The sequence below is a fragment of the Rhizobium sp. 862_C5_N1_2 genome (assembly GCF_051811205.1).
Classification (GTDB): Bacteria; Pseudomonadota; Alphaproteobacteria; order Rhizobiales; family Rhizobiaceae; genus Rhizobium; species Rhizobium leguminosarum.
Map to the genome: position 1 here is coordinate 915065 of NZ_JBPWPT010000002.1, position 114740 is coordinate 1029804.

103 protein-coding genes and 3 pseudogenes (2 of these 106 running past the window's edge) are annotated in these 114740 nt (G+C 61.0%); 52 read left to right on the top strand and 54 right to left on the bottom strand.

The annotated features are described in order from the left end of the window. The 15 genes from ACD590_RS28610 to ACD590_RS28680 form a co-directional block, all read left to right on the top strand. Positions 1 to 73, top strand: the 3' portion of a protein-coding gene (locus ACD590_RS28610; protein ID WP_018243778.1) for an electron transfer flavoprotein subunit alpha/FixB family protein. Its footprint begins 857 nt before the window's first position; 73 of the gene's 930 nt are visible here — the last part of the coding sequence; the start codon falls outside the window, past its left edge; it ends in the stop codon at positions 71 to 73. 15 nt (positions 74 to 88) lie between these two features. After that, positions 89 to 784: a dimethylsulfonioproprionate lyase family protein gene (locus ACD590_RS28615; RefSeq protein ID WP_439003937.1), complete on the top strand. Its 696-nt coding sequence runs from the start codon at positions 89 to 91 to the stop codon at positions 782 to 784. 152 nt (positions 785 to 936) lie between these two features. Then, positions 937 to 2064 (top strand): S-(hydroxymethyl)glutathione dehydrogenase/class III alcohol dehydrogenase, encoded by a 1128-nt coding sequence (locus tag ACD590_RS28620; protein WP_222284125.1) that lies wholly within the window; start codon positions 937 to 939, stop codon positions 2062 to 2064. A gap of 3 nt (positions 2065 to 2067) precedes the next feature. Then, the gene (gene fghA / locus ACD590_RS28625) at positions 2068 to 2904 is read left to right on the top strand and encodes an S-formylglutathione hydrolase (RefSeq protein WP_112907383.1); all 837 of its coding nucleotides are present in this window, start codon (positions 2068 to 2070) and stop codon (positions 2902 to 2904) included. A 54-nt stretch (positions 2905 to 2958) separates the two neighbouring features. Further along, positions 2959 to 3531: an S-(hydroxymethyl)glutathione synthase gene (gene gfa / locus ACD590_RS28630; RefSeq protein WP_018246031.1), complete on the top strand. Its 573-nt coding sequence runs from the start codon at positions 2959 to 2961 to the stop codon at positions 3529 to 3531. A 497-nt stretch (positions 3532 to 4028) separates the two neighbouring features. Further along, on the top strand, positions 4029 to 4745 hold the full coding sequence (locus ACD590_RS28635; protein ID WP_018246030.1) for a GntR family transcriptional regulator: 717 nt from the start codon (positions 4029 to 4031) through the stop codon (positions 4743 to 4745). Next, positions 4742 to 5653 carry a dihydrodipicolinate synthase family protein gene (locus ACD590_RS28640; protein ID WP_439003938.1) on the top strand — a complete coding sequence of 304 codons (912 nt, stop codon included), beginning with the start codon at positions 4742 to 4744 and terminating at the stop codon, positions 5651 to 5653. Before ACD590_RS28635 ends, ACD590_RS28640 begins: the two co-directional genes overlap by 4 nt. Beyond that, positions 5646 to 7163 carry an aldehyde dehydrogenase gene (locus ACD590_RS28645; RefSeq protein ID WP_130729512.1) on the top strand — a complete coding sequence of 506 codons (1518 nt, stop codon included), beginning with the start codon at positions 5646 to 5648 and terminating at the stop codon, positions 7161 to 7163. The genes ACD590_RS28640 and ACD590_RS28645 overlap by 8 nt, the downstream gene beginning before the upstream one ends. Then, positions 7160 to 8506 carry an NAD(P)/FAD-dependent oxidoreductase gene (locus ACD590_RS28650; RefSeq protein WP_439003939.1) on the top strand — a complete coding sequence of 449 codons (1347 nt, stop codon included), beginning with the start codon at positions 7160 to 7162 and terminating at the stop codon, positions 8504 to 8506. The genes ACD590_RS28645 and ACD590_RS28650 overlap by 4 nt, the downstream gene beginning before the upstream one ends. A gap of 79 nt (positions 8507 to 8585) precedes the next feature. Beyond that, positions 8586 to 9437 (top strand): glycine betaine ABC transporter substrate-binding protein, encoded by an 852-nt coding sequence (locus ACD590_RS28655; RefSeq protein WP_018246026.1) that lies wholly within the window; start codon positions 8586 to 8588, stop codon positions 9435 to 9437. Positions 9438 to 9522: 85 nt separating this feature from the next. Further along, positions 9523 to 10629 (top strand): quaternary amine ABC transporter ATP-binding protein, encoded by a 1107-nt coding sequence (locus ACD590_RS28660; RefSeq protein WP_376770315.1) that lies wholly within the window; start codon positions 9523 to 9525, stop codon positions 10627 to 10629. A 5-nt stretch (positions 10630 to 10634) separates the two neighbouring features. After that, positions 10635 to 11483: an ABC transporter permease gene (locus tag ACD590_RS28665; RefSeq protein ID WP_439003941.1), complete on the top strand. Its 849-nt coding sequence runs from the start codon at positions 10635 to 10637 to the stop codon at positions 11481 to 11483. Next, positions 11480 to 12331, top strand: coding sequence for an ABC transporter permease (locus tag ACD590_RS28670; protein ID WP_018246023.1), 852 nt, complete (start codon positions 11480 to 11482; stop codon positions 12329 to 12331). Before ACD590_RS28665 ends, ACD590_RS28670 begins: the two co-directional genes overlap by 4 nt. A 16-nt stretch (positions 12332 to 12347) precedes the next feature. Continuing rightward, the gene (locus tag ACD590_RS28675; protein ID WP_131598384.1) at positions 12348 to 13346 is read left to right on the top strand and encodes a 4-hydroxyproline epimerase; all 999 of its coding nucleotides are present in this window, start codon (positions 12348 to 12350) and stop codon (positions 13344 to 13346) included. A 55-nt stretch (positions 13347 to 13401) separates the two neighbouring features. Then, positions 13402 to 14415, top strand: coding sequence for a GlxA family transcriptional regulator (locus tag ACD590_RS28680; RefSeq protein ID WP_439003942.1), 1014 nt, complete (start codon positions 13402 to 13404; stop codon positions 14413 to 14415). A gap of 6 nt (positions 14416 to 14421) precedes the next feature. Here the strand turns inward: ACD590_RS28680 and ACD590_RS28685 are convergent. The 3 genes and pseudogenes from ACD590_RS28685 to ACD590_RS28695 form a co-directional block, all read right to left on the bottom strand. Next, a pseudogene (locus ACD590_RS28685) lies at positions 14422 to 15702 on the bottom strand (M24 family metallopeptidase). A 47-nt stretch (positions 15703 to 15749) separates the two neighbouring features. After that, positions 15750 to 16841 (bottom strand): FAD-binding oxidoreductase, encoded by a 1092-nt coding sequence (locus ACD590_RS28690; protein WP_439003943.1) that lies wholly within the window; start codon positions 16839 to 16841, stop codon positions 15750 to 15752. Then, on the bottom strand, positions 16831 to 18084 hold the full coding sequence (locus ACD590_RS28695) for an aromatic ring-hydroxylating oxygenase subunit alpha (protein WP_439003944.1): 1254 nt from the start codon (positions 18082 to 18084) through the stop codon (positions 16831 to 16833). Before ACD590_RS28695 ends, ACD590_RS28690 begins: the two co-directional genes overlap by 11 nt. Positions 18085 to 18195: 111 nt before the next feature. Between ACD590_RS28695 and ACD590_RS28700 the strand changes: the two genes are divergently transcribed. After that, positions 18196 to 19083 (top strand): LysR substrate-binding domain-containing protein, encoded by an 888-nt coding sequence (locus tag ACD590_RS28700; RefSeq protein ID WP_439003945.1) that lies wholly within the window; start codon positions 18196 to 18198, stop codon positions 19081 to 19083. 15 nt (positions 19084 to 19098) lie between these two features. On the opposite strand, the gene ACD590_RS28705 is transcribed toward ACD590_RS28700, so the two are convergent. Next, positions 19099 to 20751 carry an acyltransferase gene (locus ACD590_RS28705; protein WP_439003946.1) on the bottom strand — a complete coding sequence of 551 codons (1653 nt, stop codon included), beginning with the start codon at positions 20749 to 20751 and terminating at the stop codon, positions 19099 to 19101. Between the two features lie 334 nt (positions 20752 to 21085). After that, the gene (locus tag ACD590_RS28710; protein ID WP_439003947.1) at positions 21086 to 23083 is read right to left on the bottom strand and encodes a putative bifunctional diguanylate cyclase/phosphodiesterase; all 1998 of its coding nucleotides are present in this window, start codon (positions 23081 to 23083) and stop codon (positions 21086 to 21088) included. Positions 23084 to 23263: 180 nt separating this feature from the next. On the opposite strand from ACD590_RS28710, the gene ACD590_RS28715 reads away from it, so the two are divergent. Further along, positions 23264 to 24301 carry a class I SAM-dependent methyltransferase gene (locus ACD590_RS28715; protein ID WP_439003948.1) on the top strand — a complete coding sequence of 346 codons (1038 nt, stop codon included), beginning with the start codon at positions 23264 to 23266 and terminating at the stop codon, positions 24299 to 24301. Between the two features lie 294 nt (positions 24302 to 24595). Here the strand turns inward: ACD590_RS28715 and ACD590_RS28720 are convergent, their stop codons facing one another. Genes ACD590_RS28720 through ACD590_RS28730 form a run of 3 tightly spaced genes read right to left on the bottom strand, consistent with a single transcriptional unit; the run spans position 24596 to position 27042 of the window. After that, the gene (locus tag ACD590_RS28720; RefSeq protein WP_439003949.1) at positions 24596 to 25066 is read right to left on the bottom strand and encodes a cyclophilin-like fold protein; all 471 of its coding nucleotides are present in this window, start codon (positions 25064 to 25066) and stop codon (positions 24596 to 24598) included. A gap of 13 nt (positions 25067 to 25079) precedes the next feature. Next, entirely contained in the window at positions 25080 to 25826 is a 747-nt protein-coding gene (locus tag ACD590_RS28725; protein WP_018445108.1) for an SDR family oxidoreductase, read from the bottom strand. A gap of 28 nt (positions 25827 to 25854) precedes the next feature. Then, positions 25855 to 27042 carry an MFS transporter gene (locus tag ACD590_RS28730; protein WP_439003950.1) on the bottom strand — a complete coding sequence of 396 codons (1188 nt, stop codon included), beginning with the start codon at positions 27040 to 27042 and terminating at the stop codon, positions 25855 to 25857. A gap of 94 nt (positions 27043 to 27136) precedes the next feature. Between ACD590_RS28730 and ACD590_RS28735 the strand changes: the two genes are divergently transcribed. Both ACD590_RS28735 and ACD590_RS28740 read left to right on the top strand, forming a co-directional pair. After that, positions 27137 to 28033, top strand: coding sequence for a LysR family transcriptional regulator (locus ACD590_RS28735; RefSeq protein WP_439003951.1), 897 nt, complete (start codon positions 27137 to 27139; stop codon positions 28031 to 28033). Next, positions 28034 to 28123 (top strand): annotated as a pseudogene (locus ACD590_RS28740) (winged helix-turn-helix transcriptional regulator); the annotation flags it as partial. Between the two features lie 163 nt (positions 28124 to 28286). Here the strand turns inward: ACD590_RS28740 and ACD590_RS28745 are convergent. Further along, positions 28287 to 28781: an Lrp/AsnC family transcriptional regulator gene (locus tag ACD590_RS28745; protein ID WP_168299719.1), complete on the bottom strand. Its 495-nt coding sequence runs from the start codon at positions 28779 to 28781 to the stop codon at positions 28287 to 28289. 151 nt (positions 28782 to 28932) lie between these two features. On the opposite strand from ACD590_RS28745, the gene ACD590_RS28750 reads away from it, so the two are divergent. Together ACD590_RS28750 and putA are read left to right on the top strand one after the other, a co-directional pair. Continuing rightward, positions 28933 to 29139, top strand: coding sequence for a hypothetical protein (locus ACD590_RS28750; protein WP_439003952.1), 207 nt, complete (start codon positions 28933 to 28935; stop codon positions 29137 to 29139). A 28-nt stretch (positions 29140 to 29167) separates the two neighbouring features. Then, positions 29168 to 32875 carry a trifunctional transcriptional regulator/proline dehydrogenase/L-glutamate gamma-semialdehyde dehydrogenase gene (gene putA / locus ACD590_RS28755; protein ID WP_439003953.1) on the top strand — a complete coding sequence of 1236 codons (3708 nt, stop codon included), beginning with the start codon at positions 29168 to 29170 and terminating at the stop codon, positions 32873 to 32875. Between the two features lie 143 nt (positions 32876 to 33018). Here the strand turns inward: putA and ACD590_RS28760 are convergent, their stop codons facing one another. From ACD590_RS28760 to ACD590_RS28775, 4 genes are all read right to left on the bottom strand, one after another. Beyond that, the gene (locus ACD590_RS28760) at positions 33019 to 34215 is read right to left on the bottom strand and encodes a mandelate racemase/muconate lactonizing enzyme family protein (RefSeq protein ID WP_439003954.1); all 1197 of its coding nucleotides are present in this window, start codon (positions 34213 to 34215) and stop codon (positions 33019 to 33021) included. 17 nt (positions 34216 to 34232) lie between these two features. Next, a complete protein-coding gene (locus ACD590_RS28765; protein ID WP_439003955.1) occupies positions 34233 to 35594 on the bottom strand; it encodes a mandelate racemase/muconate lactonizing enzyme family protein in 1362 nt (453 codons plus the stop codon). 68 nt (positions 35595 to 35662) lie between these two features. Next, the gene (locus ACD590_RS28770) at positions 35663 to 36829 is read right to left on the bottom strand and encodes a mandelate racemase/muconate lactonizing enzyme family protein (protein ID WP_130653644.1); all 1167 of its coding nucleotides are present in this window, start codon (positions 36827 to 36829) and stop codon (positions 35663 to 35665) included. Positions 36830 to 36882: 53 nt separating this feature from the next. Then, positions 36883 to 37593 carry a GntR family transcriptional regulator gene (locus ACD590_RS28775; protein WP_018246003.1) on the bottom strand — a complete coding sequence of 237 codons (711 nt, stop codon included), beginning with the start codon at positions 37591 to 37593 and terminating at the stop codon, positions 36883 to 36885. A gap of 209 nt (positions 37594 to 37802) precedes the next feature. On the opposite strand from ACD590_RS28775, the gene ACD590_RS28780 reads away from it, so the two are divergent. The 7 genes and pseudogenes from ACD590_RS28780 to ACD590_RS28810 all read left to right on the top strand — a co-directional run. Next, positions 37803 to 39281 carry an ABC transporter substrate-binding protein gene (locus ACD590_RS28780; protein WP_439003956.1) on the top strand — a complete coding sequence of 493 codons (1479 nt, stop codon included), beginning with the start codon at positions 37803 to 37805 and terminating at the stop codon, positions 39279 to 39281. A 75-nt stretch (positions 39282 to 39356) separates the two neighbouring features. Then, positions 39357 to 40316: a carbohydrate ABC transporter permease gene (locus tag ACD590_RS28785; protein ID WP_439003957.1), complete on the top strand. Its 960-nt coding sequence runs from the start codon at positions 39357 to 39359 to the stop codon at positions 40314 to 40316. Then, positions 40313 to 41203, top strand: coding sequence for a carbohydrate ABC transporter permease (locus tag ACD590_RS28790; RefSeq protein ID WP_047620821.1), 891 nt, complete (start codon positions 40313 to 40315; stop codon positions 41201 to 41203). Before ACD590_RS28785 ends, ACD590_RS28790 begins: the two co-directional genes overlap by 4 nt. Positions 41204 to 41213: 10 nt before the next feature. Beyond that, positions 41214 to 42311 carry an ABC transporter ATP-binding protein gene (locus tag ACD590_RS28795; protein WP_018445097.1) on the top strand — a complete coding sequence of 366 codons (1098 nt, stop codon included), beginning with the start codon at positions 41214 to 41216 and terminating at the stop codon, positions 42309 to 42311. Between the two features lie 33 nt (positions 42312 to 42344). Then, positions 42345 to 43508 carry a mandelate racemase/muconate lactonizing enzyme family protein gene (locus ACD590_RS28800; RefSeq protein WP_439003958.1) on the top strand — a complete coding sequence of 388 codons (1164 nt, stop codon included), beginning with the start codon at positions 42345 to 42347 and terminating at the stop codon, positions 43506 to 43508. Positions 43509 to 43528: 20 nt separating this feature from the next. Continuing rightward, entirely contained in the window at positions 43529 to 44278 is a 750-nt protein-coding gene (locus ACD590_RS28805; RefSeq protein WP_439003959.1) for a ribonuclease activity regulator RraA, read from the top strand. 3 nt (positions 44279 to 44281) lie between these two features. Next, positions 44282 to 44430, top strand: a pseudogene (locus ACD590_RS28810) (sugar ABC transporter ATP-binding protein); the annotation flags it as partial. 18 nt (positions 44431 to 44448) lie between these two features. On the opposite strand, the gene ACD590_RS28815 reads toward ACD590_RS28810, so the two are convergent. Beyond that, complete coding sequence (locus ACD590_RS28815) at positions 44449 to 45102, bottom strand: TetR/AcrR family transcriptional regulator (RefSeq protein ID WP_439003960.1); 654 nt, start codon at positions 45100 to 45102, stop codon at positions 44449 to 44451. A 67-nt stretch (positions 45103 to 45169) separates the two neighbouring features. Here ACD590_RS28815 and ACD590_RS28820 point away from each other — a divergent pair, with 67 nt between their 5' ends. Beyond that, the gene (locus ACD590_RS28820; protein WP_439003961.1) at positions 45170 to 46708 is read left to right on the top strand and encodes an FAD-dependent monooxygenase; all 1539 of its coding nucleotides are present in this window, start codon (positions 45170 to 45172) and stop codon (positions 46706 to 46708) included. 172 nt (positions 46709 to 46880) lie between these two features. On the opposite strand, the gene ACD590_RS28825 is transcribed toward ACD590_RS28820, so the two are convergent. Beyond that, the gene (locus ACD590_RS28825) at positions 46881 to 48062 is read right to left on the bottom strand and encodes an aminotransferase class V-fold PLP-dependent enzyme (protein ID WP_439003962.1); all 1182 of its coding nucleotides are present in this window, start codon (positions 48060 to 48062) and stop codon (positions 46881 to 46883) included. A gap of 365 nt (positions 48063 to 48427) precedes the next feature. Beyond that, positions 48428 to 49753, bottom strand: coding sequence for an NAD(P)/FAD-dependent oxidoreductase (locus ACD590_RS28830; protein ID WP_439003963.1), 1326 nt, complete (start codon positions 49751 to 49753; stop codon positions 48428 to 48430). Positions 49754 to 49988: 235 nt separating this feature from the next. Here ACD590_RS28830 and ACD590_RS28835 point away from each other — a divergent pair, with 235 nt between their 5' ends. Further along, positions 49989 to 50465 carry an Lrp/AsnC family transcriptional regulator gene (locus ACD590_RS28835; RefSeq protein WP_018445089.1) on the top strand — a complete coding sequence of 159 codons (477 nt, stop codon included), beginning with the start codon at positions 49989 to 49991 and terminating at the stop codon, positions 50463 to 50465. Positions 50466 to 50838: 373 nt separating this feature from the next. Here the strand turns inward: ACD590_RS28835 and ACD590_RS28840 are convergent, their stop codons facing one another. The 11 genes from ACD590_RS28840 to ACD590_RS28890 all read right to left on the bottom strand — a co-directional run bounded on the left by ACD590_RS28840 (position 50839) and on the right by ACD590_RS28890 (position 63839). Beyond that, positions 50839 to 52494 carry an ABC transporter ATP-binding protein gene (locus tag ACD590_RS28840; protein ID WP_018445088.1) on the bottom strand — a complete coding sequence of 552 codons (1656 nt, stop codon included), beginning with the start codon at positions 52492 to 52494 and terminating at the stop codon, positions 50839 to 50841. Then, complete coding sequence (locus tag ACD590_RS28845; protein WP_112907316.1) at positions 52491 to 53357, bottom strand: ABC transporter permease; 867 nt, start codon at positions 53355 to 53357, stop codon at positions 52491 to 52493. Before ACD590_RS28845 ends, ACD590_RS28840 begins: the two co-directional genes overlap by 4 nt. Further along, positions 53354 to 54304 carry an ABC transporter permease gene (locus tag ACD590_RS28850; RefSeq protein WP_018245989.1) on the bottom strand — a complete coding sequence of 317 codons (951 nt, stop codon included), beginning with the start codon at positions 54302 to 54304 and terminating at the stop codon, positions 53354 to 53356. The genes ACD590_RS28845 and ACD590_RS28850 overlap by 4 nt, the downstream gene beginning before the upstream one ends. 91 nt (positions 54305 to 54395) lie before the next feature. Continuing rightward, positions 54396 to 56006: an ABC transporter substrate-binding protein gene (locus tag ACD590_RS28855; RefSeq protein WP_113544124.1), complete on the bottom strand. Its 1611-nt coding sequence runs from the start codon at positions 56004 to 56006 to the stop codon at positions 54396 to 54398. Between the two features lie 63 nt (positions 56007 to 56069). Further along, positions 56070 to 56783 (bottom strand): HAD-IA family hydrolase, encoded by a 714-nt coding sequence (locus ACD590_RS28860; protein ID WP_439003964.1) that lies wholly within the window; start codon positions 56781 to 56783, stop codon positions 56070 to 56072. A gap of 221 nt (positions 56784 to 57004) precedes the next feature. After that, complete coding sequence (locus tag ACD590_RS28865) at positions 57005 to 58381, bottom strand: aspartate aminotransferase family protein (RefSeq protein WP_018445086.1); 1377 nt, start codon at positions 58379 to 58381, stop codon at positions 57005 to 57007. A 13-nt stretch (positions 58382 to 58394) separates the two neighbouring features. Continuing rightward, positions 58395 to 59231, bottom strand: a complete 837-nt coding sequence (locus tag ACD590_RS28870) for a GNAT family N-acetyltransferase (protein ID WP_439003965.1) — start codon at positions 59229 to 59231, stop codon at positions 58395 to 58397. 202 nt (positions 59232 to 59433) lie between these two features. Next, positions 59434 to 60714 (bottom strand): 3-oxo-tetronate kinase, encoded by a 1281-nt coding sequence (gene otnK / locus ACD590_RS28875; RefSeq protein WP_439003966.1) that lies wholly within the window; start codon positions 60712 to 60714, stop codon positions 59434 to 59436. Positions 60715 to 60717: 3 nt separating this feature from the next. Further along, positions 60718 to 61494 carry a 2-oxo-tetronate isomerase gene (gene otnI, locus ACD590_RS28880; RefSeq protein WP_439003967.1) on the bottom strand — a complete coding sequence of 259 codons (777 nt, stop codon included), beginning with the start codon at positions 61492 to 61494 and terminating at the stop codon, positions 60718 to 60720. 14 nt (positions 61495 to 61508) lie between these two features. Then, positions 61509 to 62453, bottom strand: a complete 945-nt coding sequence (gene ltnD / locus ACD590_RS28885; protein ID WP_439003968.1) for an L-threonate dehydrogenase — start codon at positions 62451 to 62453, stop codon at positions 61509 to 61511. A gap of 69 nt (positions 62454 to 62522) precedes the next feature. Beyond that, positions 62523 to 63839, bottom strand: coding sequence for an MFS transporter (locus tag ACD590_RS28890; protein WP_018445081.1), 1317 nt, complete (start codon positions 63837 to 63839; stop codon positions 62523 to 62525). Between the two features lie 239 nt (positions 63840 to 64078). Here ACD590_RS28890 and ACD590_RS28895 point away from each other — a divergent pair, with 239 nt between their 5' ends. From ACD590_RS28895 to ACD590_RS28910, 4 genes are all read left to right on the top strand, one after another. Then, a complete protein-coding gene (locus tag ACD590_RS28895; protein WP_112907299.1) occupies positions 64079 to 65077 on the top strand; it encodes a LacI family DNA-binding transcriptional regulator in 999 nt (332 codons plus the stop codon). Positions 65078 to 65093: 16 nt separating this feature from the next. Next, positions 65094 to 65768, top strand: coding sequence for a 3-oxo-tetronate 4-phosphate decarboxylase (gene otnC / locus ACD590_RS28900; protein WP_018445079.1), 675 nt, complete (start codon positions 65094 to 65096; stop codon positions 65766 to 65768). 173 nt (positions 65769 to 65941) lie between these two features. Further along, positions 65942 to 66610 carry a haloacid dehalogenase type II gene (locus ACD590_RS28905; RefSeq protein WP_026188726.1) on the top strand — a complete coding sequence of 223 codons (669 nt, stop codon included), beginning with the start codon at positions 65942 to 65944 and terminating at the stop codon, positions 66608 to 66610. Between the two features lie 13 nt (positions 66611 to 66623). Continuing rightward, positions 66624 to 67898 carry an NAD(P)/FAD-dependent oxidoreductase gene (locus ACD590_RS28910; RefSeq protein ID WP_439003969.1) on the top strand — a complete coding sequence of 425 codons (1275 nt, stop codon included), beginning with the start codon at positions 66624 to 66626 and terminating at the stop codon, positions 67896 to 67898. 73 nt (positions 67899 to 67971) lie between these two features. Here the strand turns inward: ACD590_RS28910 and ACD590_RS28915 are convergent, their stop codons facing one another. The 6 genes from ACD590_RS28915 to argE all read right to left on the bottom strand — a co-directional run bounded on the left by ACD590_RS28915 (position 67972) and on the right by argE (position 74554). Further along, positions 67972 to 69429, bottom strand: a complete 1458-nt coding sequence (locus ACD590_RS28915) for an NAD-dependent succinate-semialdehyde dehydrogenase (protein WP_439003970.1) — start codon at positions 69427 to 69429, stop codon at positions 67972 to 67974. Positions 69430 to 69457: 28 nt separating this feature from the next. Beyond that, entirely contained in the window at positions 69458 to 70501 is a 1044-nt protein-coding gene (locus ACD590_RS28920) for a tartrate dehydrogenase (RefSeq protein ID WP_439003971.1), read from the bottom strand. 9 nt (positions 70502 to 70510) lie between these two features. Next, positions 70511 to 71974 (bottom strand): aldehyde dehydrogenase family protein, encoded by a 1464-nt coding sequence (locus ACD590_RS28925; protein WP_112907289.1) that lies wholly within the window; start codon positions 71972 to 71974, stop codon positions 70511 to 70513. Between the two features lie 129 nt (positions 71975 to 72103). Beyond that, positions 72104 to 72457: a cupin domain-containing protein gene (locus ACD590_RS28930; RefSeq protein WP_112907287.1), complete on the bottom strand. Its 354-nt coding sequence runs from the start codon at positions 72455 to 72457 to the stop codon at positions 72104 to 72106. A 25-nt stretch (positions 72458 to 72482) separates the two neighbouring features. Next, a complete protein-coding gene (locus ACD590_RS28935) occupies positions 72483 to 73406 on the bottom strand; it encodes a 2-hydroxyacid dehydrogenase (protein ID WP_439003972.1) in 924 nt (307 codons plus the stop codon). A 26-nt stretch (positions 73407 to 73432) separates the two neighbouring features. Beyond that, positions 73433 to 74554: an acetylornithine deacetylase gene (gene argE / locus ACD590_RS28940; RefSeq protein ID WP_439003973.1), complete on the bottom strand. Its 1122-nt coding sequence runs from the start codon at positions 74552 to 74554 to the stop codon at positions 73433 to 73435. 261 nt (positions 74555 to 74815) lie between these two features. Between argE and ACD590_RS28945 the strand changes: the two genes are divergently transcribed. Next, on the top strand, positions 74816 to 75736 hold the full coding sequence (locus ACD590_RS28945; RefSeq protein WP_439004066.1) for a GNAT family N-acetyltransferase: 921 nt from the start codon (positions 74816 to 74818) through the stop codon (positions 75734 to 75736). 133 nt (positions 75737 to 75869) lie between these two features. Here the strand turns inward: ACD590_RS28945 and ACD590_RS28950 are convergent, their stop codons facing one another. Both ACD590_RS28950 and ACD590_RS28955 read right to left on the bottom strand, forming a co-directional pair. Further along, positions 75870 to 76070 (bottom strand): hypothetical protein, encoded by a 201-nt coding sequence (locus ACD590_RS28950; protein ID WP_026188725.1) that lies wholly within the window; start codon positions 76068 to 76070, stop codon positions 75870 to 75872. A 428-nt stretch (positions 76071 to 76498) separates the two neighbouring features. Next, positions 76499 to 76810: a hypothetical protein gene (locus ACD590_RS28955; RefSeq protein WP_018245969.1), complete on the bottom strand. Its 312-nt coding sequence runs from the start codon at positions 76808 to 76810 to the stop codon at positions 76499 to 76501. A gap of 258 nt (positions 76811 to 77068) precedes the next feature. Here ACD590_RS28955 and ACD590_RS28960 point away from each other — a divergent pair, with 258 nt between their 5' ends. From ACD590_RS28960 to ACD590_RS28970, 3 genes are read left to right on the top strand one after another with little or no spacing between them, the layout of a single operon-like run. After that, positions 77069 to 77974 (top strand): LysR substrate-binding domain-containing protein, encoded by a 906-nt coding sequence (locus ACD590_RS28960; protein ID WP_210069490.1) that lies wholly within the window; start codon positions 77069 to 77071, stop codon positions 77972 to 77974. Positions 77975 to 78030: 56 nt separating this feature from the next. Continuing rightward, on the top strand, positions 78031 to 79161 hold the full coding sequence (locus ACD590_RS28965; protein ID WP_130653633.1) for an HPP family protein: 1131 nt from the start codon (positions 78031 to 78033) through the stop codon (positions 79159 to 79161). Between the two features lie 35 nt (positions 79162 to 79196). Beyond that, positions 79197 to 79475 (top strand): DUF6522 family protein, encoded by a 279-nt coding sequence (locus tag ACD590_RS28970; RefSeq protein WP_018445068.1) that lies wholly within the window; start codon positions 79197 to 79199, stop codon positions 79473 to 79475. 159 nt (positions 79476 to 79634) lie between these two features. Here the strand turns inward: ACD590_RS28970 and ACD590_RS28975 are convergent, their stop codons facing one another. The 5 genes from ACD590_RS28975 to ACD590_RS28995 all read right to left on the bottom strand — a co-directional run bounded on the left by ACD590_RS28975 (position 79635) and on the right by ACD590_RS28995 (position 84720). Further along, a complete protein-coding gene (locus tag ACD590_RS28975) occupies positions 79635 to 80369 on the bottom strand; it encodes an ABC transporter ATP-binding protein (RefSeq protein ID WP_155295844.1) in 735 nt (244 codons plus the stop codon). Continuing rightward, positions 80366 to 81184 (bottom strand): ABC transporter ATP-binding protein, encoded by an 819-nt coding sequence (locus ACD590_RS28980; RefSeq protein WP_130653632.1) that lies wholly within the window; start codon positions 81182 to 81184, stop codon positions 80366 to 80368. Before ACD590_RS28980 ends, ACD590_RS28975 begins: the two co-directional genes overlap by 4 nt. After that, positions 81181 to 82491 (bottom strand): high-affinity branched-chain amino acid ABC transporter permease LivM, encoded by a 1311-nt coding sequence (gene livM, locus ACD590_RS28985; RefSeq protein WP_130653631.1) that lies wholly within the window; start codon positions 82489 to 82491, stop codon positions 81181 to 81183. Before livM ends, ACD590_RS28980 begins: the two co-directional genes overlap by 4 nt. Positions 82492 to 82507: 16 nt before the next feature. Further along, a complete protein-coding gene (locus ACD590_RS28990) occupies positions 82508 to 83425 on the bottom strand; it encodes an ABC transporter permease subunit (RefSeq protein ID WP_018445064.1) in 918 nt (305 codons plus the stop codon). A 179-nt stretch (positions 83426 to 83604) separates the two neighbouring features. Next, on the bottom strand, positions 83605 to 84720 hold the full coding sequence (locus ACD590_RS28995) for an ABC transporter substrate-binding protein (RefSeq protein WP_130653630.1): 1116 nt from the start codon (positions 84718 to 84720) through the stop codon (positions 83605 to 83607). A 307-nt stretch (positions 84721 to 85027) separates the two neighbouring features. On the opposite strand from ACD590_RS28995, the gene ACD590_RS29000 reads away from it, so the two are divergent. Genes ACD590_RS29000 through ACD590_RS29025 form a run of 6 tightly spaced genes read left to right on the top strand, consistent with a single transcriptional unit; the run spans position 85028 to position 93730 of the window. Then, positions 85028 to 87109: a hydantoinase/oxoprolinase family protein gene (locus ACD590_RS29000; RefSeq protein ID WP_283186648.1), complete on the top strand. Its 2082-nt coding sequence runs from the start codon at positions 85028 to 85030 to the stop codon at positions 87107 to 87109. Between the two features lie 10 nt (positions 87110 to 87119). Further along, positions 87120 to 88787, top strand: a complete 1668-nt coding sequence (locus ACD590_RS29005) for a hydantoinase B/oxoprolinase family protein (protein ID WP_439003974.1) — start codon at positions 87120 to 87122, stop codon at positions 88785 to 88787. Further along, on the top strand, positions 88784 to 89995 hold the full coding sequence (locus ACD590_RS29010; protein WP_439021024.1) for a pyridoxal phosphate-dependent aminotransferase: 1212 nt from the start codon (positions 88784 to 88786) through the stop codon (positions 89993 to 89995). Before ACD590_RS29005 ends, ACD590_RS29010 begins: the two co-directional genes overlap by 4 nt. A gap of 12 nt (positions 89996 to 90007) precedes the next feature. Beyond that, the gene (locus ACD590_RS29015; protein WP_047620786.1) at positions 90008 to 90820 is read left to right on the top strand and encodes an NAD-dependent epimerase/dehydratase family protein; all 813 of its coding nucleotides are present in this window, start codon (positions 90008 to 90010) and stop codon (positions 90818 to 90820) included. A 9-nt stretch (positions 90821 to 90829) separates the two neighbouring features. Continuing rightward, a complete protein-coding gene (locus ACD590_RS29020) occupies positions 90830 to 92023 on the top strand; it encodes an NAD(P)/FAD-dependent oxidoreductase (protein WP_130653627.1) in 1194 nt (397 codons plus the stop codon). A gap of 21 nt (positions 92024 to 92044) precedes the next feature. Then, positions 92045 to 93730 (top strand): thiamine pyrophosphate-binding protein, encoded by a 1686-nt coding sequence (locus ACD590_RS29025; RefSeq protein ID WP_439003976.1) that lies wholly within the window; start codon positions 92045 to 92047, stop codon positions 93728 to 93730. Positions 93731 to 93934: 204 nt separating this feature from the next. Here ACD590_RS29025 and ACD590_RS29030 read toward each other — a convergent pair whose 3' ends face one another. Further along, positions 93935 to 94666: a FadR/GntR family transcriptional regulator gene (locus tag ACD590_RS29030; protein WP_439003977.1), complete on the bottom strand. Its 732-nt coding sequence runs from the start codon at positions 94664 to 94666 to the stop codon at positions 93935 to 93937. Positions 94667 to 94711: 45 nt separating this feature from the next. Then, a complete protein-coding gene (gene ydiJ / locus ACD590_RS29035; RefSeq protein WP_439003978.1) occupies positions 94712 to 97771 on the bottom strand; it encodes a D-2-hydroxyglutarate dehydrogenase YdiJ in 3060 nt (1019 codons plus the stop codon). Positions 97772 to 97869: 98 nt separating this feature from the next. Between ydiJ and ACD590_RS29040 the strand changes: the two genes are divergently transcribed. Together ACD590_RS29040 and ACD590_RS29045 are read left to right on the top strand one after the other, a co-directional pair. Next, positions 97870 to 98619, top strand: coding sequence for an SDR family NAD(P)-dependent oxidoreductase (locus tag ACD590_RS29040; RefSeq protein ID WP_113542737.1), 750 nt, complete (start codon positions 97870 to 97872; stop codon positions 98617 to 98619). Further along, positions 98612 to 99361 (top strand): SDR family oxidoreductase, encoded by a 750-nt coding sequence (locus tag ACD590_RS29045; RefSeq protein WP_439003979.1) that lies wholly within the window; start codon positions 98612 to 98614, stop codon positions 99359 to 99361. The genes ACD590_RS29040 and ACD590_RS29045 overlap by 8 nt, the downstream gene beginning before the upstream one ends. Here ACD590_RS29045 and ACD590_RS29050 read toward each other — a convergent pair. The 3 genes from ACD590_RS29050 to ACD590_RS29060 form a co-directional block, all read right to left on the bottom strand. After that, a complete protein-coding gene (locus ACD590_RS29050) occupies positions 99342 to 99599 on the bottom strand; it encodes a hypothetical protein (protein ID WP_130729564.1) in 258 nt (85 codons plus the stop codon). The two genes, ACD590_RS29045 and ACD590_RS29050, sit on opposite strands and share 20 nt — an antisense overlap. Before the next feature lie 54 nt (positions 99600 to 99653). Continuing rightward, on the bottom strand, positions 99654 to 101282 hold the full coding sequence (groL, locus tag ACD590_RS29055) for a chaperonin GroEL (protein WP_113542739.1): 1629 nt from the start codon (positions 101280 to 101282) through the stop codon (positions 99654 to 99656). A 150-nt stretch (positions 101283 to 101432) separates the two neighbouring features. After that, complete coding sequence (locus ACD590_RS29060; protein ID WP_018445052.1) at positions 101433 to 101747, bottom strand: co-chaperone GroES; 315 nt, start codon at positions 101745 to 101747, stop codon at positions 101433 to 101435. Positions 101748 to 102097: 350 nt separating this feature from the next. On the opposite strand from ACD590_RS29060, the gene ACD590_RS29065 reads away from it, so the two are divergent. The 4 genes from ACD590_RS29065 to ACD590_RS29080 all read left to right on the top strand — a co-directional run bounded on the left by ACD590_RS29065 (position 102098) and on the right by ACD590_RS29080 (position 103651). Continuing rightward, positions 102098 to 102388, top strand: a complete 291-nt coding sequence (locus tag ACD590_RS29065) for a hypothetical protein (RefSeq protein ID WP_113542741.1) — start codon at positions 102098 to 102100, stop codon at positions 102386 to 102388. A 108-nt stretch (positions 102389 to 102496) separates the two neighbouring features. Continuing rightward, complete coding sequence (locus ACD590_RS29070; protein ID WP_439003980.1) at positions 102497 to 102853, top strand: hypothetical protein; 357 nt, start codon at positions 102497 to 102499, stop codon at positions 102851 to 102853. A 46-nt stretch (positions 102854 to 102899) separates the two neighbouring features. Then, positions 102900 to 103226: a DUF2934 domain-containing protein gene (locus tag ACD590_RS29075; protein WP_439003981.1), complete on the top strand. Its 327-nt coding sequence runs from the start codon at positions 102900 to 102902 to the stop codon at positions 103224 to 103226. A 5-nt stretch (positions 103227 to 103231) separates the two neighbouring features. Continuing rightward, entirely contained in the window at positions 103232 to 103651 is a 420-nt protein-coding gene (locus ACD590_RS29080) for an HD domain-containing protein (RefSeq protein WP_439004067.1), read from the top strand. 148 nt (positions 103652 to 103799) lie between these two features. Here the strand turns inward: ACD590_RS29080 and ACD590_RS29085 are convergent, their stop codons facing one another. Together ACD590_RS29085 and ACD590_RS29090 are read right to left on the bottom strand one after the other, a co-directional pair. Then, complete coding sequence (locus tag ACD590_RS29085) at positions 103800 to 104069, bottom strand: hypothetical protein (protein WP_018245942.1); 270 nt, start codon at positions 104067 to 104069, stop codon at positions 103800 to 103802. A 44-nt stretch (positions 104070 to 104113) separates the two neighbouring features. Continuing rightward, a complete protein-coding gene (locus ACD590_RS29090) occupies positions 104114 to 104377 on the bottom strand; it encodes a hypothetical protein (RefSeq protein WP_018245941.1) in 264 nt (87 codons plus the stop codon). Positions 104378 to 104626: 249 nt separating this feature from the next. Between ACD590_RS29090 and ACD590_RS29095 the strand changes: the two genes are divergently transcribed. Further along, positions 104627 to 105133, top strand: coding sequence for an HIT family protein (locus ACD590_RS29095; RefSeq protein ID WP_047620770.1), 507 nt, complete (start codon positions 104627 to 104629; stop codon positions 105131 to 105133). Positions 105134 to 105180: 47 nt separating this feature from the next. Here ACD590_RS29095 and ACD590_RS29100 read toward each other — a convergent pair whose 3' ends face one another. The 7 genes from ACD590_RS29100 to ACD590_RS29130 form a co-directional block, all read right to left on the bottom strand. Beyond that, positions 105181 to 107031: a DUF2264 domain-containing protein gene (locus ACD590_RS29100; RefSeq protein ID WP_113542796.1), complete on the bottom strand. Its 1851-nt coding sequence runs from the start codon at positions 107029 to 107031 to the stop codon at positions 105181 to 105183. Between the two features lie 76 nt (positions 107032 to 107107). Next, positions 107108 to 108382 (bottom strand): ABC transporter substrate-binding protein, encoded by a 1275-nt coding sequence (locus ACD590_RS29105; protein WP_047620768.1) that lies wholly within the window; start codon positions 108380 to 108382, stop codon positions 107108 to 107110. Positions 108383 to 108422: 40 nt separating this feature from the next. Continuing rightward, positions 108423 to 109148, bottom strand: a complete 726-nt coding sequence (locus tag ACD590_RS29110) for a DUF624 domain-containing protein (protein ID WP_439003982.1) — start codon at positions 109146 to 109148, stop codon at positions 108423 to 108425. A 20-nt stretch (positions 109149 to 109168) separates the two neighbouring features. Further along, positions 109169 to 110278 carry an ABC transporter ATP-binding protein gene (locus tag ACD590_RS29115; RefSeq protein WP_017991457.1) on the bottom strand — a complete coding sequence of 370 codons (1110 nt, stop codon included), beginning with the start codon at positions 110276 to 110278 and terminating at the stop codon, positions 109169 to 109171. Between the two features lie 15 nt (positions 110279 to 110293). Then, positions 110294 to 111466, bottom strand: a complete 1173-nt coding sequence (locus tag ACD590_RS29120) for a glycoside hydrolase family 88 protein (protein ID WP_439003983.1) — start codon at positions 111464 to 111466, stop codon at positions 110294 to 110296. Between the two features lie 4 nt (positions 111467 to 111470). Continuing rightward, positions 111471 to 112307: a carbohydrate ABC transporter permease gene (locus ACD590_RS29125; RefSeq protein WP_018245934.1), complete on the bottom strand. Its 837-nt coding sequence runs from the start codon at positions 112305 to 112307 to the stop codon at positions 111471 to 111473. Next, positions 112304 to 113290, bottom strand: coding sequence for a carbohydrate ABC transporter permease (locus tag ACD590_RS29130; RefSeq protein WP_439003984.1), 987 nt, complete (start codon positions 113288 to 113290; stop codon positions 112304 to 112306). Before ACD590_RS29130 ends, ACD590_RS29125 begins: the two co-directional genes overlap by 4 nt. A gap of 131 nt (positions 113291 to 113421) precedes the next feature. Here ACD590_RS29130 and ACD590_RS29135 point away from each other — a divergent pair, with 131 nt between their 5' ends. After that, a protein-coding gene (locus tag ACD590_RS29135; protein WP_439003985.1) for a heparinase II/III domain-containing protein crosses the window boundary here: on the top strand, positions 113422 to 114740 show its 5' portion. The gene runs 478 nt beyond the window's last position; only the first 1319 of its 1797 coding nucleotides appear in the window; it begins with the start codon at positions 113422 to 113424; its stop codon lies beyond the right edge, outside the window.

Genomic DNA, 114740 nt, shown 5'->3' on the forward strand with positions numbered 1-114740 from the left:
CTTCCAGGTCGCCGACTACGGACTGGTCGCCGATCTCTTCGACGCCCTGCCGGAATTGCAAAAGGCGCTCTAGCGGGGGAGACCGAACGTGGCGCGCTTCGTGGGACGTCCAATCAAACCTGGTGCCGACCTTCTCCTGAACGATGACGAGAAGCCGGCATACATACGGCTGCACGACATCGGCAGGGAAAGACGTTCTCGGCCGTTGCAGGAATTCCTCAACGATGTCGGCGGGCTGATGTTGTCGGCGGAGGCTCCTGCCGTCGCCAGCTTCGTCGCGGGCAAGGTTCTCCAGAAACTGCTCAAGACCGGCAAGGTGCGCCCGGAGGGCGGGTCTCTTCCCGGTGCGCCGGAAGGGCTTGATGACGCCATCGGCCATCTTGCAAAATCGGGACGGAAATACGAGGCGATCGCCAGCCAGTTCCATAGTCTCGCCGACAAACTGCTCTGGAGACGCGGCCGCTCCGGTCCGTTTGCAAGCCTGAATTTTGGCGATACGCATTCCCATGCGGTCGTGGTCGGTCCTGGCGGCATGGAGGAACGCGCCGATCTCAGGGTCGGCGTGATCTACATGGATCGCTACACCCGTTTCCCGGATCATGTTCAGACGCAGCCGCGCGCCTTCATTCTGCTTTCGCCGGGCGAAATCCGCCTTGGCGATTCCGAGTGGTTCTCCGCTGGTGTCGGCACGGTCTTTGCGAACGACGCCGGCCAATCTTTCGCGATAAGATGCACAGCCCGGCCTCTGCTTGCGGTCTGGTGCCAGGTTGAGCGGGAGACGTGATGGGTGCTTGGCAACGACGAGCCTGAGATGAACGAAAAGACCGAAGGCGAGAGCACGAAGTCTCGGCGGTGACGCAGCGAAGCAGATCGCTGAGAAGCCGGTCTATCGGAATATGTAGCATCAGAATTCAATTTAAGAGGAAGGATATCAAGATGGACGTTCGCGCCGCCGTTGCCGTTCAGGCCGGAAAACCGCTGGAAGTGATGACCGTGCAGCTGGAAGGGCCGCGGGCCGGCGAAGTGCTGGTCGAGGTCAAGGCGACGGGCATCTGCCACACCGACGATTTCACTTTGTCGGGCGCCGATCCTGAAGGCCTGTTTCCGGCCATCCTCGGCCATGAGGGCGCCGGCATCGTCGTCGATGTCGGCCCCGGCGTCACCTCGGTCAAGAAGGGCGACCACGTCATTCCGCTCTACACCCCGGAATGCCGCGAGTGCTATTCCTGCCTTTCCCGCAAGACCAATCTCTGCACCTCGATCCGCGCTACCCAGGGCCAGGGGCTGATGCCGGACGGAACGAGCCGCTTTTCGATCGGCAAGGACAAGATCCACCACTATATGGGTTGCTCGACTTTTTCGAACTTCACCGTGCTGCCGGAGATCGCCCTTGCCAAGGTCAATCCCGACGCGCCCTTCGACAAGATCTGCTACATCGGCTGCGGCGTGACGACCGGCATCGGTGCGGTCATCAATACCGCCAAGGTGGAGATCGGCGCCACGGCGATCGTCTTCGGTCTCGGCGGCATCGGTCTCAACGTGCTTCAGGGCCTGAAACTTGCCGGTGCCGACATGATCATCGGCGTCGATATCAACCCTGACCGCAAGGCCTGGGGCGAAAAGTTCGGCATGACCCATTTCGTCAATCCGAAGGAGGTCGGCGACGACATCGTGCCCTACCTCGTCAACCTGACCAAACGCAACGGCGACCTGATCGGTGGCGCTGACTATACGTTCGACTGCACCGGCAACACCAAGGTGATGCGCCAGGCGCTGGAAGCATCGCACCGCGGCTGGGGCAAGTCGGTTATCATCGGCGTTGCCGGTGCCGGCCAGGAAATCTCCACCCGTCCGTTCCAGCTGGTCACCGGCCGCAACTGGATGGGCACGGCTTTCGGCGGCGCGCGCGGCCGCACCGACGTGCCGAAGATCGTCGAATGGTACATGCAGGGCAAGATCCAGATCGATCCGATGATCACCCATACCATGCCGCTCGAAGACATCAACAAGGGCTTCGAACTGATGCATTCGGGCAAGAGCATCCGCGGCGTCGTGGTCTACTGAGTCATGAAAACCATCTCGACCGACAATTCTCATGGCGGCACCCAGGGCGTTTACGTTAATCGCTCGGATGTCTGCGACTGCGACATGACCTTTGCGGTATTTCTACCGCCGCAGGCCAAAGGACGGAAGCTGCCAGTTCTGTGGTACCTTTCCGGTCTGACGTGCACCCATGCAAACGTCATGGACAAGGGAGAGTATCGGCGTCTTGCCGCAGAACTCGGTATTGTCATCGTCTGCCCCGACACCAGTCCACGCGGCGATGCCGTCCCGGACGAGCCGGATAATTGGCAGTTTGGCAAGGGTGCCGGTTTTTATGTCGACGCCACCGAGCCGCCGTTCGCACAGAACTATCGGATGTACAGCTACGTCGTCGATGAATTGCCGCAGCTTGTCGCGGCCGAGTTTCCGGTCGACATGACGCGACAGGGAATCTTCGGTCACTCGATGGGGGGACATGGCGCGATCACGATCGCTCTCAAGAACCCCGAACGCTTCAGCAGTTGTTCGGCCTTCGCGCCGATCAGCCATCCATCGGTCTCCGGCTGGTCAAAGCCGGCGTTCCAGAAATACCTCGGTTCGGATGAAAAGAACTGGCGGGCATATGATGCCTGCTCGCTGATCGAAGACGGGCACCGGTTCCCGGAATTCCTCGTCGACCAAGGGACGGCGGATAGCTTCCTGGAGGATGGATTGCGCCCCGAAGAGCTGAGGCAAGCCTGCGAGACGGCCGGGATCAGCCTGCGGCTTCGCATGCAGGAAGGCTACGGCCACTCCTACTTCTTCATTTCGACATTCATGGAAGACCATCTACGCTGGCACGCGCGGAGATTGGGAGACTGATTGCAGAGCTTGGCCGGGCATATCGCAAACGGCCCAGAAGGGGAGGAGAAACCCATGACCAGCATAGCCATACATCCGGCAGTGGATTCAGGCTTTCGGGCGACTGACGCTGCTTTTGCAGGCGGGACGCTCGTCTGCAAGTGCGCCAGCAATCCGGTGAAGGTAAGAATCAAGAGCGATATCGCCCACAATCACGCCTGCGGCTGCACGAAGTGCTGGAAGCCCGAAGGTGCAGTCTTTTCGGTCGTGGCGGTCGCTCCGACCGAAAGTGTCGAAGTCTTGGAGAATGGCGATAAGCTCGCTGTCGTCGATTCCGCTGCCTTGATCCAGCGCACCGCCTGCAAGGAATGCGGCGTGCATATGTATGGGCCGGTTGTGCGCGAACATCCGTTCCAGGGATTGTCGTTCATCCATCCGGAACGTTTCCAGGAAAGCGGCTGGGCGAAGCCGGGCTTTGCAGCCTTCGTGTCGTCGATCATCGAAAGCGGCTTCGACCCCGCGAAGATGGACGCCGTCAGAGCACAGCTGAGGACATCAGGCCTCGAGCCTTACGATTGCCTAAACCCTGGCCTTATGGACTACATCGCAACCTGGACCGCCAAGAAGAGCGGCGTGCTGGCCTCGTGATCGGCTAAAGCAATTCCCAGCAAAAGTGCGCAGCGGTTTTGCGTCCGGAATTGCGTAAAAACAAAAGAGAGCATTTCCGTGACTTGAGAGAAAGCGGAAATGCTCTGGGACGCCGAGCCGGCGCTCTCCGACAAAACCGCCGCCACCGGATATCGAGATAGTCCGTGATGGCCGCGCACCGGCTTGCCGGCAGCCATCCGACGCCTGATGATCAAGGTTGATGCGCATAAAAATCGCATCAACCTCGACTGCACCGAAATTCTCACAGACCCGCCACCATAATTCGCTTGGGAAGCTCCGCGATGGCCGCCGCCGCGGAACGCCGATCCCTGGATAGCGCTTTGAAATGACGCCTGACGCGCGGCGGGGACGCTTCGCTCGGCATCATTGTGTATTTAAGAAATACTAATTGTGTACGCAGTGTACACAATTATTGACTCACCCCGAGAGGCGTGGCATTTTCACGGCGTAGAGCAACCAGCGGCCGGAGAGTGACGATGGCGAAGACCCCCAAGAGCAATCTCTACGAAGATCTGAAACGGCAGATTCTGACGATGGAACTGGACCCGGACGCCGACCTGGACGAGGCCAGTTTGAGCGAAAGATACGGGCTCTCCCGGACGCCGGTCCGCGACATATTCCGTCGCCTTGCCGGTGAGGGCTATATCGACATCCGCGAGAACAGGGGCGCACGGGTCATCCCGATGAACCACTCCACCCTGCGGAATTTCTTTCTTGTCGCGCCGATGATCTACGCGGCAATCGGCCGTCTTGCCGTGCAGAACTTCAAGCCCACTCAGCTTTCGGACCTGAAGCAGACCCAGGAGCGGTTCCGCGCCGCCAGCGAGAACATGGACGCCCTGGCGATGGTCCTCGAGAATAATCGCTTCCACGAAATCTTCGGCGAGATGTCGGGCAACGTCTATCTGCAGCCGAGCCTTGGCCGGCTGCTCATCGACCACGCGCGTATCGGCCACACCTTCTTCCGGCCGAGGAACGAGGACATGAAGCGACGGCTTCAAGTGGCTGTCGGCCATCATGACGGCTTCATCGATGCGCTCGGCGCTCACGACGAGAATGCCGTCGTCGACCTCGTCTTCGAACACTGGGAATTGTCCCGCGAGAACATGGAGATGTTCATCGCCCCGCAAGGTCTCAAGGCGGACGCCTTCCTCGGCGGCCCCGCCACCCAACTCTTGGAGAAATCGTCGTGAAGTTTGAGGGGATCTATACGCCGGCGGTGACGCCGCTCGACCAAACTGGTCAGATCGACAGGGCTGGATTTGCCGCCGTGCTCGAGTCGCTGATCGAGGCGGGCGTCCACGGCGTCATCGTCGGCGGCTCGACCGGCGAGTACTACGCCCAGAGCAGCCAGGAACGTTTCGAGCTTGCGGCCTATGCGAGGGAAGTCATCGGCACGCGGCTGCCGCTCATTATCGGGACCGGCGCCACGCGGACCGAAGATTCGGTCGAATACGCAAAGGCGGCGAAGGAAATCGGCGCGGATGCGATCCTGGTGTCGTCACCGCCCTACGCGCTGCCGACCGAGCGCGAGAATGCGGTCCACGCCCTGACCGTCGACCGCGCGGCGAACCTGCCGATCATGCTCTACAACTATCCGGCTCGTATGGGCGTGATGATGGGCGAGGAGTATTTCTCCCGCCTCGGCAAGTCCAGGAACGTGATCGCCATCAAGGAAAGCTCCGGCGACATGGGCAATCTGCACCTGCTAGCCCGGAAATTTCCCCATATTGCGCTGTCCTGCGGCTGGGACGACCAGGCGCTCGAATTCTTCGCATGGGGCGCGAAGAGCTGGGTCTGCGCCGGCTCCAATTTCCTCCCGCGCGAACATGTCGCCCTCTATGAAGCCTGCGTCCTCGAAAAGAATTTCGACAAGGGCCGCGCCATCATGACGGCGATGCTGCCGCTCATGGATTTCCTGGAATGCGGGAAGTTCGTCCAATCGATCAAGCACGGATGCGAATTGATCGGGCTGAATGTCGGATCGGTCCGCGCGCCGCTGCGGCCGCTCAACTCCGAAGAAAAACGAACCCTCCAGACCGTCGTCGCCACGTTGAAGCGCACGGTCGGCCAGATCACCTCGGGAGCAAATCATGCATGAACCCTTGACCGCTTCCGAATACAAGGCGATCGCCGCCGGTCTTCAGTTTCCGACGAATGCCTTCGTCGACGGCGCATTTCGTCCGGCCAATTCAGGGCAGACATTCACCTCGACGAATCCCGCGACGGGCGAGGTTCTCGCCGAGATTGCCGCATGCGATGCCACCGATGTCGACGCCGCCGTCGCCAAGGCAAGGCAAGCCTTCGACGACGGCCGCTGGCGGCTGCGTTCGCCGGCAGAACGCAAGGCGGTGCTCCTCAAGCTCGCCAGGCTGCTGGAGGACAATCGTCACGAACTCGCCGTCATGGAGAGCCTCGACAGTGGCAAGCCGGTCGGCGAATGCCAGACGGTCGATGTTCCCGATACCATTCACACAATCCGTTGGCACGCCGAACTGATCGACAAGCTCTATGACAACACCGCGCCTGTCGGCGCGAATGCACTGACGATGATCGTGCGTGAGCCGGTCGGTGTCGTCGGATGCGTGCTTCCATGGAATTTCCCACTTTTGATGCTGGCCTGGAAGATCGGCCCGGCGCTTGCTGCCGGCTGCTCGGTGATCGTCAAGCCTGCGCAGGAAACGACGCTCACCACGCTGCGCGTCGCCGAGCTTGCCCATGAAGCGGGCATTCCAGCCGGCGTCTTCAATGTCGTGACCGGCGGCGGCAAGGAAGTCGGAGAACCGATCGGCATGCATATGGATGTCGATATGGTGGCCTTTACCGGATCGACGCCTACCGGCCGCCGCTTCCTGCGCTATGCAGCGGACTCGAATCTCAAGCGCGTCGTGCTCGAATGCGGCGGCAAGAACCCCGCCGTCGTTCTCGACGATGCCGAAGACCTGGACCTCGTTGCCGAGCAGGTCGTCAACGGCGCCTTCTGGAACATGGGCGAGAACTGCTCGGCGACGTCGCGTCTCATCGTTCATTCCAAGATCAAGGACGAGCTGCTGAAGCGCATCGGCGCCTATATGCGCGAATGGAAGACCGGCGATCCGCTCGACCCCGCAAACCGCATCGGCGCGCTCGTCAGCAAGGCCCATTTCGAGAAGGTGAAATCCTTCCTCGACGACGCCAGGAAGGAGAAGCTGACGGTCACCCATGGCGGTGAAACGTATGGCGGCATCTTCATCGAACCGACGGTGGTCGAGGGTGTAACGCCCGCCAGCCGCCTCTTCCAGGAAGAGATCTTCGGACCGGTGCTTTCGGTCACGACCTTCAATTCGCTTGCCGAAGCAATCGCTCTTGCCAACGACACGAATTACGGTCTGACGGCGTCCGTCTATACCGGCAGCCTGAGGAACGCCATCAAGCTCTCGCGCGAAATCCGCGCCGGCGTCGTCACCGTCAACTGCTTCGGAGAAGGCGACGCCAGCACGCCGTTCGGCGGCTACAAGGAGTCCGGCTTCGGCGGCCGCGACAAGTCGGTCTTCGCCCACGACAACTACTGCGAACTGAAGACGATCTGGATCGACGTCTCGGACCGCTCGGTCGACGAGACCATCCGATGATCTCGAAGTCGGTCAAACGTTTGCCTGTTGAGAATGGCGTCTCGGGCTGGGAGGCGGTCAGCAAACGTCCTTTCCCGGTCCGGACCCTCGACGGCGATGTGACCGCGGATTGGCTGATCGTCGGCGCGGGGTTTGCTGGCCTCTCGGCGGCCCGCCGTCTTCTCGAACTTCGGTCGGATGACAAGATCGTCATCCTTGATGCGAGCGAAGTGGGGAAGGGGACGTCGGGCCGAAATTCCGGCTTCATGATCGACGTTCCGCACAACCTTTCAGGTGGGGAGTATTCGAGTGGAGAGGCGGACGCCACTCGGCTGGAGATGGCCCAGAACCGCTCAGCGATAGCCTTCGCCGCGCAAGCGGCGGAGGAATACGGGATGTCGCGCGCGACATTCGACCCGGCGGGAAAGATCAACGCCGCGGCCACTGCTCGCGGCATGAGGCTCAACCGGAGCTTCGGAGAATCCCTCATGGGCGCTGGCGAGAAGCATACGTTTCTCGACGCGAAAGAGATGCGGGAGATCACCGCATCGGATTACTACACCGGCGGTCTGTACACGCCCGGAGCGGTGCTTATCCAGCCCGCCGATTACATCCGCTCTTTTGCGGCGGGCCTGTCGGACAGGGTCAGTATCTTCGAGCGTTCTCCTGTCACTTCATTGAAGCAAGACAGCGGCACCTGGGCCGCCATGACAAACCGAGGGAAGGTCACCGCTCCAAAGGTGATCCTCGGGGTCAATGGCCACATCGACGATTTCGGGCACTATCGCGGCCGCCTGATGCACATCTTCGCTTATGCCTCGATGACAGCGCCGTTTTCAGCAGACGACTTCGGCCAGAAGGCCTCAGGGCAGGACAAGTGGGCGCTGCTCCCAGCAGATGCGATGGGAGCCACGATTCGAAAGATTACCTCCGCTGGCCAGTCGCGGATCGTAATCCGCACGAAGTACACCTACGAAAGCAAGCTGGAGGCGTCGGACTGGCGCATGGGCAAGATGGCCAAGGCCCATCGAGACGCGCTCGACGCGCGGTTCCCGGGTCTCGCGGATGTCCCTTTCGAATATAGCTGGGCAGGTCGTCTGTGCCTCAGCCGGAACCACGTGCCCGCCTTCGGCGAGATCGAAGAAGGACTGTTTTCCGCATGCTGCGAAAACGGGCTTGGAACGGTCAAGAGCACACTCGCCGGTATGATGGCGGCGGAACTGGCGACCCGAACGGCCTCCCGGCATCTCGAACAATACATGGATCACCCTGAGCCTTCGAGGCTCCCGCCGGAGCCGTTCGCCTGGCTGGGCATAAACGCGATGATCCGTTTGCAGGAATTGCGCGCAGGCCGCGAGGGATGATCCCTCGGCCCACGCAATATGAAGACTGCCCGCTCGCAGACTTCAATGAGAATGGGAACGTAAAACAGGAGTAAGAACAATGAAAAATTTGTGGAGGGCGCTCTGCGCCGCTGCGATGATCGGGGTCAGCATCCTTCCTGCTCGCGCGGAAGAAAAGACGATCACCATGGGTACGATGTCGTGGGAGGACCTGACGCCCATCACCGGAATCACCAAGAAGGTTCTCGAAGACGCCGGCTATACGGTCAAGGTGACCGAGTTCTCCGAATGGGGCATCGCCTATGCCGCTCTCGCCAAGGGCGACATCCAGGTTCTCACCTCGCAGACGGACTATGTTGCGCAGGACTACTGGGACAAGAACAAGAACCGCCTCGAAAAGATTTCGCCTGTTTCGCATGGCCTCTATCAGGGCGTTGCGGTTCCCAAATATGTCCCGATCGACTCGCTGGAACAGCTCAACGAAAACGCCGACAAGTTCAGCGGCAAGATCATCGGTATCGAACCGGGTTCCGGCCTGATGCGCGATACCTCGAACGCGGTCAAGGACTACGGCCTCAAGCTCCAGCTCGTTGAGGGCAGCACCGCCGCGATGACGGCGGCGCTGAAGTCCGCCTATGATCGCAAGGAGTGGATTGCGGTGACGATCTGGGAGCCGTCCTGGATGGTTCAGAAGTACGAGGTCAAGTACCTCAAGGACCCGAAGGGCGTATTCCCGCCGCCGCAGAGCTACTACTGGATCGGCCACAAGGGCTTCTCCGCAGAGAACCCGCATGCGCGTGAAGTGATGGCCAGCGTCTACGTCCCGATCGCCGACATCACCGCCATCAACGGCGCGGTCAATGAAGGCAAGACCATGGACCAGGCCGTGCAGGATTGGATCGGCGCCCATGCCGACCTGATCAAGCGCTGGGAAAACATCAAGAAGAACTAAACGCGTCGTGGCCGTCCGATCCGTCGGGCGGTCACCCTGAAACCTAATGAAGAAGCCAGCGCCGAATGGCTCAAAGGGGATCGCTATGAAAGCCGTAAATGCCGATATCAATGACGTTCTGATCGACTGCCAATCCCTTTGGAAAGTCTTCGGTGACAAGTCCGCTGCGGCAATGAAGTCGATCAAGGAGCGCGGCCTCGGCAAAAAGGAGGTGTTGAAGGAGTTCAACTGCGTCGTCGGCGTGTCCGACGCGAGCATTGAGGTCCGGCGCGGCGAAATCTTCTGCATCATGGGATTGTCTGGAAGCGGAAAATCGACGCTCATCCGCCTTCTCAACAAGCTGATCACGCCGAGCTCTGGGAAAGTCCTCGTCAAGGGACGCGACCTCGCCGCCCTGTCGCCGGTCGATCTCCGGCAGATGCGCGCCAGGAACATCGGCATGGTGTTTCAAAGCGTCGCTCTGTTGCCGCATCGCACAGTCCTGGAAAATGCGGCCTTCGGCCTCGAGGTACAGGGAATTGCCAAGCCGGAGCGAAACAAGACCGCCGTTGCAGCGCTCGAGAAGGTCGGCCTCGCCGACTGGGTGAATCGATATCCGAACGAGCTTTCCGGCGGCATGCAGCAACGCGTCGGGCTCGCCCGCGCGCTCGCTTCCGACCCCGAGATCATTCTGATGGACGAGCCGTTCAGCGCTCTCGATCCACTCATCCGGCGTCAGCTTCAGGACGAGTTCCGGCAGTTGACGAAAGCCTTGGGCAAGTCCGCGGTCTTCATCACCCATGATCTCGACGAGGCGATCCGGATCGGCGACCGCATTGCGATCATGAAGGACGGCGTCATCATCCAGACCGGCACGGCCGAGGAAATCATCCTCAACCCGGCAGATGCTTATGTCGCCGAATTCGTCGCCGGCATATCCCGCCTCCATTTGATCAAGGCGCATTCCGTCATGCGCAGCGTCGCCGAATTCCATGAGAGCCAGCCGAATTCCGACATCGCATCGCTGGCGCGCACGACGCCGGATGCCGACATCGACGAACTCATCACATTGACGATGCAGTCGGAGCGAGATGCCATCGCCGTCGTCGACAATGATCAGATCGTCGGCGTGGTCACGCCACGCAGCCTCCTGATGGGCGTCAAGGGGACGTCCACCCACGATCTCACGGCGGCGTCCCACAACTGGAGCTGATTGACATGGATAGTTCAGGCTTCACCGATCTTTTTGACGAATGGACGGACTCGGCGCTCGAGTGGGTGAGCGACAACGGCGAGTTCCTTTTCGATTCTATCAGGCAGGTCCTCGAAGGGCTCTATGACGGGATCCTCTGGCTTCTGCAGCTTCCGCCTTTCTACCTGGTCGCGCTGATCGTGGCGCTCATCGGCTGGCGGCTGGTCAATGTCTGGTTCGCCGTGCTGAGCGGCGTCGCGCTGGCGCTTTGTTTTTCCATGGGGCTCTGGCCGGAGACGATGAGCACCCTGGCGCTGGTATTGACCGCAACCGCACTCGCCCTGGCGATCGGGATCCCGATCGGTATTGCCGCCGGCTTTTTCCCCGCCCTCGATCGCTTCATGGAGCCCGGCCTGGATCTGATCCAGACACTTCCGCCATACATCTATCTGCTGCCGGCGATCGCCCTGCTCGGCTATGGACCGGCGACGGCACTGATCGCGACGGTGATCGTCGCCGTGCCGCCGGCAATCCGCCTGACGTCTCTCGGTATCCGGATGACGCCCAGGGAGTTCATCGAACTTGGAGAGGCGCTTGGGATCAGACCGGCGCAGATGTTCTTCAAGATCCGCCTTCCCTTTGCGCTGCCGAGCATCATGGCAGGGATCAACCAGAGCCTGATGATGGCCTTCGGCATGGTCGTGATCGCAGGCATCGTCGGTTCCGGCGGGCTCGGCCAGACGATTTACGGCGCGATCAGAACGCTCGACATCGCGACCTCCATCAATGGAGCGATAGCCATCGTGGTTCTGACCATGGTGCTTGACCGGATAACTCAGAGCGCGGCTCGTTTGGGAACGGGGAGGAAGTCATGAATCCGTCCATCCTGCAGTTTTCGCCCGGCGCTTTCCTGGCGCCGTCAGTCGATTGGCTCAACACCAACCTTCATCCGCTGTTTGCGGCGATCAGCTACCTGATCGAAGCGGTTCTTTCCGGATTCGAGGCGGCCCTCCTGTTCGTGCCGCCCTATGGGCTTATCGCGATCGTCGTCATCCTGGCATTTGTCGCCGTCGGTCTGCGCGCCGCAATCCTTGCCGGTCTTTGCCTGGGGTTTTGTCTCCTCATGGGGCTGTGGACGGCATCGATGCAGACCCTCTCCCTGGTCACGGTCGCTGTCTTGATCTCCGTGCTCATCGCCTTCCCGATCGGCGTCCTGTGCTCGCGCCATAAGACATTGGAGGCGATGGTTCGTCCGGTTCTCGACGTGATGCAGACCGTACCGCCATGGGTCTACCTCATTCCTGCGGTGATGATCTTCAGCCTTGGACGTGTGCCGGCAATCATCGCCACCATCGTCTATGGCATTCCGCCGATGCTCCGCTTGACCACGCTGGCGTTCAACCAGGTGCCCAGAGAATTCGTGGAACTCGGCAGCGCCATCGGCGCGCCGCCTCGTTCGGTGCTTTGGAAGATCGAGATCCCCTTGGCCAGGCAGACGCTCCTGGTCGGGCTCAACCAATGCATCCTTCTGTCGCTGGCGATGGTGGTATTGGCCGGGCTCGTCGGCGCCGGCGGTCTCGGCGCGGAGGTGACGCGCGGCCTGACGCGCATGGAGATGGGGCTTGGCCTGCGGGCGGGCCTGGCGATCGTCGCAATCGCCCTTCTGCTCGACCGGCTGTCCCGCGGTCTGCTCGACCGTGACAGGCTGCCGAAGACGAGATGAGCAAGGACACCAAAAGATGAGAAACAGCTTCTTCTGCATCGACTCCCATACGTCAGGAAATCCCGTGCGCCTTGTTGCCGGAGGCGGTCCACTGCTTCCGCATGCGCCCATCAGCGAGCGTCGGGAGATTTTTGTCCGCGATCACGACTGGGTGCGCCAGGCGCTGATGTTCGAGCCAAGGGGGCATGATATCATGTCGGGGGCGATCATCTATCCGGCCTACCGGGAGGATTGCGATTTTGCCGTTCTTTTCATCGAAGTGAGCGGCTGCCTGCCGATGTGCGGCGCCGGCACCATCGGCGTCGTGACCGCCGCGATTGAGGAAGGGCTCGTCAAGCCGCGGGAGCCGGGAAGGGTTGCCATAGAGACGCCTGCGGGAAGAGTCGATGTCACCTATGAGGAAAAGGGCGGATATGTCGAATCCGTTCGTCTCCACAATGTTGCAAGCTATCTGCACGAGGCTGATGTCGAGGTCGATGTGCCGGGAATGGGCCGCCTGCGCGTCGATATATCCTATGGCGGCAACTATTATGCGGTCATCGAACCGCAGGATAACTGGAGCGGGCTCGACGGCATGACCGCATCGGATATCGTCGGCTGCAGCCAGAAGCTCAGGTCAGCGCTTGCCGATATTTGCGATCCCGTTCATCCCGACGATCCGAGAATTCGCGGCGTGCATCATGCCATCTGGTGTGACCGCCCCGTGAACGACACCTCGGATGGGCGTTGCGCGGTCTTCTATGGCGAGAAGGCCATCGATCGCTCGCCGGGCGGCACCGGCACCTCCGCTCGCATGGCCCAGCTCTATGGGAAGGAACGGCTTACCGTCGGGTCGAGATATCGGCATGAAAGCCTGATCGGAACCGTCTTCGAGGGCCGGGTCGAAGCCGAGGCACGCATTGGGCCCTATAGCGGTATTCTTCCAAGCATCGGAGGCTGGGCACGCGTCATCGGACACAACACCATTTTCGTTGACGATCGGGATCCGCTGGCGCATGGCTTTCAGATCCGATGAGCGCGTTTTCGTCTGAAAAGACGGGGGCGGGGTAAGAAGCGGCAAGGAGATGACTATGCGACCTGAGCAGCATCGACAGGCAGACGCCGACGCGAAGTCGGCTGGCCGGCTCAAGGTGGGCTTTGTTCTGGCGCGATCATTCACGCTGTCCGCCTTTGCGCTCTTCGTGGACACGCTGCGGCTTGCCAGCGACGAGCAGGATCGTTCCGGAAGGGTCCTTGCAGACTGGCAGGTGATCGGCAGCACGAGGCACTTGATCACCGCGAGTTGCGGCGTCCAGGTTGCTCCGACATCCGATTTCGTCGATCCGTCGAGGTTCGACTACATCGTGGTCGTCGGCGGCCTTCTGACGGTGGAGAACCCTGTCGACCAGCAGACCATCACTTTTCTGAAGCAGGCCGACGTCAAGAAGGTGCCGCTGATCGGCGTGTGCACGGGTTCGTTCATTCTTGCTGCGGCAGGCCTGATGAAGCGGCACGAATCCTGTGTGAGCTGGCTGCATTACAAGGAGTTTCGGGAGCGGTTCCCCGAGCTTAGCGTTCGCTCCGACCGGCTCTTCAATCTCGATCGCCAGCGCGGATCGTGCGCAGGCGGCAGCAGTTCCGCCGACATGGCGGCGTTGCTGGTCAGGAAATATATAAGCCGCGACGCTGAACGAAACGCGCTTGAAGTGCTTCAGATCGAAAAGGCCCGGACTCCATCGGACATACAGCCCCGGCGTCCGCTCTACGACGACTATGACGACGCCCGCGTCAAGGCGGCGATGATTACGATGGAACAGTTCGTCGATGGCAGCATGTCGATTCAAAAGCTTGCCGCCACGGTTGGCCTGTCACGGCGGCAACTGGAGAGGATCTTTATCGACAAGACGGGAATGTCTCCTGCCAAGGCCTATAATCGTGTTCGCATGGAGCGAGCGAAATCGATCCTGGCTCAGTCGAAGGCGCCCCTGATCGAGATCGCGCTGGATGTCGGCTTTGAAAATGCCTCGCAGTTCACGCGAACGTTCAAACGCACATTCGGGCAGACCCCCTCACAGCATCGTGCAGCCGCTTCGAGAGCACACTGAGCTTATTCAGATATCCTCCCACGGAAAGGTGTCCAGCCGCTCCGCGCCCCTTGCCGTGATCAGAGCCTGGGTTTCCAGCTTGATGCTTTCAGATCCGGCTTCGGCTATCAGGCTCTCGACGTTGAGCACCATGCCCTCCTCGATGAGGCCGCTGAAATCAGGGTCGAAATCCGGATGCAGAAGGATCCCTGGCCATTCGTCCGCCATTCCGGTTCCGTGCAGAGCAAGCGTTTATCGATAAGGCTGGTATTTCTCCGGAATCCGCCACGACAGCGCGTTGAACTCCGCGAAGGTCATGCCGGGCTTCAGGATTGCGAGATTGTGCTCGATCTGATCCCTGGCGGCGGCGTAGAGTTGCTTCTGCTTGGCGTCCATCGCGACGTGCCCTGCTGTCCACGAGCGCGAGAGGTCGGCGCAATAGCCGTAGGGTCCGATCATATCGGTGTCGAAGGATATCATCTCCCCGCGTTTGACCACATAGTCCGAACATTCCTGATACCAGGGGTTCGTTCTCGGGCCTGCGGTCAGGAGCTTGGTCTCGAGCCACTCGCCGCCACTACGTGCGTTTTCGAAGTGAAGCTCGGCCCAGATCTCTCTTTCGGTGCGGCCGGGCTCGGATGCCTCGTACATCCGCGCCATGCCTGCTTCGCAGACACGGATCGTCCATCTCATCAGCTCGATTTCGTCAGCGCTTTTGATGGATCGCGCCCGCTCGGCCAGCTCCTGACCGTCTAAGAGCATGAAGCCGCGTTCCCGCAATTCGAACGCGCCGGCGGGTTCGAGCTTGTCCACCGCCACGCGCTTGTTGCCGCCGTTGCTCTTTATGAGGTCCGCGACTTCCTCCGCCCAGGCTTTCAGCCGGGGTTCCATAAGGTTCCCGGCCGTGAAGAATATCCATGACTTCGCCGGCCGGATCTCCTCGATGCCGGGAAGCCCGTCATTGACATGTTCGGCGCCTTCGAATTCGAAAAGTATGGCCGGACCATCGGCCAGGATCAGAGCGTAGCGCGAGGCGTTGTGCATCGTCCAAATGCTCATATTCGATGAATCGAAGGCATATCGGATGTTGACGGGATCGTAGAGGAGCAGGGCGCCGCAATCCCATTCGCGCATCTTCGCGCGCAGGCGTTCCAGACGATAGCGGCGAGCCCGATCGAGCGTCGTGGCCGGCAAAGGACTGATAAGAGGTCGATCCGCTCCCTCAGGATTGAGATATGCCTGCTTTCGCTCATCCTTGAAGACCGTCGGGCCGGTCAGCTCGGCGGAATCGCTTTCCTCTCGCAACATCTCAGTGAGTCCCTGTTGTCGGTGGGTGACGCGACGTTACCGGGCACTCAGCGCTCGATGACGAGATCGCTAAGCGGCTTGGAGCAGCATGGCAGAAAGAAGCCGGCGTCGATTTCCCGCTGACGAATTCCGCCATTGTGGTTCATGTCGACCGTGCCTGACGTAAGCTTCGACTTGCAGGTGCCGCAGACGCCGTTCGCGCAGGACGACGGGATCCTGACGCCTGACTTCTTCGCGCATGAGAGCACGCTCTGGTCGCCGGAGACGTCGATGCTGCGGGCCTGCTTCGAGAAGGTGACCTGAAAGACCTTGGCAGCGGCCTCCTGAACCGCAGGGATTTCAGGTTCGTCGATGACCGCTGCGTCGAAGCTTTCTTCCAAGTAGTTCGAGCCGGCGACACCGAGCTCGGCAGCAATGCCGCGCGCGGCAGCCATGAACGGCGCGGGGCCGCAGCACATCACGGTTCTGTCGGCGATATCGGGAACCGCCAGCCGCATATAGTCTGCCGAGATACGACCGGTCAGACCGGGCCAGGACGGCTCGCCGGCCACGGTCTCCGGGAGGAAATGCAGGCGAAGGCCTTTCAGCCTGCGGGCGATGCAGGCCAGCTCGTCGCGAAAGATCAGATCCTGCGGCGTCCGGCCGGCATGCATGAAGACGACGTCGGCGGGTTCGCAACTGTCGGCGATCTCACGCAGGATGGACATGACGGGCGTAATGCCGGAACCGCCGGACAGCAGCAGAAGCTTCGGTTTCGACGTCGCGGGCCTGACGAAATGGCCAAGCGGGCCGTTCGCCTTGACGGTTGCACCGGGAACCAGGGTGTCATGAAGCCAGTTGGAAATCTTGCCGCCGGGAACGCGCTTCACCGTCACCGAGAAGGCGTTCGTTCGATGCGGCGAGGAGGAGATGCTGTAGCACCTGTTTTCAGCGTCTCCATTATGTTCCAGGTCGAACAGAAAATACTGCCCGGCCTTGAACGCGAACCGCTTGCCCTCACGGGAGGCGAAGGTGAATGTCTTGACGTCGTGGGTCTCCTGCTGAACGTCGAGGCAGACCAGCGCGTCGTCTTCCTCTGGGTTCCACAGGTCGTGAAGGGCGGCTCTGGGCGCGGGCGCCTGCGGGCTTCTAGTATCCATGGGCGCGCATCCGGTCGATGTACCAGGCGGCGAACTTGTCGAGGTTCGTCTCGGAGAAGCGGGAGTAGGGGCCGGGCTGATATGCCTGGTCGAGAGCGCCGGCATGGGAGCGGGCGACGAGATCGGCGTCCTGGTCGGTCGTCGCGACCCAGACGTCCGTCAGCTTGTCGAGATCGTAATCCACGCCTTCGACGGCGTCCTTGTGGACCAGCCACTTGGTTCTAACCAGCGTCTTGCCCGCGGAGAGCGGAATGACGGTGGCCACCACGGCGTGGTCGCCCATGAAGTGGTTCCAGCTGTTGTGGCCCCAAAGATGTGTGTCACCGAGATCCTTGCGGGTCATCTGCCCGAGAAGCTTGGAGGATGCGGCAGTGGCGTCGTGGGTCTGGGATTCACCGGCGCCTGCGATGATCAGGCGCTGGGTGCGGAAATTGGTGGCGCAGTCGGCGAGTTGTTCGACGGCAGCCGAGGGGAAGCCGTCAGCCTCCCACGCCTTGGTCCGTTCTTCATACAGCCTGAAATGCTCTTCGGCCTGTTCACGATCCTCCGGGCTCAGAGTTTCGGGGTCGAAGCCGAAGTCGAGATCGACGAAGGAGACGCAGAGCTCCGGATGGTTTGCGGAGCAGTGGTAGCATTCGCGATTGTTCTCCATCGTCAGCTTCCAGTTGCCGTCCTCGATGACGTCCGTCTGGCAGGCAATCTTTGCGTTCCGGATGTCGTAGGGGGCGAGGCGCTCGGTCATGGCCTGCTCGAGGAGAGCGATGTCCTCGGGCGGATTGTCGGAAAGACAGACATAAATCAGTCCGCCGATCGACTTGAAGGGGACGGACTTGAGGCTCCGACACTCCTTGTCGAAGTCCTTGCCCATGTGAGGCGCGTAGCTGAGCTCACCCGTCAGTTCATATGTCCAGGTGTGATAGGGACAGACGAGTTTTGAGACGATCGTCTTGCCCGGATCGAGAAGGCGGGAGCCGCGATGGCGACAGACATTGTGCAGGACGCGGATTTCTCCGTCGTCGTCACGCAGAAGGATCAGGCTCGTCTTGCCGATATCGACCACCGTGGCGTCGCCGGGTTCGGGAACATCACAGTCCAGGCCGACACAGATCCAGTGCTTGTGGAAAAAGACCTCGAGGTCTGCTTCGAACACGTCTTCTCTGACGTAAAGGCCGGCCGGCAGCGAGTGACCGTCGGCGCGGGCGTCGAGAAGGGCTGAAATGGTAGATGGAAGCCTGTTTAGCATGAGAACCTCTTATGCGAGAGTTTCCCGAGATTGCCCTTGCAACGCTGACGTTTCAACGGCATAAAAAATCACGTTCGCATGAGTTTTTATCATGTGAAGAGGAGTTCTGCGATGCATTTCCGAAGACGGATCCCGTCGCTGACGGCACTGGTGACCCTGGAGGCGGTGCTCAGGAAGAAGAGCTTCACCACGGCTGCGACCGAATTGGGTGTCACCCAGGCGGCAGTCAGCAGGCAGATTGCGTTGCTGGAGGAGGAATTCGGCCAGCCCCTATTCGTGCGCAAGCATCGAGCCATCGAACCGACAACGGCATGCATCAACCTCGGAGCCACGCTGGCGAAGAGCTTTGCCGATATCGCCGAGAGCGTGGAAGCGATCCAGTCGCGCAGCCAGGACGTGTTGACGATAGGGGCGACCGTTGCATTCTCTTCCTTCTGGCTGCTGCCGCGGCTGGCCGAATTCCGCCGGGCGAACCCGGGCATTCTGGTGCGAGTGATATCCCAGGACAGCCCGATCGCTCTCGACGACGGAGAAGTCGATGTGGCAATTCGCTATGGTGTGCCCCCTTTCAGCGATGCTACCGTCATCGCCTCGCGCGGCGACGTCATCTGCCCCGTCTGCTCTCCCGATTACCTCAGGCGTCGAGGAGATGGCCCGCTAGGCTCCGTCGACGAATTCATCGAAACGGACGTTCTTGATCGTTCCTGGTATAGCTGGGCGCAGTGGTTTTCTCTGACCGGCGCCAAGCTCGAGGTAAAGCCGTCGCTTCGGTTCAACCATTATACCGAAACCATCGCCGCCGCGCGCGCAGGGCAAGGGATTGCCTTGGGATGGCGCGTGCTGGTGGGCACTTTTCTGGAGGATGGAACCCTGGTGCGGATCGGCGGCGGTGAGCTTGCCGCGGAAGATCGTTACAACGTGATCGTGCCCGTCAAAGCCAAGCGAAACAACGCGCGGGACCTTGCCGCCGCCTGGCTGACGGCATCATTGCACGGTTGATCGAAACTGCCGTATTCACAAGCCCAATCCTACAGTGGCCGTTCGGTGGACGCCTTTGGGGACGAAGGCGAAGTGATCTGCCAGTCCCAGGAAATCGGCCGCCAGGTGAATGACGGAAAGCCACATTTCCGTCCCCTGCAAGCTCGGTTCACCACCGTCGGCAAACGGGAATCCCTCGCCATCCCGCCATCTATCCAGAGCCCTTGATATGAGATTGCGGGCGATCGCCTCTCCGTCAGCCCGCCTGTAGTCGGTCTGCCGGGCAATCAGCAGCAGAGGATGAATCGTATCGAGCAGGTTGCACGCATTGTATTTCGCAGCAACGAAGCCCTTATGGTTGCGATAATTGAGGTGAACTGTTTCGAGCGAGGCATGCGGGTGGGGAAGTGCCGCGCCGAACTGGGCGTAGGTGCCACGCGTCAGGCGATAAAAGCCGTTCACAGGCTGGAGCCATCCTTCCCCCGCGGTCGGCTCGCCCCAGAGCCCTGAAACGCTGTTGGCATTCCGGCTCAGCCACTCGAAGAGCTGCTGCCGTGAATGCCCGATGCCAAAATACTTGGCATTGAAGTACATGGCGGTTCCGATCGCATCGACCACGCTGCCGGCGTGCCATGCCCGGGTTGGCCAGGGCAGGGCGCTCAGCCATTCGTCAAGCTCTCCGATGCCAAACTCGACGGCATGGACGGGTTGCCGTGGACTGGAGCCAAGCAGCTCAAGCGCATATCCGACCGAAAGGACGTTGTAGAGCGCCTTTGGATCATCCCTCAGCGCCTTGTCGTGCATGCGCGAATGCTCATCCGGGAACAGCCCGGTCTCTCGTTCCTGGAGGCCTTGGAGAAGCTCGACGGTTTCCGAGAGATTGAGGTCGGGCGGCAGGTGACCGAACCCGGCGGCGATCTCGATGGCATCGCATAAATGCCGGATCGCCGGCCTCCGGACGCCGTCCGCTTCCAGGGATTCATAGGCTCCCTGCGTTTTCCAGCGTGCAAGAATGTCCGGCCACTGGTCTTTCGCCTTCTGCCCCAGCCTGACCAATTGATCTTCGATGTCTCCAGTGCCGGATTTCCTAGGTGCCGAGCCTCGGCTCCGCAGTACCCGGGCGGGCACGCCACCGGCAATCGACATGGTGGGAATGTCTCCGGTAACCACCGCTCCGGCGGCGATCACGGCGCCATTTCCAATTGTTGCGCCATCGAGGACCACGGAATTGGCGCCGATCCAGACATCGTCACCGATCACTATGCCGATGCTGACGACACCCTGGCGGTGTATGGGAACTGCCGGATCGTCGAAGCCATGATTGAAGCCGACGATCGAGGCATGCGAAGCAATCCGCACGCCATTGCCGCACGTCACTGTGCCGGAAATACAGGCATAGGGATTGATGGTGCAATCATCGCCAAGGATCACATGGCCGCGGACGAGTGCGTGCCCGGCGATCCAGGATCGCTCGCCCATCGTCAGGCTTTCGGTGAAGATCGCGGCATTCTCGGCGATGTAGGACGTCTCGGCCAGCTCCGCACCGCATGATCGCCTGAGTTCCGCCTTGCGGGCAAGGTGGGCTGGATGGCCGAGGTCGGACACAATGTGTTCCCAGGTAAGGTATTGAAGCCTGCGCGCTTCCCTCTGTTCGTTCACCGGGGCTTGCGGGCCATTGGCGTGATCCATCTGATCCTCATTCTCAGGTTCAACCGCCGAATATTCGTCTGATTCAGCGATCCGTTGCCTCGCTGCATCAGACGGCGTGATCCGTCCAAAAGCAAGACTTCTGACAATGGTGGCACAGCCCTCGTTGCGATGGCTCCAATTGCCTTGGTTGCCGTGTAGGTAATCGGTTCGGCCGAGGCGCCCGGGTTCATCGCCTGTACGAAGCGCACCGCCCGGCGAGAAGATAAGGGTATGCTTGCCACGCTCACCTCTGAATTCGCAATTGGCAGAGACGTCATGCACCACGCACCGATCATCGGCAACGTGCTGAGCCATCTGGAAACCTTGAGGCGAGTTATGCCGCGCTCAGAAGTTCAGCGCTAACCGGCATTCCCATATGAAAGCCCTGGACGCGGTCGATGCGAAGATCCTTGAGAAGGGAAAACTGTGCTGCAGTTTCGACGCCTTCCACCAGGATCGTATTCCCACGATTGCGGATGAGAGCAATCATGTCCTGAAGCATCATCAGACCGCGTGGGTTCGAGCAGTCGTGCAGGAAGGTTCTATCGACCTTGACCGTCTGAAACTCGATTGCCCTCAGCCAAGAGAGGCCCGCGAAACCGCAGCCGAAGTCGTCAAGCCAGATCTCGACGCCGAGTGCCCGCAGATCGGCAATGCATTTCAGCACCTCCGACTGCATATCCATGTCCAGGCCCTCAGTGACTTCCAAGGCTAGTCGCGATCCGCAGACCCCGCACCGAGCAAGGATATCAGCGACACTGGCAGCAAAGCCGGGGGAACGCAGTTGTATTGGCGACACGTTGACGCTGACGGTAACCATGCGATCGGTCATCAATATATCGCGGCATGCCGTCTCGATCGCCCACCTGCCCAGTTCGAGGATAGCGCCACTTCGTTCTGCCACCGGAATGAATGTCTTCGGCGAAACCGCGGTGCCGTCCGGCATCCTGAGGCGCATCAAAGCCTCGACAGCTCTTGCCTTCTCGTTCGTCACGTCGAAGATCGGTTGGTACACGAGCGAAACCAGTTTGCGATCAATGGCGGCCGCCAGCAGTGGGACGAGTTTACCAGCATAGTCGTCGGGGCGAGGCAACAACGGATCAAAACTACGAATGCAGTTTCGGCCACTTGCTTTGGCATTGTAGAGAGCAAGGTCGGCTTCACGCACTATTCGTTCAACTTTCTCTCCAACTTTCTCGCGGGTGAAGGCGGCGCCAATGCTGACGGTTACGATCGACATATCATCTGGTCGCTCGTCGTGAGCAATCGCAAGAGACTCGACTTCCATTCTGATCTTCTCGGCGAGAGTCATCGCGACCTTGGGAAGGGCAGCCGGCATGACCACGATAAACTCCTCGCCACCATACCTGCCGATCATGCCGTCGGACGACTCTACAACTGCCTTCAGCGCATTGGCGATGACAATCAGACATCGGTCTCCTTCCTGATGTCCGTAGCGATCATTGAAGCGTTTGAAAAAGTCGACGTCGATGAGGAACACGGAGAAGTCGCGTTGTTCGTCTTTCCAAGCGGCCCAGCATTCGTCGAGTCGCCGATCCAGCGCGCGTCTGTTGCTTATGCCTGTCAGGTAGTCAGTATGTGAAAGCTCGAGCAGTGACCTTCCCCGCTCGGACGCTTCCCAGTGCTGGTGGCGAGCCTCCGCCGCGTTCAACAACACGTTTCGACGCTCCACGTTCAATCGCCAATTGACGAAAGACGTGAAGATAAAGCACGAAATGTAGAACAACCCGAAGGCAAACTTGTAGGTTTGGCTTGACGGGAAAAATTCCTCGATCGTAACGAAAAATGCGCAAAGAACGAGGCTCGAGGTGATCACCGAAAGCCGAAACGGGAAACTGAAAAAGAGGTTGGCGCCCATCATGAAGATGGCGCCGAATATCATGTAGTATGACATGGCGGTGACGTCGCGGGTGGCAATCGCCGGGTAAAGCCAGCCCACATAGCCCGCAAGCAGTGCCGAGGCGCATGTGATGTCAAGCCAGACGGTTTTCGCTTTTACCAGGCGCAGGGTCTCGAAAACCAGCAGAGCGATCGTTGCAACGACGAATCGCGCGGCGATCGTCACAGGCGCAACATCGGGGATCAGCCAACGGTCGGGAAGTGCGAAGGACACATAAACGGCAACCGCGATCCAAAGACCATGCCGTGAACTCCGCCATCGGACAGCATCATTTTCAGTTTTCAAAGACTTGAGGGCCTCGGCGAATGAAAAGCTGGCGGTGGATTCGTCGGGCGGGACATTAGCGTAAGCCGCGGTCCTGCAAAAACGCCGGACTGACAGCCATCTAAAGTATGTTGAAAAGTAAGCCATACTTCGGCGCCCTCCAGAGTTGCGTTCGGCAACCTGCAACCGGTTTGTCTTGTTGCTTAGCTTTGTTAGAGGGGTAGCATCGGACCCGCAAGAGTAGAATTACCCTTATCCCGTGTAGATTCTAGTCGCATCCTATTTCGAGGTTGATTATGCTTAACGCTATGTCAAAGGGGGCTCGAAATGGCACAAAACCTGGTCTTGGACGGTGAAAGTCTTGTTGCGCCAGGTGAAATTCGTCGGGCGGCAAGAAGGGTTGCTGCCCCAGATCCCGGCCACCTTATCGTTGCCAGAGCCGAGCTTGCCCTCAGCCTTGACGTGTCGATCCGTCAGTTCAAATCCGGCATCGAGCCTAATGCGATAATCGAGCGTCTTACCGACGCCTTGCATCAGATACGGCGGCGCTTTCATCCGGAGGTGTGGGACGCCATCGTTCCGATCGCGCAATCTCATCCAGTTGCTCACTATCTTCATCAAGATCCATTGACCCGCTGGTCGTTCGAAAAGCCGCGCGGCTATTCTGGCGACGCACGCCTTCTCGACTTCATCTACGGCAGACCTGAGATTGAGGACGCCGTCTTATCAGCGAGCAACCTGGGACGCTCGATCTACGCCTACACTCGAAATGCTTCGTCATCCGTCGCGGTAAGAGAGCGTCGAGACATTCTGGCTCGCCGCGTTGACGAAATCGCTTTGGCCCGGCCTGGTTCCACCGAAGTCCTCGCCATCGCGGCCGGACATCTTCGTGAGGGGCCTTTGTCACGCGCTCTCGGCGCCGGCGCGATCAGGCGCTGGGTAGCCTTGGATCAAGACCCGATGAGCGTTGGAACCGTCACCCGCGATTTCGCCGGCACGTCCGTCGAAGCGGTGAACGGGTCGGTCAAATCCCTGCTCGGTGGAAGGCATGCGCTGGGAATGTTCGATTTCGTTTATGCCGCGGGTCTTTATGACTATTTGCCGGACGCGGTCGCCGTAAAGCTGACCAAGAAGTGCGTCAGCATGCTTAAGCCTGGCGGCACATTCCTATTCGCCAACTTTTCCCCGGAGACGGAGGTCGATGGCTATATGGAAACATTTATGAACTGGGCGCTGCTGTTGCGGTCAGAACGAGAGATGGGCTTGATCGCCAGTGAAAGCGTGGCTGGGGCGGATGTGAAGGTGTCGGTTTGGTCCGGCTCAAACCGCAGCATTGTCTACTGTGAAATTCAAAGACCGCGGTAGGCCGCTTGTTGGCTTGAAGGGCTTGCCGACCTTCAGCGTCTACTCGGCCACCAAGGTCTCGCTCGCTCGTTCACCCGCTGCTGACGACCAATCTGCGGCGCCCCGGTTCCGCGTTCGCACGGGAGGAGATGGCGATGCCAAGCGGCGAACGGGGCACGCTTCGGTGGCAGTATTCCTGCCATTTCTCCAAGGGTTGTCATCCGAAGCAGATATCGGTTTGACGTGCTGGCCGATCTCGGCTCAACGGACGCCCGAGAGGAACGCTATTTTAGATTTCTGCTCATGCAACCTTTGTCAGATGCGTTCTATGCGGAGCGGATACTCGCCGCGCACCAGCAACGGCTCGAAGTCATTGTCGAAGCGGCCGAGCCTGATCAGCCCGTCCCAGCGGTAATCCGCGTAGAACAGGGCCAAGTTGCCCCAGGGTTTGAAGTAGCAAAGGTCGCCCGGCTGCTCGTTTCCGAAAGCACCGCTGCCTTCTTCGGTGAGCTTGCGCGGCAGATGGACGATCTTTTCGTTCCTGCCATAGTCCTCGATCTTAAGGTTCAGGGGTAGCATGGAAACGAGATCGCGCGCCGTCGGATTGTCGGCGAGTGTCGCGGTCAGGGTTAGATTGTTGAAGCCTATCCGGATCCTGACGCCTGTCGCCTCGGGCTCCGCCGGGCCGCACTCGTCCTGCCCTTGCGCCACGAGAGGCAGAGCGGCGGCCGCCAAGGTTAAGCCCAGCACCGCGCGACGGCTCATGAACTTGGATGTCATCGACATAGCGCGCCTCGCGTCAGACAGGTTGAGCCGTCGGCCGGAACAGGATTTCGTTGATGTCGACATCGTCCGGCTCGTTCACCGCGAAGGCGACCGTTCGGGCGAACGTGTCCGCGCTGACGGCGATCTTGCTGACGAACTCCTTTGTGCCCGCCTGGATGTCCTTTTCGCTGATGTGTTCGAGGAGTTCGGTGCTCACTGCGCCGGGTGAAATGATCGTGGTCCGGATGTTGTACGGCTTCACTTCCTTCCGCAGCCCTTCCGAGAGGGCGCGCACGGCGAATTTCGTCGCGCAATAGACGGTGGCGCCCGGATCGATCACATGACCGTAGACGGAGGACACGTTGATGATGTGCCCCGACTTCTGCGCCTTCATGTGCGGAAGCGCTGCTGCGATACCGTAGAGCACCCCTTTGATGTTCACGTCGATCATGCGATCCCACTCGTCAACTTTGAGCCGTTCGAGCGGCGCAAGTGGCATCAGGCCGGCATTGTTCAGCATCACGTCGATGCGACCGAACGCGTTGACGGCCGTGTCGACGAGCTTTTTGACTTGATGTTGGTCCGTGACGTCGGTTTGGACTGCCTTGGCCTTATAGCCCTTGGCGGACAGCTCCTCAGCCAGCGCAGCGATGCGGTTGCTACGCCGCGCGCCGAGGACGACGGACGCGCCGCGCTCCGCAAGGTGACGCGCGGTGGCTTCGCCAAGCCCGCTGCTTGCCCCGGTGATGACGACCACTTTGTTTTCAATTCCTTGGGACATGATGATCTCCTGTTTGGTTTCTGAAGGCTCAGGAACGGCGGCCGGCGAGCGCGGCCAGGACAGCCGAGCCGGCGAGAAGGCAGGCGGCCAGAAGGAAGGTGCTCCGCCATCCCGAGGCGTCGAACAGCATGCCGCCAGCAAAGGCGCCGCCTGCAATGGCGAGCTGGATCAGCGCCACCTGCAGTCCACCTGCCGCTTCCAATTCACCAGGAACGATGGCGGCCATCCAGGTGTTCCAGGCCACCGGAATCGGGGTCGAGAAGAATCCCCAGAAGACGAGCAGCAATGTCGTAATCGCTGCGAACGGCCCGAGAGCGATCAGCAGCAGGGCAAGGACAGCAAGAGCAGCCGGCAGACCTACGAGAACGAGTAGGAGGTGGCGCCGGGCGACGAAGCCGATCACGGAGGTTCCAGCTAGCCCGCCGACTCCGAGGCCGAGAAGCACCATGGACAGAACATTCAATTCCAGTCCCGTGACGCCTTCGAGGAACGGGCGAAGATAAATGGACAGTGCGTTCTGGCCAATGAAGGCCAAGCCGGTCGCCGCCATTCCAACTGCGAATGTGCGATTGCGCAGCAGCCCGAATATTCTGGCCACCGAGACGGTTGATGTCGCCGGCATCCTCGGCAGAACGACCAGTTGCCAGACGAGTGCGGCAATTCCGATCGGCACGGTAATGAAGAACGCTCCGCGCCATCCGATGAACCCGCCAAGAAAACTGCCGAGTGGCGCGGCAAGGACGAGCGCGAACGCGGTGCCGCCTTGCAGAAGCGCAATGGCCTTGGGCAGATCACGGTCCGAAACCAAGCGTGCCAGAATAGCCGTCGACAGCGACCAGAAGCCGCCGATCGAAACGCCGACCAGGGACCGCCCGACAAGAAAGACAGGGAAGTTGGGTGCGAGAGCAACCGCCAAGCTCGATGCAACAAGAACCGCCGTATAGAGCAAGACGACAGACTTCCGGTCGATCCTCGCCAGGAAGGCATTGCCGAAAAGGCTGGTGAGAACCGCAAAGACACCCGACACGGTGATCGCCAATCCGGCTTGCCCCTCTGAAATAGAGAGGTCCCTGGCGATTGGGGTCAGAAGGCTCACAGGGAGAAATTCCAGACCCACCAAAAGGAAAGTGAGAAGCGAGAGACAGGTCACAGCAGACCATGAGGTCGCCGTGTCGTCCATCAGTGAGGTCTCATTCAATGTCAACTCGACGGTCATTCACGTTCTCCTGTCCGTTGCCAGATAGATAGCCGGACTGGTTTTGCGCGACTAGAAGCTATAATCTGAACGTCGTGATGAAGGAGATTCAACAATGCGGCGCGACGAGTTCACGGAAATGCGTGCGTTTCTGGAGGTGGCTCAGGAGCGGAGTTTCACGCGCGCTGCATCAAAATTGGGAGTTACGCGCTCGGCGTTGAGCCATACGATCAGCGCGCTCGAAGCCCGACTCGGCGTCCGGCTTCTTTCCCGCACGACGCGTGACGTGGCTCCCACGGCGGCCGGTGCGCGCCTCGTGGAAACTATCCAGCCGCATTTCGAGAGCATCGCCGCCGGGATCAGTGCCCTCGGCGCGTTGCGCGACAAGCCTTCGGGCACAGTCCGCCTCGTATGTCCCGATGATGCCGTGGAGCTGGTTTTCCGTTCGAGGCTGTCGGCATTTTTACGGGATTACCCCGATATCACCGTGGAACTCATCGTCGACAACGGTTTCACAAATATCGTGGAGCGCCAATTCGATGCCGGCGTGCGGCTCGGCGAGGCGATTGCGCGCGACATGGTGGCCGTTCGCATCGGGCCCGATATCTCTTATGCCGTGGTCGGATCACCGGAATATTTTGTGGCCCGCACTGCACCTTCGACCCCGCAAGACTTGACGGACCACAATTGCGTGAACCTGCGTCTTCCGACGTCAGGCGCTCTGTATGCCTGGGAGTTTGAAAAGGATGGCCGCGAGTTCAGCGTACGTGTGGAAGGCCAGCTCGTGATGAGCAACATAGGACCTGCGATCAATGCCGCTCTCGATGGGGCGGGGCTGTCTTATGTGCCGAGGGATCTCATCAGGCAATATTGTGACAGCGGTCAACTGCACGAAGTGCTGTCGGACTGGGCGCCAACGTTCCAAGGGTATCATCTCTATTACCCCAGCCGGCGCCATCCATCCCCTGCTTTCTCCGCCTTCGTCGAAGCCTTTCGCTACCGGCATCGGTAACCAACACTCGAGACGGCGTGGTGGAAAGAGTACGGCAAGAGCGTGCCGGTGAAATCGAGCCCACGCGGTCGAAAAGCGAGAGATGGCTGAATGGCTGTGGGTGGATTGCTACTTGCCGCAACCGCTTTAGCCATCGCTTCATGCGAATGGTCGGAATGATCGCATTGGCGCGACAGCCGATGGCAATGACTATATCGCAGTCCCTCCGGCGGCAACTCACCGGCAGCTCGTCATAGCTTCCCACGGATCACATTCACGAAAAACTCGAACCGGACTTGTCCCAGCCTTCCTTGACCGTCTCCATTGCGACGTTGGTCGAGGTGTTGGCAACGTGGGGCAGGGTCGAGATGCGCTCGCCGAGGACGCGGCGGTAGCGGCCAATATCTCGGGTGCGGATCTTCAAGAGATAGTCGAACCTGCCTGCAATCATATGACACTCTTCGACTTCCCCGATCTTCTTGATGGCATCGTTGAAGCTTTTCAGCGCATGCTCGCGGGTATCGGAGAGTTTCACCTCGACGAAAGCAATGTGGTCGAGCTGCATTTTCGACGGATTGAGGATGGCCTTGAAGCCTTCGATGTATCCTTCGCTGATCAGCCTTTTGAAGCGAATCTGGCATGGCGTCTTCGACAGTCCGACACGCGTAGCCAGATCGGTGATCGACAGCCTTCCGTCCTCGGCGAGTGCGGCGAGGATTTTTTTATCGAACTGGTCCAATTCACTAAAGATGTCAGTTTCTGTGGCCATTTGAACTCTCGATGGCGTATTAATAAGTTCATACGGCCTAGAAACTGTAAAAATCAAGTGAGATCGCGATTTGTGGCTGTGATAGATTGGGCGCCGGGTGAAAGAGCGCTGTGATCGGTATCGGCGTCGACCTCAAAACGGGGGATCATACATGCATGACAACGAAGCGGATGATGACCAAGAACCCGACCTGCTCGTTCACTACCGGCCGGTGGCAATAAGGGCTGTGGCGGCGGCGCTCACATTCAAGCGCGACAGACCAGATGCGCGCCCGCTGCGCGAGACCGAATATTCCGGCCCCGCTTTCACGGATGATGCGCTCTGGGACGATGAGCCCTCTGTTCCATTTATCCGCTAGACCAAACATCGATTGAATAGGGACTCCCATGTTGAACGCAGCGACGCCCTCCACGCCCTCCCATGATCCGGTCGACGGCGCGCCGTTCTCCGGCTTTGCCCCACCGATCCGACCGCAATCCGAACTTCGCCAGGCCATCACGGCAGCCTATCGCCGACCGGAAACCGAATGCCTTCCGCCGCTCGTTGCCGCAGCGCGTGTCTCCGAGGCAAAACGCTATGACATTCGCAGCACGGCCCGCAGCCTGATTGAGGCGTTGCGCGCCAAGCACAAGGGGACCGGTGTCGAAGGGCTGGTGCAGGAATACTCACTCTCCAGCCAGGAAGGCGTGGCGCTGATGTGCCTCGCCGAAGCGCTGTTGCGCATTCCCGATACCGAAACCCGGGACGCGCTGATCCGCGACAAGATCGCCGAGGGCAACTGGACCTCCCATATCGGTGGCGGAAAATCCATGTTCGTCAACGCCGCCACCTGGGGTCTCGTCGTCACCGGCAAGCTGACCTCGACGGTTAACGACCGAAGCCTGTCGGCAGCGCTGACACGGCTGATCGCGCGCGCCGGCGAGCCGGTCATCCGTCGCGGCGTCGATATGGCGATGCGCATGATGGGCGAGCAGTTCGTCACCGGCGAAACGATCGCAGAGGCGCTGAAGCGCGCCCGCCCGCTGGAAGCGCGTGGTTTCCGCTATTCCTACGACATGCTGGGCGAGGCCGCCACGACGGGCGCTGACGCCGAGCGCTATTACCGGGATTACGAAAAGGCGATTCATGCCATCGGCAAGGCGTCGGACGGGCGCGGCATCTATGACGGCCCGGGCATATCGATCAAGCTTTCAGCCCTGCATCCGCGTTACGTGAGGTCGCAGGCCGGCCGGGTGATGAGCGAGCTGCTGCCGAAGGTCAAGGCGCTGGCCGTTCTCGCCAAGACCTATGATATCGGCCTCAATATCGACGCGGAGGAGGCCGATCGGCTGGAGCTTTCACTCGACCTCCTCGAGGCGCTTTGCTTTGCCCCTGATCTCGCCGGATGGAACGGGCTGGGCTTCGTCGTGCAGGCCTATGGCAAGCGCTGCCCCTTCGTCCTCGACTACATCATCGATCTCGCACGCCGTTCCGGGCGCCGGGTTATGGTCCGTCTCGTCAAGGGCGCCTATTGGGATGCGGAGATCAAGCGCGCCCAGCTGGACGGCCTCGACGACTATCCGGTCTATACTCGCAAGATCTACACCGATGTTGCCTACGTCGCCTGCGCGCGCAAGCTGCTCGATGCTCCGGATGCGGTCTTTCCGCAATTTGCCACCCATAATGCGCAGACGCTCGCTACGATCTATCGTCTGGCGGGTCCTGAGTTTGCGGTCGGGAAATACGAGTTTCAATGTCTGCATGGCATGGGCGAACCTCTCTATGACGAGGTCGTCGGAAAGGAAAAACTGGACCGGCCCTGCCGCATCTATGCGCCTGTGGGAACACATGAGACGTTGCTCGCCTATCTGGTTCGACGTCTTCTGGAAAATGGTGCCAATTCCTCCTTCGTGCACCGCATCTCCGATCCGAATGTCTCGGTCGAGGCCCTGATCGCCGATCCCGCCGAAATCGTCGCAGCCATGCCGGTCGTTGGCGCGCCCCACGCGCAGATCGCCTCGCCGAAGGCAATTTACGGCAACGCCCGGGCCAATTCCGACGGCCTCGATCTCTCGAACGAGGCCACCCTTTCGGATTTGGCAGAGGCGCTCGCCACCACGGCTGCGACCCTATGGCACGCACTTCCCATCCTTGCCGACGGCTCTACAGGTGGGGTGACGCGGGAGGTTCTCAATCCTGCCGATCACCGGGATGTTGTCGGCACGGTGACCGAAGTGAAGGTCGAGGAGGCAGCGCGCATCGTTCGCATGGCGGCCGAGCATGCGCCGCAATGGGCCGCCGTGCCGCCGGCCGAGCGTGCCGCCTGTCTCGAGCGTGCGGCCGACATCATGCAGGCCCGCATCAAGACGCTGATGGGCATCGTCATGCGCGAAGCCGGCAAATCCGCGGCCAATGCCGTCGGCGAGGTGCGTGAGGCCATCGATTTCCTGCGCTACTACGCCGAACAGGCGCGCAAGACCCTCGGCCCCTCGCATGCGCCCCTCGGCCCGGTCGTCTGCATCAGCCCGTGGAATTTCCCGCTGGCGATTTTCACCGGGCAGGTCGCCGCAGCCTTGGTGGCCGGCAATCCCGTGCTTGCCAAACCGGCCGGCGTCACGCCGATCATCGCTTCGGAAAGCGTGAAGATCCTCCACGAGGCGGGCGTGCCTGTCGGTGCCTTGCAGTTCGTGCCCGGCAGCGGCCGCCTTGGCGCCGGCATGGTCGGGGCGGAGGAAACGGCAGGCGTCATGTTTACCGGGTCGACCGAAGTTGCCCGCATGATCCAGGCGCAGCTGGCGGAACGGCTGTCAGCAGGCGGCAGGCCGATTCCGCTGATCGCCGAAACGGGCGGTCAGAACGGCATGATCGTCGACTCCTCGGCACTGGCCGAGCAGGTGGTGGCCGACGTCATTGCCTCGGCTTTCGATAGCGCCGGTCAGCGCTGCTCGGCGCTCAGAGTTCTCTGCCTTCAGGACGATGTCGCCGACAGGACCCTCAACATGCTGAAGGGCGCCTTCCGCGAACTGACGATCGGCCGTACCGATCGGCTGAGCATCGACGTCGGCCCAGTCATCAATGACAGCGCAAAGACGGAGATCGACCAGCATATCGAGCATATGCGCGGCTTAGGCCGCAAGGTGGATCAGTTGCCGCTGCCCGAAAGTGCCGCGGCGGGGACCTTCGTTCCGCCGACGATTATCGAAATCCAGTCGCTGTCGGACCTGACGAGGGAGGTCTTCGGACCGGTCCTGCACGTCATCCGCTTCAAGCGAAACGGGCTCGACCGTCTGATCGACGACATCAACGCATCGGGTTATGGGCTCACATTCGGGCTTCACACCCGGCTTGATGAAACGATCGCGCATGTGACCAGCCGCATCAAGGCTGGCAACCTCTACGTCAACCGGAACATCATCGGCGCCGTCGTCGGCGTGCAGCCTTTCGGCGGTCGCGGCTTGTCGGGAACAGGTCCGAAGGCCGGCGGTCCGCTCTATATCGGCCGGTTGGTGCAACGCGCTCCGGTGCCGCCGCAGCAGGATTCCGTTCATACGGACCTCGCCCTTCGCGACTACATTGTCTGGCTCGATAAGAAGGGCCTGCCGGGCGAGGGGGAGGCGGCGCGTGGATATGCGAGCCGTTCGGCGCTCGGGCTCGAACGCGAACTCACCGGTCCGGTCGGGGAGCTCAATCTCTACGCGCTCCATCCCCGCGGCCGTATTCTCCTCGTGCCGCAGACGGAAAGCGGGCTTCATCGCCAGATCGCCGCAGCCCTGTCGACCGGTAACCATATCGTCGTGGACGCGGGTTCCCTATCGAAGTCAGTCCTGGCGGATCTTCCCGCGGCTGTCGCCAGCCGAATTTCCTGGACATCGGATTGGGAAAAGGACGGACCGTTCTCGGGTGCCCTCGTCGAAGGGGATCGCGACAGGGTTCTGGCCGTCAATCAGAAGATCGCTCACCTGCCCGGTCCGCTTCTGCTGGTCCAGGCCGCGACAGCCGAGGAATTGGCGAGCGATCCCGAAGCCTATTGCCTGAATTGGCTGCTGGAGGAGGTGTCGACGTCGATCAACACCGCGGCCGCCGGCGGCAATGCAAGCCTCATGGCCATCGGCTGAGTTGCAATACGAGGGCGCAGAAAATGCGCCCTCGAAACTCCAGACGGCTCTCTTCCCGGGATTCAAGCTCGATACCTCGGCCTATAAGGGCGACGGGCGGCGATCCCGTCGCGACACGGTATTGTTGGCGTGAGGAGGGAGGTTCAGTCGAAGAAGCCCGCATCCTCTTCCCTGAGATATCTCCTGGCCGCTTCGGCGTCGATATCGAGGCCCAGCCCCGGCGCTTCCAGCAGGTCCACCATACTGTCCTTCACGATCTGCGGTGGCAAGCCAACGACCAGATCTTCCCACCAGGGGTCGCTGGCGCTCGGATATTCGAACGCGATGTAATTTGCGGGCAAGGTGGCGCAGACATTGATCAACGCGCCGAGGCCTAGCAGGCCGTTGGCGACCCCGTGCGGTGCCATCAGGATAGAGTGCATGTAGGCGTGCTCGGCGACCCATTTGAGTTCGGCAATACCGCCAATATCGGCTGGATCTGGGCCGATCACGCGCACCGCCTGCGTCTCGATCAGTTCCTTGAAATTGTGCCGCAGGTAGATTTGCTCACCAGTGTGGATTGGCGTCGAGGTGGAGGTTGTCAGTTCCCGATAGGCCTGCGGATTGACCCACGGCACATAGTCGCCAGTCAGCATGTCCTCGAGCCACATCAAATTGTACTTCTCGACCGCGCGAGCGAACTTGATCGCATCGGGCAGCATCCAGCCCGGGCCGCAGTCGAGCGCCAGGCTGACTTTGTCGCCCAGCACTTCCTTCATCGCGATCACGCAGTCGAGCATGTGATTGAAACCGCGCTCGCTGATCACGCCCTGATCCATGGCACCGTGATAGCCGGCCTTCTGCGTCACGCCGTAGTGGAAGCCCCCAATGGTGTCCTTCATGTTGGAGTGGAACGAGATTCCTTGCTTGATCATGAAGAAGTTCTGCGGCTGCTCCATCATCCATTTGACGTCAGCGGCGTAATCCTCCGGCCGGTCGCCCGTGCGTTGCCGGCGGATCGAGCCGTTGTAGACGCGCACCTTGTCGCGCACCTTGCCGCCGAGTAGTTTATAGACGGGCACGCCCGCGGCCTTGCCGGCAATATCCCACACCGCATGCTCGATAGCGCTTACCGCCGCGCCGTACGGCTTGAAAGAGCCGCGTTGACGGATCTTCAGCATGACTCTCTCGACGTCGGTCGGGTCCTCGCCGATCAGCACCTCGCGGAAATGCAGCACCCAGGGCTTGAGGTAGGACTTGGTGAACTCGACTTCGCCCAAGCCATGGAGGCCCTCGTCCGTAACGATGCGGACGATCGGGTGTTTGCCGATAACGGCGCAGCGGAGATCGGTGATCTTCATCTTCGTTCCTTTTCGCCTCAGCTCCAGGTGCGATCCCAGGAATACTCATCGTCCCAGTGATCCGTGGGCTGCCAGATGCCGGTGACACCCGGCTGCAGATGCTGCGAGATCACCTCGTCGACGACGTCGTCAATCCCCAGGCCCGGCTTGTCAGGAACAGTGATAAAGCCGTCCTTCACGAGTGGCTTGGGAAGGCCGGTGACGATATCGTCCCACCAGTCGACATCGACGGAGTGGTATTCGAGCGCCATGAAGTTTTCAGTCGCGGTCGCCACATGTGCCGCGGCCATTGCGGCGATTGGACTTTCTGCCATGTGGATGGCCATGGCGACACCACGGTCCTGCGCCATATCTCCGATCTTCTTGGTCTCGAGGATGCCCCCGCTGGTGAGCAGGTCTGGGTGGATAACGGAGATGCCGCCGCTCTTGAGCAGCGGCTCGAAGCCTTCCTTGAGGTATATGTCCTCACCGGTGCAGATCGGCACCGTAGTGGCGTCCTGCAGTTGTCGGTACTGCTCAGTGTACTGCCATGGGATCACATCCTCGAGCCAGGCTGGCACGTATTTTTCAATTCGCCTGGCAAGGCGAATGCCGTTCTGCACTGAGATGTGGCCGATGTGGTCTATGGCGAGCGGAATATCCATGCCGATGACCTCGCGAACCTCGGCAATGTATTGCTCAAGGAAGTCGAGGCCCTTGTCGGAAAAGTGCAGGCCGGTAAACGGGTGTGGGACGTTATGCAAATCGTACGCAGCGTTGCGGACGCGCCGCTCTTCAATGGTCTTCAGCGGGCCGCGGCCGGGGTGGTTGCGGTACCCTTCAAGTGAGCCGGCAGGAGACACGACCGCACCGGGCACATCTGCGATCTGCATCAGCCCCAGATCCATCTTGAGGAAGGTGAACCCGAGCTCCATGCGTTGCTTGAGGCGCCTGCCGGTCTCGGTGCCGCTCGGCACGGTGGCGTCGGTGTCGCAGTAGACGCGCACTTTCTCCCGAAACCGGCCGCCGAGCATCTGGTAGATGGGGACGCCATAGGCCTTGCCGGCAAGATCCCACAACGCGATTTCGACGGCCGATACGCCGCCGCCTTGCCGGCCGTGCCCGCCGAACTGCTTGATCCGGCGAAACAGTCGGTCGATGTTGCAAGGGTTCTCGCCAAGCAACCGGCTCTTCAGCATCAGCGCGTAGGTGGCGCTGGCGCCGTCGCGCACCTCGCCAAGCCCGACGATGCCCTGGTTGGTGTAAATCTTGAGCAGCGCTGAAGTGAACGGCGCGCCGACAATTTCGGCTACCCGCATGTCGGTGATCCGAAGGTCGGATGGCTTGGAATGCGTGTTCACCCGATTGAGCGCCTCGTCGGCTCCATCTGCCTCTGGCATGATTTATCCTCGTTCTGGTCGGCGGGGCTCGTCGTCGCGCATGCTGAGGCGGCGCAGAGCGTTGCTAGCTAGTCCAGCTCTATCTCGTGGTTTTGAAGGTAGTCGCGGTTCATCTCAACGCCGAGACCAGCCTTCGGCGTAAGCTTGAGGCTGCCGTTCGAAACATCGAGTGGTCTGTCGATGAGGTGATCGTATTTGCCGAGATTCCACTCCGACGTTTCGAGTTTGTAGAAGTTAGGAACGGTCATCATCACCTGCGCTCCAGCAACCACGTTGATCGGCCCTGCGGCGTCATGCGGCGAGACCGGGATGTAGTAGGCTTCGCATAGGGCCGAAATCTTCTTGAGTTCGGTAATGCCGCCGGTCCAGGTGACATCAGGCATGATGTAGTCAGCGAGCTTGTTTTCGAGCACCGGCACGAAATCCCACTTCGTGTGGCCGCGCTCGCCCCACGAGATAGCGGCACTGACCTTCTCACGGACCTGCTTGAGGGCATTGAGGCTCTCGGGCGGACAAGGCTCCTCGAACCAGTCGATCTGACCGGCTTCCTCGAGGCTCCGGCAGAGGCGAATGGCGGTGGGAACGTCGAAGCGGCCATGCGCATCGATGAGGATGTCGACATCAGAGCCCGCCGTTTCGCGGATCAGAGCCGTGAGTTCGGCGGCTTCGCGCTCATCCTTGCGGGTCATGCTGCCATCGAGGTAGCCGTCCCGCTGTTCGCGGGACTGTCCATCGGCGGTGCGGCCCTGGTGGGGGAAAGGATCGAATTTGAGCGCAGTGTGGCCGGACTCGACGATGTCTCTAATTTCGCGGACCACGGCCTCCTTGCTGGTGAATTTGGCCTGGTTGGGATGGGTGTAGAGCGCGATTTCATCGCGTACCGGTCCGCCCAACAGCTCGTAAATCGGCTTACCAAGAACTTTGCCGCGGATGTCCCAAAGGGCTATGTCGATGGCGCTTACGCATTCGACTGCGGCGCCGCGACTGCCCATATAGGTGAAGCTGCGGAATATCTTGTGCCACAGATACTCAATACGCGCCGGGTCCTCGCCTGTTACAGCGGCACCGATCTGCCGCAGGATCGTGCAGAGTGCGCGATTGGCGAGCCTTGTCGTGGTGGTGATCTCGCCCCAGCCGCTCACCCCCTCGTCGGTCGTCACTTCGACGAACAGAAACTCTCCCCAATAAGAAGCATCGGATCTGATGAGCCACGGCCGAACGCTGGTGATTTTCATCTCAACTGCCTTTACTGACGTGGTCGGGATAACGATATTCCAGGCTATCTATTCTATCCTGCCCGAGCGGCGTTACGCGCGCGCATGTGTTCGAGGATGTGCCGGCCGGAACCCTCGACATGGCGTGCAATGAGTTCGGCTGCCTCGTTCGCATTTCCCGCTTTCACATGTGCGATGAGCTCACGATGCTCGCTAAGGATCGCGGCACGCCGGGCGAGCGTGAAGTTGAAACGCCGGCTCACGGCTCGAAGCACTTCGCGATGCTTCCACCAAAGCTCGGCGGCATGGCGGTTGTAGTGCTTTTGGTACATTACGGTGTGAAAGGCGGTGTCCAGCTCGCTGTGCCTCAACGTGTCGGCGAAGTCGTTTTCTTCAATCAGGCCTTGGATGCGTTCGAGTTCAGCAATGTCCTCGACGGTGGCCATATTCACGAACCATCGCGTCAGTGCCGGCTCGATCAAGACTCCGATCTCGTAGATGTCCCGTACAAAATCCTGATCTATGGGCCGCACGCGCGCTCCGCGGTTGGGAACGAGGGTGACAAAGCCTTCGCCGCGCAACAGTTGCAGAGCCTCGCGCACCGGGTTGGTTGAGGTGCCGTGGCGCCGGGCGAGATCGGTGACCACAAGCCGCTCGTTGGCAGCCAGCCGCCCTTCGATGATGTCTTCCCTGATCAGCTGATAAAGCGAGGCGCCCTCGCTGGAGGCCCCGAGAGCGTCGATCCCTTCGGGGGGCTTTGCTTTAAAATCGCTTGTTTCGGCCAAGGCTGTCCCCAATCAATACACACATTGATCTCGTTATCACGCGAGATTGCTATAAACAATGTACGATTTGTCTAGTTGACAGGCAATTCGTGATCTGAAAATGTATAAAAATATCGAAGGGATACATTGGCTGAAAGCGTCCCGCGGCCGATGAGCAAAGACCGCTCGCCTCGATGCAGAGCGGCATGGGAGAACCTGGAGGATACCTTATGACGAGGATTTCACTCGGCGGTGCCGTCCTGCGCGGCACTGTCTCCACTGCTTTGATAGTATCGCTGATGTCCGCGTCGGCGCTGGGTGCGCCGGTCGACTTGAGCAAGTGGTCGCCGGAATATGTCCGCTCCATTGCCGGCACGCAGGATTTTGACACGGCGGGCGATTGCGCCAAGGTCACGCCGCTCGACTACAAGGGGCGACTGACTTTCTGGTATCAGGGCGTGTTCGAGGGCGACCCCGACCTCCTGCGCCAGTATTACAAGGAGTTCTTCGAGACCTTCCGCAAAACCTATCCAAACATCCAGCTTGAGGAACAAGCCCTCACCTATAACGACCTTCTGGACAAGTTCCGGACCGCGCTCTTGGGTAATGCAGCGCCCATGGCGGTCCGCCTGCAAATCCTGGGTGGCACCGAGTTCGCCTCAAAAGGCTATCTGCAGCCGCTCAAACCCGAGGATGTTGGGTATTCGACCGAGGACTTCTGGCCCGGCGCAATGAAGGCCGTGACCTGGGAGGATGTGACCTACGGCATTCCAACCAACAACGAGACGATGGCGTTCATCTGGAACGCCGACATCTTCAAGCGTGCAGGCCTGGATCCGGACAAGGCTCCGGCAACCTGGGACGACGTCGTCAAGTATTCCAAGCAGATCCACGACAAACTCGGCATTGCCGGTTACGGCCTCGTGGCTCGCAAGAATGCCGGCAATACGCCGTATCGCTTCATGCCGCAGCTGTGGGCCTATGGCGGAGGCGTCTTCGACGAAGCTACCGCGAGCCCGACCTATAAGCAGGTCGAGCTCAATAGCCCGCAGAGCAAGGCGGCGCTGCAAGCCTCGTACGATATGTATGTTCGCGACAAGTCGGTTCCGGTTTCGGCGCTCACCAACCAGCAGGCCGACAACCAGCCCCTCTTCCTCGGTGGCCAGCTCGGCATGATGATCTCGCACCCGTCCGACTACAACGTTATGCTCGACCTGCAGAAAAAGGCGACGGCTACCGACAAGGACAAGGCGCAGACCGTCATCGACAACATGCGTTACGGCCTGATTCCGACTGGCCCCGACGGCAAGCGTGCTGTCGTGTTTGGCGGCTCGAACATTCACATCCTGAAGCCCGAATATGTCGAGGGCGGCAAGGTAGACGAGCCGGCCGCAAAGGCTATCATCTGCATGTGGACGAGCCCTGAATGGTCGCTGAAGATGGCCTATGCCGGCTCGAACCCGGGAAACCTTAACGGCTTCAAGACCAAATGGATGAAGGAGCGTCTGGAGAACATCAAGTTCCTTGATGTCACGACCTCGATGCTGCCATACGGCATCCCGTTCCCGGCGCTGCCGCAGTCCCCCGAGATCATGAATATCATCGTCCCGGACATGCTGCAGAATGCCCTGACCGGAGCCATGACCGTCGACCAAGCAGCGGACGACGCGGCCAAGAAGGTAAAAGACCTGATGGACGGCGGACTCTAGACCAAGCCTGACCACGATCTGACCGGCTGCGCCAAGAGTGCGGCCGGTTGTTCCGAAGAATAAGGGCACGCCACGGTGACGATCTTGATCGGCAAGGCAGAGGCTCGCCGGAGACTGCAACTCGATAGGTCCGGTGTGCTGCGAAAGATTTGGGAGCATCGCGCCGACTACGCGTACGTGCTCCCTGCGATCGCCGTGATGCTCATCGTCATAGCCTATCCGATTTACTACACGATCGAGCTGTCGTTCTTCAATACGCCGCCTGGCCTGCAGCTCCGGGACAAGATTTTCATCGGCCTCGGCAACTACACCGCCATCCTCACAAGTCCGGTGTTCTGGAAGGTCACCTCGAACACTCTGATCTGGACATTGGGATCCACTTTCATCTCATTTGTCCTGGGGTTTGCCTGCGCCCTGGCGCTTCATCGCGACTTTGTCGGCCGCGGCATCCTTCGGGCCATCCTGATCATTCCCTGGGTCATCAGCGCGGTCGCCGCGTCCTATATCTGGAAGTGGATCTACCATTCAGACTTTGGGATTATCGGCGCGGTGCTGGTCGGCCTCGGATTGGCCGACAGGCCGCCGAATTTCATCGACAGCGTCAGCACAGTGCTGCCCTCCCTGATCGTCGTCAATATCTGGCGGGAGTTTCCGTTTGCCATGATCATGATGATGGCTGGCCTGCAGACGGTTCCCGATCAGTTGCTGCGCGCCGCAAGAGTCGACGGAGCCAATGCATGGCAGCGGTTTTGGCACGTCACCTTCCCGCATTTGAGAAACGTCTCGACGGTGACGATCCTTCTGCTGGCAGTGGCCAACTTCAATTCATTCATCATCCCCTGGATCATGACCGGCGGCGGGCCGTCGAACGCATCGCATATCTGGATCACTCACATCTATGAGCTCGCCTTCGGCCGCCAGCGCTGGGGGGTGGCATCGGCCTATTCGGTGCTGCTGTTCCTGATCCTGATGTCGCTCGGCTACTTCTACGTCCGTGCTCTAAGCGGCAACGAGCGGAAGGATGGGACCGCATGAGCACGATTGCCGAGACTGCTCCTCGAGGCCAGGCCCGTCGCCGTATGCGCATCGACGGATGGCGGTGGGGCGGACGCATCTTCCTCGCGTTCATGCTGCTTTACACTGCGTTGCCGATGATCTGGATGCTGATCACCTCGATCAAGTCCGGCTTCGCGGCCATGCAATTCCCGCCGCAATGGTGGCCTGACCAACCCACCCTTGACAGCTACCAGAAGCTGCTCGATCCGCAAAACAGCGTCGGCCAGGACTTCCTTCGTTTCTTCTGGAACAGCCTTTTCGTCTCCACTGCCACGACCATCCTTTCGGTGATCGTGGCGGTTCCGGCGGCCTACGCGTTTTCGCGCTTCACCTTCCCGGGCCGGAACTTTCTGTTCTTCGCCGTCTTGCTTCGCAATATGTTCCCGGCTGTGATCTTTCTCGTGCCGCTCTTCATCCTGATGCGCGCGATCGGGCTGGTGAACACGCATGGATCGCTCATTCTCACCTACCTCACATTCGGCCTGCCGCTGGCAATCTGGCTCCTCAAGGGCTTCTACGACAACATCCCGGTGCAGCTCGAGCAGGCGGCGCGCATCGACGGAGCGACGCGGTTCCAGGCCTTTCTCCTGATCGTGATGCCGCTCTCGGCGCCAGGAATCATCGCCACGGCGATCTATTCCTTCATCGGCGCGTGGAACGAGTACATCTACGCCTACACGTTCCTCTCCAAGAACGACCAGTTGACACTGCCGGTCGGTATCCAGCGCTTCTTCTCGGAAAATACGACGGACTTTCCGGGCCTGATGGCGGCCAGCTTTATGATGAGCGTGCCCGTCGTGGTCCTGTTCCTCGTCCTGCAACGATACTTCGTACGCGCCCTGACAGAAGGCGCCGTTAAGCACTAGGGAGTTGCCGGTGGCCCACGTGGTCCTCAAAGATCTTGTCAAGACCTATGGCAGCTTCAAAGCTGTCAACGATGTTTCGCTGACGGTCAATGACGGCGAATTCGTTGCGCTCGTCGGCCCTTCAGGCTGCGGCAAAACAACCACGCTCAATCTAGTAGCGGGGCTGATTCCCATCACATCGGGCGACATCGTCATCGGGGACCGGGTGGTCAACGACCTCGACCCCAAGGACCGGGACATTGCAATGGTGTTCCAGAATTACGCGCTCTATCCGCAAAAATCGGTCTATAAAAATCTGGCGTTCCCGCTGCAGATGCGCAAACTGCCAAGGGACGAGATCGACAGGAAGGTCAAGGAAGCAGCGCGAGTGCTCGACATGACGCAACTGCTCGAGCGCAAGCCGCGCGAACTTTCGGGCGGGCAACAGCAGCGCGTGGCGCTCGGCCGCGCCCTCGTTCGAGATCCGGCGGTATTCCTGATGGATGAACCACTCTCCAACCTCGACGCGAAGCTGCGCGTGCAGATGCGGTCGGAGATCAAGCGCTTCCACCAGGACCTCAAGGCAACGATCATCTATGTGACGCACGACCAACTCGAAGCCGTGACCATGGCCGACAGGATGGCGGTGATGAACGGCGGCTACCTGCAGCAATACGATTCACCGGCGCAGGTCTTTGCCCATCCGGTGAACATGTTCGTCGCCAGCTTCGTCGGCAGCCCGGCGATGAGCCTTGTTCCGCTGGAGGCATCAACGGCAAGCGGCAATACAGTGTTGACCAGCGCGGAGGGCTGGCGCCTCGAGCTCTCGCCACACAACGCCCAGAAGGTCGCGAGGGCAACCACCAAGAAAGTCGTGCTCGGCGCACGTCACTCGACGATCAAGCTGCACAAGAGTGCGGTGCCAGGAAGCATTCCTGCCAAGGCCTACACGGTGGAGCCGACCGGAGACGTCACCTTCGTACAGGCGTTCCTGTCTGGCGCCATCGTCAACGTCAGCGTGCCGCCGACCATTGCCGTCGCGCCCGACGAGCCGATTTGGCTCGAGTTCGACCAGGAGCGGATGCATCTGTTCGACGGCGAAACAGAAATGGCCCTCAAGGCCAACTGAGACAGAGCCGATGCATCTGGAACGAGGGTGTGGATGACTACGAAGCTTAAAATCACCGCTATCAAGCCCTATCCAGTATGGGTAGGAACACGCAACCAGATGCTCGTCAAGGTCGAGACCGACAACGGCATCTTCGGATGGGGCGAGAGCGGCTTGAGCGGTCGCGAGAAGGCCGTTGTCGGCGCGATCGAGCACTATCGCGAGTTTCTCATCGGCCGCGACCCGATGCAGATTGGTCGGATCTGGCAAGAAGTTTATCGCAGCCAATACTTCGAAGGCGGGCGCGTTTTGCAGGCGGCAATTTCCGCCATCGACATTGCCCTTCATGACATCAAGGGCAAGGCGCTGGGGGTGCCGGCCTACGATCTGTTGGGCGGCAAGCAGCGCGACCGCATTCCTACCTTCGCCTCGACCGGTGACGAGGCCGAGGGCGATGTTGCTATCGAACGAGCCCGCGAACTACGCGCGCAGGGGTGGCAGACGATCCGCTTCTTTCCCATCGGGCAAAACAGCAAGGACATCTTTGAGCCGCGTGAATCGATCGGCGCTACAGCAAGCATGCTGAACAAGGCGCGCGAGGCGCTGGGCGACGACGTCGTCCTCGGCATCGACTATCATCATCGGCTGTCGGTGGCAGAGGCGGCGAGCTTCTGCAACAAGCTCGGCCGTGGCGTGCTTGATTTCCTCGAGGAGCCGATACGAGACGAGACACCGGAGGCCTACGAATCCCTGCGCACGATGACCGACATCCCGTTTGCCATCGGCGAGGAATTTGCCAGCAAGTGGCAGTTCCTGCCCTACATCGAGCGCGGCATCCATCAGTTCAACCGGCTCGATGTTTGCAACGTTGGCGGGCTCACTGAAGCGATGAAGGTAGCTGGCTGGAGCGAGGCGCACTATGTGGACCTGATGCCGCACAATCCCCTTGGCCCAATCTGCACGGCCGCGACCATCCATCTCGCCGCCGCGGTGCCGAATTTCGCTTGGCTCGAGACCAGGGTGCCCGAAACAAAGCTGGGCTTCGACAGTTCCGATTTCTTCCCCGTGCAACCACGGCTCGACGGCCCCGACTATCCGGTCAGCGATCTGCCGGGGCTCGGCATCGAAGTCAACGAAGAGGCGGTCAAGGCCGAGAGCTTTCGTTTTTGGGAAGCGCCTCACCTGAAGCGCCGCGACGGTTCTGTTACGAACTGGTAGTTCATCCACCGGAGTCTAAAATGACCCATACTCCCGACATTACACGACCGCCCAAAGAGCTGATCGACGCACTGAAGGAAATCGGCGCCGCGACGGTTGCCGGCACGCTTGGCCACATGGGCTTCCGCAATCCGCACATGGTCGGTCCCGTCCCGCAGAACCGCGGGAAGTCGATCGTCGGGCCGGCGCTGACGCTCCAGTTCATGCCGCAGCGGCCGGACCTCTTCACCGAGGGAGAATATGCCGATCCGGAGACGCAGTTGCACAGGCACGTGCTCTATCACGCGCAGGAGGGCGATGTGGTCGTGGTCGACGCGCGCGGCGACATGAGCTCGGGTGTCTTTGGCGATATGATGTCGACGTATTTCAAAGGCAGAGGCGGCGCTGGCATCGTAATCGACGGGTGCATGCGCGATCGGCCCAATGTCGACAAGCTAGATCTCCCCCTATGGCTGCGTGGCTGGACTCCCAACTACCATGTGCAGACCAGCATCTATCCCAATGCCGTCAACGTTCCGATTGCCTGCGGCGGTGTCACGGTAATTCCCGGCGACATCATCGTCGCCGACGACGACGGGGTGGTGGTGCTTCCAGTCGCAATGGCCTCGAAGGTAATCGAAGAGTCGCAAAAGCATCACGATTGGGAGGAGTTCTCCCGAGTGAAGCTTATGGAGGGCGGGTCGTTACAGCGCTACTATCCGCTGCATAACGATGCCCGCGGAGAGTACGAAGAGTGGCGCAAAACAAACCGCTTGGAGAACCGAAGTTAGCCTAACCTCTTCGAGGGTGGCATCAGCGACGGCGGCTTCCGTATGGACGGCGGTGTTCGTTGCCGTTTCCGCCGCAATTGAGCCAAAGCGCGGCGCGCACTTACGGCATCCGCCCGGAAGACCTCAACATTGCGGAGACGGGCATTCCGGCCCCACCAGAGGGTGATTGCTCAGGCATAAGGTGTGCCTGCCAGAGCAGCGTTCAGGCCGGTGGTTCCCTTATCTACAGCGGCGAGAAAGACGGCTTTTGCTTCCTCTGTATCTTGCCTCTGCCGAAAGGTCCGGTGAGCCTGGATAAAGCCCACGGTCCACGTCGCCAGGAGAATACCGGCCGCCAGATGGGCGTTGGGATCATCAGGTTTTCGCCCGACGCATTCGGATAGCGCCACCGAAACGACGTGAGCGATCTCGTCACGAATTGCCCTCGCCCGAGCCTTGAGGGTGTCGCTGGCCTCGATCGTCTCGATAAAGCTTTGGCTCCTAGCAGTAAATCTGAGGTAAGGGCTCTCCTCCGCAACCAGCTGATGAGCGAGCAGACGTAGCGTCTCGATCGGAGAGACGCTGGGATGGCGCTGCCGCAGAGCTTCGCGCAGCATCTCTCGACCCTCCTCGTCGCGATCGAAGAACATGTCCTCCTTGCGGGGAAAGTGATTGAACACCGTCATCCGTCCGACATCGGCGGCTGCCGCGATCTCATCGACCGTCACATGATCGAAGCCCCGCTCCAGGAAGAGGCGCGTGGCGACGTTGGAGATGCCTTGTCGCGTGGCGAGGCGCTTACGGGATCGCCGGTCCGGTGGCATTGAGTCCGATGGCATTGACATGTTGTCTCTGATTGCGCATTTATTTATGTACTGAGTACATATTGATATCCAGTATATGGAATGTGAGATGGAAAAACAAGTTGATGTTGTTGTTGTGGGCGCAGGACCGGTCGGACTCCTGACCGCCATCGAGCTGACTTTGTCAGGCGTGCGCGTCCTCGTGCTGGAGCGTCTGGCGTCGGCCAGTATGGCCATGAAGGCAATGTCGCTCGGGCCGCTTGGAAGCGAGGCACTCCAGCGTCGCGGGATGGCTGCGGCCATCGCCGCCGCGGAAGCGCAGAGCTTCGCGGCGATGAAGCAGTTCGCCGAGCAGGCCGGAGCGGAGCTGCGTGGCCGGTCGTCCAAATTCAGCGGTCATTTCGCTGGCCTGCCTCTTATCCGAAAGGACGCGCAGAAAGAGCCGGAACGGCGTGCTCACGCAGTGGATCAACCTAGCCTCGAAGCCATGCTGGCCGATCGCGCCCGCGCTCTTGGGATCGAGGTGCGCCGCGCCTTTGACGTTACCGGCTTCGTGCAGCAGGCGGACGGCATTGACGTGGAGTTGAGATCTCCGACAGGCGCAGGCCAAATCGGCTGCTCCTACCTCGTTGGATGCGACGGCGGGCGTAGCCTCATCCGCAAGATGGCCGGCTTTGAGTTCCCCGGCACAGCCCCAAGCCTGACGTTCTACCAGGCCATCGCCGAGATCGATCATCCCGAACGCCTGCTACCGATTGGCTGGAATCGCACGTCGGGTGGCGTATTTTCCTACTGGCCTTTCCCCGGTCGACTGTTCATGCTCGACTTCAGCGGTCCGCCTGAAGATCGGCAAGCGCCGGTCACAGCTGAGGAGATCGAAGCCGTACTGCGCCGCATCAGCGGCACGGATGTCCGCGTGAAAGCGCTCGAAAGCGGCAGCCGATGGACTGACAACACCCGGCTTGCCGATAGCTACCGCCGCGGCAGGGTGCTGCTTGCCGGCGATGCGGCGCATGTCCATTCGCCGTTTGGTGGTCAGGGCTTGAGCCTCGGGCTGGTGGATGCTGCAAATCTCGGCTGGAAGCTCGCGGCGGTCATTCGCGGCGACATGCCGGAAAGCCTGCTCGATACCTACACGGCCGAGCGGCGACCCGTCGCCGAAGCCGTTCTGGCCAACACCCGTGCCCAGGTCGCCATCCTGCGGCCCGATCCACAGGCGGGTGCGATGCGGGACATCGTGGCGAACCTCATGCAATTCGACAACGTCAACCGGTTCATCGGCGAGATGATGAGCGGCCTTTCCACCCGCTACGATCTCGGCTCGGAGCTGGACGAGGTCGGGCGGCTGATCGGCGACAGGTCGATTGGTGACGGCGATGCCGCCGTCTCGCTCTATGATCTGATGCAGGATGGCATGGGCGTTCTTCTCGACGCCTCGCCTGAGCGGACGGCGTCCAGGCTCGGTGCAGCCAGCAAGCAGAGGATACGTTGCGTCGCCGTCGATCGGGGCCCCTCGATGCTGATCCGTCCCGACGCTTGCATTGCTTGGATCGGCGAAGAGAACAATACGGACGGATTGGAGGAAGCGCTCGGTGGCTGGTTCACGCCAACGCGAGATGATGGGTCTATGCAGCGATCCGGACAGTGATCATTTCTGCCGCAGTTCGAGGTTCGAGTGGGGCTGGCCGAGCCGCATTTTCGGGCAAGGTGGCGATCTCGCCGATCCCCGGCACGATGTCCCTGGTCTCCTGAGGACGTTATCTTTGCTGTCTGAGAGGTGTCGATGCCGGCGCCTCTATCTTCAGGAACGGGCTTCCGGTTCAAGCCAACGCATTTCTGAGCGCGCTGACGAACATGTCGAGGTCACTCTTCGGCATATAGATATGCGGCGAAACCCGCAGACCTTCGACATGCTCGACTTGGCGATATTTCGTGTGGATTCGGTATTTCTCTCGAAGAGTGTTCTCCAGTTTTTTCATGTCGGTGTTGTCGATTGAAAACAGGCATATGGCACCTAGGCTCTCGGTGTCGGTCCGCGTGTGGAGCCTGAAGCCGGGAATGTCGCGAGCTTGGCCGACCCAGTGTCGGGTGAGTTCGCGCAGTCGGACGTGCATCCTGTCTGCTCCTATTTCCCGATGGAATTGGATCGCCGGTTTAATTCCGGCCTGAATTGCGGAATTATAGGTACCCAAATTCCAGTGATCGAATTTGTCTATGGTCTTTGCGGGTTGGTCGAAGGGCGCCAGCAGAGGCCAAGTTCGGTCGATCTGGCTTCGGTTGACGATCAGCATTCCGTTGCCAACGGGTGCGCCGAGCCATTTGTGAAGGCTCGTGACAAAGAAATCGCAATCGAGTTGCCGAAAACTGACCGGCATTTGAGCGAACGTCTGGGCGCCATCGACTATCGTGATGATGTTGCGCTCCCGCGCGATCCGGCAGAGTCGCTCGATGGGAAGAACGCGTCCATTCCAGTGATACATATGCGTCAGTTGCAGGACGCAAGTCCGGGGCGTCATCGCTTCCACATAGGCATCAATGATATCCTCGTCGCTGTCCATGATATCGAAGGCGCAGTTCACGACCTCGATTCCTTCGCGGTGATGCCGTTGCAGCCATCCGGCACGGACGCTCGGATAGTCCCAGTTCGAGATCAACACCTGGTCGCCTTTGGTCAGCGGTATTCCAAAAATCGCCGCTGAAAGTCCTTCCGAGGAATTCCGGTTGAGCGCAATCTCGTCTGGCGTGCAATCGATCAACTCGGCCAAATCACGCTTGATACCGGGCAGCGCAGCATCGAGGTTGCTCCACATGTTATAGTCGGGATTGCGGCTGATGAAGCGATAGGCGTCAATCGTGGCCTCCTGTACCGCTATCGTTGGCGGACTGACGGCAGCATTGTTCAAATTCAGGAGCGGTTCCTGGGCAGGGTATTGGGCGCGGACGCGCTCCCACAATTCCTCGCCCTCGGTTTCGGCCTTCAGATCTGGAGCAAAGAGGTTCATGAAAGCTATTCCTTTTCGGGCAGTTCATCGACCCCTCGATACTAGGCTGACCGAGCCGGCGTAATCCGCCTATCCTGCATCCTCACGCAGGACTTAATACCGAATGTCGGTGATCGCCAAAACGATGCAACACCATGTCGTCACGCTGCGTGCCGCGCCAAAATCAAGCAGCAATTCAAAGCATTACAGGGCCTTTCACGCATGCAAAAAGACGCGCGACGCTAAAACGTTCACAAAATCGTTCCTCTATCCTATGGCCTTTACTTGCAGGAAATTTCGCATTCTCCTCCGCTAGGGCGGGTCTTACCTTGAGGACACCGGCTTGCGGCACGCCATGGTCGAATGCCTGCTAGCCATTCCACCCTTCAGAAGTCGGCGACTTTGCCCCAGGCCGATCTCTGGAACCGCTCCGGGTGATAAGGCCGGGGATCGACGATCGGCGTGTCACCGGTGGCGATATCGGCGATGAGATGACCGGCGCCGGGACCGATTCCGAAGCCGTGGCCGCTGAAACCGGCGGCGAGAATGAAGCCTGGAACGGTGGTGATCTCACCGATTCCCGGCACCCCATCGGGGGTGCTATCCACATAACCGGCCCAGACGGCACTGACATTTGTGTTCCTCAGGGCAGGCAGGAGTTCAAGCGCGCGCGAATGGGTAAGCCGAATTGTTCTTTGGTCGACCTTCGGATCGAGGATGCGCATTCGTTCCATCGGAGTGGGTGCGTCCAATCGCCAACGCGCCAGGGTTTCGTGCCCAGACCTGAATCCCTCCAATCCGCCTAGCGCGAGGCTTCTCCAACGCCGGACGAACATTGGCAGAAATTGAGGCGCGTAACGGAATTGCTGCGGCGTCAAGTCGACACGCCCGCCACCGCTGATCGCCAATGTGTAGCCGCCATCGCCGCGACGCGTAACGGAGACCGCAGATGTGTGCAGCGCGTCCGGCAGGCCGCTTGCGCCTGGGGATACGGAGAGGATCGAGGAGCGAACCGAGGCTTGCGGAAACCGAATGCCGAGCTGGCGGCAGAAGGAGGAGGCCCAGGCGCCGCCGGCAAGGATCGCGATTTTCGTGCGGATCGTGCCATGCTCGGTGACGACGCCCGAGAGCCTGCCGCCTTCGATGTCGATGCCGCGGGCAGCGCACGACTGATGCACCGTGCCGCCGAGTTTCAGGATCGCACGTGCAACGGCCGGCGCAGCACTCGCCGGATCGGCGATTCCGTCGGTCGGTGAAAACACCCCGCCCTTCCATGAGGCGCCGGTGGCACGCCCGCGTTCGGTCGCTTCGGCGCTGCTCAGCATGTGCGTCGTGACGCCGACCGAGCGGGCGAAATCGCGCCAGCGTGCCCAGCCGGACAGTTCATCGTCGCTATTGCTGAGATAGAAGAGACCGCAGCGACGGAACCCCGTATCCTCACCGGTCTCAGTGGCGAAGCGCTCCCACAGATCGAGGCTCTTCGTCGACATCGGCAGTTCACGGGCGTCGCGATTCTGCTGGCGGCACCAGCCCCAGTTGCGGCTGGATTGTTCGGCGCCGATGAGGCCCTTCTCGACGAGGGCGACCTTCAATCCGCGCCGGGTGAGATAATAGGCCGCAAAAACGCCGACGATGCCGCCGCCGATTACCACCGCATCGGCGGTGGAAGGAAGTTCCGGCGTAGTGGCGACGCGATTCAGCGGTGCGGGCATGGGACAGTCTCCGTTTCAGGCGTAGTCTAGCGGATCCAAAGCTACGGCTTTGCTGGAGATCGGTTGGTGGCAGCAGAAGATTCCGTCTTGGCAGGATGCCAGCAGCGGTTTGTGCTTCGGCCTGTCCCGCAACGCGGTCGACACGTCTGACTTATGTGTTAAGGTCGATGTCGGGAATACGGCAGCATAATCTGCTGCGTCATTGGCGATCTCGAGCAAGTGAGGGCCGTGTGAGATGAAACTCGACCGGATCGACGTAAAAATTCTCTACGAACTGCAGAAGAATGGCCGCGTCACCAATGTGGAGCTCGCCGAACTGGTCAATCTGTCGCCTAGCCCCTGCTTGATGCGGGTGAAGAAGCTGCAGTCGGAAGGCTATATCGAAGGCTATTCGGCCCAGATCAACGTCAGCAAACTCGGGCAGACGCTGACGGTGTTCACCGAGATCACCCTGAAGAACCACCGGCAGATCGACTTCGCCCGCTTCCTGGCGGCGATCGAGAAGGTCGATCAGGTGATCGAATGTCATCTGGTTTCGGGCGGCTACGATTATCTGCTGAAATTCGTCACCGCCGGCATCGACGAATACCAGACGATCATGGAGCGGCTTACCGACCTGGACGTCGGTATCGACAAGTATTTCAGCTTCGTCGTCCTGAAATCGCCGATCGTCAAAGCCCACATGCCTTTGACCACCTTGTTTCCGCTTTAGCCGGCGAGAAGGGCCGCGGCCAGGCCCCGCTCCTGATCCGCAAACTCCCCTTGGCCGAGAGTCCCAACGCAATCTCTCAGGGTTCCAGACCGACCACACCCAGTTGCATCTCTCCGACCTAATCGGTCCTGCGCAGATGCCGATTCTCTCTGTCGCAGGTTGTTCTCCCTATAATTAGAGCTTCATACTGGTTGGAAGGACTTGCGACAGAATTTCGGGCTTTCTTTCCGAAGCCATATTCACTGCCACTTGCAGATCTTGTGCCGTGGAGCCCAGGCTTTTCAACATGACCTGCCCCGGTGCGCGCCGGGTCTGGCAAGCGTCTTGCTTGTGGTTTCGAGGAGGGCAGCGTGGTAACACCTTGAATCGGCGGTCAGTGCCGGCAGTAGGCCCGCACCAGTTCCGGATCCTGCTGGAGCTCATCGAGCCAGGCCGGATCGAGCGTCGGCACCGACGAGAAGAGCAGCTGCGAATAGGGATGTTGCGGCGTCTTCACCGTCGAGGATGTGATTTCCTCGACCTTACGGCCTCCATACATCACGACGATCTCGTCGCAGATCGCCTCCACCACCGAGAGGTCGTGGCTGATGAAGATATAGGAGAGGCCGAGTTCGCGCTGCAATTCCTTGAGCAGGTCGATGACCGCTGCGGCGACCACCGTGTCGAGCGCCGAGGTGATCTCGTCGCAGAGGATCAGCTTCGGATCGGCGGCGAGCGCCCGGGCGAAGTTGACGCGCTGTTTCTGTCCGCCCGAGAGCTCTCCCGGCCGGTGATGACGCAGATTGCGAGGCAGGCGCACCATGTCGAGCAGTTGATCGATCCGGGCGTTCCGCATCTTTCGATCCATGCCGTGGTAAAAGACCAAGGGCCTGTCGAGGATCTCCTCAACCGATTTCGCCGGGTTGAGTGCGGTATCGGCATATTGGAAAACGATCTGCATCTCGCGCAACTGGTCGCGCGAGCGCTCGCGAGCGCTGCGACGCAGTTCCGTGCCGTCGAAGACGATCTTGCCGACCGCGGCCGGCAGGATGCCGGCGATGGTGCGGGCAAGCGTCGACTTGCCGCAACCGGATTCGCCGATGATGCCGAGATTACGGCCTTTTTCCACCTTCAGGCTCACATGCTCGACCGCGCGCACGAGCGGCAGGCCGTCAGCCTGGCGCTGTCCATAGCCGGCTACGAGATCTTCGATCTTCAGCAGTGGAGCCGTCGCGGGTTCGGCGGGGCCAGCTGCGCCGCGCGGTTTCGGTTCGAAGGCTGCAAGCAGCTCCCTGGTATAGGGGTGCTTCGCGTTGTTGAGGATCTCTTCGGTGGTGCCGGTTTCCTGGGTCTCTCCGCCTTTCAAGACCACGATGCGGTCGGCGATCTGCGCGACGACGGCAAGGTCGTGCGAGACATAAACGCCTGATATGCCGCCCTTCTTCATCACCGACTTGAAAGCACGCAGCACTTCGATCTGGGTGGTTACGTCGAGCGCCGTCGTCGGCTCGTCGAAGATGACGAGGGTCGGGTCGCCGATCAGCGCCATGGCGGCGGCCAGACGCTGCAGCTGGCCACCGGAAACCTGGTGCGGATAACGGCTGCCGATCGTCTCGGGTTCCGGGAGCGACAGCGCCCGGAAGAGCTCGACTGCCCTGGCACGCGCATCATCCGGCGACATCAGCTGATGAATACGCGTGACTTCGATCACCTGGTCCATGATCGATGTGGCGGGATTGAAGGCGGCAGCGGCTGATTGCGGGACATAGGCGACTTCGGTGCCGCGCACCTTGGCGCGCTGCTTCTCGCTGAGCCTGACCATGTCCTTGCCGCCGACAGAAACACTGCCGCCGGAGATGCGACAGCCCGCACGGGTATGGCCCATGAGGGTCAGGGCGATCGTTGTCTTGCCCGAGCCGCTCTCCCCGATCAGCGCGACGATCTCGCCCTCGGCAACATCGAGGCTGACACCCTTGATGATCTCGACGCGGCGACCGGAATCGGTGGTGGCCTCGACCTTCAGGTCACGGATTTCTATGAAATTGCTCATGACGTGCTCCGGTCGCGAATTTTCTGCGGCAGATTGTCTATCAGCAGGTTGACGCTGATCGTCAGACTGGCGATGGCAAGCGAGGGAAACATCACCGCCGGCGCACCAAACGGCAGGCCGCCGATATTCTCGCGCACCAGCGCACCCCAATCGGCATAGGGCGGCTGGACGCCAAGGCCGAGGAAGGAAAGCCCGGAGAGCAGCAGAACGATGAAGACGAAGCGGATGCCGAGATCGGCAAGCACCGGCCCGACGATGTTGGGAAGGATTTCCGAGCGAATGAGATAGAGGGTGCTTTCGCCACGGATGCGCGCGACTGTGATGAAATCCATCGCATTGATGTTGACGGCGAGCGCCCGAGCGAAGCGGTAGGCGCCGGGGATGTAGATCACCGACAGCGTCAGGATCAGAACCGGGACCGAGGAGCCGACGGCAGCGACAACCACCAGACCGAACAGCTTGCTCGGGATGGAGTTGAGAGCGTCGAGGAAGCGGCTGAGGATCGTGTCCAGCCAGCCGCCGGCGACCGCTGCGATCATGCCGAGCACGACGCCGCTGAAGCAGGCGATCGTCACCGCCGCTAGCGAGATGCCGACCGTATAGCGCGCGCCCATCAGAATTCGCGAGAGCATGTCGCGGCCGAGATAATCGGAGCCGAACCAGAGTTCCCGGCTCATCGGGCCGAAATAGTCGAGATCGACGATCTCGCCGACGGGGTAGGGGATTATCAACGGCGCAAAGATCGCGACGAGCGCCCACGCGAGGATGATGGTAAGGCCGATCGCGCCGACGATGTTGAAGCGATAGCCAAACCGGGTTCCGGACAGCCGGCCGGAAGCGGTTTCGGAACGGGTCATGGTCATCGGAGCCTCGGGTTGGAAAGGATGGCGATGATATCGGCGATGGTGATCAGCAGCAGGTAGCCAAGGCAGAAGATCATCGCGCAGCTCTGGATCAGCGGCAGGTCGCGGGTGGCGACGGCATCCAGCATCAGCTTGGCGATACCGGGGTAGTTGAAAATGGTCTCGACGATGATGACGCCTCCGAGCAGATAGGACAGCGAAAGCGCAACGGCATTGACGATCGGGCCGAGCGCATTGGGCAGTGCATGGCGAAACACAATGCGCGGCCGGGAGGCGCCTTTGAGCAATGCCATCTCGACATAGGGCGTGTTGAGCGTCTCGATAACAGCTGCGCGCGTCATGCGGATCATCTGGGCCGAGACGACGAAGGTGAGGGTGATCACCGGCATGGCATAGACGCGCAACAGGTCGGTCATACTATGGACCTCATTGGCGAAAGAAAGCGCCGGCAGCCATTTCAGGTAGACGGCGAAGATGAGCGCGGCGGAGGTCGCGACCATGAACTCCGGTACGGAGATGACGCCGATGGTGATCACCGTGACAATCCGATCGTAAAGGGTGCCGCGCAGCATCGCCGCAGTGATCCCGAGCGTGAGCGCGATCGGCACGGAGAAAAGCGCGGTGACGCCGGCAAGTTTTAGCGTGTTGACGAAGCGACCGGCAATGAGAGCGGCGATCGGCATTTCGTTGGCATAGGAGGTGCCGAGGTCGCCTTGGAGCAGCCCGACTAACCAGCGCAGGAAACGAAAGAGCGCTGGTTCGTCGAGATGCATGGCCTTGCGCAGGCCTTCGACAGCTTCCGGCGTGGCGGCTTGGCCGAGCAGGATCGTCGCCGTATCTCCGGGCAACAGCGTCGTCGCGAAGAAGACGGCAAAGGAGACGATCACCAGGGTGATCAAGGCGACGAACAATCTGCTCAGTACAAGGGATAAGACCTGGCTATTCACGGGCGTCTTCCCTTTGTGCGTTCGAGTTAAGTTCCACCAATGCAGATGGAAGAGCCGGGGCGCGGCTGCAGCCCCGGTCTCCTTTGCTTTATCAGGCTTCAAGCCAGACATATTCCGCGAAGGCGTATCCCATCTGGCCGCCGAGCGGGTTGGCTTCCAGGCCCTTGAGCTTGGCCGTCGTGGCATCGACGTTCGAGATATAGGCCGGAATGATAGTGCCGGCTTCCTGGGCGATCATGCCCTGCATCTCGTTGTAGATCGCTTTGCGCTTCTCTTGATCGAGAGAGCCGCGCGCCTCGATCAGCATCTTGTCGAACTTCTCCGACTTGTACTGGCTTTCGTTCCACGGAGCGTCCGAGGTATAGAGCAGGGAGAAGAGGATATCAGGGGTCGGCCGCGGGTTGATATTGCCGAAGTGGATCGGCGCCTTGAGCCAGTAATTGTCCCAGTAACCATCAGATGGCACTCGCTGGACATCGAGCTTCATGCCGATTTCGGCGCCGGCGGCCTGGATGATCATGGCCATGTCGATCGACGAGCTCGCCGCATCGGAAGCGATGATCGGAATGGATTGGCCGAGGACGCCGGCCTTATCGAAGTGGAACTTCGCCTTCTCAGGATCGAAGGCCCGCGCTTTCAGGTTTGCGTCATGATAGAAGTTCGCAGGCGAAACGGGTTGATCGTTGCCGACCTCACCGAGACCGCGCAGCGCCGATTTGACGATCTGTTCGCGGTTGACGAGATACTTCATACCCTCGATGAAGTCCCGCTTGTTGCCGGGCTCCATATCCAGTCGCATGTTGAGATTGGTATAGTTGCCGGACGTCGTCTTCGACAAGGTGAAGCCGTCGCCCTGGGCCTCGACGAGGCGCATGGAGCGGGGATTTATCGCGGCCGCGAGATGGATGTCGCCCGCAAGCAGGGCGTTGACGCGGGCATTGTCGTCGCTGATGGCGAAGTATTCGAAGGAATCGACGTTCGGGCCGGATTTCCAGTAGTTCTTGTTCTTGACCCCGACCGACCGAACGCCCGGCTCGAAGACTTCCTTGACGAAAGCGCCGGTGCCGTTGGCCTTGGTGAAATCGGTCGTGCCGTCGGAAACGATCATGAAGTGATGCATCGACAGGATGGTCGGCAGGTCGGCGTTTGGGCTGGCGAGCGTGATCTCGACGGTCTGCTTGTCCACGGCCTTGAAGCCGGTCATCTGGGCGGCGATCTTGGCGACCTTCGAGCCGACTGATGGGTCGAGATGGCGCTTCAGCGAGAAAACCACGTCATCGGCGGTCAGCGGCTTGCCGTCATGGAAGGTAACGCCGTTCTTCAGCTTGACCGTCCAGGTCTTCGCATCCTTGGACTCGATCGCTTCGGCGAGCTCCATCTGCGGCGTGCCTGATTTGTCGAGGAAGGTGAGGCGGTTATAGAAGGAGCAGCACCGGACATAGTCGGTAGAGAGCGACGCCTTGGCGGGGTCCAGCGTATCGGCCGTGGAGGACGACCAGCCGGCCGCCTTGAGCGTGCCGCCGGAAACAGGCGTTGCGGCGAGCGCCTTGCCGGCGCGGCCAAGCACGAGCCCGCCGGCTGATATGGCCACGCCGCCCGCGAGCATCATATGCAGCAACTCGCGACGAGTGGCGCCACGACGGATGGCGGTTTCGACCATGGCGTCGTCGGATTTGGTCCAATTGGTGATTTTGTCGTTCATCTCATTCCCCTTTTCTTGTGTGGCGGGCTGCCCGTTACGGGCGGGCCCGATCTGCTTTCAAAGTCAGGCGCGCGCGGCGGCCGCGGCATCAGCAAGGCCGGCCATCGAGGTGAAATGGTAATCGGGTTTGGTGAACTCGGCCGGTTCGATCGTGCCGCCGTAACCCTTCTCAGCATGTCGCCGCTCGATCCAGCAATTGGTCAGCCCGAGTTTCCTGGAAATCCCGATATCGTGGTACTGGCTCTGGGCGACATGCAGGATGTCGTCCTTCGAATGTCCTTCCGAGGCGACGTAGTCGAACACCCTCTCGAAGAAGGCGGGATCGGGTTTCTCGGTCCCCGTATCATCCGCCGTGAAGGCGGCATAAAAGGGATTGCCGAGCTCATTCTCGAAGAAATCGAATGCCCAGCGGCGGGCATTGGTCATCGCAACGAGGCGGTAATCCTTCGCAAGACTGGCCAGCGCTGCGGCGCTGTCTGCGAAACCCTTCCAGCCCTTCGCCGAATCCCGAAGCCGTTCGCCATATTTTTGATCGGCGGGCAAGCCGAGCTTCGGGGCGATCGCCAGGTAGACGCGCACGAGATCGTCGGGAAAGAGGTCGGCATCCTTGGAGTAGCGGGCTGCGCGATAGAGGCCAAGCGCCTGCTCGCCGTCGATTTCAGTTCCCGCCTCGGTCGCGATCTCGGCGAGGCAGGTCTTGAGGCCGCCTTCGAAGTCGATGAGCGTGCCGACGACATCGAAGGTCATATATTTGAATTCCGGAAGGCTCTTGCTCACGTGAATTCCCCAGTGTTCGGCTCCGGTGGGAGCGCGGTTCTCGAAGAAGAAAATTCTGTTCCGCCGGCGGGGTCATTGTCCCGCTCTTGTATGGAAGGCCCGCATGTGCCGGGATCCAGGCCTTTCGTTGATTTCAGTGTGTCACCTGCACCGCACCGGATTCGCCGAATAGGCGCCATGAGGCGGCACAAAATACCGAATCTGACCGTTTCGCGGTATTCTCAGGCCCGCAGCGCCCGACGCACATCCGGGTCCTCCAGCGTCTCGTCCAGGGTGATGCGGGTGCGTTCGACGATCGCGTCTATCTCCGTTTCGGTGCAGCAGAGCGGCGGAGCATAGCCAAGCACGCCATTGCCGAAGGCGCGGATGACGAGGCCGTTCTCCCAGGCGCGATCGAAGATACGGCGGGCGGGTTCGGCGGATGCCGGCAACGGCGTCTTGTTGACCTTGTCGACCACAAGCTCGACGGCGGCGAGCATGCCGCGGCCACGGACATCGCCTACCAGCGGATGATCCCTCAGCGACTCCAGGCCCTGCATCAGCCGCGCGCCGGCCCTGACGCCGTTTTCGAGAAGGCCGTTTTCGTAGAGCCTCAAGACTTCGAGGCCGACCGCGGCGCTGACGGGATGGGCCGAATAGGTGTAGCCATGGCCGACGGCGGCAGCACCCGCACCCTCGGCAATCGTTTCATAGACGTGATCGGCCATGAAGACGGCGCCCATCGGGACGTAGCCGGAGGTCAGGCCCTTGGCGGTCGTCATGAAATCGGGCACGACTTCATCCTCGCTGCAGGCAAACAGCGGGCCGGTGCGACCAAAGCCGGTGATCACCTCGTCCGCGACGAATAGGATGTCGTGCGCGCGGCAGAATTCGCGCATGGCCTTCATCCAGCCTTTCGGCGGCACCAGAACGCCGCCCGAGCCCTGGATCGGCTCGACGTAGAAGGCGGCGACGCGTTCCGGCCCGATCGCCTCGACCTTGCTTTTCAGCGCCGCAAGCGAGGCGTCGATGATCGCCTGCGGATTGTCGCCCGCCGGGTTGCGATAGGCGTAGTGAGACGGAATTTTATGCTGCCAGTCGAAGGGAACGCCGAAGCCGGCATGGAAGGCGGGCAGCGCCGTCAAACCCGCGCCGACCGTCGAGGAGCCATGATAACCCTGTTCGACGGAGATGAACTGATCGCGCTCAGGCTTTCCACGGGCATTCCAGTAGTAGCGTATGAAGCGGATCGTGCTGTCCACCGCATCGGAGCCGCCGAGGGTGAAATAGACGTGGTTGAGATCGCCCGGCGCACGGTCGGCGAGTTCGCCGGCAAGCCGGATCGCGGGCTCGGAGCCGAGGCCGAAATAGGCCGTTGCATAGGGAAGTTCCCGCATCTGTCGGGCCGCCGCCTCGACGATGCTTTCGTGGCCGTAACCGGCATTGACGCACCAGAGGCCGGCGAAGCCGTCGATCAGCTGCTTGCCCGATGCGTCGGTGACCGTCGCGCCTTTGGCCGAGGCCAGCACGCGCACGCCAAGCTTTTCATGGCCGCGGTAGGAGGCGACCGGATGAATGAGGTGGGCGCGATCGAGTTCGATGAGGGAATTGCTGTACATGGAGATCTCCGGATCAGCCGAGTGCCTGGCTGGCGAGGGCAAAGGTGGTGGCGGTCGGATCGGCGGCGTCGTTGGCCAACGGCTTTCTCATCGTGATTCCGCCGCCGACATGGGCGAACCCGTGTTCGGCGAGCCATGGGGAAAGCCCGGTCTCGGCAGTTGTATCGACCCTGAGGAACCGTCCGGGCCGCCTGGCGATGAAATGTTCGATGAGTTTCCTGGCCTCGCCGAGATCGGCGGCCACCACGGGTCCGATCACTTCGCCACGGCCGAAAGGACGCAGGCAAGCGAACCCGGAAATGCGACCGTCGCGGCGAATGACGGCGAATTCGCCGATCCCGGCGAGATAGGAGAGCAGCCCTTCACGGTCGGCGCCGAAGGCAAGTCGGTCGAGTCCCGCGATGGCAGGGCGATCGGCATCGGTGGCGGCTTCCGTTTCCTCCGGCGCGGCAATTTCTCCGGCAAGACCCTGGTGCTGCAGCACGGTTCCCGTCTCGCGGAAGCCAAGCTTTTGGTAGAGCGGCAGACCTGCCGTCGTCGCCACCAGCCTCAGCGGCCGATCTCCCGCGGTCAGCAATGCGGCGTCCATCAGCCTGCGGCCGAGGCCGCGGCCGCGCATCGTCTCGTCGACGATGACCATGTTGATGGTCGCACAATCCCCCTTGTATGGCGTGACGAGCACGGTGCCGACGACCTTGCCGTCCTCGACCGCGACCATCGCTTCGCTCAAGGCGAGCGCCAACCGCCAGTCTTCCGTCCGATGCGGCCAGCCCGCCTGTCTTGAGAGCGCAACGGCGGCTTCCAGATGGTCCGGGCCGAACGGGACGATTTCGATCTGACTTGCTTGCATGGGGGCGTCCTTCATGTCGTGCCCGCCAGTCTGCCGGAGCGCCGGCGGGCAGATCGTCTGAAGGCCATGGTTCAGGCAGTATCTTATGGCTTTGCTATCATCGGCCGCCGCATCTTATGCTAGAACCAACCGATATGCGTCCTATCCAGATCCTGGCGGTGGGTCCTGGCGCTCGACACATCACGGACATGCAATGGGCATGTCAGTGCATCATCGCCAGCGCTGCCGTAAAGAAATCTTCGCCTCCGAAGTTCCCGGATTTCAACGCCAGAAGCATGTCGCCCTGCGCATTGCCGACCGTGCGCAGCACCGGCACGCCAGGCGCAATCTCCGGGCCGATCAGAAATGCCGGAATGGCGAGCCTGTCGACCGCCGCGCCTGAGGTTTCGCCGCCGGCGACCACAAGGCGCCGCACGCCTCTCTCCACCAGTTCGGCTGCTATGATCGACGTCGCGGTCTCGATCGCGTGGCCGGAGGCCTCTCGCCCGTATAGCGATTGCAGCCGGGACACGGTTTCAGGCGCAGCACTCGCGGCGACCACGATGGGGCCGGCGGAGATGCGGTCTCCGGCCCAAGAGATCGCTGCGGCGATCTCATCGGGACCGGCAAGCAGCCGTTCCGGGTCGAGCCGCAGGACGGGCATCGACCGTTCGGCGACGTCGAGCTGGTGGAGCGTCGCCTTGGAGCAACTGCCGGCAACGATCGCCGACAGCCCGCCCACCGGGCGAATGGCGTCCGCCGTCGTTGCACCGCCGGACGATATCCGACCGGAGCGGACGAGCGCGCGGGCAAGGCCGAGGCCGAGGCCGGACGCGCCGGTGGACACCGGCGTTTTCAACGCGACCTCGCCGAGCGTTTCAAGATCGCGTTCGAAAATCGCATCGGCGATAACAGCAGTGACGCCTGCCGCGCGCAGAGAGTCTAGCCTCGCCTTGACGGCGCCGGGTCCGGCCGCGATGGTCGTGAGATCGATCAGCCCGACGGCATTGCGCGATTGTCGGGTGAGAACCCGCACGAGATTGGCGTCATGCATCGGATTGAGGGGGTGGTCCTTGAGCGGGCTTTCGTTCAGCGGCTGGCCGCCGACGAAGAGATGGCCAAAATAGACGGTGCGTCCCGTTTCCGGAAAGGCGGGTGTCACCAGCACGGAGCCGCCGCCGGCCGCCTCGCTCAAGGCCTCGGTGACCGGACCGATATTGCCGGCATCGGTGGAATCGAAGGTCGAGCAGATCTTGTAAAGCACATGGCCGGCACCCCGCTGGCGCAGCCATCGCTCGGCGCTGCTCGCGGCCGTCACGGCATCCGAGGCCGGGACGGAGCGGATCTTCAGGGAAACGACCACGGCGTCGACATCCGGCAGGGCGAGCGACGGATCGGGGATGCCGACCGTCTGCACCGTGCGCAGACCGTTCTTCGTCAGCGTGTTGGCGAGGTCGGAAGCGCCGGTATAGTCGTCAGCGATTGATCCGAGCAAAATAGCCATCGTCTAGCTCCGTGCAAAAGGTTTGAACCAGCCGAGACCGTCCAATGTCTGGCCGCGCGGGATATATTCGCAGCCGATGAAACCGTCATAGCCCAGGCTGTCGATTTCGCCGAACAGATAGGGATAGTTCAGTTCCTCCCCGTCCGGCTCGTTGCGTGACGGCACGCTGGCGATCTGAATATGGCCGGTGATCGACAGCAGGCGTCGCAACGCCATAGCGACGTCGCCATGGATGATCTGACGGTGGTAGATGTCGAACTGGAGCTTCAGGTTCGGCAGGCCGCATTCGGCAATCAGCCGTTCGGCGGCGGCGAAGTCGTTGAGGAAATATCCGGGCATGTTGCGCCCGTTGATCGGCTCGAGCAGGAGATCGATGCCCTTTTCCGCAAGCCGTCCGGCAGCGTAGGTGACGGAGCGCCGGTAGGAGGATGAGGCGTCTTGGTCATGAGGGTCGGCGATGCCTGCCATCAGATGCAAGCGCCTGACGCCGGTCGCCGCCGCATAGTCCAGGGCCCGTTCGACATCCGCTTTCAGCGCATCGAACCGCCCGGGAAGAGCCGCGACGCCACGTTCGCCTGCTGCCCAGTCGCCCGGCGGCAGGTTGAACAAGGCCTGCTGCAGATTGTTGCGGGCAAGCCGTTCGGCGATTGCCTCCGGCGTGGCTTCGTAGGGAAAGAGGTATTCGACGGCGGCAAAGCCGGCATCGGCTGCGGCGTCGAAGCGGTCCAGGAACGCCCATTCGTTGAACATCATCGTCAGGTTGGCGGCGAAAACCGGCATGTCTAGCGTTCCTTTTACAGGCTCTGCGGCTCTTTGGTGGAACCGGGCAATTCAGCGCCCGACAGCTTGGCATAGAGCCGCGCGAGCGAGGAATCGTCATCACGGCCCATGCCGGCCCCGGAGGCGGCCAGATACATCTGCAAGGCGGCTGCCGCGAGGGGTACCGGGTAACGCTCGGAGCGGGCCATGTCCTGGACGATACCGAGATCCTTGACGAAAATCTCGATGCTGCTGAGCGGCGTATAGTCTCCCGCCAGCACATGCGGCACGCGGTTTTCGAACATCCAGGAATTGCCGGCCGAAGCGGTGATCACCTCATAGACCTTGTCGAGGTCGAGGCCCTGCTTGGCGGCAAAGGTTATTGCCTCACAGGCGGCCGCGATGTGCACGCCGGCGAGAAGCTGGTTGATCATCTTGAAGGCCGCGCCTTTTCCGGCCTCGTCGCCGAGTTCGTAGACCTTGGCGGCCATGGCGTCGAGACCCGGGCGTGCCGTGTCGAAGGCCTGTCGGGAGCCGGACGCCATGATCGTCAGTTCGCCACGCGCCGACTTGGCCGCGCCGCCTGAAATCGGCGCGTCGAGATAGTGCAGGCCGAGAGCCTCCACCCGCCCGGCCAGATCGCGTGCGACCGCGGGATCCATGGTGGCCGACGAGATGAAGACGGCGCCGGGCTTCATCGCACGTGCGACACCTTCGGGCCCGAACAGCACCGCCTCGGTCTGCGCGCCGTTGACGACCACGGAGACGACGATGTCGGCGTCCTTTGCCGCAGCGGCAGGGGTTGACGCGCCACGTCCACCGTCGGCGATGAAGCGGTCCACCGCCGCCGGCGTGATGTCATATCCTACGACGTCGAGACCTGCGCGCTTCATCGACTGGGCCATTCCAAGCCCCATGGAACCAAGACCGATGACGGCTGCGACAACGGCCGAGCCCGAGTTTTCAGCAAGCGGTGGCATGAGGAGGTTCTCCAGTCTTGTGAGGAAAGGTCTGCGCCCCTCCGGGTGCTATCCCGGAGGGGCTGTTGTTCAGCGATTGACGGTTTTCGCAGGAACCGTCAACACGGCCAGCGAACCAACGACCAAGGCAGCCGCCAGCAGATACATGCCGGCGCTGTTGGTGCCGGTGAAGTCTTTGAGATAGCCTACCAGAAACGGCCCGAGAAACCCGGCGAGATTGCCGACGGAATTGATCCAGGCAATGCCGGCCGCAGCGCCCGTACCGGCAAGAAAAGCCGTCGGAAGCGACCAGAACAGCGGCGCGCAACTAATGGCGCCGGCAGCAGCCAGCGAGAGGCAGACAATCGAGACCGTCGTGCTCGTCGCCATCGTCGCCGCAACGAAACCGCCGGCGGCGATGAGGGCGGGGACGACGAGGTGCCAGCGGCGTTCGCGCAGCCTGTCGGCGGAACGTCCGAGCGCCAGCATAGCAACGAATGTGCAGATATAGGGGATCGCGGAAATCAGGCCGATATTGAGGTTTCCGCTGACGCCCGAGGCCTTGACGATGGTCGGCATCCAGAAATTCAGGCCATATTGCCCGAGCACGAAGCAGAAATAGATCAGGCACATCAGCCAGACGCGACGGTCGGTCAGCGTTGCGCCGATGCTGTGCGGGCTTGCCGTCTTGGCCCGGTTCTCCGCCTCGATATTGGCCGTCAGCACGCCTTTTTCCTCATCGTTCAGCCATTTCGCGCCCTGGATCGTATCATCAAGGTAGAACAACGTCGCAACGCCGAAAAGAATGGCCGGAATGGCTTCGATCAGGAACATCCACTGCCAGCCGGAAAGTCCGTGCGTGCCGTGAAAACTGTCCATCAGGAGACCCGAAAGCGGATTGCCGAAAATGGCGGATATCGGGATCGCCGACATGAAGGTGGTGATGATCCTGGCGCGGCGATGGGCCGGATACCACGCGGTCAGATAGAGAATGATGCCGGGGAAAAATCCGGCTTCGGCAACGCCCAGCAGGAAACGCAGGACATAGAAGACGGTTTCCGAGGAGGTGAACATGAAGGCGGCCGAAATGACGCCCCAGGTGAGCATGATGCGGGCTATCCACACGCGTGCGCCAACCTTGTTCATGATGATGTTGCTCGGCACTTCAAACAGAAAATAGCCGATGAAGAAAATGCCGGCGCCGATGCCATAGGCGGCTTCCGAGAGGCCGAGTTCGCTCGACATCTGCAGCTTGGCGAAGCCGACATTGACGCGGTCGAGATAGGCGACCACGTAGCACAGCATCAAAAAGGGTACGATGCGCCAGAATACCTTGCCATAGGCACGGTCTTCGAGCGTCTGGGCGGGATGTGCGCCAACGACTGGCGCTTGCGTCTGCAGCGTCATGATTTTCTCCTCCGATTGTTGCCGCGGTCTCCTGTCGATCCTCCCGCGGCACGCCGAGCCACCTTTGGCAGCGCTGCCATTTTCATTAATTCATTTTGGCAGCGCTGCCAATAGCAAATTGGTAGCGCTGCCAAAAAAACCTTGCTTCTTGGCGGGAGCGGTGAAAAATGGTGGCAACGCGGTGGTCATCGGACGGGCAGGCCGGATAACCACCTCAACAGTCGGGTTCAAACGTAACGATGGAATTCAAAAATCAACCGACGGTAACGCTTGCCGAGGTCGCGGAAGCGGCCGGTGTTGGCGAGAGCACGGTGTCGCGCGTACTGCGCAACCACGGTTCGTTTTCCGGCAAGACGCGGGAGCGGGTGATGGCCGCGGTCGAGCGGCTGGGCTATGTGCCGAACCGGATCGCGGGAACGCTTGCCTCCACCGGTTCGCGTCTTGTCGCCTTCGTCATTCCCTCGCTGTCCAACATCGTCTTCCCCGATGTGCTGCGCGGTGCCAGCGCCGTTCTGGAGGAAAACCGGTATCAGGCGGTATTGTCGGTGACCGATTATGATCCGGGCAAGGAGGAAGCGCTCGCCGCCGCGATGCTTGCCTGGCGGCCGGCGGCGGTCATGCTGGCAGGGTACGAGCATACCGAGGGTACGGTGAAGATGCTGCGCGCCAGCGGGTGTCGGATCGTCGAACTGCTCGATCTGGACGGCGATGCTCTCGATATCGCCGTCGGCTTCTCGAACCGCGCGGCCGGACGGGAGAGCGCTGCCTTCTTGCTCAAGCGGGGTTATCGCCGGATCGGCTATGTCGGTCACGACCTGAACCGCGATACCCGTGCCGGCAAGCGGTTTTCCAGCTTTTGCGAAACGCTCAAAGCGCATGACGCCCCTCTCGTCGGCCGCGAAATTCTCGCAGGCGCTTCATCCGTGGAAAACGGCAGGTTGGGGCTGGAGCGGTTGCTTGCCCGCACGACCGATCTCGATGCGGTTTATTTCTCCAACGACGACATGGCGCTGGGCGGCTATTTTCACTGTCTGGCTCAAGGGATCGCGATCCCCTCGAAGCTTGCCATTTTCGGCTATAACGGCCTCGATATCGGCCGGGCAACACCGCAACCCTTGTCGACCATCCGAACGCCGCGCGTGGCGACGGGGCAGATAGCCGCGCAACTGGTCGTCGCTAATGCGCCACCGCAGGCCGTCGATCTCGGCTTTGAACTGATCGAAGGGGCAACTGCGTAATATTGGAGGAACTGTCATGTCCGACGCGCGCCTGCGTGAGGAAATCTGCCGATACGGCCGCTCGCTGTTCGAGCGTGGGCTGACGCCCGGCTCGTCGGGCAACATATCGTTGCGGCTGGAGGATGGCGGCTGGCTGGTCACGCCGACCAACGCCTCGCTCGGCTTTCTCGACCCGGCACGTATCTCCAGGCTCGATGCCGAAGGCCGGCTCCTGTCCGGCGACAAGCCGACCAAGGAGATCCCGCTGCACACCGCCCTCTACGATACGCGCGGCAGCGCCCGCGCCATCGTCCATCTTCACTCCACCCACGCAGTGGCATTGACCATGCTGCCGGAGATCGATCCGCGCGCCGCCCTGCCGCCGATGACGCCCTATTATCTCATGCGGGCCGGCGAAACCGCGCTGGTGCCCTATTATCGTCCCGGCGATCCTGATGTGGCCGACGCCATCCGTGGGCTGGCGGGCAAGTATTCATCAGTGCTTCTGGCCAATCACGGACCTGTGGTCGCCGGTGACAGCCTGGAGGCGGCGGTCTTTGCGACCGAGGAACTGGAGGAAACGGCGAAGCTCTATCTGCTGTTGCGCAACCTCAATCCCCGTTTTCTCAGTCCGGCGCAGGTGGCCGATCTCGTCAACACCTTCGGCCTCGACCTTCCGTCGCATCACGATCACGATCACGACGGCGATTGAAGGCGTCACTCCGCCGGCCGTTGATCGCGGGTGAAAGCGCGCAACCTTCTGCCAAACCCTGCTTTCGATACGATAGATTCTGCTTCCGATGCCGCCAATTCAGGCGAGCTGTGGGTGAAGCGGTGCCTATGATTGTGACACGTCCCCAGTTCCGATCGCTCAAGGATACGCAGATGACGACGTTCCGTCCGAAATACATCACCTTCGACTGCTACGGCACGCTGACCAACTTTCAGATGGCGGAAGCGGCGCGCGACCTCTACGGCGAAGAGCTCGACGAGCGGCGCATGGCGGAGTTCATCAAGAATTTCGCCGCCTATCGGCTCGACGAGATCCTGGGCGACTGGAAACCCTATGCCGAGGTGGTGCACAATTCGCTCGAGCGGACATGCAAGCGCAACGGCGTGACATTTCGCGATGAAGCCGCCCGGATGATCTATGAGCGGGTCCCAACCTGGGGGCCGCATTCGGATGTCCCGGCCGGTCTCGCCAAGGTCGCCAAGGAAATCCCTTTGGTCATCCTCTCCAACGCCATGAATTCGCAGATCATGTCGAACGTCGAAAAACTGGGCGCGCCCTTCCATGCGGTCTATACCGCCGAGCAGGCGCAGTCCTATAAGCCACGCTTCAAGGGCTTTGAATATATGCTCGATATGCTGGGCTGCGGGCCGGAAGACGTGCTGCATTGCTCGTCCTCCTTCCGCTACGACCTGATGTCGGCCCACGATCTCGGCATCAAGAACAAGGTTTGGGTCAATCGCGGCCATGAGCCTGCCAACCCCTATTACGGTTATGTCGAAATTCCTGACATCTCCGGCCTGCCTGGCGTCGTCGGGCTCTGACGGAGACACGCGGATGCAGTTCGAATCCTACTGGCACGACACGGCTCCAGCCTTTGCCGGCGGCGCACAAGGCCCCGTCGAAGGACATTACGACGTCGCCATCATCGGCGCCGGCTTTACCGGGCTTGCCGCGGCGCGCCAGCTTGCAAAGGCCGGCGTCAAGGTCGTGGTGCTGGAAGCCGAACGGGTCGGCTGGGGAGCGTCGGGGCGCAATGGCGGCCACCTCAACAACGGGCTCGCCCACAGTTTCCTGTCCGCCAAGTCCGCACTCGGCGTGGAGCGGGCCGTCGCCCTCTACAAGGCGTTCGACGCTTCCATCGACACGATCGAGGCGATCATTTCCGAGGAGGGGATCGACTGCAATTTCCGCCGCGCCGGCAAGCTGAAGCTCGCTTCGAAGCCGCAGCATTTCGATGCCATTGCCCGCAATTTCGAGGCTGTTCATAGAGAGGTCGATCCGGACACGGCACTTCTGACGGCGAGTGACCTGAAAAGCGAGGTCTGCTCGACCTTCCATGGCGCCATGCTCTCGAAGAAGAGCGCGATGATGCATATGGGCCGCTATGTCGCCGGGCTCGCCACGGCAGCCGCCCGCCACGGCGCCACCATCTTCGAAGGGGCGGCGGTGACCGCACACCGGCAGGGCAATGGTCGCCACAGCCTGACGACCGCACGGGGCACCGTCACCGCAGACCACGTGCTGGTCGCGACAGGCGCCTATACGCCGTCGCTCTTTAACTATTTCCGCCGCCGGATCGTTTCCGTCGGCAGCTTCCTGATCGCCACCCGTCCGCTGACCGACGCCGAAATCGCCGCTACGATGCCCGGCAACCGCACCTGTGTCACGTCGATGAACATCGGCAACTATTTCCGGCTGTCGCCCGACAAGCGGCTGATCTTCGGCGGTCGCGCCCGGTTTTCCGCCACGTCGGGTCAACGATCGGACGCAAGGAGCGGCGATATTCTGCGCGCCAGCCTGGCTGAAATCTTCCCGCAGCTTGCCGGCGTCGAAATCGACTATTGCTGGGGCGGGCTCGTCGACATGACTAAGGACCGCTATCCGCGCGCCGGCTATGTCGATGGTGTCTGGTATGCCATGGGCTATTCCGGCCACGGCGCCCAGCTCTCCACCCATCTCGGCATGATCATGGCCGACGCCATCCTTGGCAAGGCCGACCGTAACCCGATCAAGGGGCTCGACTGGCCCGCCGTCCCCGGCCATTTCGGAAAACCGTGGTTCCTGCCGCTGGTGGGCTTGTACTACAAGACACTCGACCGGTTTCAGTAAAGCATCAGCGAGTACGAAAAAGGGCGCCGAGGATGAGTCCACGGCGCCCATTTTCTTTTGCCCTTGCCGCTGGTCAGTTGAGCCCACCGATGTGGAAGCTCTTCATTTCCAGATATTCGTCGATGCCGCATTGCGCGCCTTCACGGCCGAGGCCGGACTGCTTGACGCCGCCGAAGGGAGCGACCTCGGTCGAAATGGCCCCTGTGTTCAGGCCGACCATCCCGAATTCGAGCGCTTCAGCGACACGCCAGGAGCGTTTCAGGCTCTCGGTGTAGAAATAGGCCGCAAGGCCGAAGGGCGTGGCGTTGGCGATGCGGATCGCCTCTTCCTCGTTGTCGAAACGGAAAAGCGGGGCAACGGGGCCGAAGGTCTCTTCGCTGGCAAGCTGCATCTCGGTCGTCGCACCGCCGAGCACCATCGGCACCGCATATTGATCGCCTTCAGGCACGGAACCCGCGGTGGCGAGGATCCTCGCTCCCTTTTCCACCGCATCGTCGACATGACGCTTGATCTTCTCGATCGCCGCCTTGTTGATCATCGGCCCGATATCCGTACCGGCATCCGTGCCGGCCCCGACCTTCATGGCCGATACGCGTGCGGAAAGTTTGGCGGCAAAGGCCTCATAGACACCGGACTGGACGAGAAGGCGGTTGGCGCAAACGCAGGTCTGCCCGCCATTGCGGAATTTCGATGCGATTGCGCCTTCCACGGCAAGATCGAGATCGGCGTCATCGAAGACGATGAACGGCGCGTTGCCGCCGAGTTCGAGGCTGAGCCGCTTGACGCTGTCGGCCGCGCCGCGCATCAGCAGCGAGCCGACGCGGGTCGAGCCGGTGAAAGAGATCTTGCGGACGGTCTGGTTGGCCATCAGCTCGTCGCCGATGCCGGCCGGCATGCCGGTGACGATATTGATGACGCCCTTCGGGATGCCGGCGCGCTCTGCCAATACGCCGAGCGCCAGCGCCGAATAGGGGGTCAGGTCCGATGGCTTGATGACGACGGTGCAGCCTGCGGCGAGCGCTGGCCCAACCTTGCGGGTGATCATCGCATTCGGAAAATTCCACGGCGTGATGATCGCCGACACGCCGACAGGCTCCTTCAGAACGACGATCCGCCGGTCGGTCGTCGGTGACGGAATGGTCGTTCCGCCGATGCGGCGCGCCTCCTCGGAGAACCATTTGATGAACGAGGCGCCATAGCGGATTTCGCCGCGCGCTTCCGTTAGTGGCTTGCCCTGCTCGCTGGTGAGGATCAGCGCCAGATCCTCGATATTGTCGAGCATCAGATCATGCCAGGCCTCCAGCAATGCGCCGCGCTCGGCATTGGTCTTTGCGCGCCATGGACCAAAGGCCTTTTCCGCTGCGGCGATTGCCGCCCTCGTATCGGCTCCGTCCATGTCGGGCACTGTGCCCAGCATATGCTGCGTCGCCGGGTCGATCACCTCGATCGCGCGTCCGGCTGCGGCCCCGCGCCATTCTCCGTCGATCAGCCCTTGCTCACGAAACAGGCCGCTATCCCTTAATCTGTTCATTCTGTTCTCCATTGATCAGCCCCATTGATCAGCCAAGTGCCGAAAGCACCGATGCCGTGATCGCGTCGGTCTTGTCCTTGCCGGGAATTGCGCCGATGCCGCGTGCCGTCGTCGCCTCGATTGCGGCCATCACCCTTGCGGCGGCAGCCGCTTCTCCCAAATGCTCGAGCATCATCGCGCCCGACCAGATGGCGGCGATCGGATTGGCGATGCCGAGATCAGCGATATCGGGCGCCGAGCCGTGGACCGGTTCGAACATCGATGGCGCCGAGCGATCGGGATTGATATTGGCGGAAGCCGCAAAGCCGAGCCCGCCCTGGATGGCAGCGCCGAGGTCGGTCAGGATATCGCCGAACAGGTTGGAGGCGACCACGACGTCGAGACTATCAGGCGCCATGACCATGCGGGCGGCTATGGCGTCGATATGATAGCTGGTCACCTCGACATCGGGATATTCCGCAGAAAGCTTCTGGGTGATCTCGTCCCAGAAGACCATCGAATATTTCTGGGCGTTGGACTTCGTCACCGAGGCAAGCTTGCCGCTGCGCGCACGCGCTTGCTCAAAGCCGAAACGCAGGATGCGCTCAACCCCATTGCGGGTGAAAATCGAGGTCTCGACCGCTACCTCATTATCGGTGCCCTGGTGGACGCGGCCACCGGCACCGGAATATTCGCCTTCGGTGTTTTCACGAATGCAGAGGATGTCGAAGCCGTCAGCCCTTAACGGCCCCTGCACACCCGGCAGCAGCCGATGCGGGCGGATATTGGCATATTGCACGAAAGCCTTGCGGATCGGCAACAGAAGCCCATGCAGCGACACTGAATCCGGTACCTTACGAGGCCAGCCGACGGCACCGAGCAGGATGGCATCGAAGGACCTGAGCGTTTCGATGCCATCGGCGGGCATCATGCTGCCGTTCTCCAGATAGTAGTCGCAGGACCAGGGATAGCTGGTTGCATCAAGAGAAAATCCGTTCGATTGAGCCGCCTTTTCGAGCACGGCCCAGGCTGCTGCCGTCACGTCGCGGCCGATGCCGTCTCCAGGCAGAAGGGCGATCTTGTAGGTTTTCATCGCAGGTCCTCACAGGCTGATGAGCACACTCTTGCTCTTGCGGTTGGCGAGATAGGCATCGCGGCCGAGATCCTTGCCGATGCCGGACTGCTTATAGCCGCCGGTCGGCAGGATATGGTCGCGCGAGCGACCGTAGCGGTTGACCCAGACGGTGCCGGCCTGAAGGCGGCGGGTCACGCGGATGGCACGCGAGAGGTCGCGGGTGAAGAGGCCGGCGGCGAGCCCATAGGCCGGATGGTCGGCCAGCCCCAGCGCTTCCTCCTCGTCCTCGAAGGTCTGAATGGTCAGCACCGGTCCGAAGATTTCCTCGAGAACCGCCGGCGACGTTGCCGTCACGCCGGAAATCAGGGTCGGTGCGTAGAAATAGCCCTCGCGGTCGAGGCGGCGGCCACCGGTGAGGCACTCGGCGCCGTCGTCGATGGCGGCGCGGATGATGCCGTCCATGCGGGCGATCTGGCGTTCGGAGATGACCGGCGAATAATCGGTCGCCTCGTCCCAGGTGGGGCCGGGGCGGATGGCCGCCAGCCTCTCGACGAGCGCTGCCGCGAGTTCGTCCGCCACCGTCGCCTCGACGATGAGGCGGGATCCACATACGCAGGCCTGACCGGCGTTGGAGAGAATGCTGCCGGCGATTGCGCCCGCCGCAAGCTCGAGATCGGCATCGGCGAAGACCAGTTGCGGGCTTTTGCCGCCGAGTTCCAGCGTCATCGGCTTGACGCCGGTGCGGGCGATATTGGTCATGATCGCCGTGCCGGCCGCCGTCGAGCCGGTGAAGCTGACCTTGGAAATGCCGGGATGTCCGGTGATGGCATTTCCGGTGGTCGGGCCGTCGCCGAGCACGACGTTGACGAGACCGGCCGGCAGGCCGGCTCGCACCGAAAGTTCGGCAAGATAGAGCGTCGAAAACGGCGTCATTTCCGACGGCTTCAACACCACTGCATTGCCTGCCGCCAGTGCCGGACCAAGCTTCCAGCCGGCCATGGACAAGGGAAAATTCCAGGGCGTGATGGCGCCGACGACGCCATAGGGTTCCGTCATGATCATGCCGAAGTTCGCATCGTCGGTCGGAACGAGGTCGCCGCCTTCCTTGTCGGCGAACTCGGCAAAGAAGCGGATCTGTTCGGCGGTGACGGCGATGTCGCCGGCGACGAGATGACCGATGGGTCGTGTCGAGGAGAGCGCCTCGAGCCTGGCGAGGGTCTCCGCCTCGGCTTCGATCAGGTCCGCCCAGCGCTGCAGCGCCACGGTGCGCTCGCGCGGCCGCATGCCGCCCCAATTGCTCGTCTTCAATGCGGTCCTGGCCGTTTCGACGGCGTGATCGACAAGGGCTTCGTCGGCCAGCGGACAGCCGGCATAAGCCTTGCCGTCGGATGGGCGATGCATGTCGATGACGGCCTCGGCCGGAACCAGCCGCCCGCCAATGAAATGTCCGACGGGCAGGGATATCGTGTTCGGATCGAAGCTGAGTGTCATCGCATGTCCTCGGGATGGGCTGAGGCAAGCCTAACTGGGGAATGCGAGCAGCATGCATCGACCGGTGATGCCGCAGCGGCGAAAAATTGCGTTTTCGCCGCTGCGGCAGTCAAATCTACGGCGTCGGCATCACGACACGGTGACGTAGATCTTGCGCACCGTCTCGATCGTCTTCCAGACGCCAACGAAGCCCGGCTTCATGACGAAGCTGTCGCCGGCCTTGTAGACCACCGGTTCGCCGCCTTCCGGCGTGAGTTCGATCAGGCCGGAAAGGATGTGGCAGAACTCGAACGTCTCACCCTTGATCGAGCGCGTCTCGCCGGGTGTCGCTTCCCACACGCCGCTATGAACCGTCTCGCCGCGGGCGACGTCCTGCGCCCAGGTCTTGAAGGCAGGATTGCCCGAGATCAGCCGTTCTGGCAGTGGACCGGACTCGCGCGGCGCGAAGGTCGGGTTGGTGTCGATCGTCTTGAGGAGGGACATGATTTTGCTTTCCTAGGTTGAGAGCTCAGTAGCCGCGGCTGCGATCGATCAGTCCGATCGGATCGAGGCCTGCCTGGTGCCGCTTGATGTTGCCGATCACGGCCGCCGCGGCGGTTTCAGCTTGGGTGACGCTTGCAATGTGCGGCGTCAGCAGGATCTTCGGATGGTTCCAGAAGGCGTGGTCCTGAGGCAGCGGTTCCGGCTCGGTGACGTCGACGACGGCGCCGGATAGATGTCTGGTGTCGAGCGCGTCGACGAGCGCCTGATGATCGAGCTGAGCGCCGCGACCGACATGGACGAGCGCAGCGCCGGCCGGCAATCTGGCGAAGAGCCCGGCATTCAGAAAGCCGCGCGTCTCATCCGTCAGCGGCAGCAGGCAGATGAGAATGTCGGTGGTTGCAAGCAGGGTATCGAGGCCGTCGCGGCCGCTGAGGCATCGGATGCCGTCGATCTCGCGCGGGCTGCGGCTCCAGCCGCAAAGCGGAAAACCGAAGGGCTGTAGACGCTCGAGCACCGCGCTTCCAAGCATGCCGAGCCCGAGCACGCCGATGCGGCGATCCGAGGCCTGTACCGGCGCGGTCGTCTGCCAGGTCCGGCGCCGCTGCTGGTCGAGATAGGTCGGCAAGTCGCGATGGAGCGCAAGTACGGCCAGCGTCACATATTCCTGCATCATCCTGATGATGCCGTCCTCGACCATGCGCACGACCTTGACCGATGCTGGCACGGCATCGATGCGGAACTGGTCGATGCCGGCGCCGATCGAAAAGAGGATTTCGAGATTGCGATAGCGCGCGAGATCATCCGGCACGGTCCAGGTGATCAGGTAGCGCACGGCGTCCGCTTCGACCGACTTGGGATCCATGGAGAAGGCAATGTCGGGCAATTCGCGCGCGAAGGCTTCGGCGAAGATGGCGCCGCGCTTCGCGTCGGAATTGAAGAGAAAGGTCATTGCGTCGGCTCCTTGATCGGATGTCATCAGGCGCATCGGCGGCCAAGCGCCTCGACCATCGCCTGGCAGGCGAGCAGTTCGCCGGTGAGGATGAATTCGTCCGGCTTGTGGGCGCGGCCGATGTCGCCAGGGCCGCAGATGATCGCGTCGATGCCTGCGCGCTGGAAAAGGCCGGCCTCCGTGCCGAAGCTGACGGCGGCGAGCGGCTCGATGCCGGTCAGCTCGCCAAGCAGTGTCGCAAGCGGCGCATCGGCGGCAAGCGAAAGTGCCGGATAGGCGCTAAATTCGCGCCATTCCACCTGAAAGCCGAACTGCGACAGCGCCTCGGCCGCCACTCGGAGCGGCGCCAGCAGCGTGACTGGATCGACGCCGGAAATAGCCCGCGCTTCGAACTCGGCCTCGCAACTGTCGGGAATGATGTTGACTGCCTGGCCGCCCTTCAGCGTGCCGACCTGAAGGGAGGAGTAGGGCGGTTCGAAGACATGCTCGAACGGGCCGGAGGCGAGCTGTTCGGCTTCGGCGCGAGCGCAGGCCAGAACATCGGTGATGGCATGGATTGCGTTCAGTCCCTGGTCCGGGCGCGAGGAATGGCCGGACCGGCCCCTGACCGTCAGCCGGGCGGCGGCCTTGCCCTTGTGGGCGCGGATCGCCCGCATGCCGCTCGGCTCGCCGATGATTGCACCGAGCGGGGCTGCACAGAGCTCCGGCAGGCGGGCGATCATGTGCGGCACGCCGCGGCAGCCGGCCTCTTCATCATAGGAAAAGGCAAGGTGGATGGACTGACGAAGTGGCATGGCCGCAAGCGCCGGGACGGCGGCGAGAACGGCGGCCAGGAAACCCTTCATGTCGGTGGCGCCGCGACCGTAGAGGCGGTCCGTTTCGGCGCGCAGGCGGAACGGATCGCTGGTCCAGCCGCTTTCGGCGGCGGGGACCACGTCCATATGGCCTGAGAGGATATAGCCCGGCGTTTCCTTCGGGCCGATCGTGGCGAAGAGGTTCGACCGATCGCCTTCCGGGCCGGGAAGCTCGGTGACGACAGCGCCGTGGCTTTGCAGATAGTGCCGGATCCACGCGACGATCTCGCCGTTCGGCGTGCCGACGACGGAGGGGAAGCCAACGAGCCTTTCGAGAATTTCAATTGCCTGCATGGGATTCCTCACAGTGCGGGGATCTTTGAGGGTGCTTGCAACTGGGCTGACGGGAGGCGACATTCCAGGCTCACGGTGAACGGCGACTGCGGCCGGTCGGGCCTAGTCAATGACTTTAGAGGACGGTCCAGGCTTTATTTGCCGAAAGCGCAGCGGATTTGGTCGATTGTTGTGTTTGCGCCGGCCCAACCAGTGAATTGTATCGAACGATCTGTTCTAGTCTGGTCAGAGAAGTTTCCGGGCGCAGGCTTGGCCAGAAAAATGCGGCAGGGGGTGGGAGTGAGCGAACTGACATCCGAATCCAGGTTCGTCGACAGTTTCGAGACGCACATTGCCGGGATCGACAGCGTCGCTCTCGACAAGTTGCATGCGCTGTCGATGACCGTCGCCTGGCCGCATCGTGGCGAAGACTGGCAGTTCTTGCGGGAATTCGGCCAGGGCATCGTGGCGATCGATGACATCGGTCGCATCCTGGGCTCTGCGATGTGGTTTCCCTACGATGCCCAATTTGCAACGATCGGTATGGTCATCACCTCGCCGCGTCTTCAAACCAATGGCGCCGGGCAATGGCTCATGGGCCACGCGCTGGAGCAGGTCGCCGGGCGCAACCTCGGGCTGAATGCCACGCGCGCGGCGCGACGTCTCTATCGTTCCCTGAACTTTGTTCGCGAGGCACTCGTCTTTCAATGCCAGGGCGAAGCGATATCGCCGCCGGATGTGGAGCTGCCGTCCGGTGCTGTAATACGGGCAATCCAATTCGGCGATCTGGAAGCGATCGCCGAATTGGACTGCGTGGCCTTCGGCACCGATCGCAAGCTGCTCCTGGCCCGGTTGATGGCAAATTCCAAAGGCATCGTGTTAACCCGTGCCGGCAGGATCGAGGCTTTCTCGCTTTGCCGGCGGTTTGGGCGTGGCCATGTCATCGGTCCTATTGTGGCGGGCAGTGACGCAGACGCGATCGCCGTCGTCCGCCCACATGCCGCCGAGCATGCAGGAGCGTTCCTGCGCCTCGACACACGCGAGCAGGGCGGGACCTTTTCCGATTTCCTCTCTCGCTGCGGTCTTCCCGTTTACGACATCGTGACGACCATGTCGCTCGGCGGCCCTTGGCTTCCGGTTCCGGGACATCAGGCGGCGCACGAGCCGAGAACCTATGCACTCGTCAGTCAGGCACTCGGTTGACGCAGGCCTACCTGGCGATCGTTGTCGGATTCTAGAGCGGTTCAGCTTTTAACGGAAGCGCAGAACCGCTCTATCCTTTTGTTTTTACGCAATTCCGGACGGAAAACCGCTTCGCACTTTTCCTGGAATTGCTCTAAGCGCCGGGACAGACCGGTATGTCGATCAGAGCCTGCCGGCGTTCAAATTCGGGCCGGAACGAACGATATTGCCAGAGACCTTCCGGGCTTTCCCGGCGGTATACGGTCTCGAGCCAGAACACGGAGTCATCGATCGGCAAGACAGGATGCCAGGCATACCATTCCGACCAGATTTTTCCTGCCGGGTCGTTGTCCATGATCGCCACTCGCCTCCTCATCGTCAGCGCAACTCGAACATCCGTGCGGCACGGGAGCCGTTGTCGTTACGAAACCGGCTTTCGGCATCGGTCACGATCAGCTCCTGGGATCGATGGTCTCGATTTCCTGGAGTCGAGAGACACCGATCGCGAGAGGTCCGATTTCTGCTTGCTGCGATCCCAGCGTGCCGCGGCGAATGTTCTATAATACAGAATAGCAGCAGAAGAATATTCTTCAATAGAGATCATTTTCTCGTATTGCGCGAACTCTTCCTCTTCCCCCGTCGGGAGATGTTTCAGGTTGTGAGATGTGGCTCTGTTGACGAATGATTTCGTCGGTGGATGCAGTCGCCTCGATTGGGCTTCGACACCGGCGATAAGTTGCGGTGTTCAATCGCCACTGATCTGTTTGCGTGATGGTTGGATGCTCAGCCGATCGAACGCAGCCCGAGGTAGGCTGCCAGACTGATTGCGGAGAGAGCGATCGTCAGCCTGGGTCTCGCATCGTCGAACATGGCTGCCAGCGAAAGGCCGAGCATCAGGATGACGGATTTTGCCCAGAGATCTTGATCGGAGACGGTGAAAGCGATTGCCGCCAGAAAGACGGCGCTTGCGACGATTGTCACAGGGGCAGATTTCTCGGCGAGATCGCCGCCTGGGAAATACGGCAGAAGAAAACGCCGCATGCTCAAGCCTGAAGCGACGCTCAGAAGAAGACAGGTCAAGACAAGTTGCAACATAGGGTCGTCGCCGATCGATCCGCGGATAGCCCTAAACATGCAAACCTCATGCCAGCCTCAAACCCTCAAAACGTCATCCGACAGAGGATGTCGCGGCTTGCATGGCTATTTCCTCGGCGTCGCGACCCTTTTTTCGGCAATCGCTCGTCTGCTTGGGCTCATGTTTTTCGTCCGATGCCGAAACCGGCTTGAGCTCACGCAATGATTTTTATATAGAGAATTATCTATCGTCTTAATTCCGCAAACGAGATCCTTTCATTGGACCTTTCATCGATCGAGATATTCCTCGCCGTTGCCAGCGACCGCAGTGTTACCAAGGCTGCCAAGGCCGTAGGGCGGGCGCCGTCGAATGTGACGACGCGCGTCCAGCAATTGGAGGAGGACCTCGGCGTTTCCCTCTTCAGCCGTGACGGCAAGAAGATGACGTTGACGCGCGAGGGCGGGACGTTTCTCGCCTATGCCAACCGGCTTATGGCGCTTGCGCTCGAAGCGCGCCAGGCCGTGCGGCCTCTCGCCCCATCCGGGACATTGCGGGTCGGTACCATGGAGAGCACGGCGGCAAGCAGGCTGCCGGCGGCGCTCACGCAATTCAATCAGATGTGGCCGGAGGTGTCGCTTCATCTGACGATGGGGGCGTCCCGCGATCTGATCCGCGACGTTCTCTCTGATGCACTGGATTGCGCGCTGATTGCCCGTCCACCGAAGACTATGCGCGAGGAAGACTCGAGCTTCGATGCCGAACTCAAGGCGCTCGAAATGGAGCCGGTCTTCGTCGAAGACCTGTTGATCGTGTTGCCGTCCGGGCATCCCTCGATCAAGTCAGCCGCAGACCTGCGTGTCGGATCACTCGCCGCTTTGGAACCCGGCTGCACCTATCGCCGGATCGCCGAAAACTGGGCGCGCAAATCGAGCACCCTGCCGACGAGCGAACTCGGCTCCTACCACGCGATCTTGGCGAGCGTTGCGACGGGCAATACGGCCGGCGTCATGCCGCGATCCGTCCTTGATCTCATGCACTGGCCGACGCCTGTCCAGACCCATCAGCTCGGGCCTGTCGATACGCTGCTCGTCTACCGCAGGAATGATCGTCCAAGCGCGTTCAACGCATTCCACGAAGTCCTCAGCGCGACAAGGGGCAGAGATATCAGGCTGGCAACAAACTAGCCTGAACGTCTTCCTCCTTCGCCGCCAGATAATCCTCGCTTAAAATTGGTCTTGTCATGCAGTATCCCGTTTCCCCGAAGGTGGGACCGAGCCGCTTCCGCCGCTTCCGTTTGTTTTCACCTATTCTGGCCGGTGCGACCTTACGAGAGCGATTGATTGGATGTCTCGGCGCTTTGCTGGCCATTGGTCTCACCGGCGTCATCAGCGGCTATCTGTTCGGCCAGGGGCCGCATCTTCCCCTGATCGTCGCGCCGATGGGGGCGTCCGCGGTGCTTCTTTTCGCGGTGCCGGCAAGTCCGCTTGCGCAGCCTTGGTCGATCATCGGCGGCAATACGATTTCCGCCCTGATGGGGATCATTGCCGCCTATTTCATTCGCGATCCGATCATCGCGACAGGCGTCGGCGTTTCGCTTGCCATCGGCGCGATGTCCTTCACGCGCTGCCTGCATCCACCGGGAGGAGCCGCCGCACTGACCGCCGTGCTCGGCGGCCCTGTCGTTGCCGGCTGGGGATTTCTTTTTCCCTTCGTGCCCGTCGCTTTGAACTCCTGCATCCTCGTCGGCCTTGGCCTGTTGTTCCACAAGCTTTCCAAGCGGAATTATCCGCACGTCGTTCCGAAACCCGCGGAGAACACCCATCAGACAGTGGACCTGCCATCTGCCGTGCGGGTGGGTTTCCGCGAAGAGGATGTCGATGCGGCCCTCGAAGCGCTCGACGAAACCTTCGATATCGATCGGGCAGACCTCGGCCGGCTGTTGCAGCAGGTCGAACTGCAAGCGGCCATCCGCTCAAACGGCAAGATCAGCTGTGCCGATATCATGTCGCGTGACGTGATCGCCATTGGCGAAGCCTCGGAACCGGATGCTGCACGGCATCTTCTCTTGAAGCACAATATCCGCACCTTGCCGGTGAAGGATCCGGAGGGCCGCCTCGTCGGCGCCGTCGGCTTGCGGGAATTGTCCATGAGCACCGAGACCATCGCGCACGCGATCTCGAGGCCGGCGGTGGCCAGACCTTCGGATTCTGCTCTGTCGCTGTTGCCTGTTCTGACGGACGGTCGCACGCATGCCGTCATCATCGTCGACGACGACTACCGGATCCTTGGCCTGATATCGCAGACGGATCTCCTGAGCGCAGTGGCGCGACTGCTGCCAAAGGAGGACAATGCGATTCCGGCGGTGGCCTGAGCGGTGAGCGTGGAACGTAGCTGGAGAAAAAGTCGGTGCTGATCGAGCGCGATTCAAATGGCGATTTTATCCTGGAATCATCGGAGCTCGCGAAGCGGTTCGGATTGTCGCTGGCCGATCTTCGCCGCCACATGCGCCATGGCTCCGTCGTCAGCTCCGTGGAAATCGGTACTGCTGAACACGAGGGGACGAAACGGGTGTCGCTTCGGCTCGGCAACAGGCTTTGGCAAGCCGTTTTGAACGATGAAAATGAAGTGCAGCAAGAGCAGATGACCGTTCTTCGGGGTAAGTCCTCCGGACGGCATCCGCGCTGACCCCGTCCTTATGCATGGTGCGTGACGCCGGTTTGCTGCACCGCTCGGCCCTGTTCGCGCGGACCGAAGGAACGATCCCTTGCGGCCGCCGAGCAGCACGTGGAAGTCTACGCCGGCCGTCGGCAGATTGACCATGACCATGCCCGGAAAGCCCCTTGTTCAGTGCAGTCCGAGATAGGCTTTGCGGACGTCTTGGTTGTCGAGGAGGGCGGCGCTTTCGCCGGAGAGGTGGATACGGCCGTTGACCATGACATAGGCTCGCTGCGAAAGCTTCAGTGCATGGTTGGCATTCTGCTCGACGAGAAATATCGTTTTGCCCATTGCGGCGATTTCCCGCAAAACCTCGAAAACGCGCTTGACGATCAGCGGCGCCAAGCCGAGCGACGGTTCGTCGAACAGGATCAGTTCCGGCCGCGCCATCATGGCGCGGGCGATGGCGAGCATCTGCTGTTCGCCGCCCGACATGGTGCCGGCGGTCTGATTTCGACGCTCCTTGAGGCGCGGGAAGAGCTCGAACATGGTGTTCCGGTCTTCTTCGAAGTGGGCCATGCCGATCGGCGTCGTGCCCATCATCATATTCTCTTCGACCGACATCTCCTGGTAGATCTGGCGACCTTCCGGAACGAGCGCTATGCCGCGCCTGGAAATCCTGCTGGTCGGCATCTGCGAGATGTCTTCGCCACGATGCAGTATCTTGCCGGATGAGGCACGCGGCGCCCCGAAGATGGAGGAAAGCAGCGTGGTCTTGCCGGCGCCGTTTGCGCCGATCAGGCTGACGATCTCGCCGGCTGAGATATGGACGTTCACCGCCTTCAGCGCTTCTACCGGGCCGTAATGGGCATGAACGCCGGCGAATTCGAGAAGCGGTACCTGCATGTCGGACGACTGGCTCATGCTTGGACCTCCTCTTCGCTGACCCCGAGATAAGCGGCGACGACGGCCGGATCGTTGGCGACATGCTGCGGCGTGCCGTCGGAGATCACCTCGCCATGATCGAGCACGACGATGTGGTTCGAAATGCGCATGACGAGACCCATGTCGTGCTCGATGACGAGAACCGTCTGCTTGTGATCGGCACAAAGCCGTTGGATGACCTCGGCTAGATCCAGCGTTTCGGAAGGGTTGAGGCCGGCAGCCGGTTCGTCGAGGCATATGAGGCTCGGGCCCGTGCACATGGCGCGGGCGATCTCGACGCGGCGCTGCCGGCCGTAAGGCAGTTCGCCGGCCAGGCGGTTGGCGTCTTCGGCAAGCTTCATCTGCCCCAGCCAGTGATAGGCCCGGTCGACAGCCTCTGCCTCGGCCTTGCGGAACGCCCGGGTCCGGAAAACGCCACTGAGGATGTTGTTGCGGGTGGCGAGGTGTTGGGCGATCAGAAGGTTCTCGATGACCGACATTTCCTTGAACAGGCGGATGTTCTGGAACGTCCTGGCAATCCCGGCGCGCGTCACGAGATGCGAGCCGCCGGTCATCGGTTTGGTCACCAACTGGCCGATATCCGTCGGACCATCGCGTCCGTTCAGCATGATGCGGCCTTCGCTGGAGCGATAGAATCCGGTGATGCAGTTGAACATCGTCGTCTTGCCGGCGCCGTTGGGACCGATCAGGGCGGTGACCGCGCCGCGTTCGACCGAGAAGCTGACGTCCCGGTTGGCGACGATGCCGCCGAAACGCATGGTGACATTCTGTACTTCGAGGATGGGTCCGTTCATCGTCCCGCCTCCGCCTTGCCCTCAAAGGACAGTTCGCTGCCGATGCCTTCTTTCATCGAGCTCGGAAAGAATGCCGGGCGCTTGATGCGGACCAGGCCGCGCGGTTTCCAGATCATCATCACCACCATCAGGATACCGAAGACCAGAACGCGGTATTCGGCGAACTCACGCAGAAGCTCCGGAAGAATGGTGAGAACGAGTGCGGCCGAGATGACGCCCGCCGTCGATCCGAGGCCGCCAAGGACGACGATGGCGAGGATCAGCGCGGATTCGAAGAAGGTGAAAGAGGTCGGGTTCACGAAACCCTGTTGTGCGGCGAAGAAGACGCCGGCGAGGCCGCCCGTGGAGGCGCCGAGCATGAAGGCCGTGAGCTTTGTGAAGACGTGATTGACGCCGAGCGAACGGCAGGCGATCTCGTCTTCCCGCAGCGCTTCCCACATGCGGCCGAGAGGGATGACGCGCAGTCGCTCCACGGCGTAGATGACGAAGCAGACGACAAGAAACAGCACGAAATAGAGAAACCAGAACCGGTAGTCCGCGCTGTAGGCGATGCCCAGATATTCATGAATGGGAACGCCACCCTGTTTGGCGGTACGGGTGAATTCGAGGCCGAGGAAGGTGGGTGCCGGAACCGGGGCGCCGTTCGGCCCGCCGGTGAATTCCAGCCAGTTGTTCAACACCAGACGAATGATCTCGCCGAATCCGAGCGTCACGATGGCAAGATAGTCGCCATGCATCTTCAGAACGGGAAAGGCGAGGATCATGCCGAAGAGGCCGGCCAGGAATGGGGCGAGCACCAGAGCGCCCCAGAAGCCGATCCCGAGATATTGCGATCCGAGCGCCAGGAGATAGGCGCCCACGGCGTAGAAGGCGACGTAGCCGAGGTCGAGCAGGCCAGCAAGCCCGACGACGATGTTAAGCCCCAGGCCGAGAAGGCAGTATATCAGGGCAAGAATCGCGATACCCAGGAAGTACTTGTCCGCGAAAAGCGGCAGACTCAGCCCTGCGAGAAACAACAGGGAAAGGACCAGCACCGGCGACCTCTCCTTGCCGGTCATGACGGTCACGCCGGCACCGTTTCCGGCCATGCGCCGGGTGAGTTTTCGACCGGGGCTGCTGATCTGGAACAGCGAGAGCGCTAGACGTCCTGCCGTGACGACGGCCGCCAGCAGTACCGCGCGCATCAGTTCGTTCGTGAACGAAAATCCCTCGAGCACCAGCCCTGAGATCGGGCCGAACAGGATGAGGGAGACCGTAAAAGTGAGGAGCGCTTCCTTGAAGAGCACCCGAAGGCGGTTGGATTCCATGGTTTCTTGCTCCTCCTCAGACTTTCTGGATTTCCGGTCGGCCAAGCAGGCCATAGGGTCGGAAAAACAGAAGGGTGATGAGCAATGCGAAGGCGAAGACGTCCTTGTAGTCGGTGCTGACATAGCCGGCGAAGAGAGCCTCGGTCAGGCCGAGGACGATGCCGCCTAGCACGGCGCCGGGCAGCGAGCCGATTCCGCCGAGAACCGCGGCCGTGAAGGCCTTGATGCCCATGACAAAGCCGATGAAGAAGTTGAAGGAGCCGTAGTTGAAGGTGACGAGCGTGCCGCCGACGGCGGCAGTGGCCGCGCCCATCACGAACACTGTCGAAATGATCCGGTCGGTGTTGACCCCGAGTATCGCGGAGATCCGGATATTCTGCTGGGTGGCGCGGCATTCGCGGCCGATCCTGGTGTAGTTGATCACATAGGTCAGCACGCCCATGGCGATCAGCGACGCGAACAGGATCACCGTCTGCATGTAGGTGATCTGCGCGAACTGGGTATCGTTACCGATGCGAAACGCCCCCTGGATGAGCGTCGGCACACCCTGGTCGCGCGCGCCCTGGGCGATCTGGACGTAGCTCTGCAGCATCAGCGAGATGCCGATGGCCGATATCAGCGGAGCAAGCTTGGTCGAGCCGCGAAGCGGCCGATAGGCGACGCGCTCGATCACCCAGCCATAGACGGCCGTGATTGCGCAGCTGATCACCAGCACGGATATCAAGGCGAAGGGAACCGACTGAACGCCGAAATAGCCAAGGACGGCAAGCGTGATGGCGGCGATATAGGCCGATACCATATAGACGTCGCCATGGGCGAAATTGATCATCCGGATGACGCCGTAGACCATGGTGTATCCGACCGCGATCAGGCCGTAGATCGTCCCCAGCGTGATGCCATTGAACAATTGTTGAACCAGGATGTAAAAGTCCATGGCGAACCCCTCTTATGGTTTTCGGGGATGGATAAGCCGGCCGAACCTAAAGCGCGTCGCGATCTTTCAGCGTCTCTGATCGCGCTTTAGGTCTTTATTTTTCCGCATGTCGCTACCGCAAAACCGCTGCACACTTTTGCGCGACAAGCTTTAGGTCCGGCCGGCTCGGGCAAAATGCCTTACTTCACCAAGACAGGGGTTCCCTTGTCGTCGAAGTTGTAGAAAACGAACTTGAAGTCCTTGATGTCGCCCTTGGCGTCCCAAGTGATCTTGCCGATGGCGGAATCGACGGTGTTGCTGCGGAGATAGTCGGCCTGGGCCTTCAGTTCGTCGCCGGCCTTCAGCGCGGCAACGACGGCCTGCGCATTGGCATAGCCATAGAGCACGTAGTTTGCCGGCGTGATGTTGGCTTTCTTCAGCGCGTCCTGGACGCCCTGCGTGGAGGGATCCGCCAGCGGATCCGGTGTTGCCGAATAATAGACGTTCTTGAGGTTCTCAGCGCCGCCGGCTGCCGCGACCAGTTCCGTCTGGGCGAACGCGTCACCGCTGACGATGACCACGTCGACACCCTGCTCCTTGAGCTGGCGGATCAGTGGGCCGCCTTCGGGAATGAGACCGCCGAAGTACACGGCGTTGGCGCCGGAGCTCTTGATCTTGGTGACGAGCGCATTGAAGTCACGTTCGCCACGGGTCAGGCCTTCGTACATCACAGGCTTGATTCCGCGCGCTTCGATCGTCTTCTTGACGGCGTCCACCAGGCCCTGGCCATAGGTGTCCTTGTCATGGATGAGGGCGATCTTGTCCCGCTTCAGCGTATCCAGAATGAAGCTGCCGGCGACGACGGCCTGCTGGTCGTCACGGCCGCAGCCACGAAACAGATTGTCGAAACCGCGATCGGTGACGGTCGGATTGGTGGAGGACGGCGTCATTTCGAGGATGCCGGCATCATTGTAGATTTCGGAAGCAGGGATCGTGTTGGACGAGCAGAAATGCCCGATCACCGCCTGGACCTTGTCCTGGTCCACGAAACGATTGGCGACGGCAACGGCCTGCTTCGGTTCGCAGGCGTCGTCACCCTTCACCAGTTCAATCTTCTTGCCGTTGATGCCGCCCGACGCGTTGACGACGGTGACGTAGGCGGACACACCGCTGAATACCTGCTCGCCAAAGGTCGCATTGGCGCCGGTAAAGGGGCCGGCGACGCCGATCTTGATCGTGTCGGCCGCCAAAGCGTTGGAAAACAGCAAGGCGGAGGCGACGGCGGTGGCGCTAAGAAGTCTCGATATGGATTTCATGTGTTTTTCCCTCTGGTTGAAGCTCTCTGGTTTTTAGTGGTTCTCGACGCGGTTCAGTCCGTGTTCATGCTTCGCCTTGAAGGTGAAGCTATTATTTTCGTTAGGTAAATTCTCTTTGTCTCAGCCGCTGCGAAGAGCGATTTTCGAGATTTCCGGTCCTTTTCTTAATTGACACTTATATGATAAGTGACATATACGAAAACCGTCAAGCGGAAATGTTGCGGCATCGCTTGCAACAGTGAAGAATGGCAGGATCGATGATCGCGCAAGCGCGGCCTCGAACGTTAAGAAAGCGGGGAACAAGACGGTGAGCAGCACGCCACGAAACTGCCGGGTGGGCGTCGATATCGGCGGCACCTTTACGGATATCGCTCTCGACCTCGACGGGACGCTTCACTCGACGAAGATCCTGACGGACTATACGGCGCCGGAGAGGGCGATCCTCAAGGGTGTGAAGGCCGTCGCCGACATGGCGGGCATCGCTCTTTCAGAGATCGGCATCCTCATTCACGGGACGACGCTCGCCACCAACGCGCTGATCGAGCGGCGCGGCGCCAGGACCGCCTTCGTGACGACGGAAGGTTTTCGCGACGTGCTCGAGATGCGCACCGAGAACCGTTTCGAGCAATATGATCTCAATATTTCCCTGCCGCCGGCTCTCATCGCGCGCGCCGACCGCTTCGTCGTGCGTGAGCGTATCGATGCGGCGGGCAAGGTTCTGCTTGATCTGGACAATGCTTCGGTTGCAGCCGTCGTCGAGAAGGTCGCGGCAGGCGGCTATGAAAGTGTCGCGATCGGCTTCATTCATGCCTATGCCAATGGCGCACACGAGATCGCCGTCCGCGACGCGATCCTAAAGCGCCTTCCTGGCCTCTCCGTTTCGATCTCGTCGGAGGTTTCTCCGCAAATGCGCGAATTCGAGCGCTTCAACACGGTCTGTGCCAATGCTTACGTCAAGCCGGCGATCAAATCCTATCTCGACCGTCTCGTCGTGTCGCTGAAGGATATCGGCGTCCGCTGCCCGGTCTTCATGATCCACTCCGGCGGTGGGATCGTCTCGGTGGAGAGCGCCTCCGAATTTCCGGTGCGCCTCGTCGAATCCGGTCCGGCGGGCGGCGCGATCTTCGCGGCCGACATCGCTCGTCAATACGGTCTCGATACGGTTCTTTCCTTCGACATGGGCGGCACGACTGCCAAGATCTGCCTGATCGAAAACCAGGTACCGAAGACGGCCAAGACTTTCGAGGTCGCGCGCACCTATCGGTTCCGCAAGGGATCCGGCATGCCGATTTCCATCCCCGTCGTCGAGATGGTCGAAATCGGCGCAGGCGGCGGTTCGATCGCTTCGGTCGACGCAATGCGCCAGATCCGCGTCGGCCCGCATTCGGCAGCCTCCGAGCCAGGCCCAGCCTGTTATCAGCGCGGCGGCAAGAACCCCACCGTGACCGATGCGGACCTGATCCTCGGCAAGCTCGATCCCGCCAATTTCGCGGGCGGCGCGATCCCGCTTTCCGTCGAGGCGAGCCGCCAGGCGATGAGCGACGATATCGGCGCGGTCATCGGCCTCGACCCGGAGGCTTCCGCTTACGGCACGTGCGAAATGGTCGACGAGAACATGGCCAATGCCGGCCGCGTCCACACCGTCGAGAACGGCAAGAACATTTCTGATTTCACCATGATCACCTTCGGTGGCGCAGGACCGCTGCATGCCGCACGCCTCTGCGAAAAGATGGGGATCTCGACCTTCCTCGTTCCGCCGGGCGCCGGCGTCGGTTCCGCGATCGGTTTCCTCAAGGCGCCGTTCGGCTACGAATCCGTCCGCAGCGCCGTCTTCAGCCTGTCGAATTTCGAATATTTAGAGGCCAACCGCCTGCTGCAAGCCATGAAGGCCGAAGCACTCGGCTTTGTCGAAGGCGGGCTCGACACAGGCTCCCCGGTGATCGAGCGCACGCTGTTCATGCGCTATGCCGGGCAGGGCTGGGATATCCCGGTCCCGCTTGCCGACGACAATTTCGACCCTGCGAGCGCCGAGACGATCGCGGCCTCTTTCGAAAAGGAATATGAGCGCTTCTTCGGCCGCGCCATCGAGGGTCTCGATATCGAGATCGTCAGCTGGTCGGTCAAGGCGAGTTCGCCGCTCCCGCCGGTCGAACGCATTCCCTCCGTCGCCGAAGGCAATATCGTGCAGCCGGGCAAGACCCGACGCCTGTTCGAGGCCTCCCAAGGCGCCTATCTCGAAGCCGGCATTCACGAGCGCACCGGCCTGAAGTCCGGCGACGTGATCAAGGGCCCCGCCGTCATCGTCGAGCGTGAGACCTCAACCGTTCTCACTTCCTCCTTCAAGGCCATCGTTCAGCACGACGGCTGCCTTCTCGCAACCCGGATCTGAGGATAGTCACATGAAACAATCCATGATCGATATCCATATGCAGGTCATGTGGAACCGGCTGATTTCTGTCGTTGAAGAGCAGGCGCAGACCCTGATCCGCACGGCCTTCTCCACCTCCGTGCGCGAGGCGGGCGATCTGTCGGCCGGCGTCTTCGACCTGGAAGGCCGTATGCTGGCGCAGGCGGTTACCGGCACGCCCGGCCACGTCAACGCCATGGCGGAATCCGTCGCGCATTTCATTCGCGACATCGGGCCGGACAATATCTTTGAAGGCGACGTCTACATCACCAATGATCCCTGGAAGGGAACGGGCCACTTGCACGACATCACCGTCGTCACGCCCTCCTTCCATCACGGCAAGCTGGTCGGTTATTTCGCCTCGACCGCGCATGTCGTCGATGTCGGCGGCCGCGGTTTCGGGCCGGATGCCCGCGAAGTTTATGAAGAGGGTCTCTTCATCCCGATCATGAAATTCTTCGAGCGCGGCGAGCTGAACCGGACGCTGATCCATATCGTCCGGAACAATGTTCGCGAAAACGACAAGGTCGTCGGCGACTTCTATGCGCTCGCCGCCTGCAACGAAACGGGCCAGCGCCGGCTCGTCGACATGCTGACGGAATTCAACCTCCCTGATTTGTCGACGATCGGCGGCTTCATCCTCAAGCACAGCCGTGAGGCAACGCTGGAGCGGCTGAAGAACCTTCCGCATGGCTCCTGGAATTATAGCCTCGATCTCGACGGCTATGATGAGCCGGTGCATCTCGCCGCCAAGCTGAGCATCGGCCCCGAGGGGATCGTGGTCGATTTCGACGGCACCTCGGGCATGAGCAAGTTCGGCATCAATGTGCCGCTCGTCTATGCCAAGGCCTATGCCTGCTACGGCATCAAATGCGTCGTGGCGCCGGAAATTCCAAATAACGCTGCCTCGCTTGCACCCTTCGAGGTGGTGGCGCCGGAAGGTTGCATCCTCAATGCCAAGCGGCCGGCGCCGGTCGCTGTCCGCCACGTTCTCGGCCATTTTGTCCCGGATCTCGTGCTGGGCGCGCTGCATCAGGCGCTTCCAGGCCAGGTGCCTGCGGAAGGTGCCAGCGCACTCTGGAACCTGCATATGAGCGTGCGCCCCGTCTCCGATCAGATCGGCGGCAAGGGCGCAGAAATCCTGATGTTCAATTCCGGCGGCACCGGCGCACGCGCCGCTCTCGATGGCTTGAACGCCACCGCCTTTCCGAGCGGCGTGCACACCATGCCGATCGAGGCGACGGAGAATGTCGGCCCCGTCATCGTCTGGCGCAAGGAATTGCGCGAGGGGTCGGGAGGTGCCGGCGCCCAGCGCGGCGGTCTCGGTCAGATGATCGAGATCGAAGCGGCCGAAGGCTTCAGCTTCCGTTTCTCCGCCATGTTCGACAGGCTTGGCCACCCCGCCCGCGGCCGCGAAGGCGGACTGAGCGGCACGGCCGGCGCAGTTGCGCTCGACGACGGTACGGTTCTCAAGGGCAAGGGGCTGCAATTCGTGCCCGAAGGCCGGCGCCTGGTTCTGTCGCTTCCGGGCGGCGGCGGTTACGGCGATCCGGCACATCGCCCGGCTGAGGCGATCGAGCACGACCTGAAGCATGGATACATCACCGAAGAACAGGCTGAAGCCTACGGCAGGAGCCGGACTAAGGGAGGCAAGGCATGAACATGATTGCATTCGAAAGCACACGCGTCGCGACGATCAAATCCTCGCCGTCCATGGCGGTGTCGGTCGCCGCCAAGGCGATGCGGGCCAAAGGAGAGCATGTCGTCGACCTGTCGCTCGGCGAGCCAGATTTCGACACTCCTGATCATATCGTTCAGGCGGCGATCGAGGCCATGCGCAAGGGGCTTACCCGCTATACCGCGCCGGACGGACTGGTGGAGCTACGCGAAGCGATCGTCGCCAAGTTCAAACGCGAGAACGGCCTCGACTACGCCATGGATGAGATCTCCATCGGCAACGGCGCCAAGCAGATCCTCTTCAATGCATTCCTGGCCACGCTGGAGCTCGGCGACGAGGTGGTCGTGCCGGCGCCTTACTGGGTCTCCTACACCGACATCGTCGTCCTGCATGGCGGCATTCCGAAGATCGTGCCTTGCGGTGTCGAGGATGCCTTCAAGATCACAGCTGCGCGGCTGGAAGCAGCTATCACGCCGAAGACGCGTTGGTTCCTGTTCAATTCTCCGTCCAATCCGACGGGGGCGATCTATACGGCGGACGAACTGAGGGCGCTTGGTGCGGTGCTGGCGCGGCATCCCCACGTGGCGATCATGTCGGATGAGATCTACGAACATATCGTCTGCGGCGACGTGCCCTTCACGTCGTTCGTCGTCGCGTGCCCGGAGCTGAAGGACCGCACGCTCATCATCAACGGCGTATCCAAGGCCTATGCCATGACAGGATGGCGGCTCGGCTATGCGGCCGGCCCGCGGGAACTGACCAGGGCCTTGAACAAGCTTCAGTCCCAGAGCACGACCTGCCCGTCCTCGATCACCCAGTTTGCGGCCGCCGCAGCGCTCAACGGTCCCCAGGATTTCGTCACGACGGCGGTTGCCGAATACAAGGCGCGCGGCGAACTGGTCGCTAGGGGTTTCAGCGCGATACCCGGTCTTGATGTGCGGGCTCCGGACGGGGCCTTCTACCTCTTTCCCAAATGCGCCCACTATATCGGCAAGACGGCGCCCGACGGCGCCAGGATTTCCAACGATACGGACCTGGCCTCCTATCTCCTCAGGGAAGGCAAGGTCGCCACCGTTCCCGGTGCGGCTTTCGGTGTCGAACCCTATATTCGCCTTTCCTTCGCGACATCGCGCGACAATCTTGCCATCGCCATCGAGCGCACCGCCGATGCACTGGCCAAACTTCGCTAAAGGGAAAATTCGATGACCGATTATCAGCGCACGCTTCTGACCGGCGCGGCCGGCGCTCTGGGAACCCAGCTGCGCGAGTCAGGAACAAGGCTTGGCAAGATCCTCAGGCTGTCTGCACGCAAGCCCTGCGAGAACCTCGAGCCGCACGAGGAGGATTTCCCGGCGGACCTTTCCGATTTCGACGCTGTTTCGAAAGCCGTGGAGGGCTGCGACGCCATCATTCATATGGGTGGTCAAGGGCTGGAGGCTCCCTGGAACACCATCCTCAACGCCAACATCGTCGGCAGCTACAACATCTATGAGGCGGCCCGGCAGCATGGCGTCAAGCGCATCGTCTATGCCAGCTCCGTTCACGCCATCGGCTTTTACGAGCGCACCGAGACGATCGACGGCGATGTTCCGACCCGTCCTGATAGTCTCTATGGCGTGTCGAAGACCTTCGTCGAAAACCTCGGCCGTTACTATTTCGACAAGTTCGGGATCGAGACCGTGAGCCTGCGTATCGGCTCGTCTTTCCCCGAGCCAACAGACCGGCGCCATCTCATCACCTGGCTTTCCTATCGCGATTGCCGCCAGCTCGTCGAAAAGAGCCTGTCGGCCGAACGCGTCGGCTTCATGGTCGCCTATGGCATGTCCAACAACAGCCGGGCGTTCTGGGACAACCGCACGGCGGCATCGCTCGGATACAGGCCGGAAGACAGCGCCGACGATTACGCGGACAAGGTTTTCGAGAATACGAAACAGGGCGATCCCAACGATCCGGCGGTGCGCTTCCAGGGCGGCAGCTTTGCCGCCGCCGGCCACTATGAAGACGAGAAGAAGTGAGACGCCCTGATGCAAGCTTCCAAGTCGTCCTATGACGTGGTGATCGTCGGCGGTGCAGTGGTCGGCAGTTCGACGGCATATTTTCTGGCGACCAACCCCGACTTCAACGGATCGGTCCTGGTGATCGAGAAGGACTGGACCTATCAGCGATCGGCGACGGCACTGTCTTCCAGCTCCATCCGCCATCAGTTCTCGAATGCGATCAATGTCAAAGTCTCGCAGTTCGGGACGGAGTTCATCCGCCACTTCAAGGAAAACGTCGCCATCGACGACGACACGCCCGAGATTGGTTTTCACCAGGCCGGTTATCTGTTCCTCGCCGAGGACGATCGCGGCGATCAGGTTCTCCGGCGCAACCACGAGACCCAGGTCTCGTGCGGCGCGGAGGTGACGCTGCTCGATCCGGATGGTCTCGGCCGCCGGTTTCCCTGGCTGAACCTCGAAGGATTGACGCTCGGCAGCACCGGCGAGCGGGGCGAGGGCTGGTTCGACAGTGTCGGTCTGCTGCAGGGCTTTCGCAAGAAGGCGCGCTCGCTCGGCGTCGAATACATCGAAGACGAAGTCGTCGCCATCAACCGAGAGGGAGACCGCATCGTTTCCGTGTCGACGAAGAGCGGCCAGACGATTGCCTGTGGCACGATGGTCAACACCTCAGGCACCAACGGCAAGAAAGTCGCTGGGATGGCTGGGCTCGACGTCCCCGTGGAGCCACGCCGACGCTCGCTGTTCGTCGTCGATTGCCGAACGCCCCTGGAAGGAAAGGTGGGGCTGACGATCGACCCCACCGGCGTTTTCTTCCGGCCCGAGGGCAAGTTCTATCTGATGGGCACCTATCCCAAACATGACCCTGAGGTGGATCCGAACGATTTCGACGTCATGCATGACGAATTCGACGAGGAAATCTGGCCGATCCTGGCGAACCGGGTGCCGGCCTTCGAGGCGATCAAGGTCGTCAATTCCTGGGCCGGCCACTACGACTATTGCACCCTCGATCACAATGTCGTCCTCGGACCGCATACTGAGGTCAGCAATTTCCTCTTCGCAAACGGCTTCTCGGGGCACGGTCTCCAGCAGTCGCCGGCCATGGGACGGGGTCTCTCGGAACTGATTACCTATGGCGGCTTCAAGACCCTTGATCTTTCGCCATTCGGCTACGAGCGGGTAGTCGCACAGCGCCCTTTCCTCGAAGACGCCGTCATTTAACGAACAGCAGAGGGGCTCCCGATGAGAAACGAAACATCCAAGCGCAGCGGCGGCCAGGCGCTCGTCGATGCCTTGCGCATCCATGGTGTCGAGCGCGTGTTCGGCGTGCCGGGCGAAAGCTATCTTGCTGCCCTCGACGCCTTTCACGACGTGGAAGACACCATCGAATTCATCGTCTGCCGGCAGGAAGGCGGCGCCGCCTACATGGCGGAAGCCTACGCCAAGATGACCGGCAGGCCCGGGATCTGCTTCGTGACCCGCGGGCCGGGCGCGACGAACGCGTCCGTGGGCGTGCACACCGCTTTCCAGGATTCGACACCGATGATCCTGTTCATCGGGCAGGTGGCGCGCGATCAGATGGAGCGCGAAGCCTTCCAGGAAATCGATTATCGCCGCATGTTCGGCCAGATGGCGAAGTGGGTCGTCGAGATCGAGGATGCCGCCCGCATCCCTGAGCTCATCAGCCAGGCATTCCACCGAGCCGTCAACGGCCGGCCAGGACCGGTGGTCGTCGCTCTTCCGGAAGACATGCTGACCGATATGGTCGATGTCGCCGACACCCCGCCCTACAAGCGAGTTGAGGGCTTTGCCGGCCCGCCGCAATTCGAGGAATTGCTCGGCCTTCTCTCCGAGGCGAAACGCCCGATGGTTGTCGTTGGCGGCGGCGGCTGGACGCAGCAGGCCGTTGCCGACCTGAAGGCGTTTTCGGAAGCCTTCGGCCTGCCTGTCGCAGCTTCCTTCCGCTGCCAGGATCTGTTCGACAATACGCACGAAAACTATGCGGGCGACCTCGGTCTTGCCGCAGGGCCGAAGCTGATCCGCCATGTGAAGGATTGCGACCTGCTGATCTCCATCGGCGCCCGTCTCGGGGAGATGACCACTGGCGCCTATACGCTGATCGACATTCCGGTCCCGAAGCAGTTGCTCGTTCACATTCATCCGGGCGCGGAGGAGCTGGGGCGCGTTTATCACGCGCGATTGCCGATCAATGCCAGCGTCGCGGGTTTCCTCTCGCAGGCGGCAAAGCTGAAGCCGCGGGCTGCGCCGGTGTGGAAGGACTGGACCAGGACGGCCCATGCCGACTATCTCGAAAATCTCGCGCATCCTGAGGTGCCCGGTCCGGTGCAGATGGGCGATATCATGGAATGGCTGCGCGGCCATCTCAAGCCGGACGCCATTCTGACCACCGGCGCCGGCAATTATTCCGCCTGGGCGCATCGCTTCTATCAGTATCGCACCTTCCGCACCCAGCTCGGACCGACAAATGGTTCCATGGGCTACGGCGTGCCGGCGGCGATCGCCGCCAAGATCACCGATCCCGCGCGCACGGTCGTTGCCTTTGCCGGCGACGGATGTTTCCTGATGAACGGTCAGGAACTCGCAACCGCCATGCAGTATGACGCTCGCGTCATCTTTCTGGTCATCAACAACGGCATGTATGGCACGATCCGCATGCACCAGGAGCGTGAGTATCCCGGCCGCGTCTCCGGCACCCGCCTGACGAACCCTGACTTTGCCTCGCTGGCGCGATCCTATGGCCTCCACGGTGAGACGGTGGAAAAGACCGAGGACTTCGCCGGCGCCTTCCAACGCTGCGAGGCATCCGGCAAGCCGGGTCTCATCGAAATCCGGATCGACCCGGAAGCGCTGACGCCGAAAATGAGCCTGACGCAAATTCGCGACCAGGCGATCGCACAGGGAAAGTGATCGCAGGAAAAGGCGCCGCCTCAAAAAGCCGGGCGGCGCCGCAGCAGACCAGCGGAAAGTGAAGTCGCTTGAGGGGCGTGGACAAGGATCACCCCCAACGGCAAGCCAGCGGCGCTGATCCTTGATCCTTTCCGTCGTGGAAAACGGTAAGATAGGAGCGCAGGAAGCGTCGCAGCAGGCGGATCATCCTTTCCTTCCCCTGACTTAATTCTCCGTTTCGCTGCTCGTCGGCTCATTGAGCATCGTGCGGTAACGATGGAGGCTTTCCTCCAGATGGACGATCAGCGCGGCCTTCGCAGCCTTGGCATCACCCTGGGTGATGGCTGCCAGGATCGCGGCATGTTCCTTGTTGATCTTCTTCAGGTAGGTGCTGTAGCCGCGCGCCGATTGGCGATGCTTGAGCACGAGGTCGAAATTGATGCTCTCTATCACCGCTTCCAGAAAACTCGGGAAGTGGGGATTGCGGGTGGCACGGGCGATCGCAAGGTGAAACTCGAAATCGGCGCGTGCTTCGACCTCGGCATCCTCCGTCACCAGGTTTTCAAGGTTGTCGTAGGCGCGGGCAATTTCAGCCAGCGCCTCCGGCGTGCGCCTCGACGCTGCAAGGGCGACAGATTGTATCTCGACGCCGAGCCGCAATTCCAGGATCTGCATCGCGGAGCGAATGTCCTCGATGCGGCTGATTTCGAAATTGAGGGTCTTTGCGTCCTTGTCGCTCACGTAGACGCCGGCACCCTGTCGCGCGGTCACACGTCCGCCAACCTTGAGAGAGGTGAGCGCCTCGCGAATGACGGTTCGGGACACGCCGAACTCTTCGCACAGCTGGGCACTTGACGGAATTTTCTCGCCGGGAGCATAAAGACCGGAGTCGATCCGTTCCATCAGCTTCGCAACGACGATTTCCGCGAGATTGCCTCGTTGCGTGATGATTGACACTGGTTTGCTCCGATTTTCACGATCAAATTTAGCACATATCACATATCATGCCACGTCTGATTGCGGAATGTCGGCTCTTTCAGACATTATCTTATCGATGACCTGAAAGGGGTGCGGGAGGCGCTTGTAGTCGATTTCCTTCACCTGCGAGCGGCATGAATATCCGGTGGCCATGAGACTGTCGGTGTCGCCGGCGGCATCGACCTCCGGCTTCCAGCTCATCGCATAGAGGCGCTCGGAGATCGGTCGATTGCGGGCCTCGTGGCCAAAGGTACCGGCCATTCCGCAACAACCCGTTTCTGCTGCCTGAAGGTCGATGCCGAGGCTGCCGAACACCTGTTTCCATTGCGCAATGGAGGCGGGCGCATTGGTGCGTTCGGTGCAATGGGCCATCAATCGGAAGCTCCTGCCTTTGGCGGCGGAGGGTGAAGCGGCAAGCCGGCCGAGGTTGGCGGCCAGCCATTCCTGCGGAAGGAGAATGTTCGCCTTCAACATCCCTTTGTATTCGCTGCGGAACGCAAGCGTCATCGACGGATCGAGCCCGACAAGCGCCACGCCCGCGTCACCCAACTGCTGAAGATAGTGCGCGGTCCGCCCGGCCGCAGCCTCGAAACGCCCGAGATAGCCGTGAACGTGCAGGGCTTTGCCATTGACGTGGGACGCAGCGAGGAAGGGCGAAAGCCCCATTTTCCGCGCAAGCCCGATCGCGGCGAGGGCGACTTCAGGATCGAAATAGGCGGTAAATGCATCGGCGACGAAGATGACGCTCTGCTCCCTCTCACGCGGCGACAAGGTCTCGATCCGCCGAGGGGTCGCAAGCGGCACGCCAAGGCGGGCGGCTTCCTTCGCCAGAGAGATCCGCGGCAGGCGAGGCAGGGATGTCAGGCCGGCAACGCGCATCATCATCCTGCCGGCTCGCGTGCCGACGACCAGGTTGTAGGCAGGTCGTATCCGGTGGACCAGGGGCAGGGTGGTCTCGATGGCCGCGACGAGCGGATCCTTCAGCGGACGGAGGTAGCGTCCGTAGTAAAGCTCCAGGAATTTGGAGCGGAAGGCCGGGACGCTGACTTTCACGGGACATTGCCCCGCGCAGGCTTTGCACGCCAGGCAGGTGTCCATCGAAGCGCGGACCTCGTGGGAAAAGTCGTCCCGATTTTGAGGGTTCAGCGAGTTGAAGACACGCCGCGCGAAGCTCGCGAGCGGAACGCTCTGCCGCAGGCGTTTTGCCTCCTGGCGAGCATCGATACCTTTCTCGGCAAGCAGCCTCAGCCATTCCCGCATCAGAGCGGCGCGGCCCTTGGGCGAAAAACGCCGGTCGCGTGTCGCCTTGTAGGAGGGGCACATGGGACTCGTTTCGTCGAAATCGAAACATGCGCCGTTGCCGTTGCAATAGGCAGCGTTGTCGAAGGCTGCGCGGATCTCGTTGCCGATGATGCGGTCGACGTCTCCCCGCAGCGGAACCTCGTCGATCTTCAGCAGCGCTTGGCCGCCGGAAGGCGTTGCGATCTTGCCGGGGTTGAGACGGTTTTCCGGATCGAAAGCCCGTTTGATCTCCTGCAGGCTGGGATAGAGGTCGCCGAAGAATTCAGGCACATATTCGGAGCGTACCCCCTTGCCGTGCTCCCCCCAGAGCACGCCGCCATATCTACGCGTCAGCGCCACGACGGCGTCGCTGACCTCCCGGACCAGCCGGACATGGTCATCGCGGGTGAGATCGAGGGCAGGCCTCACGTGCAGGACGCCGGCATCGACATGGCCGAACATGCCGTAGGAAAGGCCCGCGCCATCAAGCAATGCGCGGAATTCGCGGATATAGGCCGCGAGGTTTTCCGGCGGCACTGCGGTGTCCTCGACGAAGGCGACAGGCCTGACCGGTCCGTCCACATTGCCGAGCAGGCCGACCGCCCGTTTGCGCATCGACCAGATCGCCTCGACATCGGCATGATCCCGCGCGATCGTATAAGCCAGGTGACGGGCATTCGCGCCCGTGGCAAGCGCGGCGGTCACCTCGGTCAGTCTGCGTTCGAGTTCAGCCTCATCGTCGGCGAGCACTTCGGCGATATTGATGCCGTTCGTGGTTCCGCCTGCATCGTCGGGAAAAAAGCGAGCAATGCCCGTCCAAACGATATCGCCCCTGGCAAGCCCGAGAACTTTCTCATCGACCGTTTCCACTGAGGCGACCTTCAACGCCACGAGCGTGCGGGCATCCTCCAATGCGGTGTTGAAGTCCCCGTAGCGAATATTGATCAGTGCCGCATGGGCGGGGATCGGCAGAAGGTTGAGTTCGGCTTCGGCAATCATCGCCAGCGTTCCCTCCGAGCCGCAGAGGATGGCGTTGAGGTCGAAGCGTCCGTCGCCCCGCCGGATGTGAGCGAGGTCGTAACCGGTCATATAGCGGTTGAGTTTCGGAAAAATCTCGGTGATCCGATCGCGTTTTTCGCGCGCGATGCGGTCGACCGTCCTGTGGATCTCGCCGACACGGTCCTGGCGCCTGGCGATCTCCGCGAGTGCCTCCGCATCGAGCGGACGCGACCACCAGTCGGTGCCATCGGCAAGGACGATGCGCAATCCCAGCACATGGTTGCTGGTCTTGCCGTAGAGGCATGAACCCTGGCCGCAGGCATCGGTGGAGACCATGCCGCCGATGGTGGCGCGATTGGAGGTGGAGAGTTCCGGCGCAAAAAACAGGCCATAGGGCTTCAACGCCTGGTTCAACTGATCCTTGACCACGCCCGCCTGGACCCGCGCAATTCTCCTGATAGGGTCGATCTCAAGAATGGAATTCATGTGTCGCGAGCAGTCGACGACGATGCCTGAGGTGAGGGATTGACCGTTCGTGCCGGTTCCGCCGCCGCGCGGCGCGACAGTGATCCCGCGAAAGGCCGGTTCCGACAGCACGGCCGCCGTGACCTGCAGATCCTCGATCCCCTTGGGGAAAAGGATACCGGTCGGCTCGATCTGATAGATGGAATTGTCGGTCGAAAAAACGGCCCGGCTCGCCGCGCCGGTTTCGATGTCGCCATCGAACCCTGCCTCGATGAGCGGCTGGAAGAATCCCCCAGCGGGAAGGGGTATTGAACCGTTCGGCCGGAGGCGTGGAATCATTTCGAGACCTTCAGAATGCACTTGAGCTTTGTCGAAGTTGGCATATAAGTGATAACATACAATACTAGCGGCGTAACTGAAAATACTGAGGTGGAACTTTGAAGAACCAGACCGCAATCATCGTCGGCGGCGCTTCCGGGCTCGGATTGACGACGGCCAAGCTGATGATCTCGCATGGGGCGACCAGGATTGGGCTCATCGATCGCAATGAGCAGCTGCTCGACGTCTCGGCCGCGGCGCTTCGCGCTCTCGGCGCCGAGGTGGCAACGGCGGTTGCCGACATTTCCCGGGCGGAAACGGCTCATCGCGGGTTCAATGAGATCGCCGGCAAGCTCGGTCGGATCCACGTGCTCGTCAACAGCGCCGCCATCTATCCGAGACGCCCTATTCTCGAGATCACCGACGAGGAATGGGACCTCGAAAATGCGATCAACGTGAAGGGTACCTATCATATGATGGTGGCCGCCGTTCTTCATATGCGCCAGCACGTGAACGCGCCTGCGGTTACCGGGCGGATTGTCAACGTGACCTCGGTCGATGCTTTCAAGGCTCATCCCCAGAATGCGCATTACGCCGCAACCAAGGCGGCTGTCGTCAGTCTGACGAAATCCTTTGCCCAGGAATGCGCCAAGGACCAGATCCTTGTCAATTCCGTCGCTCCTGCCGGTTTTGCGACGGATCGCGCTCGGGAGCTGGGATTTCTTCCGGAGCTGGCCAAGGCCAGCGCGCTTGGCCGCGCGGCCGAGCCGGTCGAAATGGCGGAGTGGATCGTCATGATGGCATCGAGCCGCAACACCTATGCCACCGGCGAAAATGTCGTCGTCAGCGGAGGCTATATCTATGTCTGAGCCGCTGCCCTATCAGGTCGCCCTTGTCACCGGTGCGACGAGCGGCATCGGTCGCGCCACCGTCGGCAAACTACGCGAGATGGGGCTGACGGTTTATGCCGTTGGCCGAAACGCAGAGGCGCTCGAGGAACTGGCGCGAGAAAGCGGGGCGAAGCCGGTCCGTGCCGATGTGCGCGATACCGCCGAAATCGTCAAGCAGCTTCACGGAACAGACGTCGACATCCTGGTCAACAATGCCGGCATTCTCTCGACACGGGCGACATTAAGCGAGATCGAACCGTCCGAGATCGATGCCATGATCGACATCAATCTCAAAGCCCCGATGCATCTGACCCGCGCATTCCTGCCTGCTATGGTTGAGCGAAAGCGCGGCCACCTGATCTATATCGGTTCGAGCGGCGGCCAGGCACCCTATCCGAACATGGCGGCCTACGGCCCGTCGAAGGCCGGGCTCAGCCTGTTTTGCGACAATCTGCGCTGCGACCTGCTCGGGACCTCGGTTCGAGTGACCGAGGTGGTGCCGGGCCGTGTTCAGACGGAGCTTTATCGCACCGCAATAGCGGGCAACCAGGCGCGGACGCTGCTTTATGACGGCTATCGTCCGATCCAGCCTTCCCACATCGCCTCGATTATCTCCAACGCCATCGAGCTTCCCGTCTTCGTCGACGTCGCCAGGATAGAGGTCTTCCCGACGGACCAGGCGACGGGCGGCGGCAGCATGGTCAAATTCCCGGAGCAGTAGGCGGGTGCTCGCTCGCTTCGAAAAGGCCGCGGGCCGCCTCGACCATCGACTGCAGGTGATCGAGGTCGCGCACGCCCTGTCGGTAGAGCTCGATGATGATGCTCGCCATTCGTTCGGCTTCGTCGCTGTCCTTTGCCACCTGGTAATCGGCGCTGAGCCTGTCGAAGACGCGCTGGCAGGTTTCAAGATCGCGGGAGTCCAGCGGCACCTGCGATCGGTTTTTGATCGTTTGAACCATCTCTATTCCCTCGGATGAGGCCCGCCCGGCGAGGCCGGCGGGCCGGAAAACGCCTTAGAAGTCCATGCCGGGGCCGGCGGGCATTGGCGGCGGCGCGTCCTTCTTGGGCTTCTCGGCGATCATGGCTTCCGTCGTGACGAGGAGGCCGGCGATGGAGGCCGCATCCTGCAGCGCGGTGCGAACCACCTTGGCCGGATCGATGACGCCCTGTGCATAAAGGTCGCCATATTCGCCCGTCTGAGCGTTCCATCCGTAGGAGAACTCGCTTTTCTCGCGCAGCTTGCCGACAATGACCGAGCCTTCCGCTCCGGCGTTTTCGGCGATCTGGCGAGCCGGCGCCTCGACCGCGCGGCGAACGATGTCGACACCGACGCGCTGGTCACCATTGGCGGTCTTGACGGCGTCGAGCGCCTTGACGGCGCGCAGCAGCGCCACACCGCCGCCCGGCAGAATGCCTTCCTCGACCGCCGCGCGGGTTGCATGAAGCGCGTCGTCGACGCGATCCTTCTTCTCCTTCACTTCGACTTCCGTCGAGCCGCCGACGCGGATGACGGCAACGCCGCCAGCGAGCTTGGCAAGACGTTCCTGCAGCTTCTCGCGGTCGTAGTCGGAGGTGGTTTCTTCGATCTGAGCCTTGATCTGGGCCACACGACCTTCGATGTCCGTCTTGGCGCCCGAACCGTCGACGATTGTGGTGTTCTCCTTCTCGATCGATACCTTCTTGGCACGGCCGAGCATGTCGAGCGTGACGGATTCGAGCTTGATGCCGAGATCTTCGGAGATGACGGTGCCGGCGGTCAGGATGGCGATGTCTTCAAGCATGGCCTTGCGGCGATCGCCGAAGCCGGGCGCCTTGACGGCGGCGATCTTCAGGCCGCCGCGCAGCTTGTTGACGACGAGCGTTGCGAGGGCTTCGCCTTCGACGTCTTCAGCGATGATGAGCAGCGGCTTGCTGGACTGGACGACGGCTTCGAGAACCGGCAGCATCGATTGCAGGTTCGAGAGCTTCTTCTCGTGGATGAGGATATAAGGGTCTTCGAACTCCACCCGCATCTTGTCGGCATTAGTCACGAAGTAGGGGCTGAGATAGCCGCGATCGAACTGCATGCCTTCGACAACTTCGAGTTCGGTTTCGGCGGTCTTGGCTTCTTCGACGGTGATGACGCCATCATTGCCGACCTTTTCCATGGCTTCCGCCAAAAAGCGGCCGATTTCGGCATCGCCATTGGCGGAGATCGTGCCGACCTGGGCAATTTCGGAATTGTTGGAGATCTTGCGGGCGTTGGCCTTCAGTTCCGCGACGATGGCGGCGACCGCAAGATCGATGCCGCGTTTCAGGTCCATCGGGTTCATGCCCGACGTAACCGCCTTGGCGCCCTCCTTGACGATTGCCTGGGCCAGCACCGTTGCGGTGGTGGTGCCGTCGCCGGCAATGTCGCTGGTCTTCGAAGCAACTTCACGGACCATCTGGGCGCCCATGTTTTCGAACTTGTCTTCGAGTTCGATTTCCTTGGCGACCGAAACCCCGTCCTTGGTGATGCGCGGAGCGCCGAAGGACTTCTCGATCACGACGTTACGGCCTTTCGGGCCGAGGGTCGCCTTCACGGCGTTGGCCAGAATGTCGACGCCACGCAGCATCTTCTCGCGGGCTTCGGTGCTGAATTTGATTTCTTTAGCAGCCATGTCCTCACTCCTTCATAGGCAGCCAGAGCAATTCCAGGAAAAGTGCGTAGCGGTTTTTCCGTTCGGAATTGCGTCAGAAATAAAAACTTGGAGCGGTTCTGCGTTTCCAGATGCGCTCCTGCCCTGCATTGACTGATGTCCGCAGGGATCTCATGCGGCCTGCTTCTTTTCGCCCTGGGCTTCGATGATGCCCATCACGTCGCTTTCCTTCATGATCAGCAGGTCTTCGCCGTTGATCTTGATCTCGGTACCGGACCATTTGCCGAATAGGATGCGATCGCCGGGCTTGACGTCGAGCGCCTGTATCTGGCCGGCGTCGTTGCGTGCGCCGGGGCCGACGGCGATGACCTCGCCTTCCTGCGGTTTTTCCTTGGCGGTGTCGGGAATGATGATGCCGCCCTTGGTCTTTTCCTCTGAATCGACCCGGCGGACGAGAATGCGGTCATGAAGCGGTCGGAACGACATGTCTTCCTCCATCGACAAACAATGATGACGTTGTTCCCTAGCCGGACCGGATGACCAATCCGGGCGGGTGCGCAGCGCGCGAGCCGCGAGCCCTGCGAGAATGATTTGGTTCGACGGTTTTGCAATTCAAGAGGGATGGAAGAAAAATTAGCACTCCCTGCCCGTGAGTGCCAACGCCTGACAGGGAACAGAAAATCGGCTCCCGCGTTCGAATGATGAAGGCGATGGCGCCGTACCCGAGGCGAGTTCGAGCTATACTGAACTGAATCCGGATTTTGGCGTTCCCAACTCTTTGGTGATCGAGGCTTAATGAGCTCGAGCAGCGTCCCACGTCTTTTGGAGTGAGTGACATGGAAGAGAAGTCCAATATAATCAAAGACCTCAGTATCGAAGAACGCGAGGAAATCCTCGTCGATATCGCTCGAACGCTGGAGGACACGGCGCGTGAGGCCTATGTCGAAGGCAATACGCATTTTGCCGCACTTTCCAACAACATGGCCGAAGCGATCCGCGTCAATGCCGATGAACTCGCCCGTGACGATCCAGAAAATGCCGAGCTCGTATTTCAGCAGGCAACGGCGATGATCTCGCAATTCGAGGCCGTGCACCCCTATCGGATGGTGAGTATGGCCGTTCATTGATTGCCGCCCGGACGGTGCGGCTCGATCGCCCGCTCAAATCAATCGCAACCCACGCGGAACTCTCACTGCTTGCAAAGGTTATTGGATCACAACATCGAGAGGTGATCCATGATGACTTCCAGATCCAACGTGCCGCCCGAGAGCGGGACAGATGACGCTCGTTCCGCCGATACGGAGCGAGCCGAGACCGATCGCAAGCGAGCATTGGAAAATGCCCGGCGCAACGTGAGTTCGACATCAGATCGCGATAGCGGCACTGAAACCCCAAGCCTGAAGCTTGCGAAAGAATATCTCAGCCTTGGCGGCCACCGTCGGTCCATGATCGACGACAACATCACCGATGTTCGCCAATGGGATGAGGATCCACCCGAGGCCGAGCGGTTCTGGAAGGAACGGGTGGAGACGCTTTCGAAGGGCAAGCGCAAACAGGTGGAGGATTTTCTTCCAACCATCAACACGCCGTGAAAGCGGCTGGGTCCGTTCTTCGGACGAAATGCGCTTGGAGGCGATCATGGCTATAGACAAGCACGAGCAGATCCGTCGCCGTGCCTACGAGATCTGGGAGACTGAGGGCCGCCCGGATGGCGCCGACGAGCGCCATTGGCTTCAAGCCTGCGACGAACTTGCCGGCGAGGATGAGCATGAGACGCTGCAGAACCTGCTCGATGAAGACGATAGGGATGATGCAGCCCTGCTTCAAGGCGCCGGTGAGAGCGGCGATCTCGATCGGCGGCCGGCGAGGCCTGTCCAGGCCGCCGTGGCTCCCGTCCCTGACATCGAGATGACGACGGGCGAAAAGCCTTCTCGATGGAAGATCAGGAAGACCGAGGGACCGTGATCGCCATGCAGCATCTTGATCATGCCATCCAGATTGCTCTTACGGCCCATGAAGGTAAGGCGGACAAAACCGGCCGGCCGTTCTTCGAGCACTGCCAGCGGGTAGCCCTTCTGGTTTCCGGTGACGAGACGCGAACGGTCGCCTATCTTCATGACGTCGTCGAGAAGGGAAGCGGCTGGACGCTCGACAGGCTGAGGGAAGAAGGCTTTCCGCCGGCGATCATCTCGGCGGTGAATGCTCTGACAAGGCGGCCGGACGAGCCGGATGACGACTTCGTCAGACGTGCGGCATCAAACCCGCTGGCCTTGCCCGTCAAACGGGCCGATCTCGAAGATAATCTCCGGCAGGCCGAACAAGCTGACAAGAAAACGGAAAAATACCAGCGCGGCCTGGATCTTCTGCGCGACATCAGGAACGGACAATAGGAGTTCGGACAAATTTGCGCAGTTCGCCTGCAACTGCCACCAAGGTTGGCAATCGGCGCAAGAGCGCACTGCTCGGCTTCCATGTCATGTGCCGAGCGCGACTGCAACCTGGCCTCCGCTTGCAGCGGCGGAGGTCGTTGGCTCTATTTCATGCTTTGTTGGTAAACCACACGGTCGGCGCGCCGAGCACGCCTCCCGTGCGCATCGCCGTCTTCAGCTCGTCCAGCTTGCTGAACGTTTGCGCCGCTTCAAGCGTGGCAAACTCGTGGGTGACGGTAATATCGTTCGGATTGTCGATGGCTCGATAAACGGCTTGCGCCGTCACCCCATTGGCCTTCTGCACCGGCGAAAACGCATCATATATCTTGCGCCAGGCGGCGTAATCGGAGACCTCGTGCCTTACGAATAACGTCGTCATATCATCCTCCCGCGTTGCATTTCCAGGTTTGGTTGAGAGGCGTTTTACGATTGCACGAGGAACACCATGGTCTCGGGCAAGACACCATCATTCGCCATCGCATCGGCCGCTGCCTTGGTCTGCATGAAGGCCATCAACTTTTCCATATCAGCAACGTCCATGACCAAACCAACGCGATTAGACGTTTGAGGGTCTGTAAACGTGCGAATGTTCGTGACGCCAATCGGTTCCAATACCTGCTTGCGGATGGGTGAAGCGAGCCAGTGCTTCGTGTCTTTGACATTGTGATGGACCATTATGGTAGGCATTGCATCCTCCTCTGGCCTTGAAAAATGAAAGGCCAGTACATCACTACGCTTTGCTAAACTTTAGTTCAACAATATTGCGATGAGGGGGTGTTTTGCTATTTCTGCCGAAGATATAAATATAATTATTTGGAGTAATCCGAAAATATTACGGTTGGCCACCGGTTTTGGCGCGTGTTATTTTTCCGGCAATGGCTTTCGCAATAGTTCAGGCGTCCGCGACCGCCGCGCGAGAGACGACGGAGGTTCAGGATGAACGAACGCCGACCATTTGATCTCAGGGCCTATGTGCACGACATCGGAACAAGGTCATGCTTTATCTGCGGATTGGTCAGGAATGACCCCGACTTCTTTCATCATCGCGTTTTTGAAGACGACGAGACGATCATCTTCCTGAGCAAGTATCCCACTCTGCCAGGCTATTGCCTTGTCTGTCCGAGGGAGCACCTCGAGGATCTGGCGCGAGACATGTCGACCGATGAATATCTTCGACTACAGGAGAATGTGCATATTTTGTCTCGCGCGCTCAAAAGCGTGTTCGACGCCGAACGAATTTATGTGCTTTCGCTCGGCAGCCAGCAAGCCAATAGCCACCTGCATTTTCATGTCGTTCCCTTACCCTCTGGTGTGCCTCTTGAAGAGCAGCAATACCACGCGCTGATGGCGGAGTACGGGGTTCTGCAGATACCTGACGATCAAATGGCACAGTTGGCGCAGCGCATTGCCGAAGCATATCGTTCCGAGTTGACCGCCCGATAATCAACCGTCCGGCTCGCGGTTGAAACCCGGAAGCCAGTGCCTCCAAGCTACGTCCCGAGAGCGAATGCCGGCACCCCCGCGCCTTTCTCTCGAAAGAGCCGCTCCACCTCGTCGAGGCGGGGGTTGGCGGGCGGGTTATCGAGCGCATTTGCCCAATTCTCGCGACTGGGAAGCGCCATTGCCGCAGTTGCGAGCACGATGGTTCCGGGGCCGATTTCGCCGCGCAGCTGCGGCAGCAGGGTCTTGGCGTGGATGAGGTTGGTGTTTGGGATCGGGCTCATCGCATGGCCGGCCCTCGGATTGGGCGATAGATCCACGATAGCGCTGACGTCGGTCTGCCCGTACCAGACAGCCCGGCCATCGCTTACATCGGAGCGGTCGGCATTGAAATCCGCGCGTTCGATCGCAAAGCCGCCTTCGATGGTGCTGAGGGCGCGCGGCGTAGCGATGCGGTGTAGGCGGATGTGCCACGGGTTTTCGGGAAGCAGCCAGGTTTCGATGGTGACGTCGTTCCAGGGGCGCCAGCGCGAATAGAGCAGGTCGCCTGTTATCAACGCCTCTTCGAGGGTTTCCCGCATGCGGAAATGGACGCCGTCGTCTGAGAGACCGAGCATGCCGTCGAAGCTTGCGGCGGAGAAATTCCGGTCGTCGGCTTCGATGTTGAAAGCGTAGCGCGTGGAATAGACGAATTTCGAATATTTCTCGTTTGCGCCGAGCATCTTGTCGTGCTGCTGCCCTGAGGAGAGCACAACCACGTTTCCCGGCGTGTGCATGGCGACCATTCCCGCCGGCGTCAAAGCGACCGGCTCCGGAAATTCCGGCTGCGGCGCCTCCTCGGCGGTCCAGAACGGATGATCCCCCGCAAGAGCGAGCGGCAGGAAGAATTTCAGCGCCCAATAGGGTGACGCGGGAGAATTGTAGCTCTCGCTCATGAAGAGGTTCGGATAGCCGTAGCCGACGGAGAGAACGCCGTCGCGCTCGGCAATCGGCATCGCCGACCACCAGCGGATATGGCGCATGTAATAGCCCTTGATCTCAGCCCAGGGCAGCGCTTCGACGCCGGCAAAGGCAAGCGCGCCCCAAAAGCCGCCCGCCGCGAAGCGGTAGGTCTGGCTGCGGCCGAAGGCAAGTGCCGCGCCATCGGGGCCGAACCAGTGGCGGATATCCCCGGCAAAGGTCTGGGCGCGACGCCGGAAGCGGTCCTTGCGCGCCTCGTCGCCTCGCGCCAGCACCGCATAGATCAGGCCGTAGAAATGCATGGCGAAGGGAATGTAATGATCGACCCGCCGGACCGGTCCGTCGCGATACCAGCCTTCCCCGAGGTCGAAAGCTTCCAGTTCTTCGAGATAGGCGAGGGTTTTCCGGTGATCGAACGCCACGCTTACGCGTTCCAGCCCGAGATCGATGAGCACACGAAAGAATTTCCAGTTGTTGTCGATGAATTCCAGCTCGCGCGCTCTGAGAAGATAGGCAGCGACCGTCTTCTTATCGCTGTCGTCAAGCGGTTCCCAGATATGCTCGGGGACAAGCGCCAGGGCGAAGCCGACGGCGGCGAGCTCGACCAGCCGCTGATTGCGGTCGGTAAGATCGCCCCAATATTCGGGATGAGCAGGATTGGTGCCGTTTGCGAGCCCGCGCCGATAGAGCTCCCAATGCGGGAACGCACCGCCGCCGGCAGCGAGCGGAACAATTCCCCAGAGCGGCCGCGCAAATCCTTCCAGATCCGCCGCTGCCCGGTCGAAGATCGCGCCGGCTGCACCGAGGCGCACACGAGCGCCGCCTTCGGAAAAATACGGCAGCAGCGGTTCGAACAGATCGATGACGGCCTTGGAGAGGTCGTCGCGTGTCTTCAGGGGATTGCCGAAAAGCGGATTGGCCCGGGCGGGATCATATATCATTGTCAGCTCGAAATTCATGGAAAACCCGATCGGCCGCGGGCGGATGGTAACCCGCGGCCGTCGATATCTCGTGGGCCTACTTGATGGCCTTCACGCCTTCGGTCATTTCCTTCAACCCGTCGTCGACGGAGGTGTTGTCGGTCATGATCGCGTCATGCACACGGTTGAGCACCACCTCGATCTTGGCGGCGTTCGGGTTGACCGCCATCTCAAGGTAGGTTTTCAACGGCTTCAGCGCCTCCTTGCTGGCGGCATCCTCAGGAAAGCCGGGCGTTGCCGCGATCTTGGCGCTGACGTCATCCGTCTTGAGCGCGGGGAAGGTGCCCGTCGACGCGATGACATCAGCGCCCTCAGGACCGGTGACGAACTTGATGAAATCGAGAGCTGCATCCTTGTGGTCGGAATTGGCGTTGACCGCCAGCCCGGAGATCTGCGCGGCCGTTGTCCCGGCCGCGACGCCATCGGGATGCGGGAACTTGACGATGCCCCAGTTCTTGCTCTTCGATTCACCCGATTTCACCTTGGTGATCTGGGTGCCGACGAACCAGGTTCCCATCGGCAGCATGCCGATCGTGCCGTTGAAGAAGAGCGCCGAATAATGCGTGTTTGACGTCTTCAGGAAGGCGTAGGAGGGAATCGCCCCATCCTTCTGCAGGGTGAGCGCCCTATCGTACCAGGGCTTGAGGAAGTCGTAGTCGCCGTCGACCAGCGTGTGTTTTCCGTCGAGGACGCCGGGCAGCTGAACGGTCGACCGCCAGGTATGCAGGAGCGCGCCGTAGGTCTTGTTGGTGCCCATGCCGCCGGTAAGCTTCTCGGCAGTCGCGTCGAATTGCGCCCAGGTCATGTCATTGGTAGGGTAGGGGACGCCTGCTTTGTCGAATATGTCTTTATTGTAATAGACGATCCAGAAGTCGGAGCGGAACGGCAGCGAATAGACCTTGCCGTCGATGGTCAGTTCCTCGATCAGGCCGCCATAGGGAGCCGGGTCGATCTTCTGATCCTTCACGAAGCTGCTGAGATCGGCGATGTTGCCGGCGCGCACCAGGTTGGTGTAGCCCGGCACATCCTTGATGGTGACGATGTCGATATCCTTGGAGCCGCCGGTCAGCTGCGTCGAGATCATCTGCTGATAGTCCTGCGAGCCGAGGTCCATCGGCTCGAACTTCACGTTGGGGTGTTTGGCCTGATAGGCCTCGATCAGCGGCTTGTAATAGGCGGTTTTGTCCCAGTCCCACAAAGCCCATTTGAGCGTCACAGCGTCCTCAGCAAGCGCTGCGCCGGCAGTCGTTGCGGCCAAGGTGAAACCTGCCAAGGCAAGTCTCATCGTCCTCCCGAATTTATCCAAATACATTCCCGTTCTCCTTCCCTGGATCATCTCTGGATCAGTTGTTTTATGAAGCGTCTCGTGCATGCGGTTCGCGGTGCGGCTGCGTTGCGTTTGGCAGGTCTAGAACCGTCACCGCCGCCCGATGGACGCCGAATGCGACGGCGAACATTCCGAGTGAAAAATTGAAGGTTGCCGGCATGAACACCGAAACCGGATAGAAGAGGATATGCGCCAGCCACAGGCAGGCGGCGAAGGCGAGCGCGGCAAGCGCCGGGAGCGGACGGATGACGGAGGCGAGCGCGGCGAGGCGCAGCAGCCTCAGAGCCGGCAGATCGCGCATCACCATGAGAACGATGAGATGGCAGGCGAGGACCGCGATGAAAGCGGTGGCGACGAGGGCGATCGTCAGTGGTGCGCTCAGCAACAGATTGTCGCGTGCGCCGGCGGCATAGGTGACGATCGCATGGATGCCGATTGCGAGCGCGCCGCACAACGCCAGGCCCCAGGCGGTGGCGCGCCAGAAGTAGCGCAGAAAGGCTTCCGTGAAGTCCCGCAGCAGATAGGTGTTGCGATCTTCCACCAAGGCTACCGAGACCCGGGCCATGGCGGCGAGGGCTGCCGGCAGCGTCACGACGAAGAGGCAGGCCAGGATGAAGAGGATGTTCAGCTTGACCATCTCCCACCATTCGCGGACGAGGATCTCGGCGAACAGAGCAAGGCCGGTCCTCTTCGGCGCATCCTTCGCAATGCCCGGTCCCTCCCTCGTCCACATGTCCCGCAACCACTGCATAGCCGTCTCCCGCACGCGCCTCAGTATAGAATCGAGCGTTCCGTTTCCTTGTCGAACAGCTGCGCATTGGTCATATCGGCGACCAGCGTCGCCTCCTCGCCGATATCAGGCCGGTAGCGCGGCGACACGCGGGCGATGAGATTGCGCCCGCCTGCCACCATGTTCAGGTGCACTTCCGAGCCCATGGGCTCGGCAAGTTCCACGACCGCCTTGAGGGGCGCCAGGTTCTCCGGTGCGATGTCGGCCGGCGGCAGCTCGTGGAAATTCTCCGGACGGATGCCAAGCACCAGTTCGCGGCCCTCGTAGGGGGCGATCCTGCTCTTGTCGAAATGGGCAGGCAGCGGCAGTTCCCGGCCGTCGAAGACGGCGACGTAGCCATCGCCCCGGCGCAAAATGGTCGAGGGCAGCATGTTCATCTGCGGCGCGCCGATGAAGCCGGCGACGAACATGTTGACGGGACGGTCGTAGAGGTTCTGCGGCGTATCCACCTGCTGGATATGCCCGTCCTTCATGACGACGATCCGGTCCGCCATGGTCATGGCCTCCACCTGATCGTGAGTGACGTAGATGAAGGTGGCGTTGAGGCGCTTGTGCAGCTTGGTGATTTCCGAACGCATCGTGCCGCGCAGCTTGGCATCGAGATTGGAAAGCGGCTCGTCGAGAAGGAAGACCGCCGGATTGCGCACCATGGCGCGGCCAAGCGCGACGCGCTGGCGCTGCCCGCCCGAAAGCGCCTTCGGCTTGCGGTTCAGGAGATGAGAGATGTCGAGGATCCTCGCGGCGTCCTGCACCTGGGCATCGATGAAGTCGCGCGATACCTTCCTCAACTGCAGGCCGAACGCCATGTTCTTGTAAACGGTCATGTGCGGGTAGAGCGCATAGTTCTGGAAGACCATGGCGATATCCCGATCCTTGGAAGGGACGTCGTTCATGACGTCGCCACCGATCTTGAGCTCTCCTCCCGATATCTCCTCGAGGCCGGCAATCATCCGCAGCGTCGTCGATTTACCGCAGCCGGAGGGGCCGACCAGGATGATGAATTCCTTGTCAGCGATTTCGAGGTCGATGTCGTGGACGACGGTGAGCGCGCCGTAGGATTTGTTCAGCTCTTTAAGCGAAATGCTGGCCATCGGGTCCTCCTGAATTCACCAATAGGAAGGCCATCTGCGCGAAAGGCGCGTCAAAGCTTCCATGTAATAATAATCTCCCCAGGAGACGCATTCATCGACACCCTCGCCGCGGCAGGTGTTGAAGGGCGATTTCTTCGAATAGGTGGCGTGCAGCACTAGGCCGTTGGAGACGGCTGGGTCCTTGACCGCGTAGTGATCGGCAAGGCTCTTCATCATGCGGCGCGCCAGCGTGCGATAGCGTGCGGCCGGTTCCGGCTCGACGAGATCGGCCATTTCCAGAAGGCCGCAGGCCGCGATCGACGCCGACGAGCTGTCGCGCGGCTCGCCATCGCCGTCCGAAAAGACGAGATCCCAATAGGGCACCATGTCGGCCGGCAGCCGGTTGAGATAGAAGGCGAGCAGCCGGTCGAAGGTTTGGCGGTATTCCTCGATCCGCTCATAGCGATAGGAGAGCGCCATCCCCGAGATGGCCCAGGCCTGTCCGCGCGCCCAGGCGCTGTCGTCCCTGTAACCCTGCTTGGTGGCGCCGCGCACCGGCGCTCCCGTGACCGGGTCCATGTAGAAGGTGTGATAGGTGGAATCGTCCGGCCGAACCGAATTGGCGAGCGTGGTGCGGGCGTGAATGAGAGCGATCTCGCGATATTTCGGATCGCCGGTCTCGTGGCTTGCCCAGTAGAGAAGCGGCAGGTTCAGCAAGCAGTCGATGATGTAGCGGTATTCTTCCGCCACCCCCCTGCGGCCCCAGGCCTGGATGAACTGGCCGACAGGCTGGAAACGCTCGATCAACTGGTCGGCTGCCAGGATGGCGGCCCTGCGGCCATCCTCGTCTCCGACAAGCTTCCAGGCGGCGATGCAGGAGGGCGAATAGAGAAAGCCCATGTCGTGATGATCCGTCTCGATGCGGTTCACGATCCGATGCAGGAACGACTGGACCTGGATCTGCGCGGCATCGCGGAAAACGGCCTCGCCGCTGTGCTCGAAAGCGAGCCACAGCTCGCCGGGCCAGAAACCCGCGGTCCATTGGTCGTTCGCCACCGCAGGATAGAAATTTCCGACGCTTGAATGGTTCTGCGAGGCATGGGTGAAGGTGGGAAGGTTGCGCCTGATCTGCCCGACGGCAAGGTCGAGCGCGGCTTCGACCTCCTGGTCGGTGATCGGCTGCGGGGCGACGGACGAGACGGCGTTCATGGATTTAACCCTTCAGTCCCGTCGAGGCGATGCCCTCGACGAAGAAGCGCTGGAGAGAGAGGAAGACGACGAGAACCGGAATGAGGGCGACGACGGAGGCTGCCATGATGAGCCCGTATTCGGCCGAATATTGCGAGATGAACATGCGAAGGCCGATCTGGACGGTCTTCAGCTCGGTCTTGGTCAGGTAGATCATCGGCCCGAGAAAATCGTTCCAAGTGGTGACGAAAGTGAAGATCGTCAGCGTCGAGAGCGCCGGCTTCGACAGCGGCAGCATGATGCGCGCCCAGATCTGGTACTCGTTCATGCCGTCGATGCGGGCCGCTTCGCAGAGCTCGGTCGGGATCGACATGTAGAACTGCCGCATCAGGAAGACACCGAAGGCGGTGAAAGCCTGCAGGCAGATCAGCGCCAGATGGGTGTTGTTGAGGCCGAATTCGCGCATCAGCAGGAATTGCGGCACCATATAGACCTGCCAGGGCATGGCGATGGTGGCGATGTAGCCGAGGAACAGGGTGTTCTTGTAGGGGAAATTCAGCTTGGCGAAGGCGTAGGCGGCAAAGCTGGAGGTCAGCAGTTGCAGCAGCGTGACGATGATCGTCAGCTTCGAGGTGTTGTAGATGAACAGGGCGAGCGGGATCTTCGTCCAGATATCGACGTAGTTATGCCATTGCGGCTCGGACGGTATCCACTCGATCGGGAAGGCGAAGACGTCGCGGCTGAGCTTCAGGGATGCCGAGAGCATCCAGGCGAAGGGCATCAGCATGATGAGCGTGACGGCGATGACGATGGCGTAGATCGCGACCGATTTGAGGGTCACCTTGCGTCCTGCGATCCTCATTCACCATCCTCCCTCTGGCGCCGGAACTGGAAGACGGTGACGGCGAGCACGAGGAAGAACAGAACGAGCGCAACCATGCTGGAATAACCGAGATCCCAGGAAATGAAGGCCTCGTTGTAGATGTGGTAGACGAGGACGAGCGTCGAGGTGCCGGGTCCGCCCTGGGTGATCATGTAGATCTGGTCGAACACCTTGAAGGACTGGATCGTCAGCATGACGGTGACGAAGAAGGTCGTCGGCCCGAGCTGCGGGACGGTGACATGGATGAACTTCTGCCAGGAATTGGCGCCATCGAGATCGGCGGCCTCATAGAGCTCTGAATTGATGCCCTGCAGGCCGGCCAGATAGATTACCATGTAGTAGCCCATGTTCTTCCAGATGCCGAAGAGGATCACCGTCACCATCGCCCAGTGGCGATCGGCCGCCCATCCCGGCATGTTCCTGGGATCGAGGCCGAGCGTGTAGAGGATCATGTTCACCGGTCCCATCTCGGGATTGAAGATCATGTTCCAGACGACCGCGACAGCCACCAGCGAGGCGACATAGGGGAAGAACATCGCCGTGCGGAAGAAATCGCGCCCCGCGATCTTCTGGTTGAGAAGTACGGCGAGGCCGAGCGCGCAGATGAGTGTCGCCGGCACGGAAGCGACCGTATAGATGACCGTGTTCCAGAACGCCGCGATAAAAGCCTTGTCATCGAAGAGCCGCCAGAAATTGTCGAGGCCGGCGAAGGTGATCGCATTCGAACCGTCCCAATGCATGAAGGCAAGCACGAAGGCGAACAGGATCGGGCCGAGCGTGAAGACGGCAAAGCCGAGGAAATTCGGCGCGATGAAGGAATAGGCGACGAGCGCGTTGCGGATCCTGCGCTGGCGCTTGGACAGGACTGCGACCTTCCGACCGGAGGTTGCCAGGGCGCCATCCGTCGCGATGACCGAATTCGATAGGGACACCGATGCCTCCTCTTCCTCCCGCAACGACATAGCACATATCCAGTATTGGTCAAACAAGTTCTGAACAGGTCATACGAATTTTATGGAAAGCGCAAAATACATATGATAGGTGAGCATGCAGACCAAACGCCCATCGATGCTTTTCCGGTACGGGGAGAGACATGCTCAGCGAGATTTCAGGGGAGCTGCCGGATGTGCTGGGCGATTTCACGCCCGGGGCGGTCTGCTCCGATCGCGCCAGATGGAGCGCTGTGCCGCAAGCGGTACGGGATCTGATCATTCGCGAGGCCGAAGAGACGCTTGCGCGCGCCTGGCCGCTGATTGCGGCCTCGGATTACCGGGAGTTCACCGCAACGGGCAACCGCGCGCGCTTCGAGGAGCTTTATTTCACGCGGCGGCGGATGCTCAACAATCTGGTGCTCGGCGAACTCATCGAAGGCAAGGCGCGGTTCCTGCCGAAGGTCGTCGACGGCATCTTCCTGATTGCGGAGGAGAGCGGCTGGCAGCTTCCGGCGCATAACGCCTATGAACGAAGCGGCGCGCGCCTGCCGCTTCCCGACAATTCGCAGCCTGTCGTCGATCTCTTCGCCGCCGAAACGGCGGCGCTGCTTGCCACCATCGTTGCATTGCTTCGCGACGAGCTCGACGGCATCAGCCCCGAGATTACGGCACGCGTGGAACGCGAGATCGAAACCCGCATCCTTTCGCCCTATCTCGGCCGGCATTTCTGGTGGATGGGCCGCGGTCAGGAGCGGATGAACAACTGGACGGCGTGGATAAGCCAGAACGTCCTGTTGACGGTCTTCTCCCTGAAAACCGATCAGCCCACGCGCCACGCCGTCGTCAGAAAGGCGCTCGGCAGCCTCGACGCCTTCCTGAAGGACTATGCCGAGGACGGGGCCTGCGACGAGGGCGTGCTCTACTACCGCCACGCCGCACTCTGCCTGCATGGCGCGTTGACCATCCTGGATACGGTGGCGCCCGGCCTGTTCGCCGGGGTCTGGCAGCAGCCGAAGATCCGCAACATGGCCGAATATATTGCCCATATGCATGTGGCCGGCCGCTACTATTTCAACTTCGCGGATTCCTCCGCGGTGGTTGAACCCTGCAGCGCGCGGGAATACCTGTTCGGACAGGCGGTCGGCTCTGAGATGCTGGCTGAGTTCGCTGCATCCGACAGGGCCGCTTCCGATAATCCGCACCTGCCCGGGGAATGGAACCTCTGGTATCGCGTGCAGGAACTGCTGGCCGGCCCGACGCTTCCCGCTGCCGCCCCGCCGCATCCTGCGTCCGGGCGCGATATCTTCTATCCCGGCATCGGCCTGTTCATCGCCCGCGACCGGCAGTTTTCGCTTGCCGTCAAGGGCGGCAACAATGGCGAGGGCCACAATCATAACGATGTCGGAAGTGTCACGCTTTACAAGAACGGACATCCGTTCCTGATCGATGTCGGCGTCGAGACCTATACCGCAAAGACCTT

Coding starts and splice junctions, on each gene's coding strand:
- ACD590_RS28905 (WP_026188726.1), top strand. CDS start 65,942: ATGACGACGTTCCGTCCGAAATACATCACCTTCGACTGCTACGGCACG.
- ACD590_RS29115 (WP_017991457.1), bottom strand. CDS start 110,278: ATGGCCAGCATTTCGCTTAAAGAGCTGAACAAATCCTACGGCGCGCTC.
- otnC (WP_018445079.1), top strand. CDS start 65,094: ATGTCCGACGCGCGCCTGCGTGAGGAAATCTGCCGATACGGCCGCTCG.
- ACD590_RS28680 (WP_439003942.1), top strand. CDS start 13,402: ATGCGACCTGAGCAGCATCGACAGGCAGACGCCGACGCGAAGTCGGCT.
- ACD590_RS29105 (WP_047620768.1), bottom strand. CDS start 108,382: ATGTATTTGGATAAATTCGGGAGGACGATGAGACTTGCCTTGGCAGGT.
- ACD590_RS29005 (WP_439003974.1), top strand. CDS start 87,120: ATGAAACAATCCATGATCGATATCCATATGCAGGTCATGTGGAACCGG.
- ACD590_RS28965 (WP_130653633.1), top strand. CDS start 78,031: ATGCAGTATCCCGTTTCCCCGAAGGTGGGACCGAGCCGCTTCCGCCGC.
- ACD590_RS29080 (WP_439004067.1), top strand. CDS start 103,232: ATGCAGCATCTTGATCATGCCATCCAGATTGCTCTTACGGCCCATGAA.
- ACD590_RS28660 (WP_376770315.1), top strand. CDS start 9,523: ATGAAAGCCGTAAATGCCGATATCAATGACGTTCTGATCGACTGCCAA.
- ACD590_RS28865 (WP_018445086.1), bottom strand. CDS start 58,381: ATGTACAGCAATTCCCTCATCGAACTCGATCGCGCCCACCTCATTCAT.
- ACD590_RS28765 (WP_439003955.1), bottom strand. CDS start 35,594: ATGCCAGAGGCAGATGGAGCCGACGAGGCGCTCAATCGGGTGAACACG.
- ACD590_RS29075 (WP_439003981.1), top strand. CDS start 102,900: ATGGCTATAGACAAGCACGAGCAGATCCGTCGCCGTGCCTACGAGATC.
- ACD590_RS28650 (WP_439003939.1), top strand. CDS start 7,160: ATGATCTCGAAGTCGGTCAAACGTTTGCCTGTTGAGAATGGCGTCTCG.
- ACD590_RS28925 (WP_112907289.1), bottom strand. CDS start 71,974: ATGACACTCAGCTTCGATCCGAACACGATATCCCTGCCCGTCGGACAT.
- ACD590_RS28705 (WP_439003946.1), bottom strand. CDS start 20,751: ATGGATCACGCCAATGGCCCGCAAGCCCCGGTGAACGAACAGAGGGAA.
- ACD590_RS28800 (WP_439003958.1), top strand. CDS start 42,345: ATGACTACGAAGCTTAAAATCACCGCTATCAAGCCCTATCCAGTATGG.
- ACD590_RS29015 (WP_047620786.1), top strand. CDS start 90,008: ATGACCGATTATCAGCGCACGCTTCTGACCGGCGCGGCCGGCGCTCTG.
- ACD590_RS28725 (WP_018445108.1), bottom strand. CDS start 25,826: ATGTCCCAAGGAATTGAAAACAAAGTGGTCGTCATCACCGGGGCAAGC.
- ACD590_RS28760 (WP_439003954.1), bottom strand. CDS start 34,215: ATGAAGATCACCGATCTCCGCTGCGCCGTTATCGGCAAACACCCGATC.
- ACD590_RS28790 (WP_047620821.1), top strand. CDS start 40,313: ATGAGCACGATTGCCGAGACTGCTCCTCGAGGCCAGGCCCGTCGCCGT.
- ACD590_RS28870 (WP_439003965.1), bottom strand. CDS start 59,231: ATGCAAGCAAGTCAGATCGAAATCGTCCCGTTCGGCCCGGACCATCTG.
- ltnD (WP_439003968.1), bottom strand. CDS start 62,453: ATGCCACCGCTTGCTGAAAACTCGGGCTCGGCCGTTGTCGCAGCCGTC.
- ACD590_RS29010 (WP_439021024.1), top strand. CDS start 88,784: ATGAACATGATTGCATTCGAAAGCACACGCGTCGCGACGATCAAATCC.
- ACD590_RS29025 (WP_439003976.1), top strand. CDS start 92,045: ATGAGAAACGAAACATCCAAGCGCAGCGGCGGCCAGGCGCTCGTCGAT.
- ACD590_RS28990 (WP_018445064.1), bottom strand. CDS start 83,425: ATGGACTTTTACATCCTGGTTCAACAATTGTTCAATGGCATCACGCTG.
- ACD590_RS28750 (WP_439003952.1), top strand. CDS start 28,933: ATGCATGACAACGAAGCGGATGATGACCAAGAACCCGACCTGCTCGTT.
- ACD590_RS29110 (WP_439003982.1), bottom strand. CDS start 109,148: ATGCAGTGGTTGCGGGACATGTGGACGAGGGAGGGACCGGGCATTGCG.
- livM (WP_130653631.1), bottom strand. CDS start 82,491: ATGGAATCCAACCGCCTTCGGGTGCTCTTCAAGGAAGCGCTCCTCACT.
- ACD590_RS28805 (WP_439003959.1), top strand. CDS start 43,529: ATGACCCATACTCCCGACATTACACGACCGCCCAAAGAGCTGATCGAC.
- ACD590_RS28635 (WP_018246030.1), top strand. CDS start 4,029: ATGGCGAAGACCCCCAAGAGCAATCTCTACGAAGATCTGAAACGGCAG.
- ACD590_RS29100 (WP_113542796.1), bottom strand. CDS start 107,031: ATGATATATGATCCCGCCCGGGCCAATCCGCTTTTCGGCAATCCCCTG.
- ACD590_RS28995 (WP_130653630.1), bottom strand. CDS start 84,720: ATGAAATCCATATCGAGACTTCTTAGCGCCACCGCCGTCGCCTCCGCC.
- ACD590_RS29060 (WP_018445052.1), bottom strand. CDS start 101,747: ATGTCGTTCCGACCGCTTCATGACCGCATTCTCGTCCGCCGGGTCGAT.
- argE (WP_439003973.1), bottom strand. CDS start 74,554: ATGCAGGCAATTGAAATTCTCGAAAGGCTCGTTGGCTTCCCCTCCGTC.
- ACD590_RS28955 (WP_018245969.1), bottom strand. CDS start 76,810: ATGTTGCAACTTGTCTTGACCTGTCTTCTTCTGAGCGTCGCTTCAGGC.
- ACD590_RS28895 (WP_112907299.1), top strand. CDS start 64,079: ATGGAATTCAAAAATCAACCGACGGTAACGCTTGCCGAGGTCGCGGAA.
- ACD590_RS28980 (WP_130653632.1), bottom strand. CDS start 81,184: ATGAACGGACCCATCCTCGAAGTACAGAATGTCACCATGCGTTTCGGC.
- ACD590_RS28930 (WP_112907287.1), bottom strand. CDS start 72,457: ATGTCCCTCCTCAAGACGATCGACACCAACCCGACCTTCGCGCCGCGC.
- ACD590_RS29090 (WP_018245941.1), bottom strand. CDS start 104,377: ATGCCTACCATAATGGTCCATCACAATGTCAAAGACACGAAGCACTGG.
- ACD590_RS28855 (WP_113544124.1), bottom strand. CDS start 56,006: ATGAACGACAAAATCACCAATTGGACCAAATCCGACGACGCCATGGTC.
- ACD590_RS29045 (WP_439003979.1), top strand. CDS start 98,612: ATGTCTGAGCCGCTGCCCTATCAGGTCGCCCTTGTCACCGGTGCGACG.
- ACD590_RS28815 (WP_439003960.1), bottom strand. CDS start 45,102: ATGTCAATGCCATCGGACTCAATGCCACCGGACCGGCGATCCCGTAAG.
- ACD590_RS28945 (WP_439004066.1), top strand. CDS start 74,816: ATGCGGCAGGGGGTGGGAGTGAGCGAACTGACATCCGAATCCAGGTTC.
- putA (WP_439003953.1), top strand. CDS start 29,168: ATGTTGAACGCAGCGACGCCCTCCACGCCCTCCCATGATCCGGTCGAC.
- ACD590_RS28730 (WP_439003950.1), bottom strand. CDS start 27,042: ATGACCGTCGAGTTGACATTGAATGAGACCTCACTGATGGACGACACG.
- ACD590_RS28920 (WP_439003971.1), bottom strand. CDS start 70,501: ATGAAAACCTACAAGATCGCCCTTCTGCCTGGAGACGGCATCGGCCGC.
- ACD590_RS28780 (WP_439003956.1), top strand. CDS start 37,803: ATGACGAGGATTTCACTCGGCGGTGCCGTCCTGCGCGGCACTGTCTCC.
- fghA (WP_112907383.1), top strand. CDS start 2,068: ATGAAAACCATCTCGACCGACAATTCTCATGGCGGCACCCAGGGCGTT.
- ACD590_RS29130 (WP_439003984.1), bottom strand. CDS start 113,290: ATGTCGTTGCGGGAGGAAGAGGAGGCATCGGTGTCCCTATCGAATTCG.
- ACD590_RS28890 (WP_018445081.1), bottom strand. CDS start 63,839: ATGACGCTGCAGACGCAAGCGCCAGTCGTTGGCGCACATCCCGCCCAG.
- ACD590_RS28655 (WP_018246026.1), top strand. CDS start 8,586: ATGAAAAATTTGTGGAGGGCGCTCTGCGCCGCTGCGATGATCGGGGTC.
- ACD590_RS29020 (WP_130653627.1), top strand. CDS start 90,830: ATGCAAGCTTCCAAGTCGTCCTATGACGTGGTGATCGTCGGCGGTGCA.
- ACD590_RS28975 (WP_155295844.1), bottom strand. CDS start 80,369: ATGAGCCAGTCGTCCGACATGCAGGTACCGCTTCTCGAATTCGCCGGC.
- ACD590_RS28665 (WP_439003941.1), top strand. CDS start 10,635: ATGGATAGTTCAGGCTTCACCGATCTTTTTGACGAATGGACGGACTCG.
- ACD590_RS29085 (WP_018245942.1), bottom strand. CDS start 104,069: ATGACGACGTTATTCGTAAGGCACGAGGTCTCCGATTACGCCGCCTGG.
- ACD590_RS29125 (WP_018245934.1), bottom strand. CDS start 112,307: ATGAGGATCGCAGGACGCAAGGTGACCCTCAAATCGGTCGCGATCTAC.
- ACD590_RS28770 (WP_130653644.1), bottom strand. CDS start 36,829: ATGAAAATCACCAGCGTTCGGCCGTGGCTCATCAGATCCGATGCTTCT.
- ACD590_RS28950 (WP_026188725.1), bottom strand. CDS start 76,070: ATGGACAACGACCCGGCAGGAAAAATCTGGTCGGAATGGTATGCCTGG.
- ACD590_RS29120 (WP_439003983.1), bottom strand. CDS start 111,466: ATGAACGCCGTCTCGTCCGTCGCCCCGCAGCCGATCACCGACCAGGAG.
- ACD590_RS28690 (WP_439003943.1), bottom strand. CDS start 16,841: ATGGATACTAGAAGCCCGCAGGCGCCCGCGCCCAGAGCCGCCCTTCAC.
- groL (WP_113542739.1), bottom strand. CDS start 101,282: ATGGCTGCTAAAGAAATCAAATTCAGCACCGAAGCCCGCGAGAAGATG.
- ACD590_RS28670 (WP_018246023.1), top strand. CDS start 11,480: ATGAATCCGTCCATCCTGCAGTTTTCGCCCGGCGCTTTCCTGGCGCCG.
- ACD590_RS28620 (WP_222284125.1), top strand. CDS start 937: ATGGACGTTCGCGCCGCCGTTGCCGTTCAGGCCGGAAAACCGCTGGAA.
- otnK (WP_439003966.1), bottom strand. CDS start 60,714: ATGGCTATTTTGCTCGGATCAATCGCTGACGACTATACCGGCGCTTCC.
- ACD590_RS28700 (WP_439003945.1), top strand. CDS start 18,196: ATGCATTTCCGAAGACGGATCCCGTCGCTGACGGCACTGGTGACCCTG.
- gfa (WP_018246031.1), top strand. CDS start 2,959: ATGACCAGCATAGCCATACATCCGGCAGTGGATTCAGGCTTTCGGGCG.
- ACD590_RS29065 (WP_113542741.1), top strand. CDS start 102,098: ATGGAAGAGAAGTCCAATATAATCAAAGACCTCAGTATCGAAGAACGC.
- ACD590_RS28695 (WP_439003944.1), bottom strand. CDS start 18,084: ATGCTAAACAGGCTTCCATCTACCATTTCAGCCCTTCTCGACGCCCGC.
- ACD590_RS28715 (WP_439003948.1), top strand. CDS start 23,264: ATGGCACAAAACCTGGTCTTGGACGGTGAAAGTCTTGTTGCGCCAGGT.
- ACD590_RS28830 (WP_439003963.1), bottom strand. CDS start 49,753: ATGCCCGCACCGCTGAATCGCGTCGCCACTACGCCGGAACTTCCTTCC.
- ACD590_RS28735 (WP_439003951.1), top strand. CDS start 27,137: ATGCGGCGCGACGAGTTCACGGAAATGCGTGCGTTTCTGGAGGTGGCT.
- ACD590_RS28720 (WP_439003949.1), bottom strand. CDS start 25,066: ATGTCGATGACATCCAAGTTCATGAGCCGTCGCGCGGTGCTGGGCTTA.
- ACD590_RS28845 (WP_112907316.1), bottom strand. CDS start 53,357: ATGACCATGACCCGTTCCGAAACCGCTTCCGGCCGGCTGTCCGGAACC.
- ACD590_RS28935 (WP_439003972.1), bottom strand. CDS start 73,406: ATGACCTTTCTCTTCAATTCCGACGCGAAGCGCGGCGCCATCTTCGCC.
- ACD590_RS29050 (WP_130729564.1), bottom strand. CDS start 99,599: ATGGTTCAAACGATCAAAAACCGATCGCAGGTGCCGCTGGACTCCCGC.
- ACD590_RS28840 (WP_018445088.1), bottom strand. CDS start 52,494: ATGAGCAATTTCATAGAAATCCGTGACCTGAAGGTCGAGGCCACCACC.
- ACD590_RS28675 (WP_131598384.1), top strand. CDS start 12,348: ATGAGAAACAGCTTCTTCTGCATCGACTCCCATACGTCAGGAAATCCC.
- ACD590_RS28820 (WP_439003961.1), top strand. CDS start 45,170: ATGGAAAAACAAGTTGATGTTGTTGTTGTGGGCGCAGGACCGGTCGGA.
- otnI (WP_439003967.1), bottom strand. CDS start 61,494: ATGCCGGTTTTCGCCGCCAACCTGACGATGATGTTCAACGAATGGGCG.
- ACD590_RS28710 (WP_439003947.1), bottom strand. CDS start 23,083: ATGGCTTACTTTTCAACATACTTTAGATGGCTGTCAGTCCGGCGTTTT.
- ACD590_RS28835 (WP_018445089.1), top strand. CDS start 49,989: ATGAAACTCGACCGGATCGACGTAAAAATTCTCTACGAACTGCAGAAG.
- ydiJ (WP_439003978.1), bottom strand. CDS start 97,771: ATGATTCCACGCCTCCGGCCGAACGGTTCAATACCCCTTCCCGCTGGG.
- ACD590_RS28910 (WP_439003969.1), top strand. CDS start 66,624: ATGCAGTTCGAATCCTACTGGCACGACACGGCTCCAGCCTTTGCCGGC.
- ACD590_RS29070 (WP_439003980.1), top strand. CDS start 102,497: ATGATGACTTCCAGATCCAACGTGCCGCCCGAGAGCGGGACAGATGAC.
- ACD590_RS29095 (WP_047620770.1), top strand. CDS start 104,627: ATGAACGAACGCCGACCATTTGATCTCAGGGCCTATGTGCACGACATC.
- ACD590_RS28825 (WP_439003962.1), bottom strand. CDS start 48,062: ATGAACCTCTTTGCTCCAGATCTGAAGGCCGAAACCGAGGGCGAGGAA.
- ACD590_RS28745 (WP_168299719.1), bottom strand. CDS start 28,781: ATGGCCACAGAAACTGACATCTTTAGTGAATTGGACCAGTTCGATAAA.
- ACD590_RS28915 (WP_439003970.1), bottom strand. CDS start 69,429: ATGAACAGATTAAGGGATAGCGGCCTGTTTCGTGAGCAAGGGCTGATC.
- ACD590_RS28645 (WP_130729512.1), top strand. CDS start 5,646: ATGCATGAACCCTTGACCGCTTCCGAATACAAGGCGATCGCCGCCGGT.